Below are 92,037 nucleotides of genomic sequence, written 5' to 3' on the forward strand. Positions count from 1 at the left end.
AAGCTTCTCATACGCAAAGATCCGCGGCGAAATTGAGGCCGCTCGCGTCGACTATGTCAGCAAGATCCATAAGACGCTGATCGACATCCAGGGGCAGCTGCTGGGAATTCCCGTGGCGACCGTCATTGTCGCGTCTCAGCTGAAGACCGCGAAGTCATGCGGCCTCGAGTTTTGGACGAACATCGCCATTCTAGGCGGTGCCTGGATATTCGTGGGGCTGCTTGCGATCGCGATCGTTAACCAGTGGGTCACTCTTGGGTCGATCAGCCAGGAGATTGACGGTCAGAGGAAACGCCTCGAGCAGGATTATGCGGCAATCGCAGCGCAATTCATGGATCTGTTCTCAAAGCTCGGTGGTCGGATTTGCTGGCATCGCGCGGCCCTGATCGGGATCGGCGTCGTGGCGATCGCCGGCGCGGCTTTCGCCACCTACGTCTTCCTCCGGATTACGCCGGTTGAGATCAGCACCTGCATCGCCGCTGCATGGCTGTAAGGGTGACGCAGATGCCGAAATGTCCCGGCACCTAGGCTCGCCTTTCTTATTCAGGAAGGTGAATAGTCTGTCGCCGCTTTGGGCGCGAACCCTCGACGTCCGCCGACTCGTCCATCAGCGATGTGCCGTGGCGCGCGCTGCCGATCAGCCGCACCAAGGCGGCCCATGCTATCGGGGCTTTCACCGGTTGCGGTGGCTGACCTAGTCTGATTCTTCGCGCATTCAGGCGCGATGCCGTGCAACTGCCAACTCGGTTTATGACCAACTATGACCAGTCGGACCATTTCCGAAGTTACCCGGCGCAACCTGTTTGACGAATTGCGCCTGCGCAACGCGCCCTGGTCGGGCAGGCTGGCCGAATCTGACTTTCTCGGCCGCATTTTCGATCTGAAGACGCTTCCCTCGGATGACCACCGCCAGCCACATATGGCCGGTGATATCTGGATGCATCGGGAACGCTTTCAGGACTGGACCAATGACTGGGTCTACGACGATGTGCGGCTTGACCTTCTACGGTGCCAGGATGAAATTCTCCTCACCTTTCTGTGCGAGATGTTGCACCCAATTGTCCAGTCCGATGCTCAGGTGGTCGGCGAGCTGCTGGGAATCTTCAATCGGCATCTTCATGTGGACGGGTTCGAACTCGTGCCGAACACCTACGTTTCCGGAAAGCCGATTTATGCGGCGCGACGGCGCCTAGGTGGTGTGGCGCAAGTGGCCGCCGCCCGGAAAGTTGCCGATGAATTGTCCTCGGAGCACATTTCGGTGCTCATCACCCGCATGGAGACAGCGGTCGAGGCCGATCCATCTTTGGCGATTGGTTCCGCCAAGGAATTCGTCGAGTCCATTTGTAAGGGCATTCTCACGGCGCGCGGAACGCCGCCGCGCGGTTCCGAAACACTGCCACAGTTGGTGAAGGCGACCCGTGAGGCGTTAAACCTATCAGTGTCCTCTCAAACGGGCGATACCCTCAGACAAACGCTGAGTGGGCTCTCCAGCATTACCCAAGGCGTCGCGGAACTTCGCGGTCAATTAGGATCGGGCCACGGACATGTGCCTGACGCTCCCCGACCCCCTACCTCGGTTGCGCGCCTCGCCGTCAATACAGCGGTCGCGCTCGGCGTGTTTCTCTATGAGATATATAGCGCACCCATGCAAACCCCAGTGTCGAGCACATCTGCAGAGAAACCGAGACCGTGGAATCGCCAATGAATGAGCGATCGCAGGAGGATTGGCTCGGCCACGACGAAAAATATGCGCTTATCGGCTTGAGCGTGAATTTGGAAGATGGCGTCCCGCGGGGGGCTATGATGCCGAACCTGTCGTTTCTGACCGACGCGAATTTTCAGGTGCCACCACTATGGCAGGAATGGCTTGGGAGCGTCCGTTGTGAGGAGATCAGCGGTTGCAACTTGTTCTTATTGAGCACCATGAAATCCAAGAAGGCAGCGGTTCTCGATGCTGAGAACCAAATACTCCAAAGTCGGGTCTGGTCCTTCTATGTCGGCCTCCTCATGACCTGCCTCTTTTCTCCGGCACACAAGCCCAATTTGCTCACGGGTGCCCGCGAGGGTGGGGAGATTGGCATTTTCGAGCACAGCGAATTGGATTTCCCACCTCCTGGCATGATCGTCCCCTATCCCTCCATTTCCGGGGCCAGTCTTAAGGCCGCCGCGCAGCTTGGGGAGCACTTGGTCGCCTTCAATGCGACCGACGTGCCCGGGGGACGCTGGCGCCTGAACCGGATTCGACATCTCTTCGTGGAAACGAAGGCGCAACGAGAGCTGCTCGACCGGATCCACCAGTTCACCCGCTGTATCGATGGCCTGATCGTAACGCAGCCGGGTTATGGATCGAAACAGTTCAAGAGCCGTACTGAGTTGTTTGTCGGGTCACGCCATCATGTGCTGATGGGCGAGATCTACGATGTACGGAGCAAGGTGGAGCACCTCCGAGAGCACCTTTACCTTGAGGAGTTTGATCGCGAAGCTCGACTCGAGCTCGTCAAGAAGGAAGCCGTCATCGAATTTGTGGCGCGCAAGGCTCTCGCCCGCATCATGGGCGATCCCAGGTTATGGCCTTATTTCGCCAACACGGCAGCGTTGGACCAATTCTGGGCGTCAGCCGAGGATGAGCGACGGAGGATCTGGGGGCCTGCCATAGACCCGCTCGATGCCCTGAAGGATTTCAATCCGTCATACATTCAGGACAACGAGTTGGGCGGTCCATGACGCATGCGATGATCGCCCAGCCTCCTCGGTGCGGATACGCATCGGCACGATAGCTGATGCGTGAAGCAAAGGGTCACGCTTCCGAAAATAGTCCCTGTAGCGTCTCGATCGGCATCATCATGGTCCGTTCGCCGAGCGGGGAGAGAATAAATCCGTGCCGCTGGTAAAAGCTCACGGCCGCATCGTCGATTGCGTGAGCTACGACAGCTCGAACGCCGGCGATCTCGGACGCGGCCAAGCAGCGCCGTAGCGCATCGGCGAGCAGATCGGTGCCAAGCCCCATTCCCTGATACGCTTGATCGACTGCCAGACGACCGATCAGCAGCAAGGGAATTTGCTCCGGCATACCCCGGCGCAGCTTGGCGCTCGGGAGCGCGATCCGCTCTTCCATGGCGGTCGAGATGGCATAATAGCCAGCGACGCGCTTCGGGGTGTCCCTGTCGCAAACCACATAGGTGCGCGCCGACATCCCTTCACTGGCAAGGGCTCGATCCCGCAACCAGTCATCGAGAGACGGATGCCTGCCGTTTCGGAACGCCCCGACATCGTGATCGCCGGCCAACCGCTCCGGAGGGTCAACGCGTAGTCCTTGGGGCCGCTTTTGGCTTTCCTCTCCCTTGCCGGCCGGCATCAACGCGCCCAGACGGGCTTGCGCTTCATCCGTGTACGAAGTTCCTCGGCCGGCTTGGCCGGAGCATCAAGCAGCGCGAGGAAGGCCACATGCGCCGCATCATCAAGAAAGAAGCTACGCTGGTCGAGAATGGCTTCCTCCGCTTCCCGACGGGCGCTGTCCAGCATGAATTCTGACAGCTTCTGTCCGCGCAAGTTCGCAGCCCGACTTAGGATCGCCTTCGTCCCCGCCGAGGCGCGGATCTGGATGAGATCGTCTTTCCGAGCAGCATCACGTTTGCGGCCATTCTCCGAGCGGGCTGATTGCACCATCGGAACGCTCCTATTTCAGGAGCCGGACATTGAAGATTTGCCATGACAATGTCAATACATTTTGCTTCGATTTAATTCCTACAGCCTGACTCGGGGAGCGAGGGGACTTTCCCCTCGCTCCCCCGCCAACGCCGCCTGCGGACAGAGCGGGGCCGCCCGCTCGCAAGACGGTGTGCAGCAATTACCGCCTGAACCGATCCGATCCCGTCTCGCTCGCCGCGCAGCCCAGCTCCGCTCGCCGGCATTGGCCCCCCTCACTCCCGCGCGCTCACGCGCCCCCGGAAGGCATGTCGAGGGACATGCCTTCGGCATTGACGGAGAAAGGATCGGAACAATGGCAAGGATTGCGAAGAAAGCACAAACCGTCATCGAGGCGGCGGCGGATCAGATGGATGCAGTCGGCGCGAGCACTAATGCGGAACCGACCGTGGTCGCTGCGAGCGGCATGGAGATATTCGTTCCGCTCAACAAGTTGAAGAAGTCGCCGCGCAATGCGCGGAAGACCCCGCACAGCGAAGCGATCATCGAGGCGCTGGCCGCCAGCATCGCGGTCAAGGGCCTGCTGCAAAACCTCGTCGTGGAGCCCGAGCTTGACGCGGCGGGCGAGCTCACGGGCAGCTATTTCGTGACGGTGGGCGAAGGCCGCAGGCTGGCTCAGCTTCTCCGCGTCAAGCGCAAGGAGATCAAGAAGACTGAGCCGGTGCGCTGCGTCATCGACACGGCGAATGACCCGCACGAGATCAGCCTTGACGAGAACGTCACCCGCGAGGCGATGCATCCGGCCGACCAGTTCGAGGCGTTCCGCGAGCTCGCGGAAAATCGCGGGTGGGGAGCGGAGGAGATCGCCGCCCGCTTCGGCGTGACGGCACATGTGGTGCGCCAGCGCCTCAGGCTCGGCGCTGTCAGCCCCAAGCTGTTGCAGGTGTACCGCGACGGCGGCTTGAACCTCGATCAGTTGATGGCCTTCGCCATCACCGAGGACCACAGGCGGCAGGAGCAGGTTTTTGCGAACCTCTCCCACAACCGCGAGCCGTGGATCATCCGCCGCGACCTCACCAAGGCACACATTCCGGCAACGGATCGCCGGGCGATCTTCGTCGGCCCGGAGGAGTACACCGAGGCGGGCGGCACGATCCTGCGCGACCTGTTCACGGAGGATCGCGGCGGCTTCTACGATGATGCCGCGCTTCTGGACCGGCTCGTCACCGGGAAGCTGGAGCGGATCGGCGCCGAGGTTCAGGCGGAAGGCTGGAAGTGGGTCTCGGTCCACATCGACTATCCCCATGCCCACGGCCTGCGCCGCGCCTATCCGCAGCCGGTGGAGCTTTCCGAGGAAGATGCCGCCGCCTATGCCTCTGTGCAGGAGGAATACAACCGGCTGTCGGAGGAATGGGACGGCGCGGACGAGCTTCCCCCGGAGACGGACGAGCGGTTCGGGGAGCTTGAAGCGGAAATCGAGCGCATCGACGCGCTGCGGCGCGCCTATGACCCCGACGACATCGCGCGCGGCGGCGTCTTAGTTGTGCTCGCCCATGACGGCAGCGGCCGCATCGAGCGCGGCTTCATCCGCCCGGAGGATGAGAAGCCGGAAGCGGAAGAAGCCGAGGACCACGCAAGCGCCGCCACCGAGGACGGCGAGCAGGACGAGGACGAGAACCGCGTTTCCGCCCTCGACGTGGAGGACGAGGACGCCGGGGATGCGGGCAAGCCGCTGTCCGACCTTCTCGTGCGCGACCTAACGGCCCACCGCACGCTCGGCCTGCGCCTCGCCCTTGGCGAGCAGCCGGACATGGCGTTGATCGCTGTCACCCATGCTCTCGCCGCGCAGACCTTCTATCGTGGCTCGGAAGCCGCCTGCCTCGAAATCCGCCCGAGCAGCCCGCATCTCGGCGGGCATGCGGACGGCATCGAGGACACCGCCCCGGCGAAGGCGCTGGCGGATCGCCATGCCGGCTGGCAGGCGGATATGCCGCGCGACGTGGCGGACCTGTGGGGCTTCATCGCCGCGCTGGATCAGGCGAGCGTGCTGGCGCTGTTCGCGCATTGTGCTTCGCTCACCGTCAATGCGGTGAAGCAGCCTTGGGAGCGCAAGCCCCGCGCCCATGAGACCGCCGACAGGCTGGCAACGGGGCTCGCCCTCGACATGACGGCACATTGGACCCCCACCGCGCGGAGCTATTTCAGCCGCGTAACCAAGGCGCACATTGTCGCCGCCGTGCGGGAGGCCTTCAGCGACGAGGCCGCCGACCGGATCACCGGCCTGAAGAAGCAGCCCATGGCGGAAGCCGCCGAGCAGCTTGTCGCTGCCACCGGATGGCTTCCCGCGCTCCTGCGCACCGAGCGGCCGGCTTGGCTGGATGCCCCGGAGGCTAACGCCGGAGCGGTCCTGAATGCGCCGACCGCAACCGATCGTGACGATACCGGCACGGTCGAGGACGGCGCAGCCTTCAACCACGCCGCCGAGTGAGCCCCACGGCCGGAGCCGCTTCGGCGGTTCCGGCCAGTCTCTCGACAGCATCGAGAATTTTCCGGCCGCGCCGGTTCGGCGCGGCCGGAGACCTCGACTGCATGACAGCAGGGATCCCCATCATGAAAACCTATATCGAGCAGCGGGCGATGCCGGCATAATCGTCACCTGAAACCAAGGCCGGCGCGGCGTGATTACAGACGCACCGGATGCCGGACGGATGCAATGATGATCGCTCCGTTTCCTGAAATCCGCAAAAACGGATTTCAGACGGCCTTGACGATGCCGACCACAACGCCCGCTACAGCACCGGCCTCGTCGGCAAACGGCAGATAGAGCCGGACGATGCGCGCGGACCCACCCGGAACCTGCACCTGGTCTTCCATCATCAGCGTGCGCCCGGACGCGAGAACGATGGCCGCCTCATTGTCCGCATCCGCGCTCGACGGCGTGAGCCCGCCGACGGGCTCGCCGGCCAAAGCAACTCCATAGAGCCGATCGACATCCTTGCCGCTGCGCTCGATCCTCAGCGTCTCGTCCGATTCGGACGGGCGCCGGATCACGACGATCACATCATCCAGATCGGCCAGACGCTCGGTGATATTCCCAGCCAGCGGCATGGCCGCGCCTTCACGGCGCGCAAGCCAGACGCGATAAAGCTGACCTAGCGCTGGATGTCGGTCCGCCAACAATCGAGAATCCATGCTGGAATCCGTCGTGCCAAGGCTAACCAGATTTTCTGGTTATCTGTATTTCGGTTTAATTGATCTGCCGGTTTCGTCAATGACCGGCAGGGCATATGCAAAAAACGCTTCGCTCGCCAAGGCATTTGCGTCTGGTTCAGCTCATCGTCGACAAGCGCCGGGAAGCCGGCATGAGCCAGTCCGATCTGGCCGAAGCGCTCGGCCGATACCAGTCCGTCGTTGCCGCTATCGAATCCGGCGGCCGTCGCATCGATGTCGTCGAGTTCCTTGAGCTGGCCGAAACGATCGGCTTCGATCCCCATGACGTCATCCGCGAAGTATCTGCAATTGCGCCGAAGCGTAAAGCGAAGCGAAAGACGTTATGATCGAACATCAGTGCAATTTTCACAACGCTAACACATTCTCACCACCTATATTTCTGAGATGCTAGGCGTCGCCCTTCGGGCCGGGCTCTACGCGCCTCCTGCGGTGGCTTCCGAAGCCCCTTGCGGGTCTTCGCCTTCGGTAACGATCCCTGACGCAAGGGGCAGCGACGGCGGGCATTTCCCACGATGAAGCTCCCGCTTTCGCGGTGCTCCCCCTGTGACGGCCGGCGTCACTCGGCAAATCGGGATGGCGGGAGGGGATGAGGACGATCTTGCCCTCCGATGTCGGTCTCGACCGTGCCCGCATTGCATCGAACGGAGCCGGGAAAGCCCGTATCGTCCGGGCACTTGAGGAGGCGAGGCAGCCACGGCCCTGCACGGGAGCAATGTCGTTTCTTGCACGCCGCCCCGAACTCGTTGGCAGGCAAGGAGTCGAGAGGGTTCAGCCCGCTCTCATTGTCGCCGGCCGATCGTCAGGGAGAACCGATCACTTCGCCCCGCCGGTGAGGCTGAGGGCCTGTCCGGCCCTTTCGGAGAAGCCCTTGGCGGTGAAAGCGTCGTTCCGACTCCAGCTATCGGGCGATTCCTCCGGTCCAGCTGTCTGAAGCCACGTCCATCACGTCCTCGATAGGCAGGGGTCTGACCGAAGACCGGCGACGCGGGCGTCACCTCGATCTTGAACCCGCAACACGCCGCCTGCGGCTTTTTCCCGCCGCCGGCCAGGGCCGGCTTTGCACCGCGAAGCGAAAAAGTCCTCGCCGGATGTTGCGGGCCGATCGTCCCCGGTCTGCCGACCCCCATCGAGGCCGCGATGGGCGCGGCCCAGTCAGCAGAAGGAACCACCGCAATGGCCACCATCGGCACTTTCACCACCACCGCCAAGGGCTTCAAGGGCGCGGTCAAGACCCTGAGCCTCAACGTCAAGGCAGTCGAATTCGTCCCCGCCGAAGGCGACAACGAGAAGGGGCCGGACTTCCGCATCTTCTCCGGTGCCACCGAGTTCGGAGCGGCGTGGAAGAAGACCTCGCGCGAGGGCCGCGACTACCACTCCGTCAAGCTGGACGATCCATCATTCCCGGCTCCGATCTATGCGAGCCTGGTCGAGACGGAGACTGAGGGTGAGTTCGCACTCATCTGGTCCCGCCGCGCCGCCGAGTGACACCGGCCGCCACAGGGGGAGCCCCGCGAAGCGGGGCTTCGCCATGTTCATGTCCGCCGCCGCCCGAAGGAAATACGGCGAGCCGTGCTCCCTTTGCCCTGATCGGCTGTGAAGCGTCCTAACGGCGCTTTTTCGCCGCCTCATACACCTCGGAATGCTCGCGCTTCCCCACGGCGACGACGACCACCGTGACCCTTTCATCCTCGACGCGATAGACCAGCCGATAACCGGCCGAGCGCAGCTTGATCTTGTAATGATCCGGCATGCCGCGCAGCGCGTCGGCCTGCACATGCGGTTGGCTCACGCGCTCCGCCAGCTTCTTCTTGAACTGCTCGCGCAGCGTCGCGCCGAGCTTGTCCCATTCCTTGCGCGCGGAGGGCAGGAACTCCAGCCTATAGGTCATCGAGGCTGACCGGCACGCCCTTCTCGTTCGCGCGGGCCTTGGCGATTTCGACGAGCGCCTGATCGTCGAGCGCGTCCATCATCGCCTCATAGGTATCGGCTGGCACCATATAGGCCATGACCCGGTTGTGGTTCAGGATCGCGACCGCGCTGCCCCGCGCACCGTCGACGATGGCGGTCGGGTTCTTCTTCAGGTCGGAGACGCTGACGGCAATTTCGGCTTCCACGCGCTGCATGGCCTCGTCCTCGAATAACGGCATCGAAATCAGGTCTGATTTCGATATTGAATTTCGATCTATATAACCCGTCTCCGCGACGATTGCGAGAGGCGCACGGCCATCGGCCGGGGCTGACGAAGGTTCCCACAGCCTGCATCGAGTATGGCGAGCTGCGCTCCCTTTGTCCTGATCGGCCGCGGCCGGAGCCTTGCCGATCCTCGGGGGAGCCAAGGGGGACTTTCCCCTTTCTCCCCTCAAGTGCCGCCTGCGCGATGGCAGGGCCGCCGGCTCGCAGGACGGACGATATCCGTCATCCCGCCGATCGTCGCCACCGTCCCGCTCGCCCTGGCAGCCCGGCCATGCTCGCCGGCACTTGTCCCCTCCCATCCCTGCGCGCTCACGCGCCCCCGGAAGGCATGCCGGGGGACATGCCTTCGGCATTTACGGGAAAGGACAGGACAATGAACATCATCGCCAGCAGCCAGCACGGCCAAGCTGTGAACAGCGGTTTTCGCGTCGACATCTCGCACGGCGAGCGGATCGGCCGCGTATCGTCGGAATGGTTCTCGCGCCCCGACGATGAGCGCTTCCTGTCGCTCACCGAGCTTTACGATGCCGTGAAGGTCCGCGCGGATCGCGCCACCGCCCGCACCGTGGAGAGCCGCGCCGTGCGCGTGGAGGCGAGCCGGGAGGATGCGGAGCGGCTTTCGCTGATCGTCCCCGGGCAGGAGGCCCCCATTGCCCCGACCCATTGGAGCTTCGGTCAGTTGTGCAGCCTTGTCGGCGCGCCAGCCACCTATATGCGCCAGCTTCCTGCACCGCTCGCCGGCATCAACCTGCAGCACGGCTTGCTGTCGCACCGCGCCGAGCTTGTGAAGACGCTGGAAACCGAAGACGGACGGGTTGAGCTTCGCGCCGTGACCGGCCCGGACTATGGCCGTATCTGGGACCATGAGCTTGTCGCCGCCGTCATGAAGATCGCCGGCAACGGCACCGGCGACACCATGTGGAAGGTGCCGGGCATGCTGGACTGGGCGACCATGATGCACAATCCCTTCGTGGACATCACGAAGGACACGACCACCCTCTATGCCAGCGACCGCGACGTGTTCTTATTCCTCGTGGACGACACCCACCCCATCGAGGCCGGGCGCCTGCCGAACGGCGAGCCGGATTTGTATTTCCGGGGCTTTTACTGCTGGAACAGCGAAGTCGGATCGAAGACCCTCGGCATTGCGAGCTTCTATCTCCGCGCCGTGTGCATGAACCGCAACCTTTGGGGCGTGGAAGGTTTCGAGGAAATCAGCATTCGGCACAGCAAGTTCGCGGCGCAGCGCTTCGCCCATGAAGCGGCCCCGGCGCTGACGAGCTTCGCTAATTCCTCGCCCGCGCCATTCGTCGCCGGGATCAAGGCGGCCCGGGAGAAGATCGTCGCCCGTACGGACGAAGACCGCGAGAGCTTCCTGCGCAAGCGCGGTTTCAGCAAGGCCGAGACCGGCAAGATCATCGAGACGGTTTTGCAGGAGGAAGGTCGCCCGCCCGAAAGCATCTTCGATTTCGTGCAGGGCATGACGGCGCATGCCCGCGCGAAGGCGCATCAGGACGGTCGCCTTGAACTGGAAGCGAAAGCAAAGACCCTGCTGGAGAAAGCCGCATAACCACAGATGCCGCGCGGTCGGTCCATCGACCGTGCGGCTTTCCGTATCCGGAATTTTCCTCCGATCCGTAAATCCGGGTCGGCGGCGCGGCCGCGCCTCGACAGCACGGCCGCGGCTCGCCGGGCTCCGCCCGGCTCGCAAGTCATAATTGGAACGGCCTCAACTATCCGAACAATTGCCATCTGCAATCGTCCTCTCCCGACGATGCACGACACCTTAACTTTAGCCGCCTCATTTTGGGGACACGGTGCGTGCTCTTGAGAACAGAAGCTTTCCGAAACACACGGAGGAAACATGCCCCACACGCAAGACTGGATGGCCAACGCCGCCTATCTCTACATCCTCTTTCTCGACCGTCCGGCTGTCGCCTGGGAGCACCTGCGGCGCAATCCCGGCTATCGGAACGACTGGCGCCGCTTTGGCACGAAGCGGCGTCCATCGTTGAGCGCACATGCGCAGAATTGGGGGTTACGATTTCTTCGAGAACCCAAAACACGATGCGCGCGACGCGCTGCCGTTCTGGCGGCCTGATCCAGACATTGCGCTGCCGATCGTGCCGGACGAAGACCCGGAGGCTGCTGCACCGGTCTTCGACTTCTGGACCTTTCCCGGCCGCAAGGCGATCGGCCATGACGGCGGACGCCTCGCGCTGAAACTCACCCGGCGCGGCCGCTCCTGGCATGTCCATATCGCCGGCGCGCTCGACGCCACCATGCCCTTCACCTTCGCGATCGCACCGGACGACCGGGCCGATGCCCGCTTGCGCGAGGCCAAGGAGCTGCTGGCCGTGATCGCCGGCCGCCCAGCTGGGCTTGCCAGCCGGCGCGGCTCGGCCGAACCGATCATCACCATGCAATCCTTGCAGGCCCTCGATGGTCATCTCGCCGGAGCCAGCGAGCGCGAGATCGCCATCGCGATCTTCGGCGCGCGCATCGTGAAGGAGAAATGGCATGGTGACAGCGAGCTGCGCGCCAGGGTCCGCTATCTCGTCCACCGTGGTCGCGCCCTCATGAACGGCGGCTATCGCCGTTTCCTCTGGGGTGCGACCGCGCGTCGAGCCGGCGAATATCCCATGCCCGCCGCCGCCCCGTGAGGGAGAAAGCCGACCGGCCAGGATTCTCCATACGCAGCAGGACAGGCTTTCCCCAAGCTGCCTCCCAACCGCTGGACCGGGCTTCGCTCGGCCAGCCTGAGACGGAGGCAGCTTCATGGATCGTCCCGAATCCAAACCGGCCAGCCGCTACCTCACCAATGAGGAAGCGGCCGCCTATCTCAAGCTCTCGCCACACACACTGAACAAGAAGCGCGTCATCGGCGGCGGACCGAAGTTCCGCAAGCTCGGCTCCCGCGTCGTCTACGCGATCGACGACCTCGAAACCTGGATCGAGGCGCGCGCCTGCAGCACCACCTCCGATCCCCGCTACGCCCAAGCCCGCTGACGGCAACGCATGCCGGCGCGCAGACGCATATCCGAGCGCGACCAGCTCGAACTGTTCCGATCGCGCCCCGGCGACATGGCGACCCGCGACTCGCAGGATCTCATGGCCTATCCCTTCTTCTCCCTCGCCAAGTCGAAGCGCGTCCAGCCGATCAAATTCGAGGCCGGCGACGTCCGCATCCACGTCGAGGCTCCGACCGAGTTCGGCTTGGCCACCATCTGGGACGCCGACATCCTGATCTGGGCCGCCTCGCAGATCATCGACGCCCGCGATCTCGGCCTGCGCACCTCGCGGCTGATGGCGACGACCCCCTATGAAATCCTGACCTTCATCGGCCGCGGTACATCCGTCCGCGACTATCAGCGCCTCAAGGCCGCGCTCGACCGTTTGCAAGCCACCACCGTCGCCACATCGATCCGCCAGCCATCCGAGCGGCGCCGGCATCGCTTTTCCTGGATCAACGAATGGAAGGAAAGGCTCGATCCCAAAGGCCGACCGCTCGGCATCGAGCTGATCGTGCCGGACTGGTTCTACGAAGGCATTCTCAACAACGCCCTGATCCTGACCATCGACCGCAACTATTTCGATCTGTTCGGTGGCATCGAACGCTGGCTGTACCGGCTGGTGCGCAAGCATGGCGGCCGCCAGCCCGGCGGCTGGAGCTTCGATTTTCATCATCTCCATGCCAAGTCGGGCAGCCTCTCGCGCTTCTCGAACTTCGCCTGCGATTTGCGCGACATCGTGCGCCGCCAGCCCTTGCCTGGCTATCGGCTGCGCATCGACCGGCTCGACAACGGCCGCGAACTGCTCGTCTTCGCGCCGGCCACACCGCTTCTGTCCGCTCGTTCAAGGGAGGCTGTGGAAAGGCTGTGAATAGTCTCGTGCTATCGAAGGCGTTCGGACTCGTGCTATCGGGGGCACGGCACTCGTGCCATCAAAGGCGCAAATGCGCGTTAAGCAATTGTGGCGCTTTGCAAAAGCCACCCCCTAACTTATCTAATATGGAATCTAACTTTCTTTATTTATCTAGCGACGATGTTGATAATTACGACAAATTTAAACTGACAACGTACGATTATATATCAAGTTATACGAATAAGTACGCTTATGAGAAATCCCATACGATCGTCGCTCAGCCTATCGCGCCAGCGCGCCCCCAAGGGCGACTAATACCCGGATATGACGCCCCTACCTGCTTGGAGGGCGCGTCATGATCGTGGCGCTCCTCAACCAGAAGGGTGGCGTCGGCAAGACGACGCTTGCCACCCATCTCGCCGGTGAGCTGGCGGCCGCTGGCGCGCGTGTCGCCGTCGTCGACGCCGATCCGCAAGGCTCGGCGCTTGACTGGTCGCAGCGGCGCGCGGAAAGCGGCCTGCCGCGCCTGTTCGGCGTTCTCGGGCTGCCCCGCGAGACGCTGCATGCGGAAGTTCCTGACATCGCCCGCGGCGCTGATCACGTTGTCATCGACGGCCCGCCACGCGTAACCGCGCTGGCGCGTTCCTCGATCCTCGCCGCCGACCTGGTGCTGATCCCGGTCCAGCCGTCGCCCTATGACGTCTGGGCGAGTGCCGAGATCGTAGCGCTCATCGGCGAGGCGCGGCTGTTCAAGCCGCAGCTCCGCGCCGCCTTCGTCGTCAACCGCCGCATCGTCGGCACCATCATCGGCCGCGACGTGCGCGCCGCGTTGCCGGAGGGCTTGCCCGCGCTCACCGCCGATATTGGCCAGCGCGTCATCTTCGCCGAGAGCGTCGCCACTGGCCGTCTGGCCCGCGAGTTGGAGCCCGGCGGCGCGGCCGCACAGGAGATCACCGCGCTCGCTGCCGAGATCATGGGAGGCAGCTCATGAGCGGCAAGCGCGTCACCTTCGGCGCGAAACCCGCCGCACCCACAGTCGATGCCTGGGTACAGCAGGGCAACGACGTCGAAATGGCCGTTCGGGCAACGCCGCCGGCTTCGGCAGCGAAAGCCGAGATCTTCACCGCGCGCCTTACCATCGACGTGACGCCGGAACTGCGCGGCCGCGTCAAGGTCGCCGCCTTCAAGCAAGGCGTCACCGTCGCCGAAATGATCCGCGCGCTGCTCGAAACGCGCTTTCCCGAAGGCGGAGCAGACGCATGACCACGCGCCGCTACACGAGCGTCCTGGTCGTCTTCGAGCGCGACCGCATCAATGTCCGGCTGCGCTTCGGCAAACCGGTGTGCGAGCGCCAGATCGATCGTCGCAGACGCCTCGCGATGTTCACTCCGGGTAGCACGTTCGCGCTATTGCGCTGGGAGGCGAACGCTTATGGCACGACCCTCTCCCATCTCGCCATCATGCGCGCGGTTGCACCGGGTGAAACGTGCTGCATGTGGCCATATGTGCGTCCCGGCGCGAAAATACTGCTCTTCGTCGCCGGATGGGGTCAGGTCGAGCGCGCCTTGAAGGCGGTCGACACCGTCGAAGCCCTCGGCGTCGCCCCCACTGACGCCGCGCCGGAATATTGGCAGCAGGTCCACAACAGGCTGTGGGTGCATGAGACACCGCGCGCCTATTCGCAAGAACAGCATGACGCCTGGCTCCGTCGCCGGGAGCTGTTGTCATGACGGCACGTGGCCTCTTCTTGATGATGACAGCCAGCGGTGTGCTGCTGATCGCAGCACCCGTCTGGTCGGGGCACGCGCCGCGCTTCATCTGGAATGCGTCGGCAAGTGTGCCGGTCGGCCTCTATCGCGTCGAGCCGGCAGACCGGATCGCGGTCACGGACCTTGCCATTGTCATGCCGCCGGAACCGCTCGCCGGTTTCCTCGATGCCCGCGGCTATCTTCCGCGCGGCGTGCCGCTCTTGAAGCGCGTGCTCGCGCTCGCAGGCCAAACCGTCTGCCGTGAGGGCTTCGACATTATCGCTTACGGCTGGCGCTACGGGGCGGCTCGTGAGCGTGACAGTCGTGGCCGACCACTGCCTGTCTGGCAGGGCTGCCGCATCGTCCCGAGCGACGCCGCTTTCCTCATGAACTGGGATGCGCCGGACTCATTCGACAGTCGGTATTTTGGCCCGCTTCCCCTCTCTTCCATCGTCGGTCGCGCGGTTCCGATCTGGACCACCGACGACGACATTGATCCGGCTTCAGAGCCGGTTCCCGACGAGCCATAGGCGGCTCGTGTCCGACCCCAGAAGGAGTGTGCCATGCCGCAGATCGGGACTTTCAAGAAGACGAAGGACGGCTTCACCGGCCGTATCCGGACGCTGACGCTCGACGCCGAGCTGGTCATCAGGTCGGCTGAAAATGCGGACGCCGAAAATGCGCCGCACTATCGCATCTTCACCACCGACGATATCGAAACCGGTGCTGGTTGGAAGCGCACCGGCGAGAGAGCCGGAGACTACCTGTCGCTCGCCATAGACGATCCGTCCTTCACCCAGCCGCTCCGCGCTCACCTGTTCCAGTCGGAAATCGACAACGCGACTTGGAACCTGCTCTGGACACGCCCATCGAAGCGTGATGAGCGGACCTGATGTCATGTGTGGGTCGCGCGAACTGGGATTGACCCTTATCCCTCTGATCCATGGGAAACGGGATCATCCCTCCGACCCGATCGCTGGCCAGACAGCCACCGCGCGCAGTGAAGGCCAGGGGCGGTCGCTTTGCGGCCGGCAACGCCTCGCCCTTGACCGGAGCGAGGACGGTGGCAGGCTGTCGGCGCTCGGACAAGGAGCATGGTGCAAAACGTCGTCGCGCTCACCTCTACGGCGCGTCATGCAAGCGATCATCACCTGTACGCTGATGATGATTTCCGGCGCCGTGGCCCGAGCGGAACCTGCGTCCTCATCGCCGCCTGAGAAAGCGCCCGCGAACCATCAACTATCGGCCGATCCGTGGGCTGCACAGATCGCCGAAGCGGCACAACGTTTCGACATTCCGGAGCAGTGGATACGCTCCGTCATGGGTGTCGAAAGTGACGGCGAAACGCGCGTAGTGTCAGCGAAAGGTGCGATCGGCCTGATGCAGATCATGCCCGCCACCTGGGAGGCGATGCGCAGCCGATACGGGCTCGGCGACGATCCCTTCGATCCGTATGACAATATCACCGCTGGTGCTGCCTATCTGCGCGAGATGTACGATCGCTACGGGGCGCCGGGATTCCTCGCCGCTTACAATGCAGGGCCGGCGCGCTATGAGGAACACAAACTCCTCGGTGTGCCGCTTCCTGATGAGACGCGTGCTTATCTCGACAAGCTCGCATCGATCATCGGCAGCCCGGTTCCGAGCCTCTTCGCGGGTTCGGAGACGCGCACAAACCGCGGTCCGGATGCACCACTGTTCGCGGTCGACGCGCGGACGAAATCCACCGTCGGTTCACTCCCCTCTCGACCATCTGCTGGCGCGCTCTTTGTGACCGTCAAGCCACGCGTCGAATACGTCGAACCAAACGACAGCGACAGCTCCGACGTGCAGCAGAGGTGATCCCATAGCCACGATGAAGCACGGATGCGGAGCGCTAGGGGGCGCAGGGCAAGATAAAAGGGGACGGCACGCGCCTGTCCCGAAGTTCTTGTCTGCACGTCGGTTGGGGCGGCACGCGGCGGATGAGCCCGCGTGCCTATAGAATCATCAAGCCATTGTTTATGCGTGAGCTTTCGCGTGCTTCATCGCATGGGCTTGTACAGGATTGGTGGGAGCGCCGCCATGCCAGATCGTGACGACAACCGCTTCCGGCCAAGGGTCTCGCCACCAAAATCGCGTGGCCGAGCAAGGACGCCGAAGTTCACCGCACGCGTTCTTAAGGCGGTTTCCCATTCTGGGTCGATAAGCGACCGGTCGTTCCGTTCCGGGCAGGCGCGTTCCGGCGCCCGTCTCGGCCGCGGCCACGTCGCCGCGAAGTTCGCTGGTCAGTCCCTGCAAGACAGTTCTCGCCGCGTGGTCATCAAGACCCGCTTGGTCAAGCTGGAGAAGGCCGGTGCGCGCTCGACCATCACCCATCTACGCTATATCGAGCGCGACGGCGTGACCAAGGACGGCAGCAAGGCCCACGCCTATGGTCCCGGCACGGACAAGGCCGATACCACCGCTTTCGAACAGCGCGGCCGCGAGGACCGACATCAGTTCCGCTTCATTGTCTCGCCGGAAGATGCAGTCGATCTTGGCGATCTGAAAGCCTTCACTTGCGATCTTATGGGCCGCATGGAAGCCGATCTGGGAACCAAGCTCGATTGGGTGGCGGTCGATCACTGGAACACCGACAATCCTCACACTCATATCGTACTGCGCGGTCGCCAGGATGACGGATCGGATCTGGTCATCGCCCGCGACTACATCGCCGACGGCATGCGCAACCGCGCCCGTGAACTGGCAACCGAATGGCTCGGTCCCCGCACTGAGATGGAAATCCGCAACTCCATGTTGCGCGAGGTTGAGCAGGAGCGCTGGACCCGCGTCGACCGGATGATCCAGCATGAGGCGGACGCGGGTATTGTCGACCTGGTTAGCGAGCCGCCCGACGCCCAGGCTCGCTTCCGACGCACGGTGATGATCGGTCGGCTCCAGCGGCTCACCGAGATGGGCCTTGCCGACCGCACTGGCGGTTGCGTCTGGGCGCTTCACGACGACGCCGAAACCGCCTTGCGTGCCATGGGCGAGCGCGGCGACATCATCCGTACCATGCAGCGCGTCATGTCCGGCGAGAAGCGTGAGCTGGTCGTGCTCGACGCGATGTCATCGCAGACGCCCGTCATCGGTCGCATCGTCGACAAGGGACTGGCTGACGAACTCTATGATCGCGCCTATCTCGTTGTCGACGGGATCGATGGCCGGGCACACTATGTTCCGCTTTCGGTGAGCGCCGATCTCGAGGCCCTTCCGATCGGCGGTATCGTCGAGACGCGCGCGGTAGTGGAACGCGGGGCGGACAGGACCATCGCCAGCCTCGCTGTTGACGGCGTCTACCGCGCCGAACAGCATCTTGCGGTGGAGCGCGCCGAAGCCAAGCCAGGATACGATCCGGAGAGCTTCGTCGCCGCACACGTCCGTCGACTCGAAGCCCTTCGCCGGGTCGGGATCGTCGACCGTATGGACGAAGGCGTCTGGCGCGTGCCGGCCGACCTCGCCGAGCGCGGTAAAGCTCATGATGCCCGCGGCCTTGGTGGTGTCGATGTCGAGCTTCGATCACATCTGCCGCTTGATCGACAGACGCGCGCGATTGGTGCGACTTGGCTCGATCGGCAGCGCTTTGGCGACACCTCCGCACTCGCGCAGACCGGATTCGGCGCCAGCGTTCGAGAGGCCATGCGCGAGCGGGAGAACTTCCTCGTCGATCAGGGCCTGGCCGAGCGGCGTGGGCAGCGTGTGTTGCTCGTCCGGAATCTGCTCGCCACGCTGCGCGATCGGGAAGTCGAAACCGCTGCCAGAAAGATCGTAGAGGAGACCGGCCTGCATCATCGTGCCGTGCGCGACGGAGAACACGTCGGTGGCATCTATCGCCGCTCCGTCATGCTCGCCAGTGGTCGCTTTGCGATGCTGGACGACGGCGTGGGATTCAGCCTCGTGCCGTGGCGTCCGGTGCTGGAAAAGCGCCTTGGCCAGACGGTCGCTGGGGTTGTTCGTGGCAATAGCGTCTCGTGGGAATTCGGGCGGCACAAGGGTCTGGGAATTTGACGTCAACCTTGACGCCGAGCCACGCGATGACCATCTTCGACGTGGGCTTGCCACCTTCGACCTTTCGCCGGGTCAGACGGCCTAAATATTGATCCTCATGCCACCTCTCATCGATCCTTGCGGATTGGGCTGGCTGCGTAATCGGCGAACTGCTCGAGCCCGCAACCGAGGACTTGATGATGAGATTGGAAATCACCGCAAACGATGTCGAGGACATGAAGGCAGAGCTGCGTGCGACTCTGCCGGAGGTGAAATCGTCGCATAGGATCGAGGCTCTTGCTCGGGGCCTCGGGTGGAACACCAATGCCGCCATGAGGGCGAGCCTCGCGAATGGCTCAGCCGAGGTTTCCACCAACGAAGGAGCCTTCTTGGGCTATCTCCAGGAGCACGGTTTCGATTCCGAACCTGGACGGCTCGCACGCACTTTGGCCAAGGTCGGCATTCGCCGTGCGATGGCGCAGGAACCGTTCCTCACTCAATTCGGCTACAATGTTTATCGCGGCCGCTCAAAGACCCCTGAGGAGCGCCGGGCCGAGTTCCTGGCAGACCGAGCGTCAATGCTGGGCGATCACGCCGCCGATGAATTCATCCAAGCATGCCGCTTTCTATCGCAGTTCAGCAAACGTAAGACGATCAACCGCAAATCTTCTAGCTATGGTCTGAAACATCAGGCTGAGCGTTTCGGGGATTCACGGCATTCGCGTGGTTATGTCGCGAATGGAATGCTGATCGCAGCCGCCTTAGCCCTTGGCTTCAAAGTCCAGCAGATCGATCCCGATTCTCCAAATGCATGGTTCAATATCAGCTCCAAGATGACGAACGACGGAGCAAAGCTGGCGTTGGCTGCCTAGCCAAGCGTGCGATTGAGCACAGCTCAATTTTATCGTCATTGGCGCTTTCAATTTTTATTGAAAGCGCCAATGACGTCGATCAGAAGCGCGGGGCCGTGATCGATCGGATGAGTCAATGCGACGTCGGGAATGTCGACACGGCCTCTAAGCTAAGCGGTGTACATCCCCGCTTGCGCCACCTATTTTGGTGCGCCGCACCAATCGCTATCGGAGCAGAATCCTTCCGCACATACTAGAAGTAGAATGCAGGTACTGTATTGCATGGCTGTATGCTGTTTGGCTCTGACGCACCTTGGTGCATAAGATATTTCTGATTGTTTACGTGACTCATTGCCGCAATACTAAATTTCCGCCAGTAGTAAGAAATGGTAAGGAGTGGGGCCGGATCGTACTTAGATCATAGTTGCTGCTGTCGCGCGCAAGAATGGTCTTTGACTTAACCCCTTCAAGCAACAAGCCTTATGCCTTGTCGGCCGTTCGCACGGCCGAAAACTGCGGCTTTTGCAGGAGCGGGAATGACACCGACGAAGGTGTTGATCGGTCAGATGCTAGTGGTGTTCGGCATCGCGCTTGCCGGCACCTGGGCCGCCACGCAATGGGTCGCCTTTGAGCTCGGCTTCCAGCGACGGCTTGGAGAGCCCTGGTTCCTGATCGACAACTTGGCAATCTACTACCCTTGGCGGTTGTTCGAGTGGTGGTATGTTTACGATGCCTATGCTCCAGACGTTTTCCAAACGGGGGGTACGATCGCTGGCGGCAGCGGCGTCATTGCCGCTCTGTCCGCCATCATCGGTTCCGTCTGGCGAGCTCGGCAGTCGAAGCTCGTCACCACCTATGGCTCCGCCCGCTGGGCCGATAAGACGGACATCACAGCGGCGGGCCTGACAAAGCCAGCCGGCGTCTTTCTCGGGCTCATGGCCAGCACCTATCTGCGCCATGCCGGCCCCGAACACATCATGGCGTTTGCGCCGACGAGAAGCGGCAAGGGCGTCGGGCTCGTTGTGCCGACGCTGCTGTCATGGCCGCATTCTGCCGTCATCCATGACATCAAGGGGGAAAATTGGACGCTGACCGCCGGCTGGCGCGCGCAGTTCTCCCATTGCCTCCTGTTCAACCCGACGGACCCGAGGAGCGCTGCCTATAATCCTCTCTTGGAAGTCCGCAGAGGTGTGCACGAGGTCCGCGATGTCCAGAACATTGCGGACATATTGGTGGATCCCGAAGGTGCGTTGGAGCGGCGCAATCACTGGGAAAAGACCAGCCATTCGCTTTTAGTCGGCGCCATCTTGCATGTCCTCTACGCCGAAGAGGACAAAACGCTCCGCGGTGTGGCCAACTTCCTCTCCGATCCGGCTCACCCGTTCGAGAGGGCCTTGTGGTCCATGATGACCACGGCGCATCTCGGGGAGCCTGGCCCGCACCCCGTCGTTGCCAGCGCCGCGCGCGAGGTGTTGAACAAGAGCGAGAACGAGCGCTCCGGCGTGCTCTCGACCGCCATGTCGTTCCTCGGCCTCTATCGCGACCCGACGGTCGCGACCGTCACATCGCGCTGCGATTGGCGCATCGCCGACTTGATCGCCGCCGATCATCCGGTCTCGCTTTATCTGGTCGTGCCGCCTTCGGACATTTCGCGCACCAAGCCGCTTATTCGCTTGATCCTCAACCAGATCGGCCGCCGGCTGACAGAAAGCCTCGACGGCTCGGACGGTATCGCCCGCAAGCACAAGCTGCTTCTCATGCTCGACGAGTTTCCGGCGCTCGGCCGGCTGGACTTCTTCGAGAGCGCCTTGGCCTTCATGGCCGGCTACGGCCTGCGCTCCTTCCTCATCGCGCAGAGCCTCAACCAAATCGAAAAGGCTTACGGGCCGAACAACAGCATCCTCGACAACTGCCACGTTCGAATCGCCTTCGCGACCAATGACGAACGCACAGCCAAACGCATTTCGGACGCGCTCGGCACGGCGACGGAACTTCGCGCCCAGCGCAACTATGCCGGCCATCGCCTGTCACCCTGGCTGGGACACCTCATGGTATCTCGGCAAGAGACGGCCCGCCCGCTCCTGACGCCCGGCGAGGTCATGCAGCTTCCCGACACTCAAGAAGTCATCATGGTTTCCGGCCATCCACCTGCCAAGGCCACCAAGATCCGATATTTCACCGACAGCAATTTCACTTCGCGCGTGCTGCCGGCGCCGGTTCTCTCAGACGATGGATATGCTGATCGGCCGGTAGCGCGAACGGACGATTGGACCGGCCTTCCGCGGTCGAAATCTTCTCTCCCCGCTTCTACGGGCGCACAGGCATCGGCCGTGCCCGTAGAAGGCGGACATCAACTCGTCCCGGAGCTCGACAAAGCCGAAGTCATACGTCTGCATGATGGTCGCGATGACGATCTGTCCGTCCTCGACGATGAGACAGATAACCCCGTCACACGCGACGGTAAGCTTCCCAAACCGGACCGGCAGTTCCGGCGCGTGGCGCGTCTGGCCTCGCTCGATCCCGATGACGGGATCGCGCTATGAGCAAAACCCGTCTCAACATCTTCATCGAGCCCGACCATGCCAAGCGACTGCGTCAGCTTGCAGCCCTCAAAGGTGAAACGAAATCAGCGATCGTCGCGGCCGCGCTCTCTTCCTATCTTTCTCCCGATGGTGCCGACCGGCGAGAGGCGGCGCTGGCCTCACGCCTCGACCGACTGTCGAACCAGTTCGGCCGGCTGGAACGCGACCAGACCATCCTGATCGAGACCCTGGCGCTATACATCCGCTACACGTTGTCGGTTTCAGCTCCGCTTCCAGAGACGCATCAGAAGGCGGCTCGCGCGCAGGGGCGCCTACGCTTCAACCAATTCGTCGACCAACTCGGCCGCCACTTGCAGCGTGGCGGCAGCCTCGTTCGGCAGGTCCATGAAGAAATCTTCCCTGATGAAGGTCGCTTCTTCGGCCTGGCCGACGACAACGAGGATCAGGGGTCCGCCGGATCGGAAGACCACGATGCCGAGGCGGCGCCGCATGACGGATAGGCCGCGCTCCCCGTCCCGGATCGTCAGCGATCGTCAGGTCCGCATGCTGCGCAGCGCCATGGGGCCGGCGATCATCGCCGCGCTCGACGATCCGGACGTCGTGGAAGTCATGCTCAATCCTGACGGAAAGCTTTGGATCGACAGGCTCGGCTCGGGCCGCGAGCCCACGGGCGCCATCCTCTCCCCGGAGGATGCCGCCCGCATCATCAAGGTCGTGGCGAACCATGTCGGCCTCGAGGTCAACCGCGAGCATCCGATTCTCTCCGCCGAGTTGCCGGAAACGGGTGAAAGGTTCGAAGGCGTCTTGCCGCCCATCGCCGTCGCACCGATCTTCGCCATCCGCAAGCGGGCCGCCGGCGTCATACCGCTGGCCCGATATGTCGCCAACGGCATCTTGACCGAGGTGCAGGCAGAGTTTCTGAGGAGCTCGGTTCTCGACCGACGGAACATCATCATTGCCGGTGGAACGTCGACGGGAAAGACCACCCTCGCCAACGCCCTGCTCCAAGAGATCGCGGCCACTGGCGATCGCGTCCTGGTGCTCGAAGACACGATCGAGCTGCAATGTGTAGCCGACGATCATGTGGCTCTCCGGACAAAGGCCAATACCGTCTCCACCGCCGATCTGGTGCGTTCCACCTTGCGGCTTCGCCCGGATCGCATCGTTGTTGGCGAGGTGCGCGGCGCTGAAGCGCTGGACCTCCTCAAGGCGTGGGGAACCGGACACCCCGGCGGCATCGCGACATTGCATGCAGGTTCCGCCCGGGGAGCGCTCACCCGGCTGGAGCAGCTCATACAAGAAGTCGTCGTCACCGTGCCGCGCGCGCTGATCGCGGAGGCCGTAGACATCATCGTCTTCATCGCTGGGCGCGGTAGCAAACGCCGCGTCGAGGACATCATCCGCGTCACAGGCCTCGACGGCGATGCCTACGCAATAGAGCACTTCACAGGAGATTAGGGATGCCGCCCATCACGTCCGCATTCACGCTTTTCTTGAATTCCGGAACAAACCAGAAACGTAAATCCGCAAGTGCGGATTCGTGCGTTTCCGTAAATCCGGAGATGCGCATTTCCGAAAATCCGCTTTCGAGCGTTGCAGGAAAGTTTCGAAACCGGATCTCCGGAACGGCGGCTTTGCTGATGTCCGCCTTTCTGGTTTCCCCAGCTTACGCCGCGGGTTCGTCCATGCCATGGGAAGCGCCCCTGCAATCCATCCTTGAATCGATCGAGGGGCCGGTTGCCAAGATCATCGCCGTGATCATCATCATCGTGACCGGGCTCACCTTGGCGTTCGGTGATGCCGGCGGCGGTTTCCGCAAGCTGGTCCAGATCGTCTTCGGCCTCTCCATCGCCTTCGCCGCCAGTTCCTTCTTCCTCAGCTTCTTCAGCTTTGGCGGCGGAGCGCTGGTCTAATGGCGGTCCATGCCGACGGCTTCGAAGTGCCGCTGCACCGCTCACTGACGGAGCCCGTCCTGCTGGGCGGCGCCCCGCGATCGGTGGCGATCCTCAACGGGACACTCGCCGCCGCCATCGGCATCGGCCTGCATCTGTGGATTGGCGGCATCGTGCTCTGGATGGCGGGCCATGCGCTCGCCGTCTGGGGGGCGAAGGCCGATCCCCAGTTCATGGAGGTCTTCGCCCGCCACCTGAAGCACCGCGCGTTTCTGGAGGCGTGAGTTCATGATGAACCTTGCCGAATATCGCACGCGCCCCGCGAGCCTCGCGGATTATCTGCCTTGGGCCGGGCTGGTCGCATCAGGCGTCGTGCTCAACAAGGACGGTGCGTTCCAACGCACTGCGCAGTTTCGTGGTCCCGACCTCGACAGCGCAACGGAAAGCGAGCTGGTGGCGACCACCGCCCGGCTCAACAACGCGCTGAAGCGCCTCGGCTCCGGCTGGGCGCTGTTCGTCGACGCTGAACGGCGCATCGCCGCCGGATATCCCATCTCGGAATTTCCCGACGCGTTGTCGTGGCTCGTAGAGGAAGAGCGGCGCGCGGCGTTCGAGGAAGCAGGCACACATTTCGAGAGCGCCTACTGCATCACGCTCGCCTTCCTGCCGCCGTCCGAAAGCAAGGCCCGCGCCGGCCAGCTCCTCTACGAGAGCACCGAGCGGCGCACCGTGAATTGGCGCGACCATCTCGCAGCCTTCATTTCCGAGACCGACCGCTTTCTCTCCTTGCTCGACGGCGTCATGCCGGAGATCCGCTGGTTCTCCGATGAGGAGACGCTGACTTACCTTCACGCCTGCATCTCCACGCAGCGGCACCCTGTCGCCGTTTCCCAGGTGCCGTTCCATCTCGACGCGCTGTTGCCCGATTGCGATTTCACCGGTGGACTAGCGCCGATGCTGGGCGACCAGCATGTGCGTGTGCTGACCATTCGCGGCTTTCCACCCTCGACTTGGCCCGGCGTCCTTGACGACCTCAACCGTCTCGGCTTCGCCTATCGTTGGTCCACCCGTTTCCTGTCGCTCGACAAGGCGGAAGCCGAACGCGAGCTGACCAAGGTGCGGCGGCAATGGTTCGCGAAACGCAAGGGTATCGTGACGCTGCTGCGCGAAACGATCTTCCAGCAGGAAGTTTCGCTGGTCGATTCAGACGCCGCCAACAAATCCGCCGATGCGGACGAAGCATTGCAGGAGCTGGGCTCAGACGCCGTGGCCTATGGCTATGTCACGGCCACCGTTACGGTCATGGACAAAAGTCCGGACCTCGCTGACGAGAAGTTGAAGGCCGTCGAGCGGATCATCCAGGGGCGTGGCTTCGTCACCATTCCGGAGACGCTGAACGCGACAGAGGCATGGCTATCCTCGATCCCTGGACATGCCTACGCCAATGTTCGCCAGCCGCTGATCTCGACTCTGAACCTCTCGCACATGATGCCGGTCTCGGCGATTTGGGCAGGCCCCGAGAAGAACGGTCATCTCGATGCTCCGCCGCTGATCGTCACCCGCACGGCCGGCGGCACGCCGTTCCGGCTCGTCACTCATGTCGACGATGTCGGCCACACTCTGATCGTCGGCCCCACCGGTGCCGGCAAATCCGTGCTGCTGGCAATGCTGGCGCTCCAATTCCGCCGCTATGCCAGCTCTCGCATCTTCATCTTCGACAAGGGTGGCTCGGCCCGCGCCACCGTCTTGGGCCTCGGCGGCGAGTATTACGATCTCGGATCCTCCGACGCCATTGCCTTTCAGCCACTCGCCCGCATTGAGGATGACGACAGCCGCTCGTGGGCGGCCGACTGGATCGCCGGCCTGCTCGGGCATGAACACGTCGAGATCACGCCCGATGTGAAGGACGCCGTCTGGTCGGCACTGACCAGCCTTGCGTCCGCCCCACGTGAGGAGCGAACGCTCACCGGCTTTTCCACGCTGTTGCAATCGAACCGGCTCCGCCAGGCGCTGCAACCCTACACGCTGTCGGGGCCACATGGCCGGCTGCTGGACGCCGATGCCGATCGGCTTGGCTTCGGCGACGTGCAGGGCTTCGAAATGGAGGAACTGATGCACACGGCGAGCGCCGTGACGCCGGTTCTCACCTATCTTTTTCATCGTCTCGATGAGCGTTTCGACGGATCGCCCACGCTGCTCGTGCTCGATGAGGCTTGGGTATTTATCGACGATCCCATCTTCGCTGCGCGCATCCGTGAATGGTTGAAGGTGCTGCGCAAAAAGAACGTCGCCGTCGTCTTCGCCACCCAATCGCTTGCCGACATCCAGCGTTCTGCCATCGCGCCAGCCATCGTCGAGAGCTGCCCGAGCCGGATCTTCCTGCCGTCGCCGCAGGCGAGCGAACCGCAGCTCCGCACGATCTATGAAGGATTTGGCCTCAACAGCCGCCAGATCGATATCATCACGCGGGCTCAGCCGAAGCGGGATTATTACTACCAATCCCGTCTCGGCAATCGGCTGTTCGACCTCGATCTCGGGCCTGTGGCGCTCGCCTTCGCCGGTGCCAGCCGCCCCGAGGATCATCGCCAGATGGACGATGTCCTCGTGTCCCATGGGCACGATGCCTTTGCCGCAGCATGGCTCGACGTGCGCGGGCTCGATTGGGCAGCCGACCTCATCCGCCAATTCCCGCTTCCGCAAAATCAGGAGACCGCATCATGAGGACACCACTTTGCCTTGCCGGTGCCTGCGCGCTCGGCATCGCTCTCGCGCCGCCGGTCGCGGCGCAGATCGTCTTCGATCCGAACAACTACAGCCAGAATGTGCTGTCGGCGGTCCGAGCCCTGGACCAGGTCAACAACCAGATCAAGAGCCTGCAAAACGAAGCTCAGTCGCTCCTCAATCAAACAAAGAATCTGACGAGCCTCGACTTCTCCGCACTAAACGAGCTGAAGCAGTCCGTCGCCAAGACGGAGCGCCTTATCAGCGAGGCCGAGGGCTTGAGCTACGACATATCGGCGATGGAACGGCAATTCCAGCAGCTCTACCCGAAGGAATACGCGGCATCCGCATCGAGCGATCAGATCCTCGCCGATGTGCGAAAGCGCTGGGAGCAATCTCGATCCGCTCTGGAAACGGCCATGAAGATGCAGGCGCAGGTCTCCGAAAACCTCGCCTCCGATGAGGCTACTCTCGGCGATCTTGTCACTCGCAGCCAGTCGGCAACGGGGAATCTCGACGCGACGCAGGCGACCAACCAGCTCCTTGCCCTTCAGGCTAAGCAAGCTATCGACGCCTCCCGGCTCAAGCTCTCTCAGGACCGCGCCGTCGCCGCGGAGCAGGCCCGTGCCGTCGCGGAGGAGGAGCGGGCGCGTGAGGTTCGCCGCCGATTCATGGGTGATGGCAGCGGCTATACGCCGGCACCCGTCCGGTTGTTCCGCGATTGAGGGACCCGCCATGCTCAGACAAATCATCCGTCTCTCTGTCGTGGCCGCGATTGCCATCGGCGCCGGGCTTCTCGTCCAATCCGCGGGGGCGGCCGACACGGTGGACAGCCTCGCCGCCGATCCGCAACGGCTCCGTGAGGTGCAAAAGCTTTGCAAAGACGACTGGGCTGGGACAGGCGACGAACTGTGCACCATGGCCAGCAAAGCGCAGCGCCGCCGCTTCATGGGTTCTGGCAAAACGCCGTACACGCCACATCCGGTCGATCTGTTCCCGTCACTGAAGAAGAGCAGAACTCCGGAGAAAACCGACCCCGTCGCTCCGGACGCGGAGTGATTGTCCATGGACGATCTCTCCGTCATCGACCGTTTCACCGACACCTTCTCGCAGTATATCGACAGCGGGTTTGGCCTGCTTCACGGTGAGATCGCTTACCTTTCGGCAACGCTCATCGCCATCGATATAACGCTCGCCGGCCTGTTCTGGGCCTTCGGAGCCGGCAATGACGAGATTCTGGCGAAGCTCATCAAGAAGGTCCTCTATGTCGGTGCCTTCGCCTACATCATTACAAACTTCAATTCGCTGGCCAGCATCATCTTCAGATCCTTCGCCGGGCTCGGCCTGACCGCCTCTGGCTCCGACCTGTCCCAGGACGATTTCCTGCGTCCCGGTAAGCTCGCCTCCGTCGGTATGGACGCCGGCCGACCGATCCTCGCGCAGATAGGCGACTTGTCCGGCTTCACCTCCGTCTTCTCCAACATCGACACCATCGCCGTCCTGTTCCTCGCCTGGCTCGTGGTCATCGTCAGTTTCTTCGTGCTCGCGGTGCAGCTCTTTGTGACGTTGCTGGAGTTCAAGTTGACGACGTTGGCCGGCTTCGTGCTGGTGCCCTTCGCATTTTGGAACAAGACCGCCTTCCTGGCCGAACGCGTGCTCGGCAATGTCGTGTCGTCCGGGATCAAGATCCTGGTCCTTGCCGTTATCGTTGGCATCGGCAACGGCCTCTTTGCGGAATTTCGCGCCTCGGCGGGAACAGAGCCGTCCATCGATCATGCGCTGGCGATCATGCTGGCGTCGCTCGCCATGCTTGGGCTGGGCATCTTCGGCCCGTCGATCGCGACGGGTCTCGTCTCCGGAGCCCCGCAGCTCGGCGCAGGTGCAGTCGCCGGCACCGCGCTCGCCGCCGGCGGCATGGCGGTCGCGGCAAGCGCCGGAGCTGTCGGCGCGGCACAGCTCGGAGGGGCCGCTATCGGTTCCGGCGTCAAGGCAGCATCCACCATGTCGGGCGGCGCGCGTGTCGCCTTCGAACTCGGTGCAGCGACGTCCAGCGCATCGGGCATGGGAGCCGTTGGAGCTGGTCTTTCTGGCGTGGCGCAAGCGGGCGGTGGCGCCGTCATACAGGCGGGTCGCAGTGTCGTGTCACGCGTCGCGGGCACGGTCGACTCACGTGCTTCCGCTGGCGCCCGTGGCGCCTGGACGGCTACCGGCGGCAAGCCCGTGGGAGCGATGGGTGGGGCCGGAAGCGATGCGTCGTTCACCGGTGCCGGCGGTGCTCCCGCATGGGCCAATCGCGTGAGAAACGGACCGAGCGGCTCGCACGTCTCCCACGGTGCCACCACCGCAGCCCATGCTTTGCGCTCCGGCGATCATGGTGGCTCCGGCGCCAATCCATCTCTGCGACAAGAGGATTGAACGATGCGCTTCAAACGCGCCGATGTGCGCTATTCGCAAACGTCGGAACCCTCAACGCCCTATCAGGCCGCCGGCCAACTCTGGGACGAACGCCTCGGGTCCGCCCGCATTCAGGCCCGAAATTGGCGGCTCATGTCCTTCGGCTGTCTGACGCTTGCCGTAGGCATGGCCGGCGGTCTGCTGTGGCAGGCGGGCCGCTCCACCGTCACACCCTATGTGGTCGAAGTCGATCAGCTCGGCCAAGTAAAGGCCGTTGGCCCGGCCGTGGAGGCCTATCGGCCGACCGACGCCCAGATTGCCTACGCGCTCGCGCGTTTCATACAGAACGTGCGCGCACTGCCCACCGATCCCATCGTGGTGCGGCAGAACTGGCTCGAGGCTTACGACTTCACCACCGATCGCGGCAGCGCCGGGTTGAATGACTATGCGCGTGCCAACGATCCGTTCGGCAAGGTCGGCAAAATGTCGGTCGCCGTCGAGGTCACCAGCGTCGTGCGCGCATCGGACAGCTCCTTCCAGATCCGCTGGATCGAGCGGCGTTATGAGAACAATCAGCTTGCCGGCACGGATCGCTGGACCGGCATCCTCACCATCATCATGCAACCACCGCGCACCGAGGACCGGCTGCGTAAGAATCCTCTCGGCATTTTCGTCAACGGCATCAACTGGAGCCGTGAACTCGGCGCCAGCGGGTCGTGAAGGAGAAAAGGATCATGACCCGCATGCTGCCAATCCGCATTCTCCTCCTCTCGTCCGTCACGTTGCTGGCGGGTTGCGCCGGGAAAACACCGCCGCCGGAAATCTCCCTGGATGAACCCTACGAGGCGAGCCGGATCGTCGAGCCGGCTGGTCCCGTCGAAATAGTCGAGCTGCCGAAGCCGTTGCCGCTGCCCGGCCAGTTAAAGCCGATGCCGGTCAAAAGCGGAACAGTTGAACCTGCCGATCCAAAGCTGCGCGTGACGACGGCTAATGATGCCGCCCGCGTGCAGCCGACCCGCACCGGCTATGTCAATGCAACGCAGGTCTGGCCCTACATGGCCGGCGCGCTCTATCAGGTTTATGCGGCGCCTGAAAAAGTAACGGACATCGCCCTGCAGAGCGGCGAAGAGCTGATTTCCGTCTCGGCCGGCGACACCGTGCGATGGGTGATCGGCGATACGACCAGCGGTGGGGGCGGAAGCCAGCAGACCCACATCTTGGTGAAACCGACGCGGCCGGATCTGAAGACCAATCTGGTGGTCAACACCAACCGCCGGACCTACCTTCTCGAACTCACATCGACGCCCCAGACCTGGATGGCGTCGGTCTCATGGGACTATCCACACGACCGCCTCCTCGCGCTGCAGCGTCAGAACGATCGTGCGGGGACTGCCACGCCGGTCGCAAATGCCGTCGCACTCGAGCGTGTCCAGTTCCGCTATGAGATCACGGGCGACAATCCATCGTGGCGGCCGACCCGCGTCTTCGATGACGGTGAGAAGGTCTATATCCAGTTTCCCGCTGGTATCGCCCAGGGCGAGTTGCCGCCGCTGTTCGTTGTTGGCCCCACCGGGGAAAACCAGCTCGTCAACTACCGCGCAAAGCCACCATATTACATCGTCGATCGCTTGTTCGGTGCGGCCGAGCTTCGTCTCGGAGGCGAGAAGCAGCAGATCGTGCGTATCTCGCGCACCGACGGCAACCGGCGGGGGATTTTCGGGCTATGACCGTGCCGCCCAAATCCCCGCCGCCCGATCTCGCCATTCGCGCCAAGCCGCGTCCCGTGACCCGTCTCAATCGCTGGACCTTGATGGTGCTCGCCGGCGCCGTCTCTACCGCAGTGCTTGGCGCGATGATTTGGGCGTTGCAAAGCCGGAACAGATCAGCCCGGACCGGTGAGGAGCTCTACAACACCGATCGCGTCAACCCGGCGGAGGGGCTGCAAACGTTACCGCGCGACTATACGCAGGTTCAACCACCGAAGCTCGGTGCCCCCTTGCCCGGTGAGCTCGGTGGGCCAGTCGTGCGCACCGAACGGGAGGCGGGCATTCCGCCCATGCCCGAGCGGCCGAGTTTCAGGGCTGATCCGGAAGAGGATGCCAAACGCGCGGCGCGCCTTCGTGCCCAGCAGGAAGCGGAAGCCGCAGCGAAAGCAGCCGTGTTCTTTCAGACGACACGCCCGAAGCAGGAGGTATCGGCAACCGCGGTCGCCTCGCCGGAGCCAAACCGGCTCGATCTCACCGCAATACGCGCTACCGGTGCGGAAACTACCGTTGCTCCGCCCGTCGATGAAATGACCACGCAGAATATGCAGGATCGCAAGCAGGCGTTCGCAAGCCGCGAAGCCGACCAGAAGATTTACGGATCTGGAACTCTCCAAACGCCACGCTCGCCCTATCAAGTAATGGCCGGCACCATCATTCCGGCCGCCTTGGTGACGGGGATCAATTCCGATCTGCCGGGCCAGATCATCGGTACCGTCACCGAGAATGTCTACGACACGGCTACGGGCAGGCATCTCTTGATCCCCCAGGGCACCCGCCTGATGGGCCAGTACGATTCCGGCGTCGCCTTCGGCCAGAGCCGTGTGCTCCTGGTCTGGAATCGCCTCATCATGCCGGACGGCTCCTCCATCGTGCTGGATCGTCTCTCCGGCGTCGATACGGCCGGCTATTCGGGCCTTGAAGATGAGGTCGACAATCACTGGTTCCGCCTGATCGGAGGCGCGGTCCTCTCCTCGCTGCTCGGCATCGGCGCCGAGTTGGCAGCGCCTCAAAATCAGGGGACGAACGGCGATCAGGTCATCATCGCGACGCGCGACGGCGCCCAGGACACCATCAACGATGTCGGCCAGCAGATCACGCGGCGCAATCTCAATATCCAGCCGACCTTAAAGGTGCGGCCGGGCTTTCCGGTCCGCGTCATCGTCAATAAAGATCTCGTCTTGCGACCCTATCGCGCCACACCGATGACGGCTGACATCAGGAGGGATGATTGACCAAAAAACTTAGCCTCGGACCGGTGCCGAAAGCTGAAACCATCAAACTCACCATCACCATATCGGTGCAACTTCGAGCCGACCTCGATCGATATGCCGCTCTTCATTCCGAGCTTCATGGCACGGTTGTCGATGCTTTGACGTTGGCCCCGCTCATGCTCGAAACCTTTATTGCTCGTGACAAGGGATTCCGTGCCGCGCGGCCTAGCCTTGGAGGCTCTCTAAATAATCGTCCGGGCTCGCTCGATGAAACGAGATAGTGGCACGCTGAGTGTCCCCTCATGCACCATCAACCAAGTCTTCAGATCAGCGGGCGCATCGCTCAGGGGCCGGAGGGCAAGGCCATCCACCTCGACCGCCTCGAGTTGAGCAGCGGTCGCTATTCCGATGCCATAACCCGCAAGTACCAGCGTAACCAACACCGAAAGTGTCATGGTGCGACTAATAATATTAGGGGTCGAATTTGCAGTTCGAACAAGCTGTTCGATCTGGGATTGCTGGCTAAGACCCGTATCGGGTCGGCTTAGAACGAGAGGCTCCTTAACAATACCAGACAGTTTGATCCGCTTCTTTACAGCCAAAGGATGGCCGCTCGGCATCAAAGCGATCGGCGGATCTCGCCAAACTGCCTCGGACAAAATCCCCTTGCCGTATCCGCTCTCCGGCGTGAGCGCCGCATCAAGAAAGCCGCTTCGCAAGCCCTCTACGTTCTGCGCCATTGACGCTTCATGGACATGAATGACAACTTGCGGACTATCCCGCTTTACTTCTGAAATCAGTCGCGCGAGACGCGCAAAGGGTACGCCGTCGCAAATGCCGATGTGCAAATGGCTGATAGTGTCTCCTGTCGCTGCTGGAGTGCGAACGTCTATGCGTGCTTCGTCGGCGGATGCGAGGAGCGCACGCGCATGGACGAGAAGGCGTTCACCGGCCGGCGTTAGCTTCGTGGATCGCCGTGTGCGCTCGAATAATACTACGCCAAGGCGCCGTTCGAGAGTCCTGATCGATCGAGACAATGGCGATTGTTCGATGCCGGCGCGTTGCGCGCCACGTGTAAAATGGAGCTCTTCTGCAACCGCCACGAAATGCCGAAGATGACGAAGCTCCATTCCCGCTCCCGTTGATATCAAAAGAGTTAGGAATGCTCCCTCTGGACTGATATATGTTCGGCGTATTCGCAGCAATCGAAAGCTTAAATACTGAGATGTGGCAAGTATTTACCTGGTATCACTAATATAAACTATCGAATATCATCTCATCATGCTCCGAATTTTCGATAAAACTGCCTGCAACACATTCTGATGCATCGAAGTGCGTTACGAGCGGCGCGAAGAAAGAGTTTCGCGCCACTCAGAAATCTCATTTTTCGGCGCGCAGCTTCTCAACGGCCGCCTTGTAGGCGGCGTAGTGATCGCCTTCATCGGCGGCGATCTGACGGAAAAGATCAGCCACCTTCTTGTCACCGACCGCATCGGCCTGGTTGGCGAACTCGACGTACATCTTGGTGTTTTCGTAGTGTTCGCCGGCCATGCCGTCGAGCAAGTTGGCCTCGTCGCTGCTCACGAGGGCAAGAGCGTCTGCCTCGCGGGCGAAATGCTCGTTGGCCTCGACATTCGCGTTTTCGTCGAACAGCTTGGCTATCGCGGGGTGGCCGCTCTTGCGGGCATGCTCGGCATAGGCCTGATATTTCAGGTTGGCGAAGGCTTCGCCGTGCATGGCCGCTTCCAGGTTCTTCTTCGTCTGCGGATTGAGGGCGTCGGCGGCAAAGCCCGGGGCGGCGAGCGAGGCGCAAGCGAGAACGCCAGCGACAAGAAGGCTGCGAACGATGATCATGGATCGGTCTCTCGAAAGGATGCAGTCGCCCTAAGGAGCGACGGCCCTTCGATACGCGGACGGGCTGACGACGTCCTGACGTGGTCTATCCTTCGCGCGCATCGGGGGCGCCCCCTTTTCGGCATGCGCGCGCATCTTTGCCCGTCAGGCTTTGGTCAGCCGGGATCGTTAAGAGACGTGCCGGCGGGATGGCCTTGGTCCATCGCTTCCCGCAGCATGAGGAAAACCCGATGATCCGCAGACTTTTCGTCGCTGCCGTCGCCCTGAGCCTTGCCTCCTCCATGGCTCTCGCCAGCCCGACCTGCACCAAGGAGCCGCAGGACAAGTGGCTCAGCGAAGAGGTCATGAAGCAAAAGATCGGCCAGATGGGTTTCAAGGACATCAAGGTGTTCAAGAAGACCAGTTCTTGGTGCTACGAAATCTATGGATCCAATGCCGATGGACGCAAGGCAGAAGTCTACTTCAATCCCGTGACCGGCGAGATCGTCGAGAACAACGTGGACTGAACCATGGCCATGCTGCCCCCTCGATCCGAAGCATCAGCGCGCGCCGCCGCGCACGTCCGCTATACCGTTCCGGTGTGGGATCCGCTGGTGCGGATCTTCCACTGGACGGTGGTGCTCGGCGTCGTGCTCAACAGCTTCGTGCTGGAGGACGGCAAAGCGCTCCACCGCTACGTAGGCTACACCGTCGCCGCCCTGCTCGCCGTTCGCGTGGTGTGGGGCTTCGTCGGCACCGTTCACGCACGGTTCCGCGATTTCGTGCCGTCCCCGCGGACCTTCGCGGACCATCTGCGCGCGGTGCTCGACCGGCGTGACCGACGCTATGTCGGCCACAATCCCGCCGGGGCGGTGATGATGCTCCTCCTCATGGGTCTGCTCGCCGCCACCTGCCTAACCGGCTGGATGCAGACCCTCGATGCCTTCTGGGGCAAGGAGTGGGTGGAGGAGGCCCATGAGATCGCCGCCAACCTCATTCTCGCCATGGCGGCGGTGCACGTGCTCGCCGCCATTGCAGAAAGCTTGGCACACCGGGAAAATCTGGTGCTCGCCATGATCACGGGGCGCAAGCGCCGCGCCCGCGGAACGGATGTCGACCATGCGGGTTCTGCTCGCGGAGGATAACCCCCGGCTCGCGATCCTGATCGCAGAAGGCCTGGAGGCCGAGGGCTTCGTGCTCGACCGCTTCGCCTCCTTGAGCGTCGCCTGGGAAAGCATGGCCGTGACGCCTTACGACCTCCTGCTCATCGACCTCGGCATGCCCGACGGCGACGGTGTGGATTTCATCCGCGCCGTCCGGCGGACGGGGAGCGGCGCTCCCATCCTGGTGATCACTGCCCGCAACGGTCTCGGCGACCGGGTGGGCGGCCTTGATTCGGGAGCCGACGACTATCTGGTGAAGCCGTTCGACATGGCGGAGCTGGCGGCCCGCTGCCGTGCTTTGCTGCGCCGCCCCGGGGGGTGCCTCGGCATCGTCCTGAGCCTGGGAAACCTCGATTTCGATACCGTGGCGCGGGAGGTGCGCGTCGGCGGCCGCGTGATCCATGTGCCGCCGCGGGAGCGGGACCTGCTGGAACGCCTGATGCGGCGGGCCGGGCATGTGGTGAGCAAGACCAGCCTCGAAGAGGCCATGTACGCCCTGTCGTCCGAGGTTACGCCCAATGCTCTGGAGGCGGCGGCCTCGCGTCTGCGCCGGCGCCTTGGCGCCGCCGGAGCGGACGTGATCCTGCACACCGCCCACGGCGTCGGCTACATGCTGGTGCCGGCCCCGCATCCGACCGATGCCGGCGCGGAACGGGAAGCCCCATGACTGCGAGCCGCCCGCCCGTCGTGCCGCGCAGCCTCTTCTTTCGCCTCTCGGTGCGCCTCGCTCTGGTGGGGCTCGTCTTCCTGGTGGTCGAGCTGCTCGTCGTCGTGCGGATGTATGTCAACAATCCCAACGAGCTCGACCACCTCCTCGTGACCGCGGAGGCGGACCGGATCGCCCAGGAGATCCCGCAGATGAGGGGGGCCGCCGGCAACCCGGTTTCGGAAGACCTGCAATATCCGCTCGCCTCCGGCACACGGCGGGCTTTCCTGATCCACGAGCGCGGCGGCGCGGTGGTGGCGCGGTTCGACGACGCCAGCCTGAAGATCGCCGACGAGCCGCCCCTGTCGTTCCTGGTCATCCGGACTCAGCGCGAGAGCTGGGACAGCCGCTTCCTGCTTACCGGCACCCGCCGCGTCGAGGTCGGGCGGCATCCCTATTGGATCACGGTGGCCATCGCCGGCGAGGGCTTCCGACCGTTCGTGCCGGTCATCTTCAACGAGATCCGCTTCCACGTGATCTTGCCGCTCATCCTGCTCTCGCTCATGTTCCTCCTGTTCAATTTCAGCGTGGTGCGCACCACGCTGAAGCCGCTCGAGACCACCATCGCCGCCATCGACCGGATTGATCCGGCTCAGGTGTCCACGCGGATCGCGGCGGAGCCCTCCCTGCGGGAGGTGCAGGCGCTGGTGACGGCGGTCAACGCCATGCTGGCGCGCATCGAGCGCTCCGTGTGCGCCCTGAGGGATTTCGCGGGGGATGCGGCCCATGAGCTGCGCACCCCGCTCGCCATCATGATGCTGAGCATCGGCAAGCTGCCGGACAGCGTCGAGAAGGCAAAGCTCGTGGCCGACGCGCAGCGCATGAAACGCCTTGTAGACCAGATGCTCGACATGTCGCACGCGACCGCATTGGAACTCGCGCCGGATGCCCAGGCCGATCTCGGCGCCATCGCCCGCGAGGTGGTGGCCGAGCTGACGCCGCTCGCGGTCATGCGCGGTCGAACCATCGCCTTTCGGGACGCGGGAGCGGCGCGCGTGCACGGCCACGGCGACGCCATCGGCCGGGCGTTGCGGAACCTTGTGGAAAATGCTTTGGCCCACACGCCGGCGGGCACCGCCGTCGAGGTGACTACGGGCCCTGGGGGCCAGTGCGCAGTGCGCGACCATGGCCCCGGCATCCCCCCGGAGCGGCGCGGCGACGTGCTGGAACGCTTTCGGCGCCTGGACAAAAGGGCTTCGGACGGGGCGGGGCTGGGCCTCGCGATCGTCTCCACCACCATGGAGCTGCACAACGGCGATGTCCGGATTGAGGACGCACCCGGCGGCGGGGCGCTCATGCGTCTTATCTTCCCGCGCGGGTGAGCCTCAACGCATTGGCGAAGAGCTCCCCGAGTTCGGCCCATCGTCAGGCTTTTGTCAGAGCGCTCATGCTATCGAGCTGTCGATGAGCCGTTGTTCTGATGAAAGCTGATATCCAGTCAGGAGATTGATCGTGAAATTCTCCCGAAGCCTCCTCGTTGCCAGCACGATTGCCGGCCTCACACTCCCCGCTATATCCGCCGTTGCCGCTACATCTGAGACAGAAACTGTTATCAACGGGCTGGATTACGGCCCACTCGCCAAGTTCGTCGGGACCTGGAAGACTCAGGACGACGAAGGATTGGACGTGGCTCCCGGCCGGGAAGGTTCCGAAGTGGGTAAAGGAGGCGGTGCTGCTTCGCCTTATTACGAGACCATAAGATTCACGCCAGCCGGTGATGCCACAAACGCGAGCAGCCAGCATCTGACGGCAATTTTTTATCACCAGATGGTTTTCCGCAAGAGCGACAAGAAACAGTTTCACGACCAAGTCGGATATCTCATTTACGACAAGGCGAATCAGACAATATATAATTCGTTTTGCATCCCCAGGGCTGTGTGCGTTGTGGCAACGGGAAAACCGGATGCCACGCTTACCCTGACGGCCCAGAACGTGGGCATCGGCCAATCGGACTATATGGCAGCAAACGACAAGACGGAAAAATTCACTGTCACTTATGAGGTGTCTGGAAATACCATGCAATACACGCAGGAAACGATTCTGCATGTGTATGGTAAGCCATTCACCCATACCGATATCAGCACGCTCACGCGGGTCAAAGAGTAAGAGACGGACGGTCTCATACGACCTTTCCTGATATCAGCCTGCCGCCCGAATTTGGCGTACCGGCACTGTCTGCCGAAGGACTTGAGAGATTGCGGAGTCGCTTAGTCGAGCGCAGCCGCGAAATTCGTGCAGCCGATCGCGGCGCCCTGCGACTCGATGTCGTTGCCGCAGGGCGCTCGCGCGGATCGGACACCGGAAGATCGCGGAGCAGGTCTTCTCAATCGCTTCCACCGCCTGGACCGAAGCCGGCCCGACGGTGCCGGGCCGAGGCTCGCCATCGTTTCCACCATCATGACGCTGCACGGCGGAGCCGTGCGCGTCGAGGACGCCCCCGGCCGCGGTATGCGCATCCGCCTCGTTTTTCCGAAGACGGATCGGTGACACGAGCCTGAACGCATCCATTGCGAGTGTGCCGAGGCCCCTCACCGCATGTCGAAGAGTTCCTGGTGGAAGCGCTTATCCACCGGGAAGCCCTCGGTGGCGAAATCGGCCCGCAGCGCCGCCCCGAAGCCGGCCGGGCCGCAGAACCAGATGCTGGCCTCCCGCCAGTCCGGCACCGCCTCGCGGATGCGGGCGCCGGTCAGCCGGCCATCGCGCGCGTCGATCAGCAGATGCAATTGTACCTGGGCAGCTCTGGCATCCTCGGCGAGCTTTGCAAGCGCCACCTCGTCCACATCGCTGGTGGTGTGGAACAGATCGGCGACCTGGCCCTGCGGCCAGTCGGGCGCCTCGCCGCGCAAGGCCATGTGCTTCATGCGGGCGATGAACGGCGTGATACCGATGCCGCCACCGATCCAGATCTGGCTGCGGCAATCGTCGTCGAAGGTGAAGCAGCCATATGGCCCCTCCACCCGCACCTCCTGGCCCACCTTGAGCCGCTCCTTCAGCCCCCTGGTGTGGTCGCCCAGTTCCTTGGTCACGAAGGTGATCCGCGGATGGTCCGGGTGCCAGCCCGAGGCGATGGTGTAGGGATGCGCGCCTTCGGAGGCATCCGACTTGGCGAAGGCGAATTGTCCGGGACGGTGGCCCGGCCAGCCGGCGGGCACGTCGATGACGGTCTCGAGCGCCTTCACGCCCGGATAATAGGTGAGTTCGGCGATGCGTCCCTTCACCTGCCGCGCTGCGCCGACGCGGCGCAGCAGCACCACCCCGGCCGAGAAGGTGCCGCCGGCCAGCAGCACCGCCATCGCGGCGCCGAGCGGCGTCATCCAGTCGGCGAAGGTCAGGAGCACCACCGAGTGGAACATCAGCACCAGATAAGCGAGCGCCAGCAGGCGATGGGTCTTATAGAACCAGCGGTAGGGAAAGGCCCGGACCAGCGCCAGCGCGATCAGCGCCACAACTGCATAGAAAGCCCATTCGCCCACTCCCTCGGCGGTGCCGCGCAGGCTTGAGAAAGCGGCCTCCACCTGGTTTTCGATGGGCGGGCGGTCCCCACGGGCGGGCCGCTCCAGAAAGCCCCAGCCCACGGCCCACTTCGGCCCCTGCGTCCACAGCCAGTGGATGATGGCGACGATGAGCGCGGTGATGCCGAGCCATTTGTGGAGCCGGTACATCTTGTCGAGGCCGCCCATCCAACGCTCGGGCCAACGCGGACGCAGCGCCAGCATCATCGCCACACTCATGAGCGCGATGGCGAGCACGCCCGTGTACTGCACGGCGGCCGCCCGTATCGCGAAGAACCCGGCTGACTGGAACACCCCGGGCTCAGCCGCGACCCACAGCAGCGATACGAGGGCGAGGATGCCAACAAGGACCTGCTTGATGTGTCTCATGTCTCCCGTTCCCTTTCACACCCCGACGGTTCTGCATTGATCCCGAGCGGGCACCTCCACCGGGAAGAACACCCGGAAACGGCAGCGGCCGCATTGAGAGGACGCAAGGGAATGGACCCGGGGGCCAGGATTGCGCCGCCAGTCCATGCGGCATGGTTGGTCACGGCCATGTCGCCACCACCTCTCCGTCGCTCCCGACGAACAGCGCGGCGAGGCCGAGCCGGCGGGCGAGGGCCGGGCCGTCCTGCGCACCGCGCACCAACAGCGCCGTCGCCCAGGCATCGGCGGCCATGCAGGTGTCGCTGAGCACGGTGACGGCGGCGAGGTCGTTCTCCAATGGCGCGCCGCGAGAGGGGTCCATGGTGTGGGAGAGCCTCCTGCCCGCCACCTCCACCTGATGGCGATAGCTGCCAGAGGTTGCGACGGCGGCACCGGACAACTCCAGCACCCCGAGGACTTCCCGCACGCCGGGGACTGGCGCCTCGTGGGCGACGACCCAGGGGCGGCCATCCGGCTTCGTGCCCGCCGCGCGCATCTCCCCGTCGATGCCCACGAGCCAGGCGGAAAAGCCCGCCTCCGTCATCTCCCGCGCCAGGTCGTCCACGCCGAAGCCCTTGGCGATGCCGGACAGATCGAGCCGCAGCGGCGCCAGGCGGCGCGCGCGGCAGCCTGCCGGATCGAGCTGCAGGGTCTTTGGCGGCTCGAAGGAGGGACGCCCCGCAAGCGCAGCGATGCGTCCGCCGTCGGGCACGCGCGTGCCGCACCCGAAGCCCCAGGCCTGGACCAGATCGCCCACGCCGATGTCGAACGCGCCCCCCGACAGGCGGCCGATCTCGAGGGCCGCAGCGAGCACGCCCATCAGTTCGCAGGGAATGGCCACCCAGGTGCCGAGGGGGGCGGCGTTGAGCTGCTCCAGGTCGGAATCCGGCCGCCAGGTGGACATCTGGCGCTCGACACGGTCGAGGGTGCCCTGAAGGCGGCGGGTGAGCGCCCCCTCGTCCACGCCGCCTACGGCGAAAAACACCGCCGACCAGCGCGCGCCCATGGCGGGGCCGCTGAGGGCGTGGCGGCGGGGCTCCAGCGCGCCTTGAGCTGAATCAGTAGACATCTTCGACATAGCGTCCAGACGACTTGAGGGTGGGAAGGTCGAGGCCGAGTGGCCGCACGATCGGATCGAGTGCCCAGGTCACGGCCTGGGCCATGTCACGGCCGCCGCACACCAGGATTTGCGCGCCCTGCCGGATCAGCTCGCGCAGGCGAGGCGCGTCGGCGGCGATGCGATCCTGCACATAGGCGCCGCCATCCGGACCGCGTGAGAAGGCGGTCTGGAGCGAGGTCAGGCGTTTCTCGGCGAGATGCTGGGCCAGTTCGTGCTCGTAGAGAAAATCCGACGACGGGCTGCGGCCGCCCCAGTAGAGGTGGACCGGGCGACCGGCCGCATTGGCGCGCACCAGGCCGGCGAGTGGACCGATGCCGGCGCCGGCGCCGATCAGGATGAGCGGCGCCCGTCCCGCGGCCGGCCGGAAGGTCGGGTTGGCGCGGATGAAAGCCTCCACGCGATCGCCGGGAGCGAGAGCGTGCAGGAAGGTCGAGCAGAGCCCGCCTGCGCGCAGGCGGACGCAGATCTCCAGCATCCCGTCGCACGACGACGACGCCAGCGAATAGAAGCGCGGCATCGGATGGCCCGGCGGCAGGATGCCGACGAGGTCGCCGGGCTCGAACGACGGCAGGCGTCCGGCCTTGCCGTCCGTTCCTGGCCTCCGGAAGCGCAGGATCGCCACCGGCGCGCCGACGGCCACGCCATAGTCCTCGCGTTCGACGAGTTCGAGCGCGACCGTCTTCGGCGGCTCGGCGACGTGCTCTAGCTTGAGGTCGTGACCAAGCACGGTACCGAGGTCGCGGCCCCATTGGGCGAACTCCTGCGCAGAACGCCGATCGATGCGCTTCATCGGCAGGAGCTGCGGCCAGCCGTTCGCCGTGAGCGCAGCCAACATCTCCTCGGCGTAGCCGCAGAAATGCGGAAAGCAGCGGTCGCCGAAGCCGAGCACCGCCACCGGCACGCGGCGTTCCTGCCGCGCGAGCCGGGACAGGAACGCCGTCGCCGAGGCGGGCGCCGCTCCGTCGCCATGGGTCGCGGCCAAGAGCAGCAGGCGTTCGGTGACGGCGGAAAACGGCTGAAGATCGTTCATGGCCGCGGTGTGGACATGGTGGCCGGCGCGGGTCAGCGCGTCGTGCAGCGTCGCGGCGAAGCCCCAGGTGGAATTGCCTTCGCTGCCCACCAGGAGGACGGTGTCGGCAGCACGGGCGGGCGCGTTCATCGCGATGCGCGGCCGGGCGGCGCGGCGGCGCCACCACATTGCGATGCCGGTCGCGCCGAGCACCGGAACCGCCGCCGCCGAAAGGCCGAGCACGAGCCCGAGCACCCAGGCGCCCTGGCCGGTGTGGAGGGTACGGATCATGCCGTTCAGGCGGTCGAGCGTCGTCGCCGGGGTGAAGGACAGCTCCGCGCCCGTCGCCGCATCGATCTGCGCCTCGCCCCGGCTTGTCCGCAGGCCGTAGGTGTCGGTCGGATCGTCGGGTGCCGGGAAGGTCAGCTCGAGCAGGCTCGCCACATCGGTCGCCCTGAGCGCCGCCAGCGTGCCGGCCGGAGCAGGCGCGCCGCCGCTCGCCGACACCATGGGCGCGGCGGCTTCGTGTTCGGGGATGAGGCCGAAGCTGCTCGCCGACATCCACGCGCCCGTGAGGGATGAGAGGACGAGGCCGGCGGCAGCGAAACGGCCGAGCTCGCCGTGCCAGCGCTGGGCCGGTGTGCCTCGGATGGACTGCAGCAGCGCGCCCGCTCCGCCGAGGCGGCGGGCGAGGAGGAGGGTGCCGGAGACGGTGAGCACGAGCATGGCGAGCGCGCCGGCGCCGGTGGCGGCCCGCCCCGCATCTCCGGTCAGAAACGCGCGATGCAGATTCGTGATGACGCGTGTCGTTTCTGAGACATGGTAGGGACCAAGCCCGGCCCCGGTCGCCGGATCGACCCGCTCCACGCCGCGCGTTTCGCCGTCGGTGAAGGCGACCGTGACGGCGCCGTCCGGCCGCACGCGGATCGAATCGATGCCCTGGTGACGCGCCGCCACCGCCTCGGCGAGGGCGGCGACGCTGGTGCCGACCGGAATCGCCGGTGATGCGAGACGGTCGAGCGCCGGCTGCACGGAAAGCGCCACGCCGGTGAGGGCCATGACGGTAAGGCCGAGCGCGAGCACGACGCCCGGCAGCGCATGAATGCGACGAAGCATGGATCAGGTCCGATCGCTTCAGAAGGTGACCGTGAAGGATTTGACGTAGCCCTTGCCCGGCGCCGGCTTGCCGGAGGCCGCGGTATCGAGGGGCACGACCACCTCGGAGGGATTGTCCATGCCGTCCTCCACGGCGGTGTCGACATGGACCTTGTATCCGGCGTCGATCATGGCATCGGCGAGGTCGAGGCTGATCTTCAGCGTCCTGCCCGAGCCGATGCTGGCGCCGGTGATGCCGTCGATCTCGGTCGGTCGCCCGCCGGAGACGCGCTGCCAGTCGCTGAGGTGGCGATAGTACTTCGCCTTGCCGCCGGCCATCCACAAGGTGCCCTTGTAGACGCCGGCGGCATCGGTGACGTAGAGCACCACATAGGCGCCGTTGCCGCCATAGGCCTTGAGGGTGGTCTCGAAGGTGACTTGGCGGGCCTCGGCGACCACCGGGGCGATCAAGGCGGTGGTGGCGGCCACGGCGGAGAGGACGAATTTCATCGGTCTGTTCCTCAATGGAGAGAAGGTCGGGCGCCGCGAGGTGCTCATTGCACCTCGACCTTGGGACGGGCTTTGCCGTTGAAGAGGCCGTTGTCGGGCGCCGGCGCATTGGGATCGGCCGGGCCGGCCTGCGGGATTGCGCCGCGGCGGCCACCCTCGTCGTCTTCGCCTTCGTCCTCATCGTCATCGTGGTGGCGGCGTCCGCGATGCTCGCCGTCACGACGCCGCTCATAGGACTCTTCGGCGAAGCGGATCGGGCGCCCCTCGATGGCGGATGACGTCACGCCATCGAGCCGTTCGTGATGGCTTGAGGTCAGGTGATCAGCCTCTGCCGCCGCCAGTGCGACGCCGATACCCGTGGTGGAAAGCAGGAGCGCCGCTCCGATCAGGGTGCGCGTCTTCATTGGCCATCTCCCGGTTGGTGTTGACCGGAAGCACCCTCGCTTTCGCACCTGACGGCCACCTGAAGCCGATGCGGATCTCCGTTCAGCTTCCCGTCAGGCTTGAGGCACGGCCGCGAAGCGCACCCTGGCACGGAAGCCGTCGGCTTCGCCCGGGATCGGCGAGGCGAGGTCGAGGGTCAGGCCAGCGCCGCGGCAGATGGCGGCGACGATGGCAAGGCCGAGGCCGGAGCCCTCCGCCCCCGTCGGGCCGCGCTCGAACGGGCGGATCAGGCGCGCCAGCCGGTCGGCCGGCACCACGGGGCCGCCATTGGAGACCTCGAACAGGCCGTCGGCCAGCCGCAGCCGCACGGGCGTGCCGGGCGTGCCGTGCTTCAACGCATTCTCGATGAGATTGCGGGCGAGGATGGCGAAGGCGTCCGGATCGAGGTCGCAGACAAGGCCGCTGTCCGGCGGGATTTCGACCATCAGGTCCTCGCCCCGGTCAGTCAGCCGGTCGATGTCCGCGATCACGTGGCGCAGCACCGGCGCGAGGGGCGTCGGGGTTTCGGCGAGGAGGCCGCCGCCCTCGGCCTTGGCCAGCTGCAGCAGCTTCTCGGACAAGCGCGAGAGACGCTTCAGGGCGACCGCCACTGAACGGGCCCGTTCCCGGGGCGCGCCGCCCGGCAGTTCAGCGACGAGGCGCTGGGTCTGCGCCAGTGCGGCGGCGATGGGCGTCCGGAGCTCATGGGCGCTGTTGGCGGTGAAGCCGCGCTCGGCTTCGAGCGCACCGCGCAGGCGTTCCAGCAGGGCGTTGACCGATGTCGCGACGGGTGCGATCTCCTCCGGCAGCCCCACCGCTGCGACCGGCGCGAGATTGCCGCGGCCCCGTTCCTCGATCGCCGAGCGAAAGGTGATGACGGGCCTCAAGGACAGGCGGACGGAAAGCCACACCCCGACGAGCGCGATGGGCACCAGGGCGACAAGGGGCCAGATCAGGGCGACCACCGCGCGTCGGACCGCCGCGCGGCGATGGCCGAGGTCCTCGGCGGTGGTCACCAGGATTGTGCCCCTGACGGCCGCCTCGGTGTAGGTGCGCAGCCGCTCCGTGCTGTGGAAGCCCGGCGGGAGGCCGCGGGGGATCTGCATCAGGTCGGCGTCGCTCGACTGGAGCAGCTCGCGGCCGTCCGCGTCGCGGACCACGTAGGTGATGTATTCCCGGTGGGGGCCGATAGGTGCCATGTGCTGGGTCGCGCTGCCTCCGTCCCGCGAGAGCAGTTCGGCATAGGCCAGCGGCAGCACCCGCTGCGCCACCTCCTGCAGGGCACTGTCGAATACCTCGCCGATCTCGCGGCGCAGCACCAGCCCGGCCACGGTGGCGGCGGCGAGCCACAGGGCGGTGACCGCCAGCGCCAGCCACAATCCCAAGCGCAGGCGCAGGCTCCACCCGCTACCGCGGCGGCCGTCGCCCACCGCCTCGTTCATGCGCCCGCCTCAGGCGGGCCGAGGCGATAGCCCATGCCGCGCACCGTCTCGATCACCTCCGCCCCGAGCTTCTTGCGCAGGCGGGCGATGTAGACCTCGATGGTGTTGCTCTCCACCTCGGCGTCGAAGGAATAGAGCCGCTCCTCGAGCTGCGGCTTCGACATGAGCTGGTGGGGCCGTTGCACGAACGCCTCGAACAGCGACCATTCGCGGCCGGTCAGCGCCACAGGCCGTCCCGCTCGCCGCACCGAGCGGGCCGCAAGATCCACCTCAATGTCGCCGAGGGACACCAGAGGATTGGGATTGCCGGCATAGCGCCGCCCCACCGCCCGGATCCGCGCGCTGAGCTCGAACAGGTCGAACGGCTTGACCAGGTAATCGTCGGCGCCGGCATCGAGCGCCGCGATGCGGTCCGAGATCTGGTCCCGCGCCGTCAGTACGATGATGGGCGTGACGTCGCCCGCCACCCTCAGACGCTTCAGGAAATCGAGCCCGCGCCCGTCCGGCAACATCAGGTCGAGCAGGACCAGATCGAAGGCTGCGGCATGGATCGCCTCGGTGGCGTCGTCGAGACGGGTCACCCAGTCGGGTGTATGCCCGTCGGCGACGATCTGGTCGCGCACGGCCATCCCAAGGACAGGGTCGTCTTCCACCAGAAGGATCCGCATGTGTCGCCTCGGCGTGTTCCGTGCCAATTTAGCGCGCGAGACGAGCCGATGGGGCCCGATAATTTGCATGAGCGTTCAGGTGGGCGTCAGTTGGGCGTGCTTTCTATTTCGCGGGCTGCACACGTCGGAGGATCTTTGGTGAGACGCACGCGGGTTGCCGCGATTTTGGTCTTCGCCGCGTGCCTCGGCGCGGGACCGGCGGCGGCCGATAGGGCTTGCAACGTGCCGCTGGCCGACTGGCAGCCACGCGACGCGCTCCAGAAGAAGCTGGAGGGCGAGGGGTGGACCGTGCTCTCGATCCGCTCCGACGACGGCTGCTACAAGGTCAGGGCGACCAACGTGCGCGGCGACAGCCTGAAGGCGAAGTACGACCCCGCCAGCCTGGAACAGATCCGGCGGAAGCACGGCGATGAAGACGACGACTGATGCGACGGCGACGATGTGCGAGGGTCCGGATTGCGCCGGCAATCCTGATGCAAATGCTATCGGGGTGACGTGTCCCATCAGCTCGCGCGGCGAGAAATCCGGCACCAGCATGATCCGGCGTTTCCTTTCCTATGCAACGCAGTCCGGCATTCCGCGCCGCTCCTTCCTGGTGGCGGTGGTCGTCGGCACCATCCTCAATCTCATCAACCAGGGCGATGCCGCCGTGGGCGGCGGCTCGGTCAACTGGACCAAGATAGGCTTGACGTTCCTGGTCCCCTATTGCGTCGCCACCTACGGCGCCGTCTCGTATCGGCTGCGCCAAGAGCGCGAGACCAGGCCGTCGCCGTCAGTTTCTTCCGAACAGCCTTGAGCCGCCGCTCCAAGCCTCCGCATGCATGAAGATGCAGTGTGCCGGCGGGGCCGACGGACTGTGCGCACAATCCTGCGACACCTCATCGCCGAAAAGCCGCTTGATGGCCGATTCTAAACGGGCTGCGTCAGTCTTCCGTCAGCTTCGTTTGCCAGATTGCAGCCGCGATTGGCCGAGTGGCACGACCTCCGTCGAAGGTTCCAATACGTCAAGCCTCATCCATCGGATGGGCTTTCTCGATAACCGTCAAAAAGGACCCTTATCAATGCCGACCACTCCGCATATCGAAAAACATTTTAGCGGCTCGGAGATCGTCCGCGACGTCGTCATCGGCATGTCGGACGGCCTGACGGTTCCTTTTGCCCTGGCCGCTGGTTTGTCTGCCGCCGTCAGTGACACCGGAGTGATCGTGACTGCGGGCCTTGCCGAGATCGCCGCCGGCGCCATCGCGATGGGGCTTGGCGGTTATCTCGCCGCGCATACGGACATTGAGCATTTCAAGTCGGAGGAAGCGCGTGAAACTTGGGAAATCGAGCATAAGCGCGATTTCGAGGTAAACGAGGTGAGGCAGATATTTGAAACCTACGGCCTTGAGGGCGCCGCTCTGACGAACGTGGTTGACGCGATCAGCGCCAATCCCCGGCGCTGGACGGATTTCATGATGCGCTTCGAGCTCGGCCTTGAACAGCCGGATCCGAAACGCGCTCCGCTGAGCGCTGCGACCATCGCGATCGCTTATCTCGTTGGCGGGTTCATCCCGCTTGCGCCTTATATCGCCGTATCGAACATCCCTGATGCCTTGAAGATGTCCGTGCTCACTACGGGGATCGCGCTGGCGATTTTCGGTGCAATCAAAGGCCGCTTCACGGGGGTAAACCCCTTCAGGTCCGCCGTGCAGACTTTGTTGGTTGGCGGTCTCGCGGCAGGTGCAGCCTATTGGCTGGCGCATCTTCTCGGCTGATAGGGAAGAAATGTTGGCGGGAAAACGCGCCGCGCTTGTCAACTCGGAGCTGGGTCTCGCCTGTCGTGCGCCTGTTGATTTCCGTGCTGGCCACCCACCTGCGTCCTCGAATGGATTGGGTCTGGGCCGGACACTTCACGAGGTCCCCCACTCCCGAGTGGGGCTTCGTCATGCCCATGGTCGCCACCGCGCTCTGAAAAGACGCGCCTTTCGGATGTCGCGTTTTGATTTCTGGTATGGGTGTGAGCCGACGTCGGCAGCGCAGTTGAATTCAGGCCAAATCGCTGTAGCCGTCCACGGTGGGGGACGGGGTGCCGAAGGATTCCGATTCATGAAAGGCGTATCGGGAGGACAAAGGACTGACTCGGCGACGCGGGTGATTGCCGCGTCGCCGCAGTCCCTCTACCGAGCATTCCTAGACCCGGAGGCATGGGTGAAGTGGCTCCCGCCCGAGGGAATGACGGGACACATCTACAAATTCGAACCGCGCCAGGGCGGAGCCTACGGGATGGCGCTGACCTATGCCAAAGGAGATCGATCTACCCACGGTAAGACCTCGGAAGACACTGATGTCGTCGAAGGGTGTTTCCTGGAGTTGGCTCCGGACGAGCAGATCGTCCATCTTGTCAGGCTCCAATCAAACGATCCGGCCTTCGCGGGCGAGATGAAGATGAAGTGGAGCCTTTCGCCCGTTCCCGGAGGAGCCAGGGTGACTATCACCTGCGAAAATGTTCCGGAAGGGGTACAGCAGGAAGACCACAACGCCGGGCTGCAATCTACGCTCAAGAATCTCTCGATCTTGGTCGAATGAACATTCTCGGCTGTGGCCAAATGTGGGCAATGTCTGGAATGTTAGGCCCGCTCTCGGGTCGCAAATTCGGGAAACGGGACATTCCCTTGGCAGAAACACTTGACGACACCGTCCGAGGGACCGGCATCGTCATCCGATGTTGCGTCAGCGGATGACAGGTCGGGCCCACGGCGCCAAGCTGTTAGCCCCGTTCAAGTCCCCACATCGATCGAGGGTCACCGGGCTCCCGGCCTCGACATAGGCCCAGAATGGTCCGGCAGACGAAGGGGAGTGGTTTACATACGGTACCCCCCTATATTATAAATCCGTGATGGCCCATACGATCAAGCACAAGACCAAGCTTCTCGCCCGCATTCGCCGGATCAAGGGGCAGGCCGAAGCCGTGGAGCGCGCGCTGGAGGCCGAGCTCGGCTGCACCGACGTGCTCATGCTGGTCGCCTCCATGCGCGGCGCCATCAACGGACTGACGGCGGAGCTGATGGAGGATCACATCCGCCATCACGTGGTGAACCCGGACGCCGAGCCGGACCCCGAGCGTGCCAAAGGCGCCGCCGACCTGATCGAGGTTGTCCGCACCTATCTCAAGTGACCCGAGAGCAACATGACCGCGTTTACAGACCTGCTCCAGCAGGGGGCCGCGCACGCCTGGCTGTTCATCCCCTCGGCCGTGCTGCTCGGTGCGCTGCACGGGCTCGAGCCGGGTCATTCCAAGACGATGATGGCCGCCTTCATCATCGCCATCCGCGGCACGCTCACCCAGGCCGTCCTGCTGGGCCTCGCCGCAACGGCGTCGCACACGGCGGTGGTCTGGCTCATTGCTCTCGGCGGCCTGTATTTCGGGCAGCAATGGGGTGCTGAGGCGAGCGAAACTTATTTTCAGCTGGCTTCGGCCGTGGCCATCATCGCCATCGCCACCTGGATGGCCTGGCGGACGTGGCACGAGCAAAGCGACGCGCATCACCACCACCATGAGGACGAGACCCGTCTCGTCCCGACCGCGGAGGGGGAACTGGCGCTCGGCATCTTCGAGGACGGCGTGCCGCCGCGCTGGCGCATCTCCAGCCTTGCCGGGCGTGCGCTTCCCGACGCAGGACGCGTCGTTCTCGAAACGCTGAGGCCCGGGGGCGGCCGTCAGGTCTTCCCGTTCGTGAACCGGGGCGCATTCCTCGAAAGCGCGCAAGACATTCCCGAGCCCCATGCCTTTTCAGCGGAGCTGCGACTGCGCCTCGCCGATGGAGGGGAGGAGGTCCATGCCCTTGCCTTCGAGGAGCATGACCACGCCCACATGACTCTCGGCGACGAGGACGACGCCCACGCACGCGCCCACGCCGCCGATATCCGCAGTCGCTTTGCCGGCCGCCCGGTGACGACCTGGCAGATCGTGGTCTTCGGACTGACGGGCGGGCTGATCCCGTGCCCGGCGGCGATCACCGTTCTGTTGATCTGCATGCAGCTGAAGGCGTTCAGCCTCGGCTTCGTGCTGGTGCTGTGCTTCAGCATCGGCCTGGCGCTCACGCTGGTGTCCGCCGGCGTGCTCGCCGCGCTCAGCGTCCGGCACGTCTCGCAACGCTGGTCGGGCTTCAGCGCGCTCGCCCGGCGCGCGCCCTATGCCTCCGCCGCGCTGATCCTGATGGTCGGTCTTTATACCGGCTGGCTCGGCTGGCATGGTCTTTCGCGGGACCACGCCCCATCGGCGGCCATCGGCGAGCAGGCTCCGAGCCGCCGGGCTTGACCGGGCATCGGCGTATCGCGAAGCACGCGGGCTGGGATAAAAGGGCCTGTCCGTGGAGCCGCGGTTCCGCCCCGCGGAGTGCCTCTCAGGAGTCCGTCACCCCGTGTCCCCCGAAGGCCATATCCTGATCGTCGACGACGATGCCGAGATCCGGCGCCTCGCCGGCAAGTTCCTGCGCGAGCACGGGCACAAGGTCACCGCGGCCCAGGATGCCCGCGAGATGCGGGAGGCGATGAAGGCCGGGCCGGTGGATCTCGTCATCCTCGACATCATGCTGCCGGGCGTGAGCGGGCTGGACCTGTGCCGGGACATCCGCCGCACCTCGGACGTGCCCATCATCATGCTCACCGCGCGCGGCAGCGACGTGGACCGGATCGTGGGCCTGGAACTCGGCGCGGACGACTATCTGGCGAAGCCGTTCAATCCGCGCGAGCTGCTCGCCCGCATCCACGCGGTGCTGCGACGCATGCGGCCTCCGGGCGGCGCCACGGCTTCCGGGGGCACCCTGCTCGCCTTTTCCGGCTGGATGCTCGACACCCGCCGGCGCGAGCTGACCAATCCCGAAACCGTGGTGGTGGACCTCTCCACCGGGGAATATGACCTGCTCCTGACCTTCCTCGAACATCCACAAAGGGTGCTGACGCGCGACCAGCTGATGGACGCCGCCAAGAACCGCACCGCCACGGGCTTCGACCGCGCCATCGACATCCAGGTCAGCCGGCTGCGCAAGAAGCTGGAGTCCCACGGCGGACCGGAGATGGTGAAGACCGTGCGCGGCGCCGGCTATTTCTTCGCACCGGAGGTGGAGCGCTCGTGATCCGCGCCCTGATCCGAGCCTCGGACAGCCTCGCCGTGCGCACCGCCGTGGTGGCCGTGCTGGGCATCGTCGTGGTTCACGTGCTGAGCCTGTGGACCTACGAGCACGCCATGGAGCGTGAGCGCCACGCGGCCCACGCCATCCGCCTCGCCGACCAGATCGTCGCGCTGCGCCGTTCGCTCATGGCGGCGGCGGCGGAGAAGCGGGAGGACGTGGCCCATGACTTGTCCGGCGGCGCCATCGACGCCCACTGGAGCCGGGAGGCCATGGCCGCTCCCGGCGCCCGTGCCGCGGAGCGATGGCAGCGCCTCGCAGACGACGTGCGCACGCTGGCGCCCGACCTGCGGCCGCAGGATGTGCTGGTGGGCGCGGGCACCGACCCGCACCTCAGCCTTGTCGCCGTTCGCCTGCCGGACGGCAGCTGGCTGAACGCCCGCCTGTTCGCCTCCGTCCCGCAGGCGGCCGGGGCGCACGGATCGGTGCTGTCCACGACCCTCATGGCGTCGGGCGTGCTGCTGTTGTCCCTCGCCATCGCCGCCTGGCTGACGCGGCCGCTCCGGGCCATGGCGCGGACGGTGGCGACCTTGCCTCCGGCGGCCCCTCTCGTGCGGCTTCCGGAGAGTGGCCCCAAGGAGGTGCGGGAGCTGGCCCACGCCTTCAACGGCATGCAGGCCCGCATCGCCGATCTGATGGAGCGGCGCACCCGGGCCCTCGCCGCCGTCTCCCACGATCTGCGCACGCCCATGACGCGCCTGCGCTTCCGCATGGAGGACGTGGGCGACCCCATCCTGCGCGAGGCCATGACGGCGGATGTGGCGGAGATGGAGCAGATGGTGGACGCCACCCTGTCCTACCTGCGCGGCGAGGCCAGCGAAGAGGCCGTGCGCCCGCTCGACCTCGTGGCGCTGGTGGAGACGCTGGTGGACAATGCCCGCGACCGGGGCCTCGCCGCCGATCTTTCCGCCCCGCCGCGCCTCGTGGTGGCGGGACGCCTGGTCAGCCTGAAGCGGATGGTGTCAAACCTGCTGGAGAACGCGCTTCTTTATGGTGGCGCCGCGCATGTCGTGCTCGCGGAGGAGGGGGGCGAGGCCGTGCTGACGGTGCGGGACGAGGGCCCCGGCATTCCGGAGGCGCAGCTGACCGCCGTGCTCGAACCCTTCGTCCGGCTCGAATCCTCCCGCAGCCGCTCCACCGGCGGGGTGGGGCTTGGCCTTCCCATCGCCCGCGCGGTGGCTGAGGCCCATGGCGGCGCCTTGAGCCTCGTCAACGGCGTCGGTGGAGGGCTCGTCGCCACGGTGCGCCTGCCTAAGCTCCAGGCTGAAACAAACTGATACAGAAGCGATACGCGGCGTGACACCCCGTGCGCTATCTGGCTCCCGTACCGGATTTACCAACGGACGGGTTGAAGCATGGCATGCCATTTGGTGCGGAGGGGGAGCCTTGGTCCGTGCGGCCTTCTCGTCGGCCTCGGGCTCGCCGGCCTCGTGCTGGCGACGGGCGCGTGGGCGCACGAGGGCCATGACCACGGTGCGCCCGCCACGCCCCAGGTAACGACCCTCGCCCCCCGCGCCGAGGCGGCTTCCGCCGATTTCGAGCTGGTGGCGGTGCTGCGCGACGGCACGCTCACCCTCCACCTCGACCGCTTCGCAGACAATGCGCCGGTGGACGGCGCGACCATCGAAATGGACACGCCCGAAGGCTCGCAGGCCGCGAAACCCGTGGCGCCCGGCACCTATGTGGTGCCGGCGCCGTTCGCCGCGAGGCCGGGCGCGCACGACCTCGCCTTCACCATCACGGCAGGCGATACGGTAGACGTGCTCGCCGGTACTTTGACCGTTCCCGCCGCAGCAGCATCATCCGACACGCAGACGCCAGCGCCGGCGGCGCTGGCGCAGTTCGGCGGCCTGCCGGTGGGCGCTCTGGCGGGTCTTCTCATCGGCTTTCTGGCCGGGGCGCTCGTCATGTCCCGGCGGCGGGCGGCCGCCCTCCTCGTCCTCGGAACACTCGGCGTCGCGCTCGCCGGAGCACCGCAGGGCGCACGAGCCGCGGACACGCCGAAGCCTCCCGTCCGCGATGCCGCCCAGCGCCTGCCCGACGGCTCGGTGATCCTGCCGAAGCCGAGCCAGCGCATCCTCGGCGTGCGCACCATCGTCACCGCGTCAGCCAGCCACGTCGGCGTCGTGGAATTGCCCGGACGCGTGGTGCCGGATGCCAATGCCAGCGGGCTTGTGCAGACGGCGGTGGGCGGGCGGCTGGCGCCGCCACAGGGCGGCTTCAAGCCGCTCGGCACGAAGGTCGCGGCCGGCGAGATCCTGGCTTTCGTGCACCCGCCCATCGGCGCCTCGGACCTGAAGGACCTGGAACAGCAGGGCTACGAGCTCGACCAGCAGATCGCCATCGTGAAGCGCCGCTACGAGCGCCTCTCCGCTATCCAGAACGCCGTCACCCGCCGCGAGGTGGAGGAGACGGAGATCGAACTGAAGGGTCTCCAGACCCGCCGCGCCAATCTGGAGCGGGTGCAGCGCGAACCCGAGGCGCTGCGGGCGCCCGTTGCCGGCGTCATCGCCACCTCCGATGCGATGGCCGGGCAGATGGCGGACCCGAACACGGTGGTGTTCCGCATCATCGATCCCGACCGGCTGTGGGTGGAGGCGCTGGGTTTCTCGCCGGATGTCGGCCGGTCGGGGGCTTCCGGGCGGCTGCCCGACGGCCGTTCCGTCACGCTCACCTTCCTCGGCGCCGGAATGTCCGACCGCAGTCAGGCCCTTCCGCTCCAGTTTTCCGTAACCGCGGGTGCCGAGCAGCTACGCGCCGGCCAGTTTCTCACGGTGCTCGCGGAGGCCGGCGCCCCGCGCACGGGCATTGCCATCCCACGCACGGCGGTGGTGCGCGGGGCGAACGGCCAGACCATCGTCTATGAACATGTCACCGCCGAGCGCTTCATGGCGCGCGAAGTGAAGACGGAGCCGCTCGATGCCGGCCGCGTGCTGGTGGTGGCCGGCTTGCCGCCCGGTCGCCGCGTGGTCACCGAGGGCGCCGAGCTCATCGAGCAGATCCGCTGAGGCCGGCCGATGTTCACCTTCCTCGTCACCCAGTCCCTGCGCAACCGCCTGCTGGTGCTGGCGCTCGCCCTCGTGCTGGTGCTCTACGGCGCCTACGCGGTCACCCGCCTGCCGGTGGACGTGCTGCCGGACCTCAACCGGCCCACCGTCACCATCATGACCGAGGCGGAGGGCCTCGCCCCTGCCGAGGTGGAGCAACTCGTCACCTTCCCGCTGGAGACGGCGATGAACGGCCTGCCCGGTCTCATCCGCCTGCGCTCGGTGTCGGGCGTCGGCCTCTCCGTGATCTACGTGGAGTTCGACTTCGGCACCGACATCTTCCGTGATCGCCAGCAGATCGCCGAGCGCCTCGCCCTCGTGCGGGACCGGCTGCCGGCGAACGTCTCCCCGCAGATGGGCCCCATCAGCTCCATCATGGGGCAGATCCTGATGTTCGGCGTGACGAGCGACACGGCCTCCCCCATGGCGGTGCGGGAGGCGGCGGACTTCGTCATCCGCCCGCGGCTGCTCGCCATCCCCGGCATCGCGCAGGTCATCCCCATGGGCGGGGAGGTGCGGCAGTTCCGCGTCTCCCCAGACCTTGCCGCCATGCGCGCCTACGGCATCACGCTCGATGCGCTGGAAAAGGCGCTCGCCCAGTTCGGCACCAATTCCGGTGGCGGCTTCACCGACCATGGCGGGCGCGAGTTCCTCATCCGCAACATCGGCCGCACCCTCAGCCTCGACGACCTGAAGGGGCTCGTGCTGCCGCGCGCCACCGGGGGCACCATCTTCCTGCACCAGATTGCTCAGGTGGACTACGCGGCCCGCCTCAAGCGGGGCGACGCCGGCTACATGGGTCGGCCCGCCGTGATCGTCTCGGTGGAGAAGCAGCCGGAGGTGGACACCCTCGCCCTCACCCGCGCGGTGGAAGAGGCGGTGGCAGACCTCAACCGCACGCTGCCCGACGGCATCCACATCTCACCCCCGGTTTTCCGGCAGGCGGACTTCATCGCCGCCTCCATCGGCAACGTGGAGAAGGTGCTGATGGAGGCCATGGCGGTAGTGGCCGTGGTGCTGTTCCTCTTCCTGCTGAACTGGCGCACCACGCTCATCTCGCTTACCGCCATCCCGGTGTCGATCCTCACCACGGCCATCGTGTTCCACGCCTTCGGCCTCTCCATCAACACCATGACTCTGGGCGGCATCGCCATCGCCATCGGCGAGCTGGTGGACGATGCGGTGGTGGACGTCGAGAACATCTTCCGCCGCCTGCGCGAGAACGCCGCCGCGGCAGTGCCGAGGCCGGTGTTCGACGTGGTGGTGGCGGCGAGCCGGGAGGTGCGCTCCGGCATCGTCTACGCCACCCTCATCATCGTGCTGGTGTTCGTGCCTTTGTTCGCGCTGCCGGGCATTGAGGGGCGGCTGTTCGCGCCGCTGGGGCAGGCCTATATCGTTTCCATCCTGGCGAGCCTTGCTACCTCCATCACGCTGACGCCGGTGCTGGCTTATTACCTGCTGCCGGCCCTCAGCCGGCATGTGGAGCGCGACGGCGCCCTGGTGCGCGGCCTCAAGGGCGGATACGCGGCGCTGCTCGCCTCCGCCTTCCGCCATCAACGTCTGGTATTGGCAGCGGTCGCCGTGCTCTTTCTTGCCGCCCTTGCCTCCGCCGCCAGCCTGCCACGCGCCTTCCTGCCGCCCTTCAACGAGGGCTCGCTCACCATCTCCATGTCGTTCAGGCCGGGGCTCTCCCTCGCCGAGAGTCACCGCATGGGCCTTGTGGCCGAACAGCTCATCCTGGAGGTGCCGGAGGTGAAGGCCGTGGGCCGCCGCACCGGCCGGGCCGAGCTCGACGAGCATGCCGAGGGCGTCCACGCCTCCGAGATCGAGGTGGACCTTGCCCCCTCCCCCCGCAGCCGGGCCGAGATCACCGCCGACATCCGCGACCGCCTGTCCGTCCTGCCGGCCGCGTTCAATGTGGGCCAGCCCATCTCCCATCGGCTCGATCACATGCTCTCGGGCGTACGCGCCGAGATCGCCCTGAAGCTGTTCGGCGATGACCTCGACACCCTGCGCACCACGGCGGAGGACCTGCGCCGCCGCCTCGCCGACATTCCCGGCCTCGTCGACCTGCAGGTGGAGCGGCAGGTGCGCGTGCCGGAGGTCACCGTGCGCGTGGACTATGGCCGCGCCTCCCTCAACGGCCTCCAGCCCGCGCAGGTAACGGACGCCCTGGAGCGGCTCTCCAACGGCCGCGTGGTCTCCCGCCTCGTGGACGGCACGCGGCGCTTCGACGTGCTGGTCCGCCTGTCGGATGCGGCCCGCAACACGGAGGGGCTTTCGGCCCTGCTGATCGAGACGCCCTCCGGCTGGGTGCCGCTCTCGCAGGTCGCCGAGGTGAAGGAGACGGACGGGCCGAACCAGATCCTGCGCGAAGGCGGGCGCCGGCGCATCGTCGTTCTCGCCAACACCTCCGGCGGGCGCGACGTGGCAGCGGTGGTGGCCGACATGCGCCGGGCGATCACGGCGGTGGCGCTGCCGGCGGGGGTCTCGGCAAGCCTCGAGGGCACCTTCGCGGCGCAGGAGGAGTCCATGCGCACCATCGGCGCGCTCTCCGCGGTGTCGCTGCTGCTCGTCTTCGCCATCCTCTACAGCCGCTACCGCTCGGCTTTGTTCGCGCTCGTCATCATGGGCAGCGTGCCGCTGGCGCTCATCGGCGCGGTGGTGGCGCTCCGGATCGCCGGGCAGCCCCTGTCGGTGGCCAGCATGATCGGCTTCGTGACGCTCACCGGCATCGCCGCGCGCAACGGCATCCTCAAGATCAGCCACATCATCAACCTCGCCATCTCGGAGGGCATGCCGTTCGGCCCCGCGCTGGTGACGCGCGGCAGCCTGGAGCGGCTGACGCCGGTGCTGATGACCGCCGCGTCCGCCGGCATCGCTTTGCTGCCGCTCATGAGCGGGGCCGAGGTGCCGGGCAAGGAGATCCTCCACCCCGTCGCCATCACCATTTTCGGCGGCCTCGTCAGCGCCACGCTGCTCGATGCCGTCCTCACCCCCGTCCTCGTCCTCGCCTACGGCCGCCGCCCTCTGGAGCGGCTGGTGACGGCGGCGCGGGAGACGCCCCCCTCCATTGCCGCTGCTCGCGCGGACGCCTTCTGATCGGAGCCTGTCATGATCTCTCGCCACTTTCTGATGGCTGTCCTCAGTCTCCCGCTGGTCGCCTTGCCTGCCTTCGCCCACGAGCCCGGCGTGGGGGCGAACGGCGGAGTGCGGGTGGATGCCGGCCATTACCACGCGGAGCTGGTGGCCGACGGCACGCCCGCCATCTCGCTCTATCTGAGCGATGGCGCCGACAAGCCGGTGGCGGCCGAGGGCTTCAAGGCCAGTGCCATAATGATAGTAGATGGCAAGGCCCAGCGCTTTCCCCTCTCGCCCGCCGGCGGCAACCGGCTCGCCGGGACGGCGGCGGTTGCCATCCCCAGGGGCGTGAAGGGCGTGGTCCAGATCTCCGCGCCCGACGGCGCCTCCGCGCAGGCCAAATATTGAACACCACCCGAAACCCCTTCGCTTCGCCTCGTCTGTCCGGCGACGAGCCAAAGAGGCCGATCATGACCCGACCCATGTTTGAACCTGCTCCCTCCCGCCGCACCGTTCTGGCCGGTGGCGCGGCACTCGGCGCGCTCGCCTTCTCCGGCGGCTGGCAGCAGGCCCTTGCCGCCCCGCTGCTCACGGTAGAAAGCCTCAGCCTCGACGTGAACGGCAAGGCGGCGAAGGTCTTCGCCGTGAAGGGCCCTTCCGGCGAAGGCGTGTTCGCGAAAGAAGGCGACCGGCTCACCGGCGCGGTGCTCAACGCCTCGCAGAGCCCGGCGGTGCTGCACTGGCACGGCCAGATCTTTATCCCGCCGGACCAGGATCGCGCCCGCCCGAACGGGGGTGAGCTGGCCGTCGGCGGAATGGACCAGGTGGATTTTCGCCTCACCCCCGGCACCCACTGGATGCACTCCCACACCTTGAGCGAGCAGCAATTGCTCGCGGCACCTCTCGTCACCCGCGAGGCGGATGCCGGGGACGTGCAGGACGTGGTGGTGATGTTGCACGACTTCTCCTTCCGCAGCCCGGAGGAGATCCTCGCCGGGCTCGGCGGCGCGGGTGCTCAAGGTGGCCACGCCATGGGCCAGCAGATGCAGGGTATGGAAACGCAGGGCGCGCCGATGCAGGGAATGGCGATGCCGGGCATGAACCATGCGGGCCACGCCATGAACGGCATGGCTCCGGTGGGCGGAGCCATGCCGGGCAGCGCGATGGGCAGCGCCGGCTACAGCATGGGCGCGGCCGGAACCGGCGCTCCGGGCGGCGGCATGCCCATGGCGCACGCCAATGACGTCGCCTACGACGCCTTCCTCGCCAACCGCCGCACGCTGGCCGACCCGGAAGTGGTGCAAGTGGAGAAAGGCGGCCGGGTGCGGCTGCGCATCATCAATGGCGGCACGGCCACGGCCTTCTTCATCACCGTGCCCGGCCTGAAGCCCCGCTGCATCGCCGTCGACGGCACGCCTTGCGCCCCGGTGGAGGCGGAGGCCTTTCCCCTCGCCCAGGGCCAGCGCATCGACCTTTTGGTGGAGGTTCCGGCGAGCGGGGGCGCCTTCCCGGTGCTGGCGCAGGTGGAGGCCTCGACCCGCCGCACCGGCCTCGTGCTGGCGACGCCTGGCGCCTCTGTTGTCCGTATCGCCGAGGCGGCGGAAGCGCCAGCGGGCCTCCTCGACCTGACCTTCGAGGGGCGCCTCGCGGCGACGAAGCCGCTCGCTGTGCGCAAGGCCGACAGGGTCTTTCCGGTCATGCTGGGCGAGGAGCCGGGCTATCGCTGGACTATCAACGGCCGCGTCTCCGGCGAGGCCGAACCCTTCACCGTGACGCAAGGCGAGCGGGTGGAGATGACCTTCATGAACCCCACCAGCATGGGGCATCCCATGCACCTGCACGGCCACCATTTCCAGGTGGTGGGCCTCGGTGGACGCCGCTTCTCCGGCGCGCTGCGCGACACGGTGATGGTGCCGCCGCACGCGCCGGTGACCATCGCCTTCGACGCCGGGCCGAAAGGGGACTGGTTCCTGCACTGCCACCACCTCTATCATATGGCCGGGGGAATGATGGCCGTGGTGAAGGTGGCGTGATGCACGACGCGGACGGGGCCCTGCCGGAAAGCCGCCCGGAGGCTGCAGGTCCGCGCCCCCCCATCCCGAGGACCGTCTGGGCCCTCGGCTTGGTCAGCATGTTCATGGACATCTCGTCCGAGATGATTCACGCGCTGCTGCCGCTCTTTCTCACCGGCACGCTCGGTGCGAGCGTCGCCATGGTGGGCCTGATCGAGGGCGTCGGGGAATCCACGGCGCAGATCGCGAAGGTCTTCTCGGGCTATTTGTCGGACCGCTTCGGTCGGCGCAAGCCGCTGATCCTGCTCGGTTACGGGCTCGGCGCCGCATCCAAGCCGTTCTTTGCCCTGGCCGGCGCTCCGGCGATGGTGTTCGCCGCGCGCTTCGCCGACCGCATCGGCAAGGGCATCCGGGGTGCGCCCCGCGATGCGCTCGTGGCCGACGTCACCCCGCTTGGGATCCGCGGACGCGCCTACGGCTTGCGCCAGGCCCTCGACACGGTGGGCGCCTTCGTCGGGCCGCTGCTTGCCGTCGCGCTGATGGCGCTGTTCGCCGACGACATGCGGGCGGTCTTCTGGGTCGCTCTCGTTCCCGGCTCTCTTGCCGTGCTCTGCGTCGTCCTCGGCGTCGAGGATCGGTCCGTGGGCACGGTTGGAACAGGCCGACCTCCACCGGTGCGGATCGCGGATCTCAGGCGCCTCGAACGTCCCTTCCTTGTCGTTGTGGCCATCGGTGTCGTCTTCACGCTCGCGCGCTTCAGCGAGGCCTTCCTCGTCCTGAAGGCCCACGACGAGGGACTGCCGCTGGCGTTCGCTCCGTTCGTGCTCGTCGCGATGAATGTCGTCTATTCCCTCGGCGCCTATCCTGCCGGCGCCTGGTCGGATCAGGCTCCGCCGGAGCGGCTTTTGCTCAGCGGCCTTGCCGTGCTGGTGGCGGCCGACCTCACCCTCGCCTTCGTCCCGGGCCTGTGGGGAGCATTCCTCGGCATCGGCCTGTGGGGCGTGCACATGGCGCTCACCCAGGGCCTCCTCGCCAAGCTCGTGGCCCAGAACGCCCCGGCGACGCTGCGCGGATCAGCCTTCGGCCTGTTCAATCTCGCCACCGGCCTCGCGACGCTGGCAGCGAGCCTCGCCGCCGGTCTCCTGTGGGACGTCAGCGGCGCCCGGACGACGTTCATCGCCGGAGCCGTCTTCGCCCTCCTCGCATCCGCGCTCGTGATCACCTTCGATCTCAGCCGGAAGTCCTGAAGCGGTCCCGCCGATCATCGTCGCGAAACGCATGCCCACGGCGTCCGACCGGAGGGACGCGGTCTCATCGACCGAGATACTTGATGAGCGCCGCGATCCCGAGGACGACCAGCACCAGGATCAGGAGGCCGAACAGCCACATCCCCCACATGCCGGAGCCCATCATGCCGTCGAGATTCATCATGGTTCCCTCCCTGGAGCCGGAGCCGTCTCTGCAATCCACGAATGAGGACGCGTCAGCCCAGCGGCGTGCGCCGCAGGCGCAGGGCATTAACGATGACGCTGACGGAGGACAGCGCCATGGCCGCAGCCGCGATGATGGGTGAGAGCAGGAGCCCGAGCCACGGGTAGAGCACGCCGGCGGCGATGGGCACGCCCGCCGCATTGTAGATGAAGGCGAAGAACAGGTTCTGGCGGATGTTGCTCATGGTGGCGTGGCTCAGCTGCCGGGCGCGGGCGATGCCCTGGAGATCACCCTTCAGCAGTGTCACGCCGGCGCTCTCGATGGCGACGTCCGTGCCGGTCCCCATGGCGACGCCCACGTCCGCGGCAGCGAGGGCGGGCGCATCGTTCACGCCGTCGCCGGCCATGGCGACGATGCGACCTTCCTGGCGCAGCCGCGTCACCACCTGCGCCTTGTTCTCCGGCAGCACCTCCGCTTCCACCTCGTCGATGCCCAGGCGCCGGGCCACCGCCTCGGCCGTCGTCCGATTGTCGCCGGTGAGCATGACGACGCGGACCCCCGCTGCCCTGAGCGCCGCCAAGGCGGCGGGCGTCGTCGCCTTGACCGGGTCGGCGATGGCGATGAGGCCGCCGACGCGCCCGTCGACGGCGACGAAGATGACGGTGGCGCCCTCCCCGCGCAGCGCCTCGGCCTCGGCTGAAAGCGCCGAAAGGTCCACGCCCGCCTCGCCCATGATGCGATGGCTGCCGATGACGAGTTTGCGGCCGTCCACGCTCCCGGTCACGCCCTTGCCCACGGGACTGTCGAAATCCTGGGCCTCGCCGAGAGGCAGGCCGCGCTCCTCCGCCGCGGCCACGATGGCCGCCGCGAGCGGGTGCTCGCTCGCCCGCTCGAGCGTCGCCGCGAGCCGCAGGAGCGTGTCCTCCTCCAGGGCGCCGGCCGTCTTCAGCGCGACCACCTTCGGCTTGCCTTCGGTGAGGGTGCCGGTCTTGTCGACCACCAGCGTGTCCACCTTCTCGAACCGCTCCAGCGCCTCGGCGTTCTTGATCAGCACGCCCATGGAGGCGCCCCGGCCCACCCCCACCATGATGGACATGGGCGTCGCCAGCCCGAGCGCGCACGGACAGGCGATGATGAGCACCGCCACCGCGGCAATGAGGCCGTGCGCGAGGCGCGGCTCCGGTCCGACGATGCCCCACGCCGCGAAGGCGAGGAGCGCGATGGCGATCACCACCGGCACGAACCAGCCGGAGACCTCGTCGGCGAGGCGCTGGATCGGCGCCCGCGAGCGTTGCGCCTCCGCCACCATGTGGACGATCTGCGCCAGCATGGTGTCCCGTCCCACCTTGCCGGCGCGCATGACGAAGCCGCCGCTCTGGTTGAGCGTGCCGCCGATGACCCTCGCGCCGACGTCCTTGGTGACCGGCATGGACTCGCCGGTGATCATGGACTCGTCGATCGAGGAGCGCCCCTCGACCAATTCGCCGTCCACCGGCACCTTCTCGCCGGGGCGGACCCTCAGGCGGTCCCCCACCACGACCTGTTCCAGCGCCACGTCCTCGTCCGTGCCGTCGTCGCGTATGCGTCGCGCGGTCTTGGGGGCGAGGTCGAGCAGGGCGCGGATGGCCCCGCCGGTCTGCTCCCGGGCGCGTAGCTCCAGCACCTGTCCCAGCAGCACCAGCACCGTGATGACGGCGGCCGCCTCGAAATAGATGGCCACCGAGCCGTCGGCCGCACGGAAGGTCGAGGGGAAGATCTGCGGCGCGGCGGTCGCGATGACGCTGTAGAGCCACGCGACGCCCGTGCCCATGGCGATCAGGGTGAACATGTTGAGATGCCGCGTCACCAGCGACTGCCACGCCCGGACGAAGAACGGCCAGCCGGCCCACAGCACCACCGGCGTCGCCAGCGTGAGCTGGATCCAGTTGGCAGCCTGTGCGCCGAGCAGCATGTGCAGGTTGGTGAGGTGCCCGCCCATCTCCAGCGCGAGCACCGGCAGCGCCAGCGCAAGGCCGACCCAGAAGCGCCGGGTCATGTCCACGAGCTCGGCGCTCGGGCCGCTCTCGGCTGTCGCCACCTCGGGCTCCAGCGTCATGCCGCAGATGGGGCAGTTGCCCGGCCCCACCTGGCGGATCTGCGGGTGCATGGGGCAGGTGTAGATCACGCCTGTCGGCTGGCCCTTCGCTGCGGTCGGCGTCTCCGCCGTACCGGCCGCATAGGCTGAAGGGTTCGCGTCGAACGTGTCGTGGCACTTCGCCGAGCAGAAGAAATAGCTCTTGCCCCGGTGCTCCGACCGGAAGCCGGCGGTGGCCGGGTTCACCGTCATCCCGCAGACGGGGTCCTTGACCGTCTCCGCGGGTGCGGTCCCGGCTCCTTCGGGCGGGTGAGCTGCATGGTCATGGTGATGGTGGCCGGCGTGCGTGTCGTGCTCAATCATGAAGGCCATCTCCGGAGCGAGGCGCTGTCGCGGATGAAATTCCGATACGGGGGAAAAAGGCGGGGACGCGGCTGGCATAATCATCCCACGCCGGCCCGAACTCGGCGCGGGCGGCGGCTTCTTCCTGCCGTGCGAGCCGCGCATAGACCCAGACGAGAATGGGGAACATGGCGAGCGTGACCAATGTCGGCCACTGCAGCAGGAAGCCGAACATGATGACGACGAAGGCGGCGTACTGGGGATGCCGCACGCGGGAATAGGGACCTTCGGTCGCGAGGCGATGATCGCGCTGGGCCGCATAAAGCACGTTCCAGCTCGCCACGAGCAGCCAGAAGCCGCCGAAGATCAGAATATTGCTGAGGATGTGGAACGGCCCGAAATGGGGGTTCACGCGCCATCCGAACAAGGTCTCCAGCAGATGGCCGGCGTCATGGGACCAGAAATCGACACCGGGAAACTGCCGGCCAAGCCATCCCGACAGGAGATAGATGGTCAGCGGAAAGCCGTACATCTCGGTGAACAGGGCAAGGATGAAGGCCGAGAACGCCCCGAGCGTGCGCCAGTCCCGCGGTGTCTGCAGCCGGGTGAAGCTTGCCGCAAACAGGATAAAGACCACCGAGTTGATGATCACGAGGCCCCACAGGCCATAAGCGGGGGTCTCGGTCATCGGTTGCCCCCATCGGGGCCCGGCTGCCGTTCGCCTGGCTGGTGTCCCGCATGATGGCCGTGACCGTGATGCATGAACATGTGCATCAGCGGGCAGGCGAGCAGCAGGAGGAAGGGTAGATATCCCAGCACATGGGCGCGGTGCTCCGAGAACAAAAGAAAGGCCGCCGCGAGAAGGAAGCCGATGGCGACGATGCCGCCGGGCGAGCGCCAGAAGCTTCGGTGCGGGGCGCGCGTGCCGGTGTCGTTGCCGGGCCGCGGCATATGGCCGGTGTCGTCATGCCAGGACATTTGGTCCTCCTCCACTTGATCCGGGCGGGCCGGCCGCGATCGCCGACCCGCCTACGCGGCGCGACGCTCACATCGCGCTTACATGGGCCCCATTCCGCCCGGCATCATGAGCTGGTCCGCTGTGCGCTTCTGCGCTTCGTCGAACGACGCGTAGAGCGGCCCGAGCGCGGCCTTGAGGCGGCGCACCGCTTCGAGGCGAGCGGCGAGCATGCGCTCGTGGCCCTCAATCCGCTGGATGAGGGTTGGGGCGGCGGCGCCCTGCGCAGCCATCATCATCTCCTGCATGTCCCCCATCATGGCGCGGTTGGTCTTGAGCGCCTCCGTGAATGCGTTCCACAGGGGCTGCTGGGCGTCGGTGATCTTCAGTTCGGCCTTCAGGAAGGCGATGCGCCCTGCGACGCGGCCTGGATCCATCATCTGGCCCATCCCCATGGCGCCCGCGGCGGCTCCGCCCATCATCCCCATGCCGGCCCCTGCGTTTCCACCGCCCATCATCCCCATCATGCCCGGCCCCATCATGCCTTGGGGGCCGCCGGGCGTCGGCGTGGCCTGAGACGGCTGCGGCGCCGGCGCGGGTGCCTGGGGCGCGGCAGGCTGGGCCTCCGGCGGGTGGTGCGCGTCCTCGGCGAAGCCTGGCGTGGCGAGCAACAGCGCGCCGGCGAGCATCAGATTGCGAAACGTCGTCATGGTCAGTTCCCTCCTGTCACTGCGGCGCGGCTGAGGCCGGCCGCCTGGAAATCCAAACTGGTCCGTGTGTCTTGCGGCTGTGCTTCATCGATCGTGCCCTGGTGTTCCGGCGCGACGGGGCGGGTACTACCCACGCCGCCATAGATGCTGTCGAAGGCGCGCTCCCACAGGGCGTCCCGCAGGCGCCGTCCCTGCTCGATCCCCTCGGCGACACGCAAGACGACCCGCTCCTCCTCGACCTTGAAGGGATTGTCCGGAGCAACCGGATGCCGGTCCGCGTCGACGTGCTCCGCCAGCCATCGGACGCCGCGCATCCAGGGCATAAAGCCTTCGGACAGGAGGAGGCGGCTGGTGCGCATGGGGTGCAGCGTCTCAAGCGCCGCCGCGGACCAGGGCGTCGTCAGCGCCCGGACCCAGGGGCTGACGAACGTGCGGTAGAAGGCTTCGTTGCGTTCCGACAGGTCGCGCACGCGCTCGAAGGCAGGGTCCTGCCGGGGGAAGCGGATGTCCGACACCTCGCGCGCCTCGAAGCGGACCTGATAGCCGCCCTCACGGCAATCGGGATCGCCGGACGGATTGTCGATCTTCATCTCGTAGAGGCCGGGCGGGAGCGTCTCGATCCGCGGCAGGCTCTCGAGGATGGCCCGATGTTCCAGCCGCGCAACCTTGGCGGAAACGAAGATGCCGAGGTGACCCACGTGGCGGTTGATGAGATAGACGATGCGCTGGCCCGCCGCCTTCAGGTCGTCCGTATCCTTGTACACGGCCGGTATCCAGCCAAGCGCCTGATGGGGCGGCGTGATGTTGTCGCCATAGGAGGCGAAGATCACGAGTGGATTGCGGATGCGCCTGAGGTCCGCATGGCACCCTTCGCAGATCTGGACACGACCCTGCTCCAACTTGTTACCGACGAAGAAATTCTCCACGATGGCGAGGATCTCTTCGCGGCTCAGGAAGTAATAGCCGCCCCACCAGCGCTCGAAGGCAAGGAACCGCTCGCGCTCGGTATCCATATGGGCATAGAGGTTCGCATACTTCTCCCACACGGCCTCTGGCTTCAGTCCCTCGAAGTTCTGCACCAGGAAGGCGCCGTCGAAGCGTCCGTCCCCGAGGTCGGAGAGGAGATGCGTCAGCCATGCCCCGCCCTCGAAACCGGCGGCGATGCGCATGGGGTTGATGCCGGTCTCGCCGGCCCAGTAGGACAGAGGGGTTCCGTTCAGCACGGTGGGTCCGGCCAGCCCCGCGCAGTCCGCGGCGAGCAGCGTCACCGCCCAGCCGGCCTGGCAATTCCCATAGAGCACAGGCGCGGCGCCGGAATGCCGATGGGACACCTCCTTTACGAACTGCCGCAGCGCATGGAGCACGTCGGCGAGCGTCTGCCCCGCGGCAGGCTCGGGATAGAAGGTGACGAAATAGACCGGGTGCCCCTGGTGCAGGGCGACGCCGATCTCGGAGTCCTGCCTGAAGCCCCCGATCCCGGGGCCGTGGCCGGCGCGCGGATCGAGGATCACCACGGGTGGCTTGGCCGCGTCCAGGCAGTCTTCCAAACATTCGTCCCCGACGCGGGTCACGCGCAGGAGCGCATAGTTTGTCGGATGCTCGAACCGGCGGGCATCGAGCACGACCTCGTAGTCGAAGTCGAGCAGCGGCGGCTTTCCTGCGCGCTCGTGCGCCAGCATGTTGTCAGCCCGCTGGCGCAGCGTGTCCCAGAACAGGATCCAGCGCTCGGCCGCGTCTCTGCCATAGGACAGGAAATTGCGAGCGAACGTTCCGGGATCGCTGGAGAAGGCGCCCCCCTGGGCATTGCGGGTTTGCTGCCGGGCTCCGGTGCCAGTCAGTCCGGATTGCCCAGGCGCAGCCGTGCCGGCCATAGGCTCGGCAAGCGTGTCGCGACCGTACATGGAAAGGTCCTCGTTTCCCCATCGGCACAAGGCCGACGCTGATGTCGGGGCATCTTCCGGCGCGTCGACGCGTCGGAACCCTCAACGGGTGCCGCTTCGCACGTCCGCCTCACGCCTGGAATGCGTTGAGACCGCTATCAGCTCTGGAAACGAGGGGGATCGAGGCCGGGCAAGACCGCCAAGCCGTCCCCGGCCTGGTTGTCGAGATCAAAGGGCTGTCGCACAAAGACCAGATCCAGAACGTGGAGGTCCACGCCGTTTGCCACGGGCACATAGACGCTGCAGGAGACGCTGCAGCATTTTCCGTGGTCAGCGGTTTGGGTCGGCTCGTCCGGATGATGATCCGCGGGATCGGGCGAGGCGACCTGATGCGGATGATCCGCCGCAGCGGCGTATGCCGGGTCCCCGTCGTCGTGGCATGGCGCGGAATAGGCGCTGGCGATGGGTCCGAACAGCATGGCCATTGCCACCAGGATCGCTGGCAGCACTTTCACCCACCCCGCTGCGGATCTAAGCCTAATCATATACCCCATCGCCTCACCGGCGAACTATGCCTCATCGTAGGTCCGCATGAAAGGACCGCCTTGAGCAGGATCAATGTGCGCGCCGACGAGGTCACCTGTGCGCGCATTGGTTTTCCCTGAACCACCATCAGGCGGGTCCTTGTTCGTCCCGCACGATCGGGCAACTCTCGTCCTTCGCCCAGTCGGCAAAGCTCAAATAGTAGACTTGGACGTCGTCATAGCCCGCCCGCAAGGCGGCGAGAGCCGCAAGGGCCGCGCGCCCGCCGCCATCGCAATGGGTGACGATGTGGTCGCCGGGGCCGAACCCGGCAGCGGACAGCAGCGCGTGCAGGTCGGCAGCCGGCTTCAGGCGGCCCGAACCGAGGAGGTCGGCATGCGGCAGAAGCCGGGTACCGGGCAGATGCCCGCCTCTTGTGTTCTGGCGCAGGTCCTCGCCGCTGAATTCCGCCGAGGTCCGGGCGTCGAGGATGTGGACCTTGCTCAGGTTGCCCTTCAATTCGGTGCGGTTGACGAGTCCGACCGGTCCAGTGCCGGGATGGGCCCGGAACGCCGCGGTGGGGACCGCCGGGCGAATGCCGGCGAGGCGATCCGGATACCCGGAGAGGGTTGGCCCGCCGCCGTTCAGGACCAGGGCCTTCACCCCGAAATATTGCAGGATAAACCAGACGCGGGCCGAGTCCGTCATCCGGCCGTCATCGCTCACCACCACCGGAACCGCCGGATCGAGACCGAGCCCACGGATGGCGTCCTCCCAATAGGTGGACGTATCGAGGGAGGTCTCGGCGACACGGGCCGCCGCCTCCCACGCCGCGATGGGCACGCGGATGGCGCCCGGCGCATGGCCCTTTTCGAACGCGTCCGGGGAACGGACGTCGAGGAGATGGAAGGCGCCGAGAAAGGCCAAGGCCGACGGCTCGATGACCGGATCCTGTAACATGGACATCTCCCGGATGGGTGTCAGGTCAAGGTGTGCCGCATGCCTCCAGCCGCGGCGAGCAGAAGCACCACGACGAGCGGTGGGACGCGCCACACGGTGAGCAGCAGGAAGCCCGCCAGCGCCACCACGAAATCCGGGGCATCGAACACCGTGCCGGTGAAGACGGGGCTGTAGAGCGCGGCCCCGAGGATTCCCACGACGGCCGCGTTCGCGCCGCGCATGGCGGCTTGGGCTAGGCTCTTGCGCCGCAGCGTGTCCCAGAACGGCAGCATGCCTGTCACGAGAAGGATGCCCGGCAGGAACACCGCCACGAGGGCGATGGCGGCGCCGACGATGCCGTTCGGTTCCGGCCGCATCACGGCGCCGAGCCATGCCGCGAAGGTGAAGAGCGGACCCGGCACCGCCTGGACGAGGCCGTAGCCGGCGAGGAAGTCGTCGGGCGTGACCCAGCCCGGTGCCACTAGCTCGGCTTGCAGGAGCGGCAGAACCACGTGGCCGCCGCCGAACACCAGGGCGCCCGAACGGTAGAAGGCGTCGAAGAGCGCCAGACCCTGGGATCCGGTCGCCGGCGCCAGGATCGGCGGCACCACCAGCAGCGCCGCGAAGGCAACGAGCAACAGCACCCCCGTCCGGCGGGACAGGGGCACCGGCGGGGCGTGGGACGGGTCCTGCGCGCCACGTCCCAAAGCGGTCTGGTCGCGGCACAGCACTAGGCCCGCCAGCGCCCCCACGGCAATGGCCGCGATCTGTCCGAAGGCGCCGCCGGCAAACACCACCAGGGCGATCGACGCGAGGGCGATGCCGGCCCTTGGCTGATCGGGGGTGAGCGTGCGCGCCATGCCCCAGACCGCCTGGGCCACCACCGCGACGGCGACGAGCTTCAACCCGTGCAGAACGCCTTCGGCCGCAGGTCCTCCGAGGGCGGCGGCGCCCAGCGCGACCGCTACGAGCGCCACTGCAGAGGGAAGGGTGAAGCCGGCCCATGCGGCGATGCCGCCAAGGAACCCGCCGCCGCGGATCAGTCCCAGCGCGAAGCCCAGCTGGCTGGAGGCGGGGCCCGGCAAGAACTGGCACAGGGCCACGAGATCGGCATAGGCCTCGTCATCGAGCCAGCGGCGGCGCAGCACCAGCTCCTCCCGGAAATAGCCGAGATGGGCGATCGGCCCTCCGAAGCAGGTGAATCCAAGCTTCAGGAAGGCGACGAGGACCTCGAGCGGCGTGCCCCGCGTCGGAGTTGCAGGAATGGCGGCATCGGCGACGTCGTCCCGGCTCATGTTTCCCCGCTCATGCTTCCCGGCCCAGGTTTCCTGGCTCATGGCTTCGTGGTCCCCGCTGGTGGGCTGGGCCGCATTTCCTTGAAGAGCTCGCTCACCTTCTGCCGCGCCGTCTCCAGGGCCTCGCGGCCGAGCGGCGTCGCGCAATAGAGCCGGCGGAGGGCACGTCCGTGGCGCTCTTCCCGCACGGCGAGATAGCCTTTGCGCTCCATGGCATGGAGCATCGGGTAAAGGGTCCCCGGGCTCAGCCGGTAGCCGTGGCGGGCGAGTTCCTCGATCATCCACTGGCCATAGACCTCGCCTTCCACCGCATGATGGAGGATGTGCAGGCGAACGAGGCCGGACAGAAGCTCCTGATGCTCCATCCACCCTTCCATCTCATACGAAATCGAATTTCGATATCGATATTCGATTATCTGGGCGGAGCGGTCAACTCCCGCGCCGAAGGGTTGGCCAAGAGGTCACCGCTCTTCCGGCGGCCTGATGTGCCGGAAGGCCCAGAGCAGACCGAAATCATAGAGGATCTTCAGCACCCCGCAGAGAATGAATGGCCAGGCCTCATGGCCGGCGGCGAACAGGGCGCCGGCCATGGCCGGGCTCAAGGCCGCGGCAAGGCTGCGCGGCACCGAGGTGATGCTCGCCGCCGCCGCGCGCTCGGGCGGCGTCACCACTGCCATCACATAGGAGGAGCGGGTCGGAACATCCATCTGCGACAGAGCGGAGCGCACCAGCAGCAGGACGAGGGCCACCTCAAGGCTCGGCACCACCGCGGCGAGGATCAGGCACAGGCTGGAGGGGATGTGGGTGAACACCATGGTGTTCACGAGCCCGATGCGTCGCGCGAGCCACGCCGCGACCGGGAAGGAGAAGGCGGACAGCACGCCGGAGATAAAGAAGAACGTGCCGGCTTCGGCGAGCGACAGGCCGAAGCGCGTGAACAGCCAGAGCGCGAGAAGCGACTGCACCGCGAGCCCGCCGGCAAACGCATCGATGGAGAACAGCGCCGCAAGCCGGTAGACGATGCCGCGCGACGGACCGAGGGCCGCGGCAGGCTTATCTTCGGTGGCAGAGACACGCGGGATGCGGGCATAGAAGAGACCGCCGGCCACGCCTAGCAGCGCATAGAGCGTGAACATGGCTTCCAGCGCGCCGAGGCGTGAGATGCCGAACTCGGCCATCAGGTCCGGGCTCATAGCCGCCAGCGCGCCCACCGCGGCGGCGAGGGCCCCCACGAGGCTGTAGCGCGCGAAGGCCGAAGTCCGCGCCTTGTCCGCCACCAGATGGGACAGCGTCGCGTGCTCGATGGGTACGAAGATGCTTACCGAGCCGGACGACGGGTTGATGGTGCCGCAGAAGGCCACCAACAACACGGCCCCGTAGCTTGCCGACTGGGTGAAGGCGAACCCCGTCGCCACCATGAGGCCCGACGCGGCGATCAGCAGCGTGCGCCGGTCGATGCGATGGCCAAGCAGCCCGATGGCGAGGGTCATCAGCGCCGAGCCAAACAACGCGGTGGTTGCCACCACGCCGATCTCGAATGCGCCGAGTCCGAGGGCCGAGAGATAGACGGGAAGCAGCACGGCGACGAAGCCGTCGCCGAAATCCCGAAGGGCCCGCGCCGCATAAAGCGAGGAGACGGGGGAGAAGAGGCCGTGGCCCTCGACCGCCGGGCTGTTCAGGACTTGGGACACGGCAACCGCTCCCTCTTTAGGCCGCAGCCGGATATGTCGCGCTCTTTCCGCCGGCCCAGGCGTAGAGCGCGTCGTAAATGACGAAGCCGCGCTTCAGGAGGTCATGGTCGTCCGGCGTCACCTCACGCAGCCCCTTGGAGATGGCGAGCAGGCCCGCCGACTGGGGCGTGAGGTCCAGCCGGCTGGTGTCGGCGCCGCGCACGATGTCGGCGAGGGCGACGATGGCCGGATCGCTCTGAAGGCCGTAGTGCGTCACGAAGGCGTCGAAGCTGCACTTGTCGCCCGCATGGCCGAACGCGACGCCGGGCACGTCGAACAGCGTAGCGCCGGTCTCCTCGGCCTGGCGGATCACATCCTCAGGCGGCGTGAACAGGAATTCGGGCGCCGCGTCGATGAAGCGCGCGATGAGCCAGGGGCAGGCGATACGGTCGATGACCGGGCGGGCGCGGGTGATCCATTTCATGAGCCGTCTCCTTGCCTGGCGCGGCGGCTTCTGATCACCACCGGCCACGTGGAGACGCTACGCCTACATCAATTATGATACAAGTGTTGCATTTTTATTTTGGAGTGATACGGTTTACTCATGAGCGACGATGAGACCTCTTCCGGGCAGCTTTGGCTGCTGCTGATCCACCAGCTTCCGACCAAGCCGGCCTACTTCCGCGTGAAGATCTGGCGGCGGCTGCAGGGCATCGGCGCCGTGGCGGTGAAGAGCTCGGTCTATGCCCTGCCGGCCTCGGCCGAGACGCAGGAGGATTTCCAGTGGCTCGTAAAGGAGATCGCCGCCGGCAGCGGTGAGGCCATGGTCTGCGAGGCCAGACTCGTGGACGGACTGACGGATGCCCAGGTCCGTACCTTGTTCGATACCGCGCGAGACACCGATTACGGCGCGATCTCAGAGGAGGCGCGCGGCATCGCCGCCGCACTCGATGCGGACGCCGGGGCCGAGAAGCGTGCCGAGGCGCGATCACAGACCGGTCGGCTGCGGCGACGCCTCGCCGACATCGCCGCGCTCGATTTCTTCGGCGCCACGGGGCGGCTAGTTGCCGAAGGCCTCATCGCTGCCCTTGAGGCCCGAACCGCGGAGGACACAGCCATGGCATTCCCGCCCGCAACGTCACCCGTCAATCTCGATCCCCTTGCCGCGCTCAAGGGGCATGTGTGGGTGACACGGCGCGACGTGCATGTGGACCGCATCGCCTGCGGCTGGCTGATCCGGCGCTTCATCGATCCAGATGCTCAGATCCGTTTCGTTCCTGGCAAGGGCTATGTGCCCAAACCCGAAGAGCTGCGCTTCGACATGTACGAGGGCGAGATCACCCATGAGGGCGATCGCTGCAGCTTCGAGGTGCTGCTCGGCCGCACCGGCCTTTCCGATCCCGCTTTGCAGGCGGTGGGCGAGATCGTCCACGACATCGACCTCAAGGACGGCAAGTTCGGCCGTGAGGAAGCCGGCGGCATCGCCAGCCTCATCACCGGCATCGTCTTGAGCGAACCCGACGATGCCCAGCGCCTCACCAAGGGCGCTGGAGTATTCGACACGCTCTACCAGTATTTCCGCGCCAGCCGCGCATGACCGAAACGAGGTCATCAGGGCAATCTGGATGGCGCCATCACGCTGCTGGTGAGTGCTCAGGGCATGTCTTCAGGAAGCGAGTTGCGCAGCCCCGGCGCGGTGGCATGTGACGGACCATCGGACTAACGTCCAGCCCGGTCAGGCGAGCATCGCCAGGGGGGACCAGGATGGGACGTTTGCTCGACGAGCGCTTTTTGCGCAGGGCCCTCGCGGCGGCGGCCCTGGTTGGGCTTCTCGGTGGCCTTGCCGCGTGGGCGCTCGGCCATGGGGCCGTCGCCGGCCTGATCTGGACGGCCGGCACCATTCCCGTCGTCGCCTGGCTCACCGTCTCCATCGTGCGGGACCTTGTCGCCGGACGCATGGGCGTCGATGCGGTGGCGCTCCTCTCCATGAGCGGCGCCATAGCGCTCGGCGAGAGCCTCGCAGGTTCGGTCATCGCGGTGATGTATGCCGGCGGAAACCTCCTTGAGGACATCGCCATCGCGCGGGCAGAGCGGGATCTGCGATCGCTGGTCGATCGGGCGCCCCACATCGCCCATCGCCGCACCGGAGAGACGATTGCGGACATTGCCATCGAGACCGTCGCGGTGGGCGACGTGCTGGTGGTGCGGGCCGGCGAGGTGGTGCCGGTGGACGGCCTCCTAATTGCCAATGCAGCCGCTTTGGACGAGGCGGCCCTGACCGGAGAGCCCATGCCGGTCGCGAAAGTGCGCGGCGCACCGGTGTTCAGCGGCACCGTCAATGCCGGCGAAACCTTCGAGATCCGCGCCACCGCAGCAGCCGGCGACAGCACCTATGCCGGCATCGTGCGCATGGTGACGGCGGCACAGACGGCCAAGGCCCCGTTCATCCGGCTCGCCGACCGCTATGCGCTGCTGCTGCTGCCGGCAACGCTCGTCGTCGCAGGCCTGGCCTGGGCGCTGTCGGGCGACAAGATCCGCGCCCTCGCCGTGCTGGTCGCCTCGACGCCCTGTCCGCTGATCCTGGCGGCGCCGGTGGCCTTCATCGCCGGCATCTCCCGGGCGGCGCGGCTTGGCATTCTTGTCAAAGGCGGAAGCGCGCTGGAGGCGCTGGCGCGCACCCACACCGTCCTGTTCGACAAGACCGGCACGCTGACCGTGGGCGGCGCCCGTCTCGTCGCCGTGGAGACGGCGCCCGGCGAAAGTCCGGATGAGATCCTGCGGCTCGCGGCCTCGCTGGAGCAGGCCTCGCACCATGTGGTGGCGGAGGCCATCGTCCGTGCGGCTCGCGGGCGCGGCGTCGCGCTTGATCCGCCCGACGCGGTACGCGAAGCCATGGGATCAGGCCTGGAGGGCCGGGTCGACGGGCGCCTGGTGAAGGCGGGATCGTATGAGCTCGTCTGCGGCGCCTGTCATCGCGAGTCGTGGGCGCTGCGGGCCCTGCGGCGCGCCGCCTGGCGATCCGCCCTCAGCGTCTTCGTCTCCGTGGATGGGCAGCTGAAGGGCGCCATCCTGCTGGCCGACGAGCTGCGGCGGGAGACGCCGCGCGCGGTCCAGTCGCTGCGGGCCGCGGGCGTGGCGCGCATCGTCATGCTGACCGGCGACAATGCGGAGGCGGCGGAGACCATCGGCGCCGCTTTGGACCTCGATTGCGTCCTCGCCAACCGAACCCCGGGCGACAAGCTGGAAGCGGTCGCGGTGGAGCAGCGGCTCAACCCCACGCTGATGGTGGGCGACGGCATCAACGACGCGCCCGCCCTCGCCGCCGCCGACGTGGGCATCGCCATGGGTGCGCACGGCGCCAGCGCTTCGTCCGAAGCGGCCGATGTGGTCATCCTCGTGGATCAGCTGGACCGGGTGTCGGACGCCGTGACGATCGCCAAGCGCACGCGGCGCATCGCGCTCGAGAGCATCGGCGTCGGCATGGGGCTGTCTTGCCTCGCCATGATCGCGGCCGCCTTCGGCTGGCTGTCGCCGGTCGCCGGTGCGCTGACCCAGGAGGCCATCGATGTCGCCGTCATCCTCAATGCCCTGCGCGCTTTGACGGCGGGTCACGGCTTCGGCCATCGTGCGCTGAAGCCGGGGTTCACCCTCGCCCTTCAGCAGGATCACCGGGAGCTGGAGGCAACCCTCGACCGGATGCGGGAGATCGCCGACAGTCTCGACGATACCACCGGCGCGGCCGCCGTCGCCTTGATCCAGGAGGCGAGCACGCTGGTGACGACACAGATCGCAGCCCACGAGCGGCTGGACGAGGAGAGCATCTACCCGCAGTTGCGCGAAGTCCTGCATGACGGGGATGGTCTCGCCGCCATGAGCCGCGCCCACCGCGAGATCCTCCATCTCGCGCGGCTTCTGAGGCGCCTGGCGGACGGCCTCGGCGCGGACGATGCAGACCGCTATCTTATCCGCGACGCGCAGCGCATGGTGGAATCCATCGAGGCACTGGTGCGCATGCATAACGCGCAGGAGGAGGACATCTACGAGAACGTAGCGGCCTGAGCCTCGCAGCGAAGCCCCGGCACTTCATGCCAGACCTTGGCAGCTCAGCGCGCGAGTTTCTTGCTTCAGATCTTTGTAAGCACGGCGGTTACGAATATGAAGCTGCCCGCGAAGATCAGGCCCGCTATTGCGCTCAGTGGCAGGCCATGGCGGAGCATACCTTCATACAGAACTCTTCTTCGATCATCCGCCGCCCCCAACCACCCAACCAAGACAGTTGCACGCGATAATTTTTTCCTCCACAAATGAGGTCAAGAAAATTATCGTGGAGCGATTCGATGGCTGCGGTTCGCGTGCTTGCCGATCATCCTGAAGTTGATGCTCGCCTCGCCGAGTTCGGTGTCACGCGCCAGGCGCTGCTCGAGGTCGTGCGCGGCGTGGTCGCTGCGCGTGCCGACGCGATCGCCGATGATCCCGCTTCTGCTGAGGGGCTGCTCGCCTACATCTACGGCACCCGGTATGTGCGGCAACTTTTCCGGGCGATCGGCTGGGTCAATTATCGCGAGAACAACGTCGAATCCGTCAAGCATCCGGATAGCCCGCTCAAGGTGGTCTATCAAAGTGTCGACCATGCCGCCGACAAGTTGCACAGGCCGCAAGCGGTTTCCGGGAAAGGCTCCGGCGCCGACCGTATCATTGCGGTGGGACAGACCGGGCTGTTCCCCGAGGAAGAAATGTCCGCGGCGCGAGATCAGGGGCTGGCGGAGCTCCGGACCGGCGTATGGTTCTTCTGCGTGTCGGTTCAAGGTGATGAGATCCGCGCCGAGCTCTCTCTGCCTTCGGGCATTTCCGGCGGCAATTTCGAGGGCTTCATCGAGCGCATCTTCATCCTCGGCGGTGGTGAATGGCCGGCGGATGCCATCCTTGATAGCGATCGTCCGGACGGCATTGAGTTCGAGCCTGCTGTTTTGCGTCGCTAGGCCATGTTCAACATTGGCAGAATGGAGCTCGCGCGGAAGCGGCAGCGGTTGACCGCCAAGGCTCTCGCCGAGCAAGCCGGCATATCGCCGGTCACCCTGTCGCGTGTCGTCAACGGGCAGCAGGTTCCGGATGAAGACACTGTCGACGGCTTGGTGCGTGCGCTGGGATTTCCGCGGGAGTTCTTCTTCCGGGACGACGCGGCCCCGATCGGCGCTGATGCCGCCAGCTTCCGGAGCCTGACGGCGATGTCGGCGCGAGAGCGCGATGCGGCGCTCGCCGCCGGCTCATTGGCCTTCGAGATGTCAGCCTGGGTGCGGGAAAGGTTCGTTCTGCCGCAGCCAGACCTGCTCGACCTCAGCCATGAACGCGATCCCGCCGGAGCCGCACGTGCGCTACGCCAGCATTGGGCGATCGGCGAGCGGCCGATCTCCCATATGATCAAGCTGCTTGAGACGAAGGGCGTCCGCGTCTTCTCGCTGGCCGAGAACACGAAGAATGTGGATGCCTTTTCCTGCTGGCATGATGGTGAACCGTATGTCTTCCTCAACACCTTCAAGACCACGGAGCGCAGTCGGTTCGACGCTGCTCATGAGCTGGCGCACCTTGTCCTGCACAAGCATGGCGGTCCCAATCAAGGGCGCGCTGCCGAACTGGAGGCACATGCGTTTGCATCGTCGTTCCTGATGCCTCACGACGACGTCGTGGCGACGATCCCATTCGTCCGAAGCCTCGATCAATTGGTGCTCGCAAAGAGGCGGTGGGGCGTGTCCGTCGCTGCGCTTGCGCATCGCCTCCACCGGATCGGCCGGATCTCCGACTGGAACTACCGGACTTTCTGCATCCAGATAAACAAGCGGTTCGGCATCAACGAGCCTGACGGTCTCCCGCCAGAACGATCTGCAATATGGCAGCGTGTTCTCACAGAACTTTGGCGGGAAGGCGTGACGCGCCGGCACGTGGCGGCCCGCCTGGATATTCCTGAGGCAGAACTCGACAATCTTCTGTTCGGGCTTACCGGGGATGTGAATCCGCCATCCGTCGGTGGTTCGTCTCTCCGGCTAGTTCCGTGATTGTGCCTAGGGGGTTAAGCCTCCGAGATATCACGATTGGAAAAACGATCATGGTTGCTCGCTCACCGAACTTTCGGATGCATCACCTGTCCCGACATTGATCTCCATAAATGGAATGTCGAGCAAACTATCAAAATCGGCCGGTTCGGTGAGATATCGGAAACCCCACGGGCTTAGAAGGAGCAGGCTCCTCCGAGCCGGTTGCTCGAAACGAGGATCCCACAGTCCGTCACGCTCGACATGTTCCAAGAGTTTGAGCATTCGATCCTCGGGCAAAGCAATCTCGTTAGGGGCGAACCCGGCATCCCACATGTAAACAAGAAATTCCGCAGGCTGTCCGGCGGCTTGATCCGTGAACACCGCCAATACCTTTCCGCCAAGCTGACCATTGATCGCTTCCTGCCGTTGAAATTCGGGCGTTGTTACCGGGGCTGGCGCTGAACCGGATATTGAGAATGTGTGCCGCTCGGGATCGGCATGGATAGTCCAGGGTGCTGGAAAATTTGCGCTAAAGCGGCCGATGATTGTACGTGCCGGATGAAAAGAGTGGATGGCTTCGGACATATAGGATCTATGGATGTCAAAAAAGCCAACGCCTTTTGTAAGAGCCACATTGACCTCGTCGAAAGTCAACCGAGTCGCATGACCGCCGTTCCGACGCCTGAGACGCAAGCCATCCTCCCAGATAACGTAATCGGCATGATAAATGCCATTACGAATATCGTCTCTAAAGGCCTCTTCCAGCACCAATGCAAGACCCGGCATGCCAATCGCATGCGCGGTTCTAGCTAGATCTCTGAACGTCGCATTTGCATTCGGCCCAATGACCCTAGCGGGTTGCTGTCTTACTCGAACAAGGTCTTGAAATGGCCAAAGCAAATAAGGTTTTAGCGTGACAATCCCCATCATATTCTTGAGGGTCTCATAGATGCCGCCTGCCTCAGCGAGCTGACAATAGAGAAACAGCAGGATACGAATTTCGGCCTTCGACCGTGGGCGGCTGTGTGCGGGGTGAGCGGAGATTTCCTCGAACACTTCGTGCGCTGTGATCGTAGTAGCCCAGCCGGCGTCCTGCATGCCGCGGAATTCTCCACCGAGCGAAGCGGCAAAGTCGAGTTCGTTGATTCTCCGAGCGAACGCCAACAGATATGAAAGATGCCGGGACAATTTCCTGAGATAAATCTGCGCTTCCATAATTAGTTCAACTTCAGTTTTGGCAGCCTAGTGTTCACGTGCATCCGATTGTTCGCTCTGAGCTGACACCTCACTCCTGCCTGCCAGTGCTTCAGCAATCTTTCCCGAAATCCGATTGGCCGCGCGACGCGAAGGATCATGTTGCACATGCGCGTAGATCGCTGTTGAGCGTGCATTCGCATGGCCAAGAATGGCTCCTGTCAGGGGCAACCCTTCGCCATAGGAGACGGCGGTGGATCCCATCGTATGCCTCAGCGTATGGGGGGTAACGCCAGGTAGTTCCGCTTTCGCGACGACCCTGGTCCAAACGCCCTTTGTTCCCTGAAAATGGCCATCTCCCCGTTCCGCCGGGAATACGAAGTCGGAACCCGGCTTCCTTGTAATGCCACGCAGCAGCACGATTGCAGCCGCGCCAAGCGGCCGAATGGACTTTCCAGTCTTGCTGTCGTCCAAAACGAGAAGGCCGTGCTCGAAACTCACCTCATTCCATCGCAGCGCGGCGATCTCGTCGCGACGACAGCCGGTCAAAGCCCACAGGCGTGCAATGTTCAATGCTTTGGCGTTGACACCCTCCAGTTCCAGCGCGTCGAACGCCTTGCCGAGACGGCTGATCTCCTCGAGCGTCAAATACCTATCGCGCCTGTTGTCGGATTTTTTCACAGCAGCGATGTCGCAAGGATTGGAGGACACGATCTTGCGCCGCACAGCAAAGCTAAAAACGGCGGAGAGATCCTTTACGACCTTCCGCGCGGCTCCCTCGCCGCCGCGAACGATGATGCGTTTGCGAAACCCGATTTTCTCATCCTTGGCGGTCTTGCCGTTGGTCACATCCCGCACGAAGCGTTCGATCTCACCCGCACCAACCTCCGACACGCGCTTTCGTCCGAGCAGCGGCACGACATGGTGCCGTAAACGCGCGATCGTGTAAGCCTTGGTGCGGGGCTTCATGGGCTCGCCCTGCCGAATGCCGCGCTGAACGAAGCAGCCTTCTTCTTCATAAAGGTCGATCAGCTCGGCCATCAGCATTTCGCGCCGCTTTGTCTGAAGCTCGCCAGCAGGGTCCTCACCTTTCGCGGCTGCGCCGAGCAGAATCTTCGCCTTCTTGCGTGCCTCGTCGACGGTCAAGTTTCCATAGCGGCCGACTGTCTGGAAACGCTTCGGCGCGTTCCGCCCGCCGCCGTTGGCGCGGTATCGAATGATGAAGGTCTTCGATCCGCTCGGGTCAGTACGGACCCCAAACCCGGATAACTCGCTGTCCCAAGCGAAGCAACGCTCACCGTTCGAGACGATGCTGTCGACCACCTTTTTAGTGAGCCTGACGGCGTTTTCTCTTGCCATTCCCGTGCCTTTCGATAGGTCGATGCCATCGAAGTTGGTGACCACCTGGTGACCACCGTGACGGAAAATCTCATACCATGCCAGAAAGGCCAATATCAATAAGCCACTGAATAGTATTGATTTTTACAGGTCAGTCCAACTGAGGAAAACTCCGGATAACCCTGTCTCCAATTTTGCCAAGGTTGGGGTCGAGGGTTCGAATCCCTTCGCCCGCTCCAGTTTCTCTAAAAAAATCAAATAGTTAGTGAACACGCTCCAGAGCGCTTTCTGCTTACCGGCCACGGCTTGGCCTTACGTTAAGCACACGGAGCGCGTCTCAGGCACAGCCATGGCGCGCTCCGGCGTAGGCGAACGTCCTGCTCCAGCCGGTCAGTGACAGGCTGGACGGGGCGCTGAAACTGCTCGACAGATGGCCTCCTCCACTCATTGGATGCACCCAGTCGCCCGTCGAGAGTGAGAGGTCGGACCGGAATTCCCGGACGGGTTCAGGGCCGGGGAGAGAGGCTCCCGGCACCCGTTGCGGAGTTTGGTCCCATGACTGAGCTTCAGGTTCTAGAAGCGAGCCGGGAAGCAAGCGGCGGTTACAAGGTGGATGCGGGACGAACTCCTCAACGAGACTCTGTTCCGCGACCTCGACCATGCCCGATCTGCGGTCGCTCGTTGGGTCTTCGACTACAACGATCGCCGCCCTCATTCCGCGCTCGGCTATCTGACGCCGAGAGCGTTCGCATCGACCTTCACCGCACGGACAATCGGCTGCGCAATCCCGACCAGCTCCGCCGATCGACCGTTACTTACCCGGCGCGTCAATGACCTGAACCCAGTGCCGGGAGGTCCCCATGGTGTACGTCGGCCTTGATGTCTTTCTGAGCTCCGTGGCGGTCCGTGTCATCGACCGGGAAAGTCAAATCCTGAGGAGGCGAGCATGGCGTCGGCGGCGTCCGCCATCTCGCAGTGTCTCCAGCCCTGGCAGGATCGGATTGCGAAGATTGGGCTTAAGGCTGGGCCGATGTCAGAATGGCTGACTGCGGGTTTGGCGGAGAGGGGGTCTCTCGCCATCGGTCTGGAGCACCCGGTGAACGCGCTGTTGAGCATGCCTGGAACTCTCCTCCTGAGCACCTTCCCCCGGTCGCGGGACCGGGGTAGGACATGACAGGGGGTACCAATTCCAATGGTGGAATTTTCGCGGGCATGGTGTTTGCGGCGGGCGGAGGTGTCGGCGTTGGGGCGCGCCGGGATCTCGCCAAGGTGTTCGCTGCGCCGCATCTCGTGATTTGAAGCCGGCCTGTAAGTGGGAAAATACCATTTCCCATAGTCGAGGTCGTGTTTCTTCAGGGCATTTATGCCTTGCCACGGGCGGGAACATGCAGCCTCTCCCCTTTTCGATCCAGGGGCGCCAGGATCGACATCGAGGATGAGACATGGGCACTCCAGCCGGAGCAGGGAGGCCGCCGCAGGGTTCTTCGCAGCCCATGGGGCAGACGGCGCTCGACGTGGGCATGGGCGCCATCCGCCCGGCCCTGGTGAGCGTGGTGGTCTTCAGCTTCTTCATCAACATTCTTGCCCTCAACGGGCCGCTCTACATGATGCAGGTCTATGACCGCGTCCTGGCGAGCCGGAACCTGGAGACTCTGGCGGTTCTCACTCTCATCGCCGCCTTCCTCTATGCCGTCTGGGCGGCGCTGGAGGGGCTGCGGGCGCGCCTGCTGGCGCGGGCGGGCGTGGCCTTTGACGAGGTGGTGAACGGGCCGGTGTTCGACACCGTGCTGCGCGTGGCCTCGCGGCAGCCGGGCTCGGGCCATCCTCAGCCGCTGCGCGATCTCGACACCGTGCGTGATTTCTTCGCCGGCACGGGCGTCATTTCCCTGTGCGATGTGCCCTGGGTGCCCATCTACATCATATGCGCCACGGCGCTTCACCCGCTCTATGGGGTGCTGGCGGTGGTGAGTTGCCTGTTCTCGGGCGTTCTGGCGGTGCTCAACAACCGCGCCACCCGCCGCTCCCTCGATCAGGCGACGCGGGCCGGCATCACCGCCAATGCGGCGGCGACCGCCATCCTGCGCAATGCCGAGGTGCTCAAGGCCATGGGCATGGCCGGCCCGCTGCGCAAGCGCTGGCGCAAGGTGCACGACGAGGCGCTGGGCTGGCAGGGCGAGGCGGGCGACCGTGGCGCGGTGCTGGTGGCGCTCACCAAGTTCAACCGCGCCCTGGTGCAGAGCGTGGTGCTGGGCCTCGGCGCCTATCTCGCCATTGAGCGCGAGATCTCACCGGGCATGATGATCGCGGCCTCAATCCTGCTTGGCCGCTGCATCCAGCCGATCGAGCAGGCGGTGACGAACTGGAAATCGGTGGTGCAGATGCGCTCGGCTTTCGACCGGGTGCAGACGCTCCTGCGCGCGGTGCCGCCGCCGCCGGCGCGCCTGCAACTGCCGGATGCCAAGGGCGAAGTGAGCGCCGACGGGCTGTTCGCGCGTGCGCCGGGCCGGGATGTGCCGGTGCTCCGCAATCTCACCTTCAAGTTGCCGGCCGGCGCCTCCCTGGGGGTCATCGGGCCCACCGCCGCCGGCAAGTCCTCCCTGGCGCGCGTGCTTGTGGGCGTGTGGCCGGCCATGGCCGGTTCCATCCGGCTCGATGGCTCCGAGCTTGCCCATTGGGACGAGGAGCAGCTCGGCCGCCAGGTGGGCTACCTGCCGCAGGATGTGGAGCTGTTCGCCGGCTCGGTGGCCGAGAATATCGCCCGCTTCGGCGCGGCGGATGACACGGGGGTGGTGGCCGCAGCCCGCCTCGCCGGCGTGCATGAGATGATCCAGCACCTGCCGCAGGGCTATAACACGCAGATCGGCGAAGGCGGCGTCGCGCTCTCCGGCGGCCAGCGCCAGCGCATCGGGCTTGCCCGCGCGGTCTATGGCCTGCCGGCCCTGGTGGTGCTGGACGAGCCCAATGCCAGCCTCGATCCGCCCGGCGAGATGGCGCTGGCGGAAGCCATGCGCCAGCTGAAAGCGGCGCATCGCACCGTCGTCATCATCAGCCATCGCCCGGCCGGCATCGGCCAGTGCGATTTCATCCTGGCGCTCAAGGAAGGCGCGCTGCAGGCTTTCGGCCCCCGCGAGCAGACCCTGGCAAAGCTGGCCGGAGGGGGCCAGCAGCCGGCCGTGCGCCAGCGCGTGCCCCTGGCGCCGGGCGGCGGGACCGCGGGCACCGTGCGCGGGGCGGCAACCACCGGCTGGCCGGCGGCCAATGTCTCGGTGGCGCTTCCCGCCGTTCAGCAGAAGGAGGCATGAGCCGTGCAGATCATGGATCAGGCCATGGATCGCATCCGCAGGGCACGCGCCGCGCTGGTGGGCCTTCGGCAGCGCATCGCGGGCAGCGCCCTGGTGTCGGACCTGAAGCAGCGCCTGAATGAGAGCACAGCCCTCTCGCGCGTCCGGACCTGGGTGCGCGAGCAGGTGACCCTCTCCGCGGCGCCGGAGGAAACTGTGCCGCCAGGGGCCGGGCCGAAGCCCTCGGCCGATTACCGCGCCTTCTCGCGCGCCGGCTACGCGCTCATTGCCTTCACGTTTCTCGGCCTCGGTGGCTGGGCGTCGCTCAGCAACATCGGCAGCGCAGTCATCGCGCCGGGCGTGGTGGCGGTGGAAAGCATGCGCCAGGTGGTGCAGCACCTGGAAGGTGGCATCATCGGCCAGATCCTGGTGAAGGAGGGCGAGGACGTGACGGAGGGGCAGGTTCTGTTCCGCCTTGCCGACACCATGCCCAAGGCCAATTACGACGCGGCGCTGGCCCAGCTCTGCGCCGCCCTCGCCATGGAGGCGCGCTTGCTGGCCGAGCGAGACGGGGCCACCGAGGTGACCTTCCCGCCCGAGCTGTCCGAACGTTCTGACCGCCCGGCGGTGCTGCGCTCCATGATCGACCAGCTCACGCAGTTCAAGGACGGCCGCGCCAATTTCGACAGCCAGATCGAGATTCTGGACGGGCGGATTGCGCAGTTCAACACGGAGATCGAGGGCCTCACCCAGGAGCGCCGCTCGGCCCAGCAGCAGCTTTCGTTCGTGGAGGACGAGCTCGGCTCGGTGCGGGAGCTGGAGCGCAAGGGGCTGGTGAACAAGTCGCGCATCTCGCAGCTGGAGCGCGAGAAGGCACGGCTCGACGGCGTGGTGGGGCGCAACATCGCAGATTCCGCGAAGGCGCGCGGCTCCATCAGCGAGATCAAGATGCAGATCGCGCAATTGCGCCAGCAGCGGGTGGAGGACGCGGGCGAGCAGCTTCTCGACGTGCGACAGAAGATCAGCGACCTGCGCGAGCGCGTGCGGGTGGCGCAGAGCGTGCTCGAACGCATCGATATCCGCGCCCCGCGTGGCGGCACGGTGCAGAACATCAATCCGCGCATCTACACCGTGGGCGCCGTGGTGCGCCCCGGCGACACCATGCTGGAGATCGTGCCCAACCACGAGCCCCTGGTGGTGGATGCGCAGGTGCCGGTGCAGGATATCGACCGGCTGGGGAAGGACAATGAGGTGGAGGTGAAGTTCCCCTCCTTCCACGCCCGCAGCACCCCGCTGGTTCTGGGGCATCTGCAGTCCGTCTCGCGGGATCGCCTGACCAACGAGGCCACCCACGAGCCCTACTTCCTCGCGCGGGTGGCGGTGGCCGATACGGATATTCCGCCGGACCTGAAGGCGCGCCTGCGGCCGGGCATGAATGCGGAAGTGGTGTTCGGCACCGGCGAGCGCTCCGTGCTGAGCTATCTGGTGCGCCCCTTCACCGATGCCATGAGCCACGCCCTCACCGAACGCTGAAGCCGCGCCGCCCTCCTCGTCCCGGCAAAAGACCTTCGCGATGCCCGGCCCCCGTGCCGGGCATTTTTGTTGGGGTACGTGGCCCTAAAAAAAAGCGGCCGGCGTGAGCCGGCCGCTTTCCCGCGCGCGGGGCAAGGCCTCAGACGGTGCCGAAGATCTTGCTGAACTCGTAGTCATCCTGCGTGAGGCCGCTGCCGACGGGGGAGACGTGACCCACGACGTCACCGTTGTCGCGGCCCAGCGACCACATGGAGATGCCCGAGACCTCGTCGTTGGACTGCACGTAGTCCACGAGCTGCTGGGCGTCCTCCAGGGTGAAGATCTCCGACGTCACATCGTTGATGCCGATCATCGGCGTGACGACCACATCGGTGTCGAGCCCGATGTCGTGGAGCTGGGCGAGGGTGGCCTCGATCGCCGAGATGGCGTCGTCGCCCATGTCGCCGCTGTCGAAATAGTCGCCGTAGTCCATGGCCATGATGTTGACCGACGAGATGTGCACGCCGGCGTCCATGGCGGACTTGAGCAGATCCACCCCGTCCTGGGTGAGGCCGGTGGTCAGCACCGGGAGGGTGAAGGACACATCGAGGCCGGGGTTGGCCTGCTGCAGGCCCACCAGTGCGTCGTTGCGCATCCCGTTCGCGGCATCATTGGCGATCGCGGCGCCCTCGATGTCGAAGTCGAGATGGGTCACCCCGTACTTGTCGATCACGGACTGGTAGGCCGCCTGAAGCGCGCCGGCGCTGGAGAAGGTGCTGGCCGCCTCCTGGCCGTTGGCGCCGCCGAAGGAGATGGTGACGTCCACGCCCATGGCATGCAGCTCGCTCACCATGGAGGAGATGGTGGTGCCGTTGGACAGCGCGTCGTTCTGGATGTTCCCGACGCCGCCCCAGCCGATGGTGTCGGTGCCGGAAGACAGCATGAAGGCGAGCGTCACCGACTGAAGGCCCGCCTCGGAGACCATGTCCACCAGATGCTGGCTGGTGGTCAGGGACATGTCCACGTAGGGCGAGAAGCTCTTGTCGGTGCCGGTGGCGGCGCCGGCCTCATGGGTGGTCACGCTCAGGGCTTCGGAGTGCTGGGACGCACCCGCCTCGTCGAGCGCCACCACGGTGAACGCGTAGCTGGTCGAGGCCTCAAGGCCGTCCACCTTGAAGTAGGTGCCGGCGGTGGTGCCGATCAGCTCTCCGTTCTTGTAGATCTCATAGCCGGACACCGTGCCCACGCCATCCACATCGGCGGCATCCCAGCGCAGGGTGAAGGAGGTGTCGCGCACGGCGGAGGCGGCGAGGTCGTCGGGCGCGTCGGGAACCACCGGCGTGGTGTCCATGTAGCCCACGAAGGTCCACACGTTGCCGCTGCCCTCGGTGCCGCTGTGGGTGGCGGGGTCGGTGCCCTGGGTCCACCAGTTTGCGGCGTAGACCGAGTTGCCCACGCTCACTTGGTCGCCGGCTTGGTAGACCGAGCCCGCGCTCCACGGATTGGCATAGTCGACAAGCCCGCCGTCGGTGCCGCCGCCGGTGTTGCCGTTGCCGCCGGTATTCCCACCGCCCGTGTTCCCGGTGTCGCCGCCGCCGGTGTTCCCCGTGCCGCCGCCGGTGCCACCCGAATTTCCGCCGGTGCCGCCGGAGGAGCCGGAAAGGGCGCTGGTCCACTCCGATACGGCCGAGCTGTCCTTGGCGACGATGTTGCCGAGGCTCAGATCTGCGAGGCTCACGCCCGAGAGCGTGTAGGTCTGGTTGTTCGAGGGAATCGAGATCACCACCGAGCCGTCATGCTCGGAGACGGTGAAATTGTCCGCGGAAAACCAGCCGAAGTCGAGCTTGTCGGTCTGCGGATTGAAGTGGAGTACGGTATCGGTGCCCCACGCCCAGTTGATGGTCGTGGTGGTGCCGGTTCCCGTTCCGGTTCCGCCGCTGCCACCTGTGCCCGTGCCACCCGTGCCGCCGGAAGAGGAGCCGCCCGTGGAGCCCCCGCTGGAGGAGCCACCGGAGGAGGATCCGCCGCCGAGGGTCTGCGTCCATTCTGAGACGGCAGAAGCATCCTTCGCAACGATGTTGTCGAGCGAAAGGTCCGCCAGGGTCACGCCAGTGAGCGTGTAGGTCTGATTGTTGGACGGGATCGAAATGACGACCGAGCCGCCGACTTCCGAAATGTTGAAATTGTCCGCGCCCATCCAGCCGAAGTCGAGGGTGTCGGTCGCGGGATTGAAATTGAGATTTGCCTGCGTTCCCCAGGCCCAGGTGATCGTGTTTGTGGTCATTCAAGCTCCTTTTGCTGCCGTTGCGAAAGAAGCTTAGCCGCCTGTCATGGTCAAGGTGGGCGTAGTCATGTGTTTGTGAGATAACGGCGGTATCTCGATATCGTGAATTCCATAGTATCGATAATTGTTCGCAGAATAAGATCCGCCTCTGAAAATTCTGGTGTGATATTTCAACTGCGTGTTGTATCACGCGGTCGTTATCTGTGCGTGATGGTTCACGCTTTCCGTTCTTTCTGAGAGCGTGAACGGCCTCAGTTCGTCGCCGCGGAGGCGGCCTCGCGCATGGAGAGAGCCGCGCCGACGAAGAAGCCCAGCGCCCCGAGAAACAGCTGGATGTTGGCGAGCACGGGAAGCCACCATGCTTCCGTGCCATCCGGCACGTAGGCCAGGAACGCCGCGATCATGAAGGCGATGCATCCGAGCAGGTTCGTGAAGACGATCTGCCACGCCAGGCTCCGTGGCTTCCAGCTCCAATAGCCGCGGCTCGTCTCGATGAACGCGAGATAGCCCGACACGAGGAAGAGCACCGAGCCGATCATGTCCGGCCCCCAGATCACAAGGTCCTGCAGGGACCAGCTCGCAGGAGCCAGGATCGAGTCGAAGGTGTTGAAGTTGAATGCCACCGTTCCCACGAACTGGGTGAAGGTGCTGAGCCAGCCGGCATTGCGCGGGTGCCAGCCGATCAGCGCGACCCGCCGCCGCGGCGCGGTGGTGGGATCGAGGCTGAAGCTGCCTGCGTTGGCGGCCTGGAAATGCTGCATGTAGCCGGCGGTCGTGAAGGGAATGGAGCCGGCAAAGAAGATGATGTTGACCAGGAGCGTCGACGGGGTCCAGTCGGTGCCGGCGGGGACCAGCGCCAGCACGCTCCCCAGCATGAACAGGAACGAGCCGACGGCGAAGATGAGGCCGATCCACCAATTATAGGCCTGCGTCTGCCAGAACGGCGCCGGCACCTTCTCCACGGCCCGCGCCCGGCGGTCGAGCCCTTTGCGGTGCTGCCGCGCCCGCCAGATGATGTGCCGCCCGGCGAGGACGTAGCTGCGGAAGGTCACGAACGGCCATGGCCCGGCGAAATGCACGTGGCGCGCCACCAGGCGTTTCAGCTCTCCGGTGATGGGATCGTTCATGCCGGCGCGCCGCCGTCCCGGCGCCGAAGGGCACTGTGGCCGCCGATGAGGCGAGCGCAGGAAGATGGAGGCATGATCCGCTTTCCTCCTGAGGTGCGCGCAGCTCCCGCACCCGTTGGCCGGACGCTGCCGGGGAGGCTGAAGCTGGCGCTTGGTCGCACACTTCCTCCATGCGGGGAAGGGGCGGCTGGTGGCGCCCCCTCCGGTGTCACACCCGGTAGTAGTCGCGGTACCAGTCGACGAATGCGCGCACGCCCTGCTCTACGGTGGTGCTCGGAACATGGCCGGTGAGCGCCTCCAGCAGGGCGGGAGAGGCGAAGGTCTGCGGCACGTCGCCCTTCTGCATGGGCAGCATCCGGCGGATGGCGGGGATGCCCACGGCGGCCTCAATGGTTTCGACGAAGGCCATGAGCCCCACGGGCTGGCCGCCGCCGATATTCACCACCCGATAGGGGCCCTGCCGCGAAAGGGTGTCGCCGACGCCGTCCCACGTCACGCGGTTGGCCTCGTCGGGCGCCACCGGAATGAGCCGGATCACCGCTTCCACGAGATCGTCCACATAGGTGAAGTCCCGCCGCATCCGGCCCTCGCCGTAGATGTCGATGGGCTCTCCCTTCAGAATGGCCGCGACGAACTTGAACAGCGCCATGTCGGGCCGGCCCCAGGGGCCGTAGACCGTGAAGAAGCGGAAGGCCGTGGTCGGGATCTTCCACAGGTGGGCATAGCTGTGCGCCATCAGCTCGCCCGCCTTCTTGGTGGCGGCATAGAGCGTCAGCGGCTCATCGACCTTGTCGCTCTCCTCGAACGGCACCTTGTGGCTCGCGCCATAGACCGAGCTGCTGGAGGCGCTGAGAAGATGACGGACCTCCCAGCGCTTGGCCACCTCCAGCACATTCCACGTGCCGACCAGATTGGAGTCCACATAGGCCTTCGGATTTTCGAGGCTGTAGCGCACGCCGGCCTGAGCCGCGAGATGCACGATGACCTCCGGTCGCGCCGCATCGGCGGCCGCGTTCAGCGCATCCGCATCCTCAAGACGTCCGACAACCGGCCTGAACGCCGGGAAGTCGCCGAGGATGGCGTGCCGCGTCTCCTTGAGGCGGATGTCGTAATAGGAGGTCATGGCATCGAAGCCGACGACCTCGTGACCGGCCTCCAGCAGGCGTTTCGCCAGATGGAAACCGATGAAGCCGGCGGTGCCGGTAATCAGAACGCGCATGAGAGCGGCTCTCCCAACGATGCTTGCGCGCCGGCGACGCTGCGCTCACGCGCCCCGGCATGGTCGGCGCCCGCCTTCAGCGCCATTTGACCCGTGACCGTATGCCCGCCGTGCGCGCGCCCCCTTTGGACGTTCCGGCGGTGTGCCGGCAGGAGGGCGGGGTTTCTGCGAATGGTGGCGTCATGACATTCAGTAAGGGCTATCGCGAGCGAGAGGCGCGGCATTCCAGGGCCATACAGCCCACCATGCGCGCGCCGCGCCCCCGTCGTAACGGGGCGCTCACTAGCACAGTTCTCGCGTGAATGTCGTGGCCGCGCGCGATGGATTTTCGACCCATTCTGAAAGTGGCGCCCTCGCTGTGTCGCTTCCGCCGCAGGCGGTAAGCGGCGCCGGCGGGGCGAGAGGAGCCACCCAGGGCTTTATGTCTGAGGCATGAGGGCGGGTCGAATCAGGGATGGAGCCGTCAAGCTGCGTTCGCCCGCGCGGGATGTCTGGTGTGGGGGCAGGCGTCACAGGGCATCCAAGATGTGAATGCCACGCCCATCCACGGCGCTCCCCATCGCGTCCGAGGAGCGTCTTGCCTGTCGGGAACAGAGCACGAGGTGGTTGAGGAATCAGTTCCCCGCAGAAACACCTGCAAAGCCAAGACCGCTCACCGGCGCAGCGCCAGTACTCCAGCCATTGGATGCGACGCTTACGGGGCGAGGCTGCGGCACGCTTGCTGCGACATCCGCCACAGAATGAGCGTTCGTGGCGACGCGCGTCGGCGCGGGCTTGGCTGCCGTCTTCGCGGCAGGCTTGCCGCTTCCGGAACTCGCAGCCGGCTTCGAGGGAGCAGCCTGGGCGGTGCGCGCCGGAGCGGCCTCTTCCTCCGCGGCGGCAACCTCTGCCTCACCCGTTCCCAGGTCATAGGGACGGCTCAGGGGCAGGGGGGCCTCGGCCGTGGCGGTGGAAGGCATCGCCTCCGGCACCCTGGGGATGAAGGGCTTCGCGGAAGCGACCATGACACCGGAATCAGCCGGGGCCTGCGCCGGCGAGCCATCGTGCCGCAGGGTCATCGCCAGCTTGGTGTCGTCGGAGCCATCAAGCGGGGCGCGACCCACATACTCGACGCGTACGCGCGCGACGCCGAACTTCGCGAAGCCGAGCAACTCGGCCGTGCGATAGGAAACGTCGACGAGGCGCCCCTTGGTGTACGGCCCGCGATTGTTCACGCGTGCGATGATGGAGCGGTTGTTCGCCAGATTGGTCACACGCACGTAGCTCGGCATCGGCAGCGTGCGGTGGGCGACGGAGATCGACGCCATGTCGAAGACTTCGCCGTTCGCGGTCATGCGCCCGTGAAAATCGCGACCGTACCAGGAGGCAGTGCCTTCGGCGACGTAATTGGGGTCTTCGGAGGGGACGTAGGTCTTGCCGGCAACTTGATAGGGCTTGCCGACCTTGTAGCGTCCACCGCCCTTGGGAACGGGTTCCCCATCCGCCACCACGCGGGGGCTCACTTCGACGCCATAGGTGGGATCGAGCTTGCCATCGACGGATTCCACGGAGCTGCAGCCCGCGAGCGAGAAGCCGGCAAGAAGGCACCCGGCCAAAAGAGCGAGCCCACGCCACGAAGAGGCTTCACCATTGGCTGCCGGGCTCTGCCCTCGCGCCGTTGCCAGATCGTTCGACGCGCGCCTTTTGCTCATCCGCGGCTTGCCCCCGGTTCTCGCTATCGTGACTAGAGCCTATGCCATGGCGCATATGGTCGCCTGACACAAGCCCCATGCGGCGCAGTCGAACACCCCGCACGCTGGGCAAGAAAGGCGATGAAAGGCGGCGGAATTGGGGCGGGCACGACGGAATGGTAAACAGAGCGTGTCCGTTTCATGGCTCGAACGTGGGGTTGGGCGTCCTTGATGCCCGGGCGAAACGCCGGAGCACTCGACGAGAGTGATGGGCATTTGGTAAGAGCGCGTCGTCGGCGCATGGTTCGCCGCGCGCGGGAAGGGTGGCCGAGTGGTTTAAGGCAGCGGTCTTGAAAACCGCCGTGGGTGCAAGCCCACCGTGGGTTCGAATCCCACCCCTTCCGCCACTTCGGTCCGCTTCTGGGCACGCCAATCGCCGCCGATTTCCCTCCTGTTGCGGCAACAAGCGTCCGTAGCAGTTCCGTCTTCGATCCCATGATGCGAATCGCGTCGTCTGCAACCTCGACACGCTGCGCCAGCGCGCGCAGATGATCCCGCCGATAGCCCCCTTCGCTGCCACGGATGCGCTCGCGTGCGCGGTGGGCAAAACCCTGGATCATCGTCGGGGTGATGGCGCTATGGCCTGGGCTGTCGAGTAAGGCTTGCGCCCGGTCGGCATCGGCTCTCGCCTGATCGCGGATGACCTTGAGGCCGACGATGCGTTCCTTGAGCGCCGGGTCGTCGAGATCGGCCACGCCCGCCGCAATGGCGTCGTAGATCGAGATAATCTGCTCTTCTGAAAAGCGACTGCGCTTCATGTCCTGGTCCTCATGTCAGGCCAGAACAAACTTCAAACTGGATTAGCAAGGAGGGGACAACGTCACTTTCGCCGGCTTCCTGGGGGCGATAGCCGACGGCTACGATCTCGCCATGGTGGCTTTCGCATTCGGGCCGTTCGCCGGCCGGGCCTATGTGAATGTGGCCGGAGCCACGGTCGTGGTAAGCAGCTGCGTGGCCTCCCTGGCGGGATCGCGAGCATGCGCATGGCGAGCTCCTTGATGGCCCCGACGACGCGCCCGCCCCTCGGCTGGCAGCACGCGTTCGGGGCCACGACGCCAGAGGCGTCCGTGTTGTTCGCCGGCGGTGCGCTGCCGTTTTCCATCGCGGGCGCGCCGGTGGCGCTGGGTGTGCCGCTGCTGGGCGCGGGGGCTGTCGTATGCCGTGCGAAGCTGTCGGCGACCTACAGCGGGGCAGATCGCCGCGCAATTCGCGCTGAGGTTCTAACCGCGGCTTCGTCT

At 65.4% G+C, this 92,037-nt stretch carries 89 protein-coding genes, 1 tRNA gene and 2 pseudogenes (1 of these 92 running past the window's edge); 61 read left to right on the forward strand and 31 right to left on the reverse strand.

The window, feature by feature from the left end; translation table 11 throughout:
- From V5F61_RS01585 to V5F61_RS01595, 3 genes are all read left to right on the forward strand, one after another.
- Window positions 1-493: the 3' end of a hypothetical protein gene (locus V5F61_RS01585; RefSeq protein ID WP_110372387.1), read on the forward strand. The gene continues 704 nt to the left of window position 1, outside the view; the window shows 493 of its 1,197 coding nt (coding positions 705-1,197); the start codon falls outside the window, past its left edge; it ends in the stop codon at window positions 491-493.
- Window positions 494-760: 267 nt separating this feature from the next.
- Entirely contained in the window at window positions 761-1,705 is a 945-nt protein-coding gene (locus tag V5F61_RS01590) for an abortive infection family protein (RefSeq protein ID WP_110372388.1), read from the forward strand.
- Window positions 1,702-2,724 (forward strand): hypothetical protein, encoded by a 1,023-nt coding sequence (locus tag V5F61_RS01595; protein WP_238123941.1) that lies wholly within the window; start codon window positions 1,702-1,704, stop codon window positions 2,722-2,724. Before V5F61_RS01590 ends, V5F61_RS01595 begins: the two co-directional genes overlap by 4 nt.
- A 73-nt stretch (window positions 2,725-2,797) precedes the next feature.
- Here the strand turns inward: V5F61_RS01595 and V5F61_RS01600 are convergent, their stop codons facing one another.
- Together V5F61_RS01600 and V5F61_RS01605 are read right to left on the reverse strand one after the other, a co-directional pair.
- Window positions 2,798-3,286, reverse strand: coding sequence for a GNAT family N-acetyltransferase (locus V5F61_RS01600; protein WP_393989980.1), 489 nt, complete (start codon window positions 3,284-3,286; stop codon window positions 2,798-2,800).
- Window positions 3,287-3,354: 68 nt separating this feature from the next.
- Entirely contained in the window at window positions 3,355-3,666 is a 312-nt protein-coding gene (locus tag V5F61_RS01605) for a type II toxin-antitoxin system TacA family antitoxin (RefSeq protein WP_110372392.1), read from the reverse strand.
- Window positions 3,667-4,000: 334 nt separating this feature from the next.
- Between V5F61_RS01605 and V5F61_RS01610 the strand changes: the two genes are divergently transcribed.
- Window positions 4,001-6,133, forward strand: coding sequence for a ParB/RepB/Spo0J family partition protein (locus tag V5F61_RS01610; protein WP_110372393.1), 2,133 nt, complete (start codon window positions 4,001-4,003; stop codon window positions 6,131-6,133).
- Window positions 6,134-6,399: 266 nt separating this feature from the next.
- On the opposite strand, the gene V5F61_RS01615 is transcribed toward V5F61_RS01610, so the two are convergent.
- The gene (locus tag V5F61_RS01615) at window positions 6,400-6,837 is read right to left on the reverse strand and encodes a PAS domain-containing protein (RefSeq protein WP_238123942.1); all 438 of its coding nucleotides are present in this window, start codon (window positions 6,835-6,837) and stop codon (window positions 6,400-6,402) included.
- 170 nt (window positions 6,838-7,007) lie between these two features.
- Between V5F61_RS01615 and V5F61_RS01620 the strand changes: the two genes are divergently transcribed.
- Complete coding sequence (locus tag V5F61_RS01620) at window positions 7,008-7,202, forward strand: helix-turn-helix transcriptional regulator (protein ID WP_337927153.1); 195 nt, start codon at window positions 7,008-7,010, stop codon at window positions 7,200-7,202.
- Window positions 7,203-8,049: 847 nt separating this feature from the next.
- Entirely contained in the window at window positions 8,050-8,361 is a 312-nt protein-coding gene (locus V5F61_RS01625; protein WP_110372396.1) for a DUF736 domain-containing protein, read from the forward strand.
- A gap of 118 nt (window positions 8,362-8,479) precedes the next feature.
- Here the strand turns inward: V5F61_RS01625 and V5F61_RS01630 are convergent, their stop codons facing one another.
- Both V5F61_RS01630 and V5F61_RS01635 read right to left on the reverse strand, forming a co-directional pair.
- Entirely contained in the window at window positions 8,480-8,764 is a 285-nt protein-coding gene (locus V5F61_RS01630; RefSeq protein ID WP_110372397.1) for a type II toxin-antitoxin system RelE family toxin, read from the reverse strand.
- Window positions 8,754-8,999: a type II toxin-antitoxin system Phd/YefM family antitoxin gene (locus V5F61_RS01635; protein ID WP_110373169.1), complete on the reverse strand. Its 246-nt coding sequence runs from the start codon at window positions 8,997-8,999 to the stop codon at window positions 8,754-8,756. The genes V5F61_RS01630 and V5F61_RS01635 overlap by 11 nt, the downstream gene beginning before the upstream one ends.
- 443 nt (window positions 9,000-9,442) lie before the next feature.
- Here V5F61_RS01635 and V5F61_RS01640 point away from each other — a divergent pair, with 443 nt between their 5' ends.
- The 26 genes from V5F61_RS01640 (at window position 9,443) to V5F61_RS01765 (ending at window position 32,348) form a co-directional block, all read left to right on the forward strand.
- Window positions 9,443-10,639 (forward strand): DUF932 domain-containing protein, encoded by a 1,197-nt coding sequence (locus V5F61_RS01640; protein WP_110372398.1) that lies wholly within the window; start codon window positions 9,443-9,445, stop codon window positions 10,637-10,639.
- Between the two features lie 315 nt (window positions 10,640-10,954).
- On the forward strand, window positions 10,955-11,170 hold the full coding sequence (locus V5F61_RS01645) for a transcriptional regulator domain-containing protein (protein ID WP_238123944.1): 216 nt from the start codon (window positions 10,955-10,957) through the stop codon (window positions 11,168-11,170).
- Window positions 11,091-11,732: a DUF2285 domain-containing protein gene (locus tag V5F61_RS01650; RefSeq protein WP_238123943.1), complete on the forward strand. Its 642-nt coding sequence runs from the start codon at window positions 11,091-11,093 to the stop codon at window positions 11,730-11,732. The genes V5F61_RS01645 and V5F61_RS01650 overlap by 80 nt, the downstream gene beginning before the upstream one ends.
- 115 nt (window positions 11,733-11,847) lie before the next feature.
- Window positions 11,848-12,078, forward strand: a complete 231-nt coding sequence (locus tag V5F61_RS01655) for a helix-turn-helix transcriptional regulator (protein ID WP_110372399.1) — start codon at window positions 11,848-11,850, stop codon at window positions 12,076-12,078.
- A gap of 9 nt (window positions 12,079-12,087) precedes the next feature.
- A complete protein-coding gene (locus V5F61_RS01660) occupies window positions 12,088-12,951 on the forward strand; it encodes a replication initiator protein A (protein WP_110372400.1) in 864 nt (287 codons plus the stop codon).
- A 337-nt stretch (window positions 12,952-13,288) separates the two neighbouring features.
- Window positions 13,289-13,924 carry a ParA family partition ATPase gene (gene parA / locus V5F61_RS01665; protein ID WP_110372401.1) on the forward strand — a complete coding sequence of 212 codons (636 nt, stop codon included), beginning with the start codon at window positions 13,289-13,291 and terminating at the stop codon, window positions 13,922-13,924.
- Window positions 13,921-14,196, forward strand: coding sequence for a ribbon-helix-helix protein (locus V5F61_RS01670; protein ID WP_110372402.1), 276 nt, complete (start codon window positions 13,921-13,923; stop codon window positions 14,194-14,196). The genes parA and V5F61_RS01670 overlap by 4 nt, the downstream gene beginning before the upstream one ends.
- Complete coding sequence (locus V5F61_RS01675; protein WP_110372403.1) at window positions 14,193-14,663, forward strand: DUF2840 domain-containing protein; 471 nt, start codon at window positions 14,193-14,195, stop codon at window positions 14,661-14,663. The genes V5F61_RS01670 and V5F61_RS01675 overlap by 4 nt, the downstream gene beginning before the upstream one ends.
- Complete coding sequence (locus V5F61_RS01680) at window positions 14,660-15,211, forward strand: S26 family signal peptidase (RefSeq protein WP_110372404.1); 552 nt, start codon at window positions 14,660-14,662, stop codon at window positions 15,209-15,211. Before V5F61_RS01675 ends, V5F61_RS01680 begins: the two co-directional genes overlap by 4 nt.
- 33 nt (window positions 15,212-15,244) lie before the next feature.
- Window positions 15,245-15,574 (forward strand): DUF736 domain-containing protein, encoded by a 330-nt coding sequence (locus V5F61_RS01685; RefSeq protein WP_110372405.1) that lies wholly within the window; start codon window positions 15,245-15,247, stop codon window positions 15,572-15,574.
- A gap of 241 nt (window positions 15,575-15,815) precedes the next feature.
- Window positions 15,816-16,523: a lytic transglycosylase domain-containing protein gene (locus V5F61_RS01690; RefSeq protein WP_210206325.1), complete on the forward strand. Its 708-nt coding sequence runs from the start codon at window positions 15,816-15,818 to the stop codon at window positions 16,521-16,523.
- 453 nt (window positions 16,524-16,976) lie between these two features.
- The gene (locus V5F61_RS01695; RefSeq protein WP_425351124.1) at window positions 16,977-18,710 is read left to right on the forward strand and encodes a DUF3363 domain-containing protein; all 1,734 of its coding nucleotides are present in this window, start codon (window positions 16,977-16,979) and stop codon (window positions 18,708-18,710) included.
- 176 nt (window positions 18,711-18,886) lie between these two features.
- Window positions 18,887-19,561, forward strand: a complete 675-nt coding sequence (locus V5F61_RS01700) for a hypothetical protein (protein WP_170146979.1) — start codon at window positions 18,887-18,889, stop codon at window positions 19,559-19,561.
- Window positions 19,562-20,076: 515 nt separating this feature from the next.
- On the forward strand, window positions 20,077-22,083 hold the full coding sequence (locus V5F61_RS01705; RefSeq protein WP_110372408.1) for a conjugal transfer protein TraG: 2,007 nt from the start codon (window positions 20,077-20,079) through the stop codon (window positions 22,081-22,083).
- Window positions 22,080-22,583: a CopG family transcriptional regulator gene (locus V5F61_RS01710; RefSeq protein ID WP_110372409.1), complete on the forward strand. Its 504-nt coding sequence runs from the start codon at window positions 22,080-22,082 to the stop codon at window positions 22,581-22,583. Before V5F61_RS01705 ends, V5F61_RS01710 begins: the two co-directional genes overlap by 4 nt.
- The gene (trbB, locus tag V5F61_RS01715) at window positions 22,573-23,541 is read left to right on the forward strand and encodes a P-type conjugative transfer ATPase TrbB (protein ID WP_110373171.1); all 969 of its coding nucleotides are present in this window, start codon (window positions 22,573-22,575) and stop codon (window positions 23,539-23,541) included. The genes V5F61_RS01710 and trbB overlap by 11 nt, the downstream gene beginning before the upstream one ends.
- Window positions 23,542-23,723: 182 nt before the next feature.
- Window positions 23,724-23,996, forward strand: a complete 273-nt coding sequence (locus V5F61_RS01720) for a TrbC/VirB2 family type IV secretion system protein (RefSeq protein WP_183856974.1) — start codon at window positions 23,724-23,726, stop codon at window positions 23,994-23,996.
- A complete protein-coding gene (locus tag V5F61_RS01725; RefSeq protein ID WP_110372410.1) occupies window positions 23,996-24,259 on the forward strand; it encodes a VirB3 family type IV secretion system protein in 264 nt (87 codons plus the stop codon). The genes V5F61_RS01720 and V5F61_RS01725 overlap by 1 nt, the downstream gene beginning before the upstream one ends.
- Window positions 24,260-24,263: 4 nt before the next feature.
- The gene (gene trbE / locus V5F61_RS01730) at window positions 24,264-26,696 is read left to right on the forward strand and encodes a conjugal transfer protein TrbE (RefSeq protein WP_110372411.1); all 2,433 of its coding nucleotides are present in this window, start codon (window positions 24,264-24,266) and stop codon (window positions 26,694-26,696) included.
- The gene (trbJ, locus tag V5F61_RS01735; protein ID WP_110372412.1) at window positions 26,693-27,421 is read left to right on the forward strand and encodes a P-type conjugative transfer protein TrbJ; all 729 of its coding nucleotides are present in this window, start codon (window positions 26,693-26,695) and stop codon (window positions 27,419-27,421) included. The genes trbE and trbJ overlap by 4 nt, the downstream gene beginning before the upstream one ends.
- A gap of 10 nt (window positions 27,422-27,431) precedes the next feature.
- Window positions 27,432-27,755, forward strand: coding sequence for an entry exclusion lipoprotein TrbK (locus V5F61_RS01740; RefSeq protein WP_210206326.1), 324 nt, complete (start codon window positions 27,432-27,434; stop codon window positions 27,753-27,755).
- A 6-nt stretch (window positions 27,756-27,761) separates the two neighbouring features.
- Entirely contained in the window at window positions 27,762-29,111 is a 1,350-nt protein-coding gene (gene trbL, locus V5F61_RS01745; RefSeq protein ID WP_110373173.1) for a P-type conjugative transfer protein TrbL, read from the forward strand.
- A gap of 3 nt (window positions 29,112-29,114) precedes the next feature.
- A complete protein-coding gene (trbF, locus tag V5F61_RS01750) occupies window positions 29,115-29,810 on the forward strand; it encodes a conjugal transfer protein TrbF (RefSeq protein WP_110372413.1) in 696 nt (231 codons plus the stop codon).
- Window positions 29,811-29,824: 14 nt separating this feature from the next.
- Window positions 29,825-30,817, forward strand: coding sequence for a P-type conjugative transfer protein TrbG (gene trbG, locus V5F61_RS01755; RefSeq protein ID WP_110372414.1), 993 nt, complete (start codon window positions 29,825-29,827; stop codon window positions 30,815-30,817).
- Window positions 30,814-32,088, forward strand: a complete 1,275-nt coding sequence (locus tag V5F61_RS01760; protein WP_110372415.1) for a TraB/TrbI/VirB10 family type IV secretion system protein — start codon at window positions 30,814-30,816, stop codon at window positions 32,086-32,088. Before trbG ends, V5F61_RS01760 begins: the two co-directional genes overlap by 4 nt.
- Window positions 32,085-32,348 (forward strand): DUF2274 domain-containing protein, encoded by a 264-nt coding sequence (locus V5F61_RS01765; protein ID WP_110372416.1) that lies wholly within the window; start codon window positions 32,085-32,087, stop codon window positions 32,346-32,348. The genes V5F61_RS01760 and V5F61_RS01765 overlap by 4 nt, the downstream gene beginning before the upstream one ends.
- On the opposite strand, the gene V5F61_RS01770 is transcribed toward V5F61_RS01765, so the two are convergent.
- Together V5F61_RS01770 and V5F61_RS01775 are read right to left on the reverse strand one after the other, a co-directional pair.
- Complete coding sequence (locus tag V5F61_RS01770; protein ID WP_110372417.1) at window positions 32,310-33,197, reverse strand: LysR family transcriptional regulator; 888 nt, start codon at window positions 33,195-33,197, stop codon at window positions 32,310-32,312. The genes V5F61_RS01765 and V5F61_RS01770 overlap by 39 nt on opposite strands.
- Before the next feature lie 250 nt (window positions 33,198-33,447).
- Complete coding sequence (locus V5F61_RS01775; RefSeq protein ID WP_110372418.1) at window positions 33,448-33,921, reverse strand: rubrerythrin family protein; 474 nt, start codon at window positions 33,919-33,921, stop codon at window positions 33,448-33,450.
- 230 nt (window positions 33,922-34,151) lie between these two features.
- Between V5F61_RS01775 and V5F61_RS01780 the strand changes: the two genes are divergently transcribed.
- From V5F61_RS01780 to V5F61_RS01805, 6 genes are all read left to right on the forward strand, one after another.
- On the forward strand, window positions 34,152-34,427 hold the full coding sequence (locus V5F61_RS01780) for a PepSY domain-containing protein (protein WP_110373174.1): 276 nt from the start codon (window positions 34,152-34,154) through the stop codon (window positions 34,425-34,427).
- Window positions 34,428-34,430: 3 nt separating this feature from the next.
- On the forward strand, window positions 34,431-35,045 hold the full coding sequence (locus V5F61_RS01785) for a cytochrome b/b6 domain-containing protein (protein WP_110372419.1): 615 nt from the start codon (window positions 34,431-34,433) through the stop codon (window positions 35,043-35,045).
- Entirely contained in the window at window positions 35,020-35,730 is a 711-nt protein-coding gene (locus tag V5F61_RS01790) for a response regulator transcription factor (RefSeq protein ID WP_110372420.1), read from the forward strand. The genes V5F61_RS01785 and V5F61_RS01790 overlap by 26 nt, the downstream gene beginning before the upstream one ends.
- Window positions 35,727-37,091 (forward strand): sensor histidine kinase, encoded by a 1,365-nt coding sequence (locus tag V5F61_RS01795; RefSeq protein WP_110372421.1) that lies wholly within the window; start codon window positions 35,727-35,729, stop codon window positions 37,089-37,091. Before V5F61_RS01790 ends, V5F61_RS01795 begins: the two co-directional genes overlap by 4 nt.
- A 124-nt stretch (window positions 37,092-37,215) precedes the next feature.
- On the forward strand, window positions 37,216-37,875 hold the full coding sequence (locus V5F61_RS01800) for a heme-binding beta-barrel domain-containing protein (RefSeq protein ID WP_273546164.1): 660 nt from the start codon (window positions 37,216-37,218) through the stop codon (window positions 37,873-37,875).
- Window positions 37,876-38,001: 126 nt separating this feature from the next.
- The gene (locus tag V5F61_RS01805) at window positions 38,002-38,256 is read left to right on the forward strand and encodes an ATP-binding protein (RefSeq protein WP_210206328.1); all 255 of its coding nucleotides are present in this window, start codon (window positions 38,002-38,004) and stop codon (window positions 38,254-38,256) included.
- 41 nt (window positions 38,257-38,297) lie between these two features.
- On the opposite strand, the gene V5F61_RS01810 is transcribed toward V5F61_RS01805, so the two are convergent.
- The 7 genes from V5F61_RS01810 to V5F61_RS01840 form a co-directional block, all read right to left on the reverse strand.
- Window positions 38,298-39,650 carry a ferredoxin reductase family protein gene (locus tag V5F61_RS01810; protein WP_110372422.1) on the reverse strand — a complete coding sequence of 451 codons (1,353 nt, stop codon included), beginning with the start codon at window positions 39,648-39,650 and terminating at the stop codon, window positions 38,298-38,300.
- Window positions 39,651-39,810: 160 nt separating this feature from the next.
- Window positions 39,811-40,767, reverse strand: coding sequence for an FAD:protein FMN transferase (locus V5F61_RS01815; protein ID WP_110372423.1), 957 nt, complete (start codon window positions 40,765-40,767; stop codon window positions 39,811-39,813).
- Window positions 40,748-42,934, reverse strand: coding sequence for a PepSY domain-containing protein (locus V5F61_RS01820; protein ID WP_110372424.1), 2,187 nt, complete (start codon window positions 42,932-42,934; stop codon window positions 40,748-40,750). Before V5F61_RS01820 ends, V5F61_RS01815 begins: the two co-directional genes overlap by 20 nt.
- Before the next feature lie 18 nt (window positions 42,935-42,952).
- The gene (locus tag V5F61_RS01825; protein ID WP_110372425.1) at window positions 42,953-43,423 is read right to left on the reverse strand and encodes a DUF2271 domain-containing protein; all 471 of its coding nucleotides are present in this window, start codon (window positions 43,421-43,423) and stop codon (window positions 42,953-42,955) included.
- A 44-nt stretch (window positions 43,424-43,467) separates the two neighbouring features.
- Window positions 43,468-43,827, reverse strand: coding sequence for a hypothetical protein (locus tag V5F61_RS01830; protein WP_110372426.1), 360 nt, complete (start codon window positions 43,825-43,827; stop codon window positions 43,468-43,470).
- Between the two features lie 93 nt (window positions 43,828-43,920).
- Window positions 43,921-45,288 carry an ATP-binding protein gene (locus tag V5F61_RS01835; RefSeq protein ID WP_110372427.1) on the reverse strand — a complete coding sequence of 456 codons (1,368 nt, stop codon included), beginning with the start codon at window positions 45,286-45,288 and terminating at the stop codon, window positions 43,921-43,923.
- Window positions 45,285-45,956 carry a response regulator transcription factor gene (locus V5F61_RS01840; RefSeq protein ID WP_110372428.1) on the reverse strand — a complete coding sequence of 224 codons (672 nt, stop codon included), beginning with the start codon at window positions 45,954-45,956 and terminating at the stop codon, window positions 45,285-45,287. The genes V5F61_RS01835 and V5F61_RS01840 overlap by 4 nt, the downstream gene beginning before the upstream one ends.
- 138 nt (window positions 45,957-46,094) lie before the next feature.
- On the opposite strand from V5F61_RS01840, the gene V5F61_RS01845 reads away from it, so the two are divergent.
- The 13 genes from V5F61_RS01845 (at window position 46,095) to V5F61_RS01905 (ending at window position 60,514) form a co-directional block, all read left to right on the forward strand.
- Window positions 46,095-46,382, forward strand: coding sequence for a PepSY domain-containing protein (locus V5F61_RS01845; protein WP_238121398.1), 288 nt, complete (start codon window positions 46,095-46,097; stop codon window positions 46,380-46,382).
- Complete coding sequence (nrtS, locus tag V5F61_RS01850; RefSeq protein WP_238121397.1) at window positions 46,366-46,752, forward strand: nitrate/nitrite transporter NrtS; 387 nt, start codon at window positions 46,366-46,368, stop codon at window positions 46,750-46,752. Before V5F61_RS01845 ends, nrtS begins: the two co-directional genes overlap by 17 nt.
- 265 nt (window positions 46,753-47,017) lie before the next feature.
- Window positions 47,018-47,713 carry a VIT1/CCC1 transporter family protein gene (locus tag V5F61_RS01855; protein WP_110372430.1) on the forward strand — a complete coding sequence of 232 codons (696 nt, stop codon included), beginning with the start codon at window positions 47,018-47,020 and terminating at the stop codon, window positions 47,711-47,713.
- A 331-nt stretch (window positions 47,714-48,044) separates the two neighbouring features.
- Window positions 48,045-48,524 (forward strand): SRPBCC family protein, encoded by a 480-nt coding sequence (locus V5F61_RS01860; RefSeq protein WP_110372431.1) that lies wholly within the window; start codon window positions 48,045-48,047, stop codon window positions 48,522-48,524.
- Between the two features lie 310 nt (window positions 48,525-48,834).
- Window positions 48,835-49,113 (forward strand): metal/formaldehyde-sensitive transcriptional repressor, encoded by a 279-nt coding sequence (locus V5F61_RS01865; RefSeq protein ID WP_012115376.1) that lies wholly within the window; start codon window positions 48,835-48,837, stop codon window positions 49,111-49,113.
- A 12-nt stretch (window positions 49,114-49,125) separates the two neighbouring features.
- A complete protein-coding gene (locus V5F61_RS01870) occupies window positions 49,126-50,256 on the forward strand; it encodes a nickel/cobalt efflux transporter (protein ID WP_110372432.1) in 1,131 nt (376 codons plus the stop codon).
- A 103-nt stretch (window positions 50,257-50,359) separates the two neighbouring features.
- On the forward strand, window positions 50,360-51,073 hold the full coding sequence (locus V5F61_RS01875; protein ID WP_110372433.1) for a response regulator: 714 nt from the start codon (window positions 50,360-50,362) through the stop codon (window positions 51,071-51,073).
- On the forward strand, window positions 51,070-52,404 hold the full coding sequence (locus tag V5F61_RS01880) for an ATP-binding protein (RefSeq protein WP_110372434.1): 1,335 nt from the start codon (window positions 51,070-51,072) through the stop codon (window positions 52,402-52,404). The genes V5F61_RS01875 and V5F61_RS01880 overlap by 4 nt, the downstream gene beginning before the upstream one ends.
- A gap of 78 nt (window positions 52,405-52,482) precedes the next feature.
- Window positions 52,483-54,135, forward strand: a complete 1,653-nt coding sequence (locus tag V5F61_RS01885; protein WP_110372435.1) for an efflux RND transporter periplasmic adaptor subunit — start codon at window positions 52,483-52,485, stop codon at window positions 54,133-54,135.
- A 9-nt stretch (window positions 54,136-54,144) separates the two neighbouring features.
- Window positions 54,145-57,276: an efflux RND transporter permease subunit gene (locus tag V5F61_RS01890; RefSeq protein ID WP_110372436.1), complete on the forward strand. Its 3,132-nt coding sequence runs from the start codon at window positions 54,145-54,147 to the stop codon at window positions 57,274-57,276.
- Between the two features lie 12 nt (window positions 57,277-57,288).
- Window positions 57,289-57,663 carry a hypothetical protein gene (locus V5F61_RS01895; RefSeq protein ID WP_238121396.1) on the forward strand — a complete coding sequence of 125 codons (375 nt, stop codon included), beginning with the start codon at window positions 57,289-57,291 and terminating at the stop codon, window positions 57,661-57,663.
- A 62-nt stretch (window positions 57,664-57,725) separates the two neighbouring features.
- Complete coding sequence (locus V5F61_RS01900; RefSeq protein WP_238121395.1) at window positions 57,726-59,288, forward strand: multicopper oxidase family protein; 1,563 nt, start codon at window positions 57,726-57,728, stop codon at window positions 59,286-59,288.
- A 98-nt stretch (window positions 59,289-59,386) separates the two neighbouring features.
- Complete coding sequence (locus tag V5F61_RS01905; protein ID WP_238121394.1) at window positions 59,387-60,514, forward strand: MFS transporter; 1,128 nt, start codon at window positions 59,387-59,389, stop codon at window positions 60,512-60,514.
- Between the two features lie 236 nt (window positions 60,515-60,750).
- Here the strand turns inward: V5F61_RS01905 and V5F61_RS01910 are convergent, their stop codons facing one another.
- From V5F61_RS01910 to V5F61_RS01960, 11 genes are all read right to left on the reverse strand, one after another.
- The gene (locus tag V5F61_RS01910) at window positions 60,751-63,135 is read right to left on the reverse strand and encodes a heavy metal translocating P-type ATPase (RefSeq protein ID WP_110373178.1); all 2,385 of its coding nucleotides are present in this window, start codon (window positions 63,133-63,135) and stop codon (window positions 60,751-60,753) included.
- Window positions 63,128-63,802 (reverse strand): methyltransferase family protein, encoded by a 675-nt coding sequence (locus V5F61_RS01915; RefSeq protein ID WP_110372439.1) that lies wholly within the window; start codon window positions 63,800-63,802, stop codon window positions 63,128-63,130. The genes V5F61_RS01910 and V5F61_RS01915 overlap by 8 nt, the downstream gene beginning before the upstream one ends.
- Complete coding sequence (locus V5F61_RS01920; RefSeq protein WP_110372440.1) at window positions 63,799-64,092, reverse strand: DUF2933 domain-containing protein; 294 nt, start codon at window positions 64,090-64,092, stop codon at window positions 63,799-63,801. The genes V5F61_RS01915 and V5F61_RS01920 overlap by 4 nt, the downstream gene beginning before the upstream one ends.
- Before the next feature lie 78 nt (window positions 64,093-64,170).
- The gene (locus tag V5F61_RS01925) at window positions 64,171-64,779 is read right to left on the reverse strand and encodes a Spy/CpxP family protein refolding chaperone (RefSeq protein WP_110372441.1); all 609 of its coding nucleotides are present in this window, start codon (window positions 64,777-64,779) and stop codon (window positions 64,171-64,173) included.
- Between the two features lie 2 nt (window positions 64,780-64,781).
- On the reverse strand, window positions 64,782-66,680 hold the full coding sequence (locus tag V5F61_RS01930; protein ID WP_110372442.1) for a DUF3141 domain-containing protein: 1,899 nt from the start codon (window positions 66,678-66,680) through the stop codon (window positions 64,782-64,784).
- A 137-nt stretch (window positions 66,681-66,817) separates the two neighbouring features.
- The gene (locus tag V5F61_RS01935) at window positions 66,818-67,168 is read right to left on the reverse strand and encodes a hypothetical protein (RefSeq protein WP_393989981.1); all 351 of its coding nucleotides are present in this window, start codon (window positions 67,166-67,168) and stop codon (window positions 66,818-66,820) included.
- A gap of 163 nt (window positions 67,169-67,331) precedes the next feature.
- Entirely contained in the window at window positions 67,332-68,108 is a 777-nt protein-coding gene (locus V5F61_RS01940; RefSeq protein WP_238121392.1) for a sulfurtransferase, read from the reverse strand.
- 53 nt (window positions 68,109-68,161) lie between these two features.
- Window positions 68,162-69,415, reverse strand: a complete 1,254-nt coding sequence (gene chrA / locus V5F61_RS01945; RefSeq protein ID WP_110373179.1) for a chromate efflux transporter — start codon at window positions 69,413-69,415, stop codon at window positions 68,162-68,164.
- A gap of 38 nt (window positions 69,416-69,453) precedes the next feature.
- Window positions 69,454-69,780: a PadR family transcriptional regulator gene (locus V5F61_RS01950; protein ID WP_110372445.1), complete on the reverse strand. Its 327-nt coding sequence runs from the start codon at window positions 69,778-69,780 to the stop codon at window positions 69,454-69,456.
- 96 nt (window positions 69,781-69,876) lie between these two features.
- Window positions 69,877-71,106, reverse strand: a complete 1,230-nt coding sequence (locus tag V5F61_RS01955; RefSeq protein ID WP_238121391.1) for an MFS transporter — start codon at window positions 71,104-71,106, stop codon at window positions 69,877-69,879.
- Between the two features lie 16 nt (window positions 71,107-71,122).
- A complete protein-coding gene (locus tag V5F61_RS01960) occupies window positions 71,123-71,569 on the reverse strand; it encodes a chromate resistance protein ChrB domain-containing protein (RefSeq protein WP_110372446.1) in 447 nt (148 codons plus the stop codon).
- 120 nt (window positions 71,570-71,689) lie between these two features.
- Here V5F61_RS01960 and V5F61_RS01965 point away from each other — a divergent pair, with 120 nt between their 5' ends.
- From V5F61_RS01965 to V5F61_RS01980, 4 genes are all read left to right on the forward strand, one after another.
- Window positions 71,690-72,682 carry a chromate resistance protein ChrB domain-containing protein gene (locus tag V5F61_RS01965; protein WP_210206329.1) on the forward strand — a complete coding sequence of 331 codons (993 nt, stop codon included), beginning with the start codon at window positions 71,690-71,692 and terminating at the stop codon, window positions 72,680-72,682.
- 167 nt (window positions 72,683-72,849) lie between these two features.
- Window positions 72,850-75,144, forward strand: a complete 2,295-nt coding sequence (locus V5F61_RS01970) for a heavy metal translocating P-type ATPase (protein WP_110372447.1) — start codon at window positions 72,850-72,852, stop codon at window positions 75,142-75,144.
- Window positions 75,145-75,422: 278 nt separating this feature from the next.
- Window positions 75,423-76,064, forward strand: coding sequence for a hypothetical protein (locus V5F61_RS01975; RefSeq protein WP_110372448.1), 642 nt, complete (start codon window positions 75,423-75,425; stop codon window positions 76,062-76,064).
- Between the two features lie 3 nt (window positions 76,065-76,067).
- The gene (locus V5F61_RS01980) at window positions 76,068-77,135 is read left to right on the forward strand and encodes a helix-turn-helix domain-containing protein (protein ID WP_110372449.1); all 1,068 of its coding nucleotides are present in this window, start codon (window positions 76,068-76,070) and stop codon (window positions 77,133-77,135) included.
- 48 nt (window positions 77,136-77,183) lie between these two features.
- Here the strand turns inward: V5F61_RS01980 and V5F61_RS01985 are convergent, their stop codons facing one another.
- Both V5F61_RS01985 and V5F61_RS01990 read right to left on the reverse strand, forming a co-directional pair.
- Complete coding sequence (locus V5F61_RS01985) at window positions 77,184-78,329, reverse strand: hypothetical protein (RefSeq protein WP_110372450.1); 1,146 nt, start codon at window positions 78,327-78,329, stop codon at window positions 77,184-77,186.
- Between the two features lie 27 nt (window positions 78,330-78,356).
- The gene (locus tag V5F61_RS01990; protein WP_238121390.1) at window positions 78,357-79,712 is read right to left on the reverse strand and encodes a tyrosine-type recombinase/integrase; all 1,356 of its coding nucleotides are present in this window, start codon (window positions 79,710-79,712) and stop codon (window positions 78,357-78,359) included.
- Window positions 79,713-80,259: 547 nt separating this feature from the next.
- Between V5F61_RS01990 and V5F61_RS01995 the strand changes: the two are divergent.
- The 3 genes and pseudogenes from V5F61_RS01995 to V5F61_RS02005 all read left to right on the forward strand — a co-directional run.
- Window positions 80,260-80,480: pseudogene (locus V5F61_RS01995) on the forward strand (integrase core domain-containing protein); the annotation flags it as partial.
- A 659-nt stretch (window positions 80,481-81,139) separates the two neighbouring features.
- On the forward strand, window positions 81,140-82,948 hold the full coding sequence (locus tag V5F61_RS02000; protein ID WP_393989982.1) for a type I secretion system permease/ATPase: 1,809 nt from the start codon (window positions 81,140-81,142) through the stop codon (window positions 82,946-82,948).
- Window positions 82,949-82,960: 12 nt separating this feature from the next.
- Window positions 82,961-84,460: an HlyD family type I secretion periplasmic adaptor subunit gene (locus V5F61_RS02005; RefSeq protein WP_393989988.1), complete on the forward strand. Its 1,500-nt coding sequence runs from the start codon at window positions 82,961-82,963 to the stop codon at window positions 84,458-84,460.
- Window positions 84,461-84,599: 139 nt separating this feature from the next.
- On the opposite strand, the gene V5F61_RS02010 is transcribed toward V5F61_RS02005, so the two are convergent.
- The 4 genes from V5F61_RS02010 to V5F61_RS02025 form a co-directional block, all read right to left on the reverse strand.
- Window positions 84,600-86,723, reverse strand: a complete 2,124-nt coding sequence (locus V5F61_RS02010) for a fibronectin type III domain-containing protein (RefSeq protein WP_393989983.1) — start codon at window positions 86,721-86,723, stop codon at window positions 84,600-84,602.
- A 251-nt stretch (window positions 86,724-86,974) separates the two neighbouring features.
- Window positions 86,975-87,850 carry a hypothetical protein gene (locus tag V5F61_RS02015; protein ID WP_393989984.1) on the reverse strand — a complete coding sequence of 292 codons (876 nt, stop codon included), beginning with the start codon at window positions 87,848-87,850 and terminating at the stop codon, window positions 86,975-86,977.
- Between the two features lie 208 nt (window positions 87,851-88,058).
- Window positions 88,059-89,069, reverse strand: coding sequence for an NAD-dependent epimerase/dehydratase family protein (locus tag V5F61_RS02020; RefSeq protein ID WP_393989985.1), 1,011 nt, complete (start codon window positions 89,067-89,069; stop codon window positions 88,059-88,061).
- Between the two features lie 614 nt (window positions 89,070-89,683).
- A complete protein-coding gene (locus V5F61_RS02025) occupies window positions 89,684-90,616 on the reverse strand; it encodes a septal ring lytic transglycosylase RlpA family protein (RefSeq protein ID WP_393989986.1) in 933 nt (310 codons plus the stop codon).
- A gap of 440 nt (window positions 90,617-91,056) precedes the next feature.
- On the opposite strand from V5F61_RS02025, the gene V5F61_RS02030 reads away from it, so the two are divergent.
- From V5F61_RS02030 to V5F61_RS02040, 3 genes and pseudogenes are all read left to right on the forward strand, one after another.
- A tRNA-Ser gene (locus V5F61_RS02030) sits at window positions 91,057-91,146 on the forward strand.
- A gap of 255 nt (window positions 91,147-91,401) precedes the next feature.
- Complete coding sequence (locus V5F61_RS02035) at window positions 91,402-91,539, forward strand: hypothetical protein (protein WP_393989987.1); 138 nt, start codon at window positions 91,402-91,404, stop codon at window positions 91,537-91,539.
- Between the two features lie 243 nt (window positions 91,540-91,782).
- A pseudogene (locus tag V5F61_RS02040) lies at window positions 91,783-92,037 on the forward strand (hypothetical protein); the annotation flags it as partial.

Origin of the sequence: Xanthobacter sediminis (assembly GCF_043195015.1) — a bacterium.
In the GTDB taxonomy this organism is placed as follows: Bacteria; Pseudomonadota; Alphaproteobacteria; order Rhizobiales; family Xanthobacteraceae; genus Xanthobacter.

What these genes read in the sequence shown, in the direction of transcription:
- V5F61_RS01590 (WP_110372388.1), top strand. Translation starts at nt 761, where the DNA reads ATGACCAGTCGGACCATTTCCGAAGTTACCCGGCGCAACCTGTTTGAC.
- V5F61_RS01595 (WP_238123941.1), top strand. Translation starts at nt 1,702, where the DNA reads ATGAATGAGCGATCGCAGGAGGATTGGCTCGGCCACGACGAAAAATAT.
- V5F61_RS01605 (WP_110372392.1), bottom strand. Translation starts at nt 3,666, where the DNA reads ATGGTGCAATCAGCCCGCTCGGAGAATGGCCGCAAACGTGATGCTGCT.
- V5F61_RS01610 (WP_110372393.1), top strand. Translation starts at nt 4,001, where the DNA reads ATGGCAAGGATTGCGAAGAAAGCACAAACCGTCATCGAGGCGGCGGCG.
- V5F61_RS01615 (WP_238123942.1), bottom strand. Translation starts at nt 6,837, where the DNA reads ATGGATTCTCGATTGTTGGCGGACCGACATCCAGCGCTAGGTCAGCTT.
- V5F61_RS01620 (WP_337927153.1), top strand. Translation starts at nt 7,008, where the DNA reads ATGAGCCAGTCCGATCTGGCCGAAGCGCTCGGCCGATACCAGTCCGTC.
- V5F61_RS01625 (WP_110372396.1), top strand. Translation starts at nt 8,050, where the DNA reads ATGGCCACCATCGGCACTTTCACCACCACCGCCAAGGGCTTCAAGGGC.
- V5F61_RS01630 (WP_110372397.1), bottom strand. Translation starts at nt 8,764, where the DNA reads ATGACCTATAGGCTGGAGTTCCTGCCCTCCGCGCGCAAGGAATGGGAC.
- V5F61_RS01635 (WP_110373169.1), bottom strand. Translation starts at nt 8,999, where the DNA reads ATGCAGCGCGTGGAAGCCGAAATTGCCGTCAGCGTCTCCGACCTGAAG.
- V5F61_RS01640 (WP_110372398.1), top strand. Translation starts at nt 9,443, where the DNA reads ATGAACATCATCGCCAGCAGCCAGCACGGCCAAGCTGTGAACAGCGGT.
- V5F61_RS01645 (WP_238123944.1), top strand. Translation starts at nt 10,955, where the DNA reads ATGGCCAACGCCGCCTATCTCTACATCCTCTTTCTCGACCGTCCGGCT.
- V5F61_RS01650 (WP_238123943.1), top strand. Translation starts at nt 11,091, where the DNA reads ATGCGCAGAATTGGGGGTTACGATTTCTTCGAGAACCCAAAACACGAT.
- V5F61_RS01655 (WP_110372399.1), top strand. Translation starts at nt 11,848, where the DNA reads ATGGATCGTCCCGAATCCAAACCGGCCAGCCGCTACCTCACCAATGAG.
- V5F61_RS01660 (WP_110372400.1), top strand. Translation starts at nt 12,088, where the DNA reads ATGCCGGCGCGCAGACGCATATCCGAGCGCGACCAGCTCGAACTGTTC.
- parA (WP_110372401.1), top strand. Translation starts at nt 13,289, where the DNA reads ATGATCGTGGCGCTCCTCAACCAGAAGGGTGGCGTCGGCAAGACGACG.
- V5F61_RS01670 (WP_110372402.1), top strand. Translation starts at nt 13,921, where the DNA reads ATGAGCGGCAAGCGCGTCACCTTCGGCGCGAAACCCGCCGCACCCACA.
- V5F61_RS01675 (WP_110372403.1), top strand. Translation starts at nt 14,193, where the DNA reads ATGACCACGCGCCGCTACACGAGCGTCCTGGTCGTCTTCGAGCGCGAC.
- V5F61_RS01680 (WP_110372404.1), top strand. Translation starts at nt 14,660, where the DNA reads ATGACGGCACGTGGCCTCTTCTTGATGATGACAGCCAGCGGTGTGCTG.
- V5F61_RS01685 (WP_110372405.1), top strand. Translation starts at nt 15,245, where the DNA reads ATGCCGCAGATCGGGACTTTCAAGAAGACGAAGGACGGCTTCACCGGC.
- V5F61_RS01690 (WP_210206325.1), top strand. Translation starts at nt 15,816, where the DNA reads ATGCAAGCGATCATCACCTGTACGCTGATGATGATTTCCGGCGCCGTG.
- V5F61_RS01700 (WP_170146979.1), top strand. Translation starts at nt 18,887, where the DNA reads ATGATGAGATTGGAAATCACCGCAAACGATGTCGAGGACATGAAGGCA.
- V5F61_RS01705 (WP_110372408.1), top strand. Translation starts at nt 20,077, where the DNA reads ATGACACCGACGAAGGTGTTGATCGGTCAGATGCTAGTGGTGTTCGGC.
- V5F61_RS01710 (WP_110372409.1), top strand. Translation starts at nt 22,080, where the DNA reads ATGAGCAAAACCCGTCTCAACATCTTCATCGAGCCCGACCATGCCAAG.
- trbB (WP_110373171.1), top strand. Translation starts at nt 22,573, where the DNA reads ATGACGGATAGGCCGCGCTCCCCGTCCCGGATCGTCAGCGATCGTCAG.
- V5F61_RS01720 (WP_183856974.1), top strand. Translation starts at nt 23,724, where the DNA reads ATGTCCGCCTTTCTGGTTTCCCCAGCTTACGCCGCGGGTTCGTCCATG.
- V5F61_RS01725 (WP_110372410.1), top strand. Translation starts at nt 23,996, where the DNA reads ATGGCGGTCCATGCCGACGGCTTCGAAGTGCCGCTGCACCGCTCACTG.
- trbE (WP_110372411.1), top strand. Translation starts at nt 24,264, where the DNA reads ATGATGAACCTTGCCGAATATCGCACGCGCCCCGCGAGCCTCGCGGAT.
- trbJ (WP_110372412.1), top strand. Translation starts at nt 26,693, where the DNA reads ATGAGGACACCACTTTGCCTTGCCGGTGCCTGCGCGCTCGGCATCGCT.
- V5F61_RS01740 (WP_210206326.1), top strand. Translation starts at nt 27,432, where the DNA reads ATGCTCAGACAAATCATCCGTCTCTCTGTCGTGGCCGCGATTGCCATC.
- trbL (WP_110373173.1), top strand. Translation starts at nt 27,762, where the DNA reads ATGGACGATCTCTCCGTCATCGACCGTTTCACCGACACCTTCTCGCAG.
- trbF (WP_110372413.1), top strand. Translation starts at nt 29,115, where the DNA reads ATGCGCTTCAAACGCGCCGATGTGCGCTATTCGCAAACGTCGGAACCC.
- trbG (WP_110372414.1), top strand. Translation starts at nt 29,825, where the DNA reads ATGACCCGCATGCTGCCAATCCGCATTCTCCTCCTCTCGTCCGTCACG.
- V5F61_RS01760 (WP_110372415.1), top strand. Translation starts at nt 30,814, where the DNA reads ATGACCGTGCCGCCCAAATCCCCGCCGCCCGATCTCGCCATTCGCGCC.
- V5F61_RS01770 (WP_110372417.1), bottom strand. Translation starts at nt 33,197, where the DNA reads ATGGAGCTTCGTCATCTTCGGCATTTCGTGGCGGTTGCAGAAGAGCTC.
- V5F61_RS01775 (WP_110372418.1), bottom strand. Translation starts at nt 33,921, where the DNA reads ATGATCATCGTTCGCAGCCTTCTTGTCGCTGGCGTTCTCGCTTGCGCC.
- V5F61_RS01780 (WP_110373174.1), top strand. Translation starts at nt 34,152, where the DNA reads ATGATCCGCAGACTTTTCGTCGCTGCCGTCGCCCTGAGCCTTGCCTCC.
- V5F61_RS01785 (WP_110372419.1), top strand. Translation starts at nt 34,431, where the DNA reads ATGGCCATGCTGCCCCCTCGATCCGAAGCATCAGCGCGCGCCGCCGCG.
- V5F61_RS01790 (WP_110372420.1), top strand. Translation starts at nt 35,020, where the DNA reads ATGCGGGTTCTGCTCGCGGAGGATAACCCCCGGCTCGCGATCCTGATC.
- V5F61_RS01795 (WP_110372421.1), top strand. Translation starts at nt 35,727, where the DNA reads ATGACTGCGAGCCGCCCGCCCGTCGTGCCGCGCAGCCTCTTCTTTCGC.
- V5F61_RS01810 (WP_110372422.1), bottom strand. Translation starts at nt 39,650, where the DNA reads ATGAGACACATCAAGCAGGTCCTTGTTGGCATCCTCGCCCTCGTATCG.
- V5F61_RS01815 (WP_110372423.1), bottom strand. Translation starts at nt 40,767, where the DNA reads ATGTCGAAGATGTCTACTGATTCAGCTCAAGGCGCGCTGGAGCCCCGC.
- V5F61_RS01820 (WP_110372424.1), bottom strand. Translation starts at nt 42,934, where the DNA reads ATGCTTCGTCGCATTCATGCGCTGCCGGGCGTCGTGCTCGCGCTCGGC.
- V5F61_RS01825 (WP_110372425.1), bottom strand. Translation starts at nt 43,423, where the DNA reads ATGAAATTCGTCCTCTCCGCCGTGGCCGCCACCACCGCCTTGATCGCC.
- V5F61_RS01830 (WP_110372426.1), bottom strand. Translation starts at nt 43,827, where the DNA reads ATGAAGACGCGCACCCTGATCGGAGCGGCGCTCCTGCTTTCCACCACG.
- V5F61_RS01835 (WP_110372427.1), bottom strand. Translation starts at nt 45,288, where the DNA reads ATGAACGAGGCGGTGGGCGACGGCCGCCGCGGTAGCGGGTGGAGCCTG.
- V5F61_RS01840 (WP_110372428.1), bottom strand. Translation starts at nt 45,956, where the DNA reads ATGCGGATCCTTCTGGTGGAAGACGACCCTGTCCTTGGGATGGCCGTG.
- nrtS (WP_238121397.1), top strand. Translation starts at nt 46,366, where the DNA reads ATGAAGACGACGACTGATGCGACGGCGACGATGTGCGAGGGTCCGGAT.
- V5F61_RS01855 (WP_110372430.1), top strand. Translation starts at nt 47,018, where the DNA reads ATGCCGACCACTCCGCATATCGAAAAACATTTTAGCGGCTCGGAGATC.
- V5F61_RS01860 (WP_110372431.1), top strand. Translation starts at nt 48,045, where the DNA reads ATGAAAGGCGTATCGGGAGGACAAAGGACTGACTCGGCGACGCGGGTG.
- V5F61_RS01865 (WP_012115376.1), top strand. Translation starts at nt 48,835, where the DNA reads ATGGCCCATACGATCAAGCACAAGACCAAGCTTCTCGCCCGCATTCGC.
- V5F61_RS01870 (WP_110372432.1), top strand. Translation starts at nt 49,126, where the DNA reads ATGACCGCGTTTACAGACCTGCTCCAGCAGGGGGCCGCGCACGCCTGG.
- V5F61_RS01885 (WP_110372435.1), top strand. Translation starts at nt 52,483, where the DNA reads ATGGCATGCCATTTGGTGCGGAGGGGGAGCCTTGGTCCGTGCGGCCTT.
- V5F61_RS01890 (WP_110372436.1), top strand. Translation starts at nt 54,145, where the DNA reads ATGTTCACCTTCCTCGTCACCCAGTCCCTGCGCAACCGCCTGCTGGTG.
- V5F61_RS01895 (WP_238121396.1), top strand. Translation starts at nt 57,289, where the DNA reads ATGATCTCTCGCCACTTTCTGATGGCTGTCCTCAGTCTCCCGCTGGTC.
- V5F61_RS01900 (WP_238121395.1), top strand. Translation starts at nt 57,726, where the DNA reads ATGACCCGACCCATGTTTGAACCTGCTCCCTCCCGCCGCACCGTTCTG.
- V5F61_RS01905 (WP_238121394.1), top strand. Translation starts at nt 59,387, where the DNA reads ATGTTCATGGACATCTCGTCCGAGATGATTCACGCGCTGCTGCCGCTC.
- V5F61_RS01910 (WP_110373178.1), bottom strand. Translation starts at nt 63,135, where the DNA reads ATGATTGAGCACGACACGCACGCCGGCCACCATCACCATGACCATGCA.
- V5F61_RS01915 (WP_110372439.1), bottom strand. Translation starts at nt 63,802, where the DNA reads ATGACCGAGACCCCCGCTTATGGCCTGTGGGGCCTCGTGATCATCAAC.
- V5F61_RS01920 (WP_110372440.1), bottom strand. Translation starts at nt 64,092, where the DNA reads ATGTCCTGGCATGACGACACCGGCCATATGCCGCGGCCCGGCAACGAC.
- V5F61_RS01925 (WP_110372441.1), bottom strand. Translation starts at nt 64,779, where the DNA reads ATGACGACGTTTCGCAATCTGATGCTCGCCGGCGCGCTGTTGCTCGCC.
- V5F61_RS01930 (WP_110372442.1), bottom strand. Translation starts at nt 66,680, where the DNA reads ATGTACGGTCGCGACACGCTTGCCGAGCCTATGGCCGGCACGGCTGCG.
- chrA (WP_110373179.1), bottom strand. Translation starts at nt 69,415, where the DNA reads ATGAGCCGGGACGACGTCGCCGATGCCGCCATTCCTGCAACTCCGACG.
- V5F61_RS01950 (WP_110372445.1), bottom strand. Translation starts at nt 69,780, where the DNA reads ATGGAGCATCAGGAGCTTCTGTCCGGCCTCGTTCGCCTGCACATCCTC.
- V5F61_RS01960 (WP_110372446.1), bottom strand. Translation starts at nt 71,569, where the DNA reads ATGAAATGGATCACCCGCGCCCGCCCGGTCATCGACCGTATCGCCTGC.
- V5F61_RS01965 (WP_210206329.1), top strand. Translation starts at nt 71,690, where the DNA reads ATGAGCGACGATGAGACCTCTTCCGGGCAGCTTTGGCTGCTGCTGATC.
- V5F61_RS01970 (WP_110372447.1), top strand. Translation starts at nt 72,850, where the DNA reads ATGGGACGTTTGCTCGACGAGCGCTTTTTGCGCAGGGCCCTCGCGGCG.
- V5F61_RS01975 (WP_110372448.1), top strand. Translation starts at nt 75,423, where the DNA reads ATGGCTGCGGTTCGCGTGCTTGCCGATCATCCTGAAGTTGATGCTCGC.
- V5F61_RS01980 (WP_110372449.1), top strand. Translation starts at nt 76,068, where the DNA reads ATGTTCAACATTGGCAGAATGGAGCTCGCGCGGAAGCGGCAGCGGTTG.
- V5F61_RS01985 (WP_110372450.1), bottom strand. Translation starts at nt 78,329, where the DNA reads ATGGAAGCGCAGATTTATCTCAGGAAATTGTCCCGGCATCTTTCATAT.
- V5F61_RS02000 (WP_393989982.1), top strand. Translation starts at nt 81,140, where the DNA reads ATGGGGCAGACGGCGCTCGACGTGGGCATGGGCGCCATCCGCCCGGCC.
- V5F61_RS02005 (WP_393989988.1), top strand. Translation starts at nt 82,961, where the DNA reads ATGGATCAGGCCATGGATCGCATCCGCAGGGCACGCGCCGCGCTGGTG.
- V5F61_RS02010 (WP_393989983.1), bottom strand. Translation starts at nt 86,723, where the DNA reads ATGACCACAAACACGATCACCTGGGCCTGGGGAACGCAGGCAAATCTC.
- V5F61_RS02015 (WP_393989984.1), bottom strand. Translation starts at nt 87,850, where the DNA reads ATGAACGATCCCATCACCGGAGAGCTGAAACGCCTGGTGGCGCGCCAC.
- V5F61_RS02020 (WP_393989985.1), bottom strand. Translation starts at nt 89,069, where the DNA reads ATGCGCGTTCTGATTACCGGCACCGCCGGCTTCATCGGTTTCCATCTG.